The organism is Bradyrhizobium sp. ISRA464 (assembly GCF_029910095.1).
Lineage (GTDB): Bacteria > Pseudomonadota > Alphaproteobacteria > Rhizobiales > Xanthobacteraceae > Bradyrhizobium.
Genome location: NZ_CP094526.1, coordinates 8,126,445 through 8,239,011 on the forward strand (window position 1 = coordinate 8,126,445; position 112,567 = coordinate 8,239,011).

Annotated in this window: 113 protein-coding genes, 1 tRNA gene, 1 other RNA gene and 1 pseudogene (2 of these 116 only partly in view); 59 read left to right on the forward strand and 57 right to left on the reverse strand. The window is 65.1% G+C overall.

The annotated features are described in order from the left end of the window. On the reverse strand, positions 1-474 hold the beginning of the coding sequence (locus MTX19_RS37645; protein WP_280985747.1) for an ABC transporter ATP-binding protein/permease. 1,383 nt of this gene lie to the left of the window's left edge; only the first 474 of its 1,857 coding nucleotides appear in the window; its start codon is at positions 472-474; its stop codon lies beyond the left edge, outside the window. A gap of 195 nt (positions 475-669) precedes the next feature. Between MTX19_RS37645 and rpmE the strand changes: the two genes are divergently transcribed. Next, positions 670-897: a 50S ribosomal protein L31 gene (rpmE, locus tag MTX19_RS37650; RefSeq protein WP_280981677.1), complete on the forward strand. Its 228-nt coding sequence runs from the start codon at positions 670-672 to the stop codon at positions 895-897. Positions 898-1,137: 240 nt separating this feature from the next. Here the strand turns inward: rpmE and MTX19_RS37655 are convergent, their stop codons facing one another. Then, the gene (locus MTX19_RS37655) at positions 1,138-1,764 is read right to left on the reverse strand and encodes a LysE family translocator (protein WP_280981678.1); all 627 of its coding nucleotides are present in this window, start codon (positions 1,762-1,764) and stop codon (positions 1,138-1,140) included. Positions 1,765-1,771: 7 nt separating this feature from the next. Continuing rightward, positions 1,772-2,398 carry an FMN-binding negative transcriptional regulator gene (locus tag MTX19_RS37660; RefSeq protein WP_280981679.1) on the reverse strand — a complete coding sequence of 209 codons (627 nt, stop codon included), beginning with the start codon at positions 2,396-2,398 and terminating at the stop codon, positions 1,772-1,774. A gap of 87 nt (positions 2,399-2,485) precedes the next feature. On the opposite strand from MTX19_RS37660, the gene MTX19_RS37665 reads away from it, so the two are divergent. After that, a complete protein-coding gene (locus tag MTX19_RS37665) occupies positions 2,486-3,994 on the forward strand; it encodes a PLP-dependent aminotransferase family protein (RefSeq protein ID WP_280985748.1) in 1,509 nt (502 codons plus the stop codon). Positions 3,995-4,012: 18 nt separating this feature from the next. Here MTX19_RS37665 and MTX19_RS37670 read toward each other — a convergent pair whose 3' ends face one another. Further along, a complete protein-coding gene (locus MTX19_RS37670) occupies positions 4,013-4,528 on the reverse strand; it encodes a DUF1465 family protein (RefSeq protein WP_280981682.1) in 516 nt (171 codons plus the stop codon). A gap of 421 nt (positions 4,529-4,949) precedes the next feature. Then, positions 4,950-5,141 carry a DUF1192 domain-containing protein gene (locus MTX19_RS37675; protein WP_280981683.1) on the reverse strand — a complete coding sequence of 64 codons (192 nt, stop codon included), beginning with the start codon at positions 5,139-5,141 and terminating at the stop codon, positions 4,950-4,952. Between the two features lie 296 nt (positions 5,142-5,437). Here MTX19_RS37675 and MTX19_RS37680 point away from each other — a divergent pair, with 296 nt between their 5' ends. The 3 genes from MTX19_RS37680 to MTX19_RS37690 all read left to right on the forward strand — a co-directional run bounded on the left by MTX19_RS37680 (position 5,438) and on the right by MTX19_RS37690 (position 10,333). Continuing rightward, positions 5,438-6,265, forward strand: coding sequence for a class I tRNA ligase family protein (locus MTX19_RS37680; RefSeq protein ID WP_280981684.1), 828 nt, complete (start codon positions 5,438-5,440; stop codon positions 6,263-6,265). A 69-nt stretch (positions 6,266-6,334) separates the two neighbouring features. Further along, entirely contained in the window at positions 6,335-7,336 is a 1,002-nt protein-coding gene (locus MTX19_RS37685; RefSeq protein WP_280981685.1) for an NAD(P)H-quinone oxidoreductase, read from the forward strand. A 120-nt stretch (positions 7,337-7,456) separates the two neighbouring features. Next, positions 7,457-10,333, forward strand: a complete 2,877-nt coding sequence (locus tag MTX19_RS37690) for an EAL domain-containing protein (RefSeq protein WP_280985749.1) — start codon at positions 7,457-7,459, stop codon at positions 10,331-10,333. A 140-nt stretch (positions 10,334-10,473) separates the two neighbouring features. Here MTX19_RS37690 and MTX19_RS37695 read toward each other — a convergent pair whose 3' ends face one another. After that, positions 10,474-10,746 carry a hypothetical protein gene (locus tag MTX19_RS37695; RefSeq protein ID WP_280981686.1) on the reverse strand — a complete coding sequence of 91 codons (273 nt, stop codon included), beginning with the start codon at positions 10,744-10,746 and terminating at the stop codon, positions 10,474-10,476. A gap of 122 nt (positions 10,747-10,868) precedes the next feature. Here MTX19_RS37695 and MTX19_RS37700 point away from each other — a divergent pair, with 122 nt between their 5' ends. Both MTX19_RS37700 and MTX19_RS37705 read left to right on the forward strand, forming a co-directional pair. Next, entirely contained in the window at positions 10,869-12,362 is a 1,494-nt protein-coding gene (locus MTX19_RS37700; RefSeq protein ID WP_280981687.1) for a sensor domain-containing diguanylate cyclase, read from the forward strand. A 142-nt stretch (positions 12,363-12,504) separates the two neighbouring features. Beyond that, positions 12,505-12,696 (forward strand): hypothetical protein, encoded by a 192-nt coding sequence (locus MTX19_RS37705; protein ID WP_280975277.1) that lies wholly within the window; start codon positions 12,505-12,507, stop codon positions 12,694-12,696. A 1,088-nt stretch (positions 12,697-13,784) separates the two neighbouring features. On the opposite strand, the gene MTX19_RS37710 is transcribed toward MTX19_RS37705, so the two are convergent. Genes MTX19_RS37710 through maiA form a run of 3 tightly spaced genes read right to left on the reverse strand, consistent with a single transcriptional unit; the run spans position 13,785 to position 16,103 of the window. Next, positions 13,785-14,969, reverse strand: coding sequence for a 3-hydroxybenzoate 6-monooxygenase (locus MTX19_RS37710; protein WP_280981688.1), 1,185 nt, complete (start codon positions 14,967-14,969; stop codon positions 13,785-13,787). Then, positions 14,969-15,481: a MarR family transcriptional regulator gene (locus MTX19_RS37715; RefSeq protein WP_280981689.1), complete on the reverse strand. Its 513-nt coding sequence runs from the start codon at positions 15,479-15,481 to the stop codon at positions 14,969-14,971. Before MTX19_RS37715 ends, MTX19_RS37710 begins: the two co-directional genes overlap by 1 nt. After that, positions 15,471-16,103 (reverse strand): maleylacetoacetate isomerase, encoded by a 633-nt coding sequence (gene maiA, locus MTX19_RS37720; protein ID WP_280981690.1) that lies wholly within the window; start codon positions 16,101-16,103, stop codon positions 15,471-15,473. Before maiA ends, MTX19_RS37715 begins: the two co-directional genes overlap by 11 nt. Positions 16,104-16,207: 104 nt before the next feature. Between maiA and gtdA the strand changes: the two genes are divergently transcribed. Further along, on the forward strand, positions 16,208-17,248 hold the full coding sequence (gene gtdA / locus MTX19_RS37725; protein ID WP_280981691.1) for a gentisate 1,2-dioxygenase: 1,041 nt from the start codon (positions 16,208-16,210) through the stop codon (positions 17,246-17,248). Between the two features lie 222 nt (positions 17,249-17,470). Here gtdA and MTX19_RS37730 read toward each other — a convergent pair whose 3' ends face one another. The 4 genes from MTX19_RS37730 to MTX19_RS37745 form a co-directional block, all read right to left on the reverse strand. Further along, positions 17,471-18,298 (reverse strand): ABC transporter permease, encoded by an 828-nt coding sequence (locus MTX19_RS37730; RefSeq protein WP_280981692.1) that lies wholly within the window; start codon positions 18,296-18,298, stop codon positions 17,471-17,473. Then, positions 18,291-19,064: an ABC transporter ATP-binding protein gene (locus tag MTX19_RS37735; protein WP_280981693.1), complete on the reverse strand. Its 774-nt coding sequence runs from the start codon at positions 19,062-19,064 to the stop codon at positions 18,291-18,293. The genes MTX19_RS37730 and MTX19_RS37735 overlap by 8 nt, the downstream gene beginning before the upstream one ends. Before the next feature lie 178 nt (positions 19,065-19,242). Beyond that, on the reverse strand, positions 19,243-20,247 hold the full coding sequence (locus MTX19_RS37740) for an ABC transporter substrate-binding protein (RefSeq protein WP_280981694.1): 1,005 nt from the start codon (positions 20,245-20,247) through the stop codon (positions 19,243-19,245). 49 nt (positions 20,248-20,296) lie between these two features. Then, the gene (locus MTX19_RS37745) at positions 20,297-21,658 is read right to left on the reverse strand and encodes an FAD-dependent oxidoreductase (protein WP_280984627.1); all 1,362 of its coding nucleotides are present in this window, start codon (positions 21,656-21,658) and stop codon (positions 20,297-20,299) included. 103 nt (positions 21,659-21,761) lie between these two features. Here MTX19_RS37745 and MTX19_RS37750 point away from each other — a divergent pair, with 103 nt between their 5' ends. Next, positions 21,762-22,646, forward strand: coding sequence for a LysR family transcriptional regulator (locus MTX19_RS37750; RefSeq protein ID WP_280981695.1), 885 nt, complete (start codon positions 21,762-21,764; stop codon positions 22,644-22,646). Between the two features lie 26 nt (positions 22,647-22,672). Here MTX19_RS37750 and MTX19_RS37755 read toward each other — a convergent pair whose 3' ends face one another. Continuing rightward, positions 22,673-23,473 carry an enoyl-CoA hydratase-related protein gene (locus MTX19_RS37755; RefSeq protein WP_280981696.1) on the reverse strand — a complete coding sequence of 267 codons (801 nt, stop codon included), beginning with the start codon at positions 23,471-23,473 and terminating at the stop codon, positions 22,673-22,675. A gap of 169 nt (positions 23,474-23,642) precedes the next feature. Between MTX19_RS37755 and MTX19_RS37760 the strand changes: the two genes are divergently transcribed. Together MTX19_RS37760 and MTX19_RS37765 are read left to right on the forward strand one after the other, a co-directional pair. Beyond that, positions 23,643-24,617, forward strand: coding sequence for a ketopantoate reductase family protein (locus tag MTX19_RS37760; RefSeq protein WP_280981697.1), 975 nt, complete (start codon positions 23,643-23,645; stop codon positions 24,615-24,617). A 39-nt stretch (positions 24,618-24,656) separates the two neighbouring features. After that, positions 24,657-25,436, forward strand: coding sequence for an SDR family oxidoreductase (locus MTX19_RS37765; RefSeq protein WP_280981698.1), 780 nt, complete (start codon positions 24,657-24,659; stop codon positions 25,434-25,436). A gap of 89 nt (positions 25,437-25,525) precedes the next feature. On the opposite strand, the gene MTX19_RS37770 is transcribed toward MTX19_RS37765, so the two are convergent. Continuing rightward, complete coding sequence (locus tag MTX19_RS37770; RefSeq protein ID WP_280985750.1) at positions 25,526-26,206, reverse strand: alpha/beta family hydrolase; 681 nt, start codon at positions 26,204-26,206, stop codon at positions 25,526-25,528. A 242-nt stretch (positions 26,207-26,448) separates the two neighbouring features. Here MTX19_RS37770 and MTX19_RS37775 point away from each other — a divergent pair, with 242 nt between their 5' ends. Then, entirely contained in the window at positions 26,449-28,284 is a 1,836-nt protein-coding gene (locus tag MTX19_RS37775; protein ID WP_280981699.1) for a di-heme-cytochrome C peroxidase, read from the forward strand. 249 nt (positions 28,285-28,533) lie between these two features. Here the strand turns inward: MTX19_RS37775 and MTX19_RS37780 are convergent, their stop codons facing one another. Next, positions 28,534-30,078 (reverse strand): aspartate ammonia-lyase, encoded by a 1,545-nt coding sequence (locus tag MTX19_RS37780; RefSeq protein ID WP_280981700.1) that lies wholly within the window; start codon positions 30,076-30,078, stop codon positions 28,534-28,536. Positions 30,079-30,586: 508 nt separating this feature from the next. Here MTX19_RS37780 and MTX19_RS37785 point away from each other — a divergent pair. Next, positions 30,587-30,889: a hypothetical protein gene (locus MTX19_RS37785; RefSeq protein WP_280981701.1), complete on the forward strand. Its 303-nt coding sequence runs from the start codon at positions 30,587-30,589 to the stop codon at positions 30,887-30,889. Positions 30,890-30,943: 54 nt separating this feature from the next. After that, entirely contained in the window at positions 30,944-32,809 is a 1,866-nt protein-coding gene (locus MTX19_RS37790; RefSeq protein ID WP_280981702.1) for a sigma-54-dependent Fis family transcriptional regulator, read from the forward strand. Between the two features lie 14 nt (positions 32,810-32,823). Here MTX19_RS37790 and MTX19_RS37795 read toward each other — a convergent pair whose 3' ends face one another. After that, complete coding sequence (locus MTX19_RS37795; RefSeq protein WP_280981703.1) at positions 32,824-33,579, reverse strand: SDR family oxidoreductase; 756 nt, start codon at positions 33,577-33,579, stop codon at positions 32,824-32,826. A gap of 502 nt (positions 33,580-34,081) precedes the next feature. On the opposite strand from MTX19_RS37795, the gene MTX19_RS37800 reads away from it, so the two are divergent. Then, positions 34,082-34,525, forward strand: a complete 444-nt coding sequence (locus MTX19_RS37800) for a hypothetical protein (protein WP_280981704.1) — start codon at positions 34,082-34,084, stop codon at positions 34,523-34,525. 304 nt (positions 34,526-34,829) lie between these two features. On the opposite strand, the gene MTX19_RS37805 is transcribed toward MTX19_RS37800, so the two are convergent. The 3 genes from MTX19_RS37805 to MTX19_RS37815 form a co-directional block, all read right to left on the reverse strand. Further along, a complete protein-coding gene (locus MTX19_RS37805; protein ID WP_280981705.1) occupies positions 34,830-35,384 on the reverse strand; it encodes a flavin reductase family protein in 555 nt (184 codons plus the stop codon). Between the two features lie 80 nt (positions 35,385-35,464). Next, on the reverse strand, positions 35,465-36,565 hold the full coding sequence (locus tag MTX19_RS37810) for an LLM class flavin-dependent oxidoreductase (protein ID WP_280981706.1): 1,101 nt from the start codon (positions 36,563-36,565) through the stop codon (positions 35,465-35,467). Positions 36,566-37,000: 435 nt separating this feature from the next. Next, on the reverse strand, positions 37,001-39,334 hold the full coding sequence (locus tag MTX19_RS37815) for a mechanosensitive ion channel domain-containing protein (protein ID WP_280985751.1): 2,334 nt from the start codon (positions 39,332-39,334) through the stop codon (positions 37,001-37,003). A 325-nt stretch (positions 39,335-39,659) separates the two neighbouring features. On the opposite strand from MTX19_RS37815, the gene MTX19_RS37820 reads away from it, so the two are divergent. Beyond that, positions 39,660-41,393 carry an ATP-dependent Clp protease adaptor ClpS gene (locus tag MTX19_RS37820; protein WP_280981708.1) on the forward strand — a complete coding sequence of 578 codons (1,734 nt, stop codon included), beginning with the start codon at positions 39,660-39,662 and terminating at the stop codon, positions 41,391-41,393. 67 nt (positions 41,394-41,460) lie between these two features. Here MTX19_RS37820 and MTX19_RS37825 read toward each other — a convergent pair. Next, positions 41,461-41,670: pseudogene (locus MTX19_RS37825) on the reverse strand (hypothetical protein); the annotation flags it as partial. Between the two features lie 71 nt (positions 41,671-41,741). Between MTX19_RS37825 and MTX19_RS37830 the strand changes: the two are divergent. Together MTX19_RS37830 and MTX19_RS37835 are read left to right on the forward strand one after the other, a co-directional pair. After that, the gene (locus MTX19_RS37830) at positions 41,742-42,206 is read left to right on the forward strand and encodes an Rrf2 family transcriptional regulator (RefSeq protein WP_280981709.1); all 465 of its coding nucleotides are present in this window, start codon (positions 41,742-41,744) and stop codon (positions 42,204-42,206) included. Then, positions 42,193-43,017, forward strand: a complete 825-nt coding sequence (locus MTX19_RS37835) for a class I SAM-dependent methyltransferase (RefSeq protein ID WP_280981710.1) — start codon at positions 42,193-42,195, stop codon at positions 43,015-43,017. Before MTX19_RS37830 ends, MTX19_RS37835 begins: the two co-directional genes overlap by 14 nt. Positions 43,018-43,037: 20 nt before the next feature. Here the strand turns inward: MTX19_RS37835 and MTX19_RS37840 are convergent, their stop codons facing one another. From MTX19_RS37840 to MTX19_RS37850, 3 genes are read right to left on the reverse strand one after another with little or no spacing between them, the layout of a single operon-like run. Further along, complete coding sequence (locus tag MTX19_RS37840; protein ID WP_280984628.1) at positions 43,038-43,676, reverse strand: response regulator transcription factor; 639 nt, start codon at positions 43,674-43,676, stop codon at positions 43,038-43,040. Between the two features lie 20 nt (positions 43,677-43,696). Beyond that, a complete protein-coding gene (locus MTX19_RS37845; protein WP_280981711.1) occupies positions 43,697-45,130 on the reverse strand; it encodes a histidine kinase in 1,434 nt (477 codons plus the stop codon). 47 nt (positions 45,131-45,177) lie between these two features. Next, positions 45,178-45,339 (reverse strand): hypothetical protein, encoded by a 162-nt coding sequence (locus MTX19_RS37850; protein WP_280981712.1) that lies wholly within the window; start codon positions 45,337-45,339, stop codon positions 45,178-45,180. A gap of 94 nt (positions 45,340-45,433) precedes the next feature. Here MTX19_RS37850 and MTX19_RS37855 point away from each other — a divergent pair, with 94 nt between their 5' ends. After that, positions 45,434-46,327: a DUF2380 domain-containing protein gene (locus tag MTX19_RS37855; protein WP_348638253.1), complete on the forward strand. Its 894-nt coding sequence runs from the start codon at positions 45,434-45,436 to the stop codon at positions 46,325-46,327. Between the two features lie 61 nt (positions 46,328-46,388). Here the strand turns inward: MTX19_RS37855 and MTX19_RS37860 are convergent, their stop codons facing one another. From MTX19_RS37860 to MTX19_RS37910, 11 genes are all read right to left on the reverse strand, one after another. Next, complete coding sequence (locus tag MTX19_RS37860) at positions 46,389-46,574, reverse strand: hypothetical protein (RefSeq protein ID WP_280981714.1); 186 nt, start codon at positions 46,572-46,574, stop codon at positions 46,389-46,391. 53 nt (positions 46,575-46,627) lie between these two features. Next, entirely contained in the window at positions 46,628-47,047 is a 420-nt protein-coding gene (gene mscL / locus MTX19_RS37865; RefSeq protein WP_280981715.1) for a large conductance mechanosensitive channel protein MscL, read from the reverse strand. 66 nt (positions 47,048-47,113) lie between these two features. After that, entirely contained in the window at positions 47,114-47,377 is a 264-nt protein-coding gene (locus tag MTX19_RS37870) for a hypothetical protein (protein ID WP_280981716.1), read from the reverse strand. Between the two features lie 97 nt (positions 47,378-47,474). Next, entirely contained in the window at positions 47,475-47,699 is a 225-nt protein-coding gene (locus MTX19_RS37875) for a hypothetical protein (protein ID WP_280981717.1), read from the reverse strand. Between the two features lie 186 nt (positions 47,700-47,885). Continuing rightward, entirely contained in the window at positions 47,886-48,308 is a 423-nt protein-coding gene (locus MTX19_RS37880; protein ID WP_280981718.1) for a DUF3597 domain-containing protein, read from the reverse strand. Between the two features lie 383 nt (positions 48,309-48,691). Beyond that, positions 48,692-49,192 (reverse strand): Rab family GTPase, encoded by a 501-nt coding sequence (locus tag MTX19_RS37885; protein WP_280985752.1) that lies wholly within the window; start codon positions 49,190-49,192, stop codon positions 48,692-48,694. Next, positions 49,192-50,943, reverse strand: a complete 1,752-nt coding sequence (locus MTX19_RS37890) for an OmpA family protein (protein WP_280981719.1) — start codon at positions 50,941-50,943, stop codon at positions 49,192-49,194. Before MTX19_RS37890 ends, MTX19_RS37885 begins: the two co-directional genes overlap by 1 nt. Before the next feature lies 1 nt (position 50,944). Beyond that, entirely contained in the window at positions 50,945-51,292 is a 348-nt protein-coding gene (locus MTX19_RS37895; protein WP_280981720.1) for a hypothetical protein, read from the reverse strand. Positions 51,293-51,452: 160 nt separating this feature from the next. Next, the gene (locus tag MTX19_RS37900; protein WP_280981721.1) at positions 51,453-52,121 is read right to left on the reverse strand and encodes a response regulator transcription factor; all 669 of its coding nucleotides are present in this window, start codon (positions 52,119-52,121) and stop codon (positions 51,453-51,455) included. 45 nt (positions 52,122-52,166) lie between these two features. Next, positions 52,167-53,237, reverse strand: a complete 1,071-nt coding sequence (locus MTX19_RS37905; RefSeq protein ID WP_280981722.1) for a histidine kinase — start codon at positions 53,235-53,237, stop codon at positions 52,167-52,169. 12 nt (positions 53,238-53,249) lie between these two features. Continuing rightward, positions 53,250-53,540 carry a hypothetical protein gene (locus tag MTX19_RS37910; protein ID WP_280981723.1) on the reverse strand — a complete coding sequence of 97 codons (291 nt, stop codon included), beginning with the start codon at positions 53,538-53,540 and terminating at the stop codon, positions 53,250-53,252. On the opposite strand from MTX19_RS37910, the gene MTX19_RS37915 reads away from it, so the two are divergent. The 12 genes from MTX19_RS37915 to MTX19_RS37970 all read left to right on the forward strand — a co-directional run bounded on the left by MTX19_RS37915 (position 53,524) and on the right by MTX19_RS37970 (position 65,124). Continuing rightward, the gene (locus tag MTX19_RS37915) at positions 53,524-53,874 is read left to right on the forward strand and encodes a hypothetical protein (RefSeq protein ID WP_280981725.1); all 351 of its coding nucleotides are present in this window, start codon (positions 53,524-53,526) and stop codon (positions 53,872-53,874) included. The two genes, MTX19_RS37910 and MTX19_RS37915, sit on opposite strands and share 17 nt — an antisense overlap. 119 nt (positions 53,875-53,993) lie before the next feature. Then, entirely contained in the window at positions 53,994-54,620 is a 627-nt protein-coding gene (locus MTX19_RS37920; protein ID WP_280981727.1) for a hypothetical protein, read from the forward strand. A 310-nt stretch (positions 54,621-54,930) separates the two neighbouring features. Continuing rightward, the gene (locus MTX19_RS37925) at positions 54,931-55,383 is read left to right on the forward strand and encodes a MarR family transcriptional regulator (RefSeq protein ID WP_280981729.1); all 453 of its coding nucleotides are present in this window, start codon (positions 54,931-54,933) and stop codon (positions 55,381-55,383) included. Between the two features lie 55 nt (positions 55,384-55,438). Then, entirely contained in the window at positions 55,439-55,690 is a 252-nt protein-coding gene (locus MTX19_RS37930; protein ID WP_280981730.1) for a hypothetical protein, read from the forward strand. After that, entirely contained in the window at positions 55,677-56,006 is a 330-nt protein-coding gene (locus MTX19_RS37935; protein WP_280981731.1) for a hypothetical protein, read from the forward strand. The genes MTX19_RS37930 and MTX19_RS37935 overlap by 14 nt, the downstream gene beginning before the upstream one ends. After that, entirely contained in the window at positions 56,003-57,241 is a 1,239-nt protein-coding gene (locus tag MTX19_RS37940) for an MFS transporter (protein ID WP_280981732.1), read from the forward strand. Before MTX19_RS37935 ends, MTX19_RS37940 begins: the two co-directional genes overlap by 4 nt. A 347-nt stretch (positions 57,242-57,588) precedes the next feature. Next, positions 57,589-58,296 carry a TetR/AcrR family transcriptional regulator gene (locus MTX19_RS37945; RefSeq protein ID WP_280984630.1) on the forward strand — a complete coding sequence of 236 codons (708 nt, stop codon included), beginning with the start codon at positions 57,589-57,591 and terminating at the stop codon, positions 58,294-58,296. A 20-nt stretch (positions 58,297-58,316) separates the two neighbouring features. After that, positions 58,317-59,288, forward strand: coding sequence for an ABC transporter permease (locus tag MTX19_RS37950; protein ID WP_280981734.1), 972 nt, complete (start codon positions 58,317-58,319; stop codon positions 59,286-59,288). Between the two features lie 35 nt (positions 59,289-59,323). Continuing rightward, on the forward strand, positions 59,324-60,340 hold the full coding sequence (locus tag MTX19_RS37955; protein WP_280975233.1) for a sugar ABC transporter substrate-binding protein: 1,017 nt from the start codon (positions 59,324-59,326) through the stop codon (positions 60,338-60,340). Between the two features lie 73 nt (positions 60,341-60,413). Next, entirely contained in the window at positions 60,414-62,537 is a 2,124-nt protein-coding gene (locus MTX19_RS37960) for an SMP-30/gluconolactonase/LRE family protein (RefSeq protein ID WP_280981735.1), read from the forward strand. After that, positions 62,534-63,631, forward strand: a complete 1,098-nt coding sequence (locus MTX19_RS37965) for a hypothetical protein (RefSeq protein WP_280985753.1) — start codon at positions 62,534-62,536, stop codon at positions 63,629-63,631. The genes MTX19_RS37960 and MTX19_RS37965 overlap by 4 nt, the downstream gene beginning before the upstream one ends. Beyond that, on the forward strand, positions 63,628-65,124 hold the full coding sequence (locus tag MTX19_RS37970; RefSeq protein WP_280981736.1) for a sugar ABC transporter ATP-binding protein: 1,497 nt from the start codon (positions 63,628-63,630) through the stop codon (positions 65,122-65,124). Before MTX19_RS37965 ends, MTX19_RS37970 begins: the two co-directional genes overlap by 4 nt. A gap of 150 nt (positions 65,125-65,274) precedes the next feature. Here MTX19_RS37970 and MTX19_RS37975 read toward each other — a convergent pair whose 3' ends face one another. From MTX19_RS37975 to MTX19_RS38000, 6 genes are all read right to left on the reverse strand, one after another. Next, a complete protein-coding gene (locus tag MTX19_RS37975; protein ID WP_280981737.1) occupies positions 65,275-65,655 on the reverse strand; it encodes a hypothetical protein in 381 nt (126 codons plus the stop codon). 97 nt (positions 65,656-65,752) lie between these two features. Next, positions 65,753-67,342, reverse strand: coding sequence for an IS66 family transposase (locus MTX19_RS37980; protein WP_280986155.1), 1,590 nt, complete (start codon positions 67,340-67,342; stop codon positions 65,753-65,755). A 68-nt stretch (positions 67,343-67,410) separates the two neighbouring features. Continuing rightward, a complete protein-coding gene (gene tnpB / locus MTX19_RS37985; RefSeq protein ID WP_128930932.1) occupies positions 67,411-67,764 on the reverse strand; it encodes an IS66 family insertion sequence element accessory protein TnpB in 354 nt (117 codons plus the stop codon). Further along, on the reverse strand, positions 67,761-68,189 hold the full coding sequence (locus MTX19_RS37990) for a transposase (protein ID WP_280981739.1): 429 nt from the start codon (positions 68,187-68,189) through the stop codon (positions 67,761-67,763). Before MTX19_RS37990 ends, tnpB begins: the two co-directional genes overlap by 4 nt. 320 nt (positions 68,190-68,509) lie before the next feature. After that, positions 68,510-68,586, reverse strand: a tRNA-Arg gene (locus MTX19_RS37995). Between the two features lie 267 nt (positions 68,587-68,853). After that, entirely contained in the window at positions 68,854-70,326 is a 1,473-nt protein-coding gene (locus MTX19_RS38000) for a HAMP domain-containing sensor histidine kinase (RefSeq protein WP_280975228.1), read from the reverse strand. A 367-nt stretch (positions 70,327-70,693) separates the two neighbouring features. Between MTX19_RS38000 and rpmH the strand changes: the two genes are divergently transcribed. From rpmH to dapE, 10 genes are all read left to right on the forward strand, one after another. Further along, positions 70,694-70,828, forward strand: a complete 135-nt coding sequence (gene rpmH / locus MTX19_RS38005; RefSeq protein ID WP_008542748.1) for a 50S ribosomal protein L34 — start codon at positions 70,694-70,696, stop codon at positions 70,826-70,828. A 30-nt stretch (positions 70,829-70,858) separates the two neighbouring features. Continuing rightward, positions 70,859-71,224, forward strand: a complete 366-nt coding sequence (gene rnpA, locus MTX19_RS38010; RefSeq protein ID WP_280981740.1) for a ribonuclease P protein component — start codon at positions 70,859-70,861, stop codon at positions 71,222-71,224. A gap of 3 nt (positions 71,225-71,227) precedes the next feature. Beyond that, entirely contained in the window at positions 71,228-73,078 is a 1,851-nt protein-coding gene (gene yidC, locus MTX19_RS38015; protein WP_280981741.1) for a membrane protein insertase YidC, read from the forward strand. A gap of 129 nt (positions 73,079-73,207) precedes the next feature. After that, positions 73,208-73,858, forward strand: a complete 651-nt coding sequence (gene yihA, locus MTX19_RS38020) for a ribosome biogenesis GTP-binding protein YihA/YsxC (RefSeq protein ID WP_280981742.1) — start codon at positions 73,208-73,210, stop codon at positions 73,856-73,858. Then, on the forward strand, positions 73,858-74,226 hold the full coding sequence (locus MTX19_RS38025; RefSeq protein ID WP_280981743.1) for a DUF423 domain-containing protein: 369 nt from the start codon (positions 73,858-73,860) through the stop codon (positions 74,224-74,226). Before yihA ends, MTX19_RS38025 begins: the two co-directional genes overlap by 1 nt. 200 nt (positions 74,227-74,426) lie before the next feature. Further along, positions 74,427-75,320, forward strand: coding sequence for an acetylglutamate kinase (gene argB, locus MTX19_RS38030; protein WP_280975223.1), 894 nt, complete (start codon positions 74,427-74,429; stop codon positions 75,318-75,320). Positions 75,321-75,472: 152 nt separating this feature from the next. Next, positions 75,473-76,459: a DUF1036 domain-containing protein gene (locus MTX19_RS38035; RefSeq protein WP_348638304.1), complete on the forward strand. Its 987-nt coding sequence runs from the start codon at positions 75,473-75,475 to the stop codon at positions 76,457-76,459. Positions 76,460-76,601: 142 nt separating this feature from the next. Beyond that, on the forward strand, positions 76,602-77,288 hold the full coding sequence (locus tag MTX19_RS38040) for a pyrimidine 5'-nucleotidase (protein ID WP_280981745.1): 687 nt from the start codon (positions 76,602-76,604) through the stop codon (positions 77,286-77,288). 186 nt (positions 77,289-77,474) lie between these two features. After that, complete coding sequence (dapD, locus tag MTX19_RS38045) at positions 77,475-78,320, forward strand: 2,3,4,5-tetrahydropyridine-2,6-dicarboxylate N-succinyltransferase (protein WP_280981746.1); 846 nt, start codon at positions 77,475-77,477, stop codon at positions 78,318-78,320. Positions 78,321-78,423: 103 nt separating this feature from the next. Beyond that, positions 78,424-79,590, forward strand: a complete 1,167-nt coding sequence (gene dapE, locus MTX19_RS38050; protein WP_280981747.1) for a succinyl-diaminopimelate desuccinylase — start codon at positions 78,424-78,426, stop codon at positions 79,588-79,590. Between the two features lie 63 nt (positions 79,591-79,653). On the opposite strand, the gene truA is transcribed toward dapE, so the two are convergent. The 3 genes from truA to def form a co-directional block, all read right to left on the reverse strand. After that, positions 79,654-80,391 (reverse strand): tRNA pseudouridine(38-40) synthase TruA, encoded by a 738-nt coding sequence (gene truA, locus MTX19_RS38055; protein ID WP_280984631.1) that lies wholly within the window; start codon positions 80,389-80,391, stop codon positions 79,654-79,656. A 132-nt stretch (positions 80,392-80,523) separates the two neighbouring features. After that, a complete protein-coding gene (fmt, locus tag MTX19_RS38060; RefSeq protein ID WP_280984632.1) occupies positions 80,524-81,459 on the reverse strand; it encodes a methionyl-tRNA formyltransferase in 936 nt (311 codons plus the stop codon). A 136-nt stretch (positions 81,460-81,595) separates the two neighbouring features. Next, positions 81,596-82,123 carry a peptide deformylase gene (def, locus tag MTX19_RS38065; RefSeq protein WP_280981748.1) on the reverse strand — a complete coding sequence of 176 codons (528 nt, stop codon included), beginning with the start codon at positions 82,121-82,123 and terminating at the stop codon, positions 81,596-81,598. Between the two features lie 170 nt (positions 82,124-82,293). Here def and rmuC point away from each other — a divergent pair, with 170 nt between their 5' ends. The 3 genes from rmuC (at position 82,294) to MTX19_RS38080 (ending at position 85,368) form a co-directional block, all read left to right on the forward strand. After that, a complete protein-coding gene (rmuC, locus tag MTX19_RS38070; RefSeq protein ID WP_280981749.1) occupies positions 82,294-83,502 on the forward strand; it encodes a DNA recombination protein RmuC in 1,209 nt (402 codons plus the stop codon). 78 nt (positions 83,503-83,580) lie between these two features. Then, a complete protein-coding gene (locus tag MTX19_RS38075) occupies positions 83,581-83,877 on the forward strand; it encodes a GIY-YIG nuclease family protein (RefSeq protein WP_280981750.1) in 297 nt (98 codons plus the stop codon). 120 nt (positions 83,878-83,997) lie between these two features. Then, positions 83,998-85,368 (forward strand): MFS transporter, encoded by a 1,371-nt coding sequence (locus tag MTX19_RS38080; protein ID WP_280981751.1) that lies wholly within the window; start codon positions 83,998-84,000, stop codon positions 85,366-85,368. Positions 85,369-85,506: 138 nt separating this feature from the next. Here the strand turns inward: MTX19_RS38080 and MTX19_RS38085 are convergent, their stop codons facing one another. The 5 genes from MTX19_RS38085 to ffs form a co-directional block, all read right to left on the reverse strand. Then, positions 85,507-85,935, reverse strand: a complete 429-nt coding sequence (locus tag MTX19_RS38085; protein ID WP_280981752.1) for a hypothetical protein — start codon at positions 85,933-85,935, stop codon at positions 85,507-85,509. Positions 85,936-86,082: 147 nt separating this feature from the next. Then, complete coding sequence (gene recR, locus MTX19_RS38090; protein WP_280981753.1) at positions 86,083-86,688, reverse strand: recombination mediator RecR; 606 nt, start codon at positions 86,686-86,688, stop codon at positions 86,083-86,085. Continuing rightward, positions 86,689-87,009 carry a YbaB/EbfC family nucleoid-associated protein gene (locus tag MTX19_RS38095; protein ID WP_280975211.1) on the reverse strand — a complete coding sequence of 107 codons (321 nt, stop codon included), beginning with the start codon at positions 87,007-87,009 and terminating at the stop codon, positions 86,689-86,691. A 20-nt stretch (positions 87,010-87,029) separates the two neighbouring features. After that, complete coding sequence (locus tag MTX19_RS38100; RefSeq protein WP_280975210.1) at positions 87,030-88,874, reverse strand: DNA polymerase III subunit gamma/tau; 1,845 nt, start codon at positions 88,872-88,874, stop codon at positions 87,030-87,032. A gap of 110 nt (positions 88,875-88,984) precedes the next feature. Then, positions 88,985-89,081: signal recognition particle sRNA small type (gene ffs / locus MTX19_RS38105), an RNA gene on the reverse strand. A gap of 97 nt (positions 89,082-89,178) precedes the next feature. Between ffs and MTX19_RS38110 the strand changes: the two genes are divergently transcribed. From MTX19_RS38110 to MTX19_RS38135, 6 genes are all read left to right on the forward strand, one after another. Further along, entirely contained in the window at positions 89,179-89,598 is a 420-nt protein-coding gene (locus tag MTX19_RS38110; protein WP_280981754.1) for an HIT family protein, read from the forward strand. Position 89,599: 1 nt separating this feature from the next. Then, positions 89,600-90,550, forward strand: a complete 951-nt coding sequence (gene nudC, locus MTX19_RS38115) for an NAD(+) diphosphatase (protein WP_280985754.1) — start codon at positions 89,600-89,602, stop codon at positions 90,548-90,550. Positions 90,551-90,625: 75 nt separating this feature from the next. Next, complete coding sequence (locus MTX19_RS38120) at positions 90,626-91,576, forward strand: sugar kinase (RefSeq protein ID WP_280981755.1); 951 nt, start codon at positions 90,626-90,628, stop codon at positions 91,574-91,576. Positions 91,577-91,652: 76 nt separating this feature from the next. Further along, complete coding sequence (locus tag MTX19_RS38125; protein ID WP_280975206.1) at positions 91,653-92,153, forward strand: Lrp/AsnC family transcriptional regulator; 501 nt, start codon at positions 91,653-91,655, stop codon at positions 92,151-92,153. 99 nt (positions 92,154-92,252) lie between these two features. Next, entirely contained in the window at positions 92,253-92,624 is a 372-nt protein-coding gene (locus MTX19_RS38130) for a hypothetical protein (protein WP_280981756.1), read from the forward strand. After that, positions 92,605-94,071 (forward strand): methyl-accepting chemotaxis protein, encoded by a 1,467-nt coding sequence (locus MTX19_RS38135; RefSeq protein ID WP_280981757.1) that lies wholly within the window; start codon positions 92,605-92,607, stop codon positions 94,069-94,071. The genes MTX19_RS38130 and MTX19_RS38135 overlap by 20 nt, the downstream gene beginning before the upstream one ends. 118 nt (positions 94,072-94,189) lie before the next feature. On the opposite strand, the gene MTX19_RS38140 is transcribed toward MTX19_RS38135, so the two are convergent. The 7 genes from MTX19_RS38140 to MTX19_RS38170 all read right to left on the reverse strand — a co-directional run bounded on the left by MTX19_RS38140 (position 94,190) and on the right by MTX19_RS38170 (position 102,783). Beyond that, entirely contained in the window at positions 94,190-95,689 is a 1,500-nt protein-coding gene (locus MTX19_RS38140; RefSeq protein WP_280981758.1) for a phosphomannomutase/phosphoglucomutase, read from the reverse strand. A 138-nt stretch (positions 95,690-95,827) separates the two neighbouring features. Then, positions 95,828-96,175, reverse strand: a complete 348-nt coding sequence (locus tag MTX19_RS38145; RefSeq protein WP_280981759.1) for a HepT-like ribonuclease domain-containing protein — start codon at positions 96,173-96,175, stop codon at positions 95,828-95,830. Beyond that, positions 96,165-96,461: a nucleotidyltransferase family protein gene (locus tag MTX19_RS38150; protein WP_280975202.1), complete on the reverse strand. Its 297-nt coding sequence runs from the start codon at positions 96,459-96,461 to the stop codon at positions 96,165-96,167. The genes MTX19_RS38145 and MTX19_RS38150 overlap by 11 nt, the downstream gene beginning before the upstream one ends. 62 nt (positions 96,462-96,523) lie before the next feature. After that, positions 96,524-97,042 (reverse strand): TIGR02281 family clan AA aspartic protease, encoded by a 519-nt coding sequence (locus MTX19_RS38155; RefSeq protein WP_280981760.1) that lies wholly within the window; start codon positions 97,040-97,042, stop codon positions 96,524-96,526. A 188-nt stretch (positions 97,043-97,230) separates the two neighbouring features. Next, on the reverse strand, positions 97,231-98,682 hold the full coding sequence (locus MTX19_RS38160; protein WP_280981761.1) for an NCS1 family nucleobase:cation symporter-1: 1,452 nt from the start codon (positions 98,680-98,682) through the stop codon (positions 97,231-97,233). Between the two features lie 123 nt (positions 98,683-98,805). Further along, a complete protein-coding gene (gene hrpB / locus MTX19_RS38165) occupies positions 98,806-101,343 on the reverse strand; it encodes an ATP-dependent helicase HrpB (RefSeq protein ID WP_280985755.1) in 2,538 nt (845 codons plus the stop codon). A gap of 120 nt (positions 101,344-101,463) precedes the next feature. Continuing rightward, positions 101,464-102,783: a UDP-glucose/GDP-mannose dehydrogenase family protein gene (locus MTX19_RS38170; protein ID WP_280981763.1), complete on the reverse strand. Its 1,320-nt coding sequence runs from the start codon at positions 102,781-102,783 to the stop codon at positions 101,464-101,466. Between the two features lie 178 nt (positions 102,784-102,961). Here MTX19_RS38170 and MTX19_RS38175 point away from each other — a divergent pair, with 178 nt between their 5' ends. The 9 genes from MTX19_RS38175 (at position 102,962) to MTX19_RS38215 (ending at position 111,331) form a co-directional block, all read left to right on the forward strand. Then, entirely contained in the window at positions 102,962-104,029 is a 1,068-nt protein-coding gene (locus tag MTX19_RS38175) for an acyltransferase family protein (protein ID WP_280985756.1), read from the forward strand. A gap of 243 nt (positions 104,030-104,272) precedes the next feature. Next, positions 104,273-104,884 carry a sigma-70 family RNA polymerase sigma factor gene (locus MTX19_RS38180; RefSeq protein ID WP_280975197.1) on the forward strand — a complete coding sequence of 204 codons (612 nt, stop codon included), beginning with the start codon at positions 104,273-104,275 and terminating at the stop codon, positions 104,882-104,884. 509 nt (positions 104,885-105,393) lie between these two features. Further along, positions 105,394-106,092, forward strand: a complete 699-nt coding sequence (locus MTX19_RS38185; protein ID WP_280981765.1) for a cytochrome c biogenesis protein CcdA — start codon at positions 105,394-105,396, stop codon at positions 106,090-106,092. A 19-nt stretch (positions 106,093-106,111) separates the two neighbouring features. Continuing rightward, a complete protein-coding gene (locus MTX19_RS38190; RefSeq protein ID WP_280981766.1) occupies positions 106,112-106,690 on the forward strand; it encodes a thioredoxin family protein in 579 nt (192 codons plus the stop codon). A gap of 250 nt (positions 106,691-106,940) precedes the next feature. Then, a complete protein-coding gene (locus MTX19_RS38195; protein WP_280981767.1) occupies positions 106,941-108,347 on the forward strand; it encodes a cytochrome ubiquinol oxidase subunit I in 1,407 nt (468 codons plus the stop codon). Further along, positions 108,344-109,354, forward strand: a complete 1,011-nt coding sequence (gene cydB / locus MTX19_RS38200; protein WP_280981768.1) for a cytochrome d ubiquinol oxidase subunit II — start codon at positions 108,344-108,346, stop codon at positions 109,352-109,354. The genes MTX19_RS38195 and cydB overlap by 4 nt, the downstream gene beginning before the upstream one ends. Continuing rightward, complete coding sequence (locus tag MTX19_RS38205; protein ID WP_280981769.1) at positions 109,354-109,482, forward strand: DUF2474 domain-containing protein; 129 nt, start codon at positions 109,354-109,356, stop codon at positions 109,480-109,482. The genes cydB and MTX19_RS38205 overlap by 1 nt, the downstream gene beginning before the upstream one ends. A 163-nt stretch (positions 109,483-109,645) precedes the next feature. Then, complete coding sequence (locus tag MTX19_RS38210; protein WP_280981770.1) at positions 109,646-110,239, forward strand: L,D-transpeptidase; 594 nt, start codon at positions 109,646-109,648, stop codon at positions 110,237-110,239. Between the two features lie 54 nt (positions 110,240-110,293). Beyond that, positions 110,294-111,331: an amino acid ABC transporter substrate-binding protein gene (locus MTX19_RS38215; protein ID WP_280981771.1), complete on the forward strand. Its 1,038-nt coding sequence runs from the start codon at positions 110,294-110,296 to the stop codon at positions 111,329-111,331. 420 nt (positions 111,332-111,751) lie between these two features. On the opposite strand, the gene MTX19_RS38220 is transcribed toward MTX19_RS38215, so the two are convergent. Next, positions 111,752-112,567 carry the 3' portion of an acyl-CoA dehydrogenase family protein gene (locus MTX19_RS38220; RefSeq protein WP_280981772.1) on the reverse strand. It continues 324 nt past the right edge of the window, so 816 of the gene's 1,140 nt are visible here — the last part of the coding sequence; its start codon lies off the right edge, out of view; it ends in the stop codon at positions 111,752-111,754.

The window sequence follows — 112,567 nt, forward strand, 5'->3', positions numbered from 1 at the left end:
CGACACCAGTTCGCCCGAGCGCGCGGAATCGAAGAACGACGGCGACAGCGAAATCAGATGCGCGAATACGTCGCGCCGGAGATCAGCGACGATGCGCTCGCCGATCGTCATGACGAGGTAGTAACGCGAGGCGCTGGCACAGGCCAGCACCGCAACGACCGCGATCATCACGCTGAAATAGCTGTTGATCATCGCGATGCCTTCCGGCGTGAAGCCCAGATCGATCATCCGTCGGACCGCGACCGGCACGATCAACGTGGTAAGGGCCGCGACCGTCAGCGCGATGAAGGCGAGGACCGCACGCCCCTTGTAGCGGGCCACATAGGGCGCGAGCGCGAGCAAGGGCTTCAGGCGGGCGCGGCCCTTCGCCGGCTCCGTCAGTTGGCTCTCGATGAAGGCTTCCTCCTCGAGCAGCGCATCGCGCGGAGGCTGCGGGGCGCCGTGAGGGGTCTCAAGCTGTTCGGCTACGCTCATGAATTCTGGACCGGTTTCTCTGCCCCCAGATAGGCCCGCCGACCCCCGGCTGGCAAATCCGGTAAAGTCCCAATGCAGTGATAGGCTTAAGCCCGTTTCTTGGCTTGTTTTAGGGGGTCCCTTGCGTTATAGAGCCGCCCAAATCCCGTATCCGTGACATCTTGAGACGGGCGCCGGCGCGCCGAAGGAACTGCCATGAAAGCCGATATTCATCCGAATTATCATACGATTAAGGTCGTCATGACCGACGGCACCGAGTACCTGACCCGCTCGACCTGGGGCAAGGAAGGCGATACGCTGAACCTCGACATCGACCCCAAGTCGCACCCGGCCTGGACCGGCGGCACCCAGCAGATCATGGACCGCGGCGGCCGCGTGTCCCGGTTCCAGAAGAAGTTTTCGGGCTTCCTCAAGAAGGACTAAAGTCCGTATCGATCGCCATCGCGGTCAGATGCAAACGCCCCCATCGCGGGGGCGTTTTTATTTTGCGCTGACGTTTGACCGCTTCGTAGGCGCCCTGACCCTCATCCTGAGGCGCCCGCATAGCGGGCGTCTCGAAGGATGTAGGCCACAGACGGGCCTCATGGTTCGCCTGGCGATGCGCAGCATCGTCCAGAGACGCGCTTTGGCTCCTCACCATGAGGAATTGATGGCGCAGCGGGCCTAGCGGTCCTGGAAGGCGAGCCGCGCCCCGAGCGCGACCAGGATGCTGCCGCCGATCCGCTGCATGATCCGCTGCGACCGGTGCGAGCGCCGCAGCTTCGACATCACGGCGCTGGCGAAGACCACGCAGACGATGTCGACCAGCGAGAATGTCAGATTGACGACGGTGCCGAGCACGACGAGCTGGGCCCAGACCAGCAGGCTTGCCGAGGCGTCGACAAATTGCGGCAGGAACGCCAGGAAGAAGATCGCGGTCTTCGGATTCAGCACCTCGACGACGACGCTTTGCGCAAACGCGCGCTTCACGGTGAGTGGCGCAAGGTCGGGTCGCGCTTGATGGTCGCGATCACGGAACAGCGACAGCCCAAGCCAGACCAGATAGGCCGCGCCGGCGAGCTTCATCGCCATGAACAGCGGCGGTACCGCATGAAACAGCAATGCAAGGCCGGCGGCCGCGGCGACCACATGGACGTAACCGCCGAGATGCAGGCCGAGCGAGGCCATCAGGCCTGCGCGCCGGCCGCCTGCCAGCGTGCGAGCTGCAGCGTAGAGCATGGCCGGGCCCGGGATCAGCGCAAAGGTCGCGGTCGTGATCGCGAATGCGACGTACAATTCCATTGCAGGCATTCGCGCCTCAATTCATCGGGATCATCGCCGCGACCTCGCGGTCGACCGGATTGTCGCTGGCGCCGAGCCCGGCGACGACGCCCGCGCGATCCTCGAGCTTGCGGTTCTGGCTCATCTTCTTCTTGGCGTCGATCCGCGTGATCGGCATCCGGATGCCGACGATTCCGCGCAGTTGAGCCTTGATGAAATCGGCCGGCGCATCGCTGACCTGCCAGACCTCCGCGCGCGAACTCTCGTGCAGATTGGTCAGCCGCGTCACGACGTCGAGCAGACGATCCGCATCCTCGAAGAACTCGGCGGGCCCATAGGCGTGGACGGCGACGTAGTTCCAGGTCGGCACCACCTTGCCGTGCTCGGCCTTGGTCACGTACCAGGACGGCGTCACATAGGCGTCGGGCCCGGTGAAGATCGCCATCGCCTCGCCAAGCGCAGGCGCCTGCCACTGCGGATTGGGCCGTGCGACGTGACCGTACAGGGTGCCGTAGTCGCCCTCGCGCTCGTCGAGGATCAGCGGCAGCGGCGTGCCCATCAGCCCGTCGGCGGTCGCGGTGACCAGCGTCGCAAGCCGCGACGCCCTTATCGTGGCGTGAATCGCGCCAAGCTCGTCGATCTTGAAATGTGGCGGCACGTACATGGGAAACCTCATCAGCTATCGGCTCGCACAATAGCCCCAGAGTGGTCTATGATAAGGACCATTCTCGATCATATTGACTGAACCACTATGCCGCGCCCGCGCGCCACCATCAGCATTCCCTCGCTCGGCGCGGTCGACCGCGCCGCGGGGCAGGTCGGACGCCAGATCGCCCAGGCGTTGCGCGCGGCCATCGCCAAGGGTGAACTGAAGGCGGGCGAGTTGCTGCCCTCGACGCGCGCGCTCGCAACTTCGCTTCGTGTCGCGCGCGGCACGGTCGTCGAGGCGTTCGAGCAGTTGCAGGCCGAAGGCTACCTGGAATCGCGCGTCGGCGCGGGCACCCGCGTCGCGGCGACGCTGGTCGACCCGCCTCGCCCGGTCCGCGCGCGAATCGAACGCGATCTGAAGGCACCGCCGATCCAGTTGCCGCCGCGCGCGCGGCGGCTTGCCGAGGTTGCCGCGGCCTTTACGCCGATGCCGGAGATGCCGTTTGCGATCGCCGTTCCCGGAGGCAGCGTGGCGCCCGATGCCAATTGGCGGCGGCTCGGCAATCGGGTGCGGGCATCGCGCGCGGCGGCACCGGCCAGCTATGGCGATCCGCGCGGCGTGATGGAGTTGCGGCACGCGATTGCCGATTATGTCCGGACATCGCGCGCCGTGCATTGCGAAGCCGAGCAGGTCGTGATCACCGCCGGCACGCAGCAGGGCCTTTACCTCGCCGGCCGCGTGCTGCTGTCGCGCGGCGATCATGTCTGGGCCGAGGACCCCGCCTATCCCGGCATGACAGCCGTGCTCGACGATCTCGATCTCGTCACGACGCGCGTGCCGGTCGACGCGCAGGGCATCGATGTCGATGCCGGCCTCGCCGCGCGTCCCAAGGCGCGCGCCGCCTTCGTCACGCCGTCGCATCAATATCCGCTGGGCATGCCGATGAGCATGGCGCGCCGCAACGCGCTGCTGGCATGGGCGCAACGCCAGGATGCCTGGATCGTCGAGGACGACTATGACAGCGAGTTGCGCTATGCCGGCCATCCCTTCCCGTCGCTGCAAGGGCTGGACCCGTCGCGCGTGATCTATCTGGGCACGCTGAGCAAGGTGCTCTTCCCCTCGCTGCGGCTCGGCTACGTCGTCGCGCCCGCGCCGCTGGTCGATGCCTTCGCCGGCGCGCGGGCGCTGCTCGACCGGCATTCGCCGACCGGCGACCAGCACGTGCTGGCAGCCTATATGCGGGAGGGCCTGTTCGAAGCGCATATCAGGCGCATCCGCGGTGTCTACGCCGCACGTCGCGCCACGCTGATCGCGGCGCTCGACCACCACATGCCGCGCAACGTCACGCTGCAGCCGAGCGATCAGGGCATGCATCTGCTGTTGTGGCTGCCGCAGGGCGCTGACGACGTGCACCTGGCGAAGGCGGCACTCGCCGACGGCATCGTCGTGCGGCCGATTTCACCGATGTACCGGGTCGCGCCGCGACCCGGTCTCATGCTCGGCTTCGGCGGATTCGCGCCGGAGGAGTTGGAGGCAGCCGCGGTACGCTTGCGACGCGTGATGGATCGGGACGGATCGCAGCGGCGCACCCAACCGCGCCGCGCATCGTGATGATGCTTCGCGCCGACCTTACTGCTCGAACGCGGCCTTGAGGCGGTTGAGCTGCGGCACCAGCGGGTTGCCGATCGCGGAACGATCGAAGGCCGCCGGCGCGTGGATCGTGGTGTCGAGCCGGCGGACGCGCGCCTGCAGGTCCATCGAGCGTGCGATCAGGTCCTGCAATTGCTGCGGCAGCTTCGCGATCATGTCGGCCGGGCCAGGATCGGCGGCCGAGAGCTTGACCTTGGTCTTCTCGCGATTCGCCTGGGTCAGCGTCATCTCGCCTTCCTTGACCGCGCGATGCAGCAACAGCCACGATGCGAGCTGCATCAGGCGGGTGGTGAGGCGCATGCTTTCGGTGGCATAGGTCAGGCTGACGGAACGCTCGAGCGCCTTGGCCTCGGCGCGGCCGTCGCCGTCGAGATAGGCGGCGGTCTGCTCGACCAGGTCCATGCCTTCCCGGAACAGCACGCCGAATGCTGCAGAATTGGTCAGCCGCTCACTGAACAGCACAAGCCCGGATTCGCCCTGCGAACGATCCGCCATGGTTAACGCCCTCACACCACCGTAACGTCCGCCGGCGTCTGTCGCGCCGGCTTTATGATGAACAAATCATTGCGCGGGCGCGGCGAAGAGTCCAGCCGCAACCGGATTTATGGTTTCCGGCCGGTGGGAGGCACAAAAAAGAGCCGCCGTTTCCGGCGGCTTTTGAAGTTGATAACAGGGAGGCGTCAAACAGAGTGGACAGGAGCCACTCGGTGTCCAAACGAGGACGATGCAGTCATAATCGAGAAAGCTTAATCGATCGTAAATGAACGATTTTCTTCAGGCTTTGTTTGCCATGTCGGCCAGTGACCTAGTTTGAGACAGGCGCGCAGCAGCGCGCTGTCCGCAGGGGCGACAGTGCTCTGGGTTCCCGGGTGCGCCCGGGACGATGGCGCAAGGCGCTACGGCTTGAAGCGACGTGCTACGACTTGAAGAATGCGTTGGCGGCATCCTTCGATGCGCGCTTCTTCGTCATCGCCTCCTTCAGGCGTTCGACCTCGGCGTTGAGCAGCGCGATCCGCTCGGTCAATTCCTCGACCGACAACAGTGAGAGATCCTGTCCGATCTCGTGTGTGATTTTCTTCCGCGGCCGGTCGTCGTCCTCAGTCGGCATGTGTCCTCCCGGCAGTCATGATCTATTCTCGTTGTTTGAGCATGATCTCTTCGGAAAACCGGCTTCCACTTTTCCAGATCATGCTCTGGATCCCACCAATCTGGCGTTCGGCACCCTGAAATGATACCCTCGCAGTGCGAAGGAGAATGTTGCAGTGACTTTCGCACGCGCGCAACAGCAGACGCGAATGCCCCGGCCCGACCGCAGGGAGTCTGACCGGACAGGATAGCGCGCGTCCGCGCGCGAGGCATGAGCCGACCCCAAGCCCTTCCGATCATGCGGGAGGGCTTTTTGATTTGCAGCAGGTCGGCATCGTCAAACGCGAAAGACTGCACCCCCTGAGCAAGATTCTCATCACCAGCGCGCTGCCCTATGTGAACGGCGTCAAGCATCTCGGCAATTTGATCGGCTCGCTGCTGCCCGCCGATCTCCACGCCCGTTTCAGACGGCAGACAGGCTGCGCCGTTCTCTTCATCTGCGCGACCGACGAGCACGGCACGCCCGCCGAACTCTGGCGCTGGTGCCTGATCGCAAACGCACCCGAAAGCGCCGACAGCGATTTCAGCGTCGCGAAGTTCGTGGTCGATGTGAACAAGGATCTCGCCGACATCTTCGGCAATCTCGTCAACCGCATCATCAGCTTCGCCCATCGTGCCTTCGACGGCCGCATTCCCGACGGCGGCGCGCCTGGTGACGCCGAGCGGCGGCTCGCCGACGAGTTGGATCAGCGCATCGCAGCACTCGGTCGTCACCACACGGCGCTGGAATTTCGTGCCGCTGCCGCCGCGACCCGCGCGATCTGGGACAGAGCGAATGCCTACGTGCAGCACGCAGCACCATGGGCCGCCATCAAGTCCGATTCCGTTCGCGCGGCCGTCGTGACGCGAACGGGCCTCAACCTGGTCGCCGTCTGCGCAATACTGGCGTGGAGCGTCGTGCCTCACCTCGCCGAACGCGTGCTGCACGCGTTCGGCCGCGACGATGCCGTTCCGCGCTGGCCCAATGGCCCACTCGCATCGCTGCTCGACGGGGACGCGAGCACGCCGGTCGCCAGACTTGGCCCGCTGGTTGAAAAAATAACGCCCGAGAAGGCCAACCATCTTGTGACACGGTTCGGGGCTTGACGGCGTTCCACTCCGGCGGAAAAGGCGATATGCCATCCGCCGATCCCCTTCACTGACCAAGGACGAACCATGCCCAAGCTGCCCGCGCAAATGACCGTCGTCGCCATCAGCAAGCCGGGTGGCCCGGAGGTGCTGTTGCCGGAAACCCGCGCAGTACCGGTTCCGGGCCCGGGCGAAATCCTGGTCAAGGTCGAGGCGGCCGGCGTCAATCGTCCCGACGTCGCGCAGCGCTCCGGCTCCTATCCGCCGCCGCCCGGCGCGAGCGACCTGCCCGGTCTGGAGATCGCGGGCGAAGTGGTGGCGCTCGGCGAAGGCGCGACGCGGCACAAGATCGGCGACAAGGTGATGTCGCTCGTCGCCGGCGGTGGCTACGCGCAATATTGCATCGCGCAGGACGGACAGGCGATGACCGTGCCGCCCGCGCTGTCGATGCAGGAGGCCGGCGCGCTTCCGGAAACGCTGATGACGGTCTGGCACAATGTGTTCGAGCGCGGCGCGCTGCAGGCCGGCGAGACGCTTCTGATCCACGGCGGCTCGTCTGGTATCGGCACGATGGCGATCCAGCTTGCGAAAGCGTTCGGCGCCAAGGTGATCGTCACCGTCGGCTCGGAGGACAAGGCGGATGCCTGCCGCAAGCTCGGCGCCAATCATGCCGTGAACTACAGGACAGAGGATTTCGTCGACGCAGTGAAGAAGATCACCGGCGGCACCGGCGCCAATGTCATCCTCGACATGGTGGGTGGCGATTACATCGATCGGAACTACGAGGCCGCCGCCGTCGAAGGCCGCATCGTCCAGATCGCGTTCCTGTCGGGAACACCGAAGGCAACGGCCAATTTTGCCAAGCTGATGGTCAAGCGGCTGCATCACACCGGTTCGACCTTGCGTCCCCGTAGTAATGCGGACAAGGCGGCGATGGTCGCGGCGATCGAGGCGAAAGTGATGCCGTTGCTGCGCGAAGGCCGCATCAAGCCGCTGATGGACAGCAGCTTCCCGCTGGAAAAGGCCGCCGACGCACATCGGCGGATGGAGACCAGCCAACATATTGGCAAAATTGTGTTGGCCGTTTAACGATCGCAACGGAAGCAGGGGTGGAAACCCTTTGATTCCCTTCGCTTTCATGGCATCTATCCCGCCACCCCCGGGCCGGTCGTCAGGCTCGGGCCGTTTGTCGATCGCGGAGTACTGACATTGCGTCTGATCAGGTGCCTTGCGCTCTTGGCGCTGGGTCTCATGATGTTTGCCGCTGCGCCCGCCGCGTATGCGCTCGACGCCGTCAGCGTCCGCAGCGACGCGCCAGCCATCGACCTCACCGGCGTGCTTGACCATCAGCGCAGCGAGACCGATCGCATTCAGGTCTCCACGGCGCCCGGAACCGACGGCATCGTGCGTCGCATCGAGGTCCGCGCCCGCGAAGGTGGGACGAACTGGGTGGTGTTCGCGCTCGCCAACAACACGGATGACCAGCTCGACCGCCTGATCGTCGCGCCGCATTATCGCATCGTATCGTCCGGCCTGTTGTGGCCCGATCTCGGCCTGTCCCGCATCGCCACGATCACGCCCTCGGTCGGTGATCGTCCCGAGCGGCAGGAGAGTCCCACCGCCGACGTGTTCCGCATCACGCTCGATCCCGGCGCGGTCGTCACCTATGTCGCGGAGCTGCGCACCGACAAGCTGCCGCAGCTCTACCTTTGGGAACCCGAAGCCTACAAGGACAAGGTCAACTCCTTCACGCTCTACCAGGGCATCGTGATCGGCATCTCCGGCCTCCTGGCCCTCGTGCTCACGATCTTGTTTGTGGTCAAGGGCAGCATCATGTTCCCGGCCGCCGCGGCGCTGGCCTGGGCGGTGCTGGTCTATATCGGCGTCGACTTCGGCTTCTGGGGCAAGGTGCTCGACATGTCGAACAACGCCGAGCGTGTCTGGCGCGCGGCGGGCGAGGCGATCCTCGCGGCGACGCTGCTCGTGTTCCTGTTCGCCTATCTGAATCTCAGTCGATGGCATGTGCGCTATTCGCACATCACGATCGGCTGGCTCGCCTTCCTCGGCTCGCTGGTGGCGCTGGCGCTGTTCGATCCGGCGGTCGCCTCCGGCATCGCGCGTATGTCGCTCGTGATGATCGCCTTCGCCGGCTTTGCCCTGATCGTCTATCTCTCGACCCACGGCTTCGACCGCGCAGTGCTGCTGATCCCGACCTGGTTCCTGCTGGTGGTCTGGGTGATCGCGGCCGGCATGACGGTGGCGGGCTCGGTGACCAACGACATCGTCGGCCCTGCTTTGCTCGGCGGCCTCGTGCTGATCGTGATGCTGATCGGATTCACGGTCATGCAGCACGCCTTCGCCGGCGGCGGCGCCACCACCGGCGTCGTCTCCGACGTCGAGCGCCGCGCGCTCGCGCTGACCGGCTCGGGCGATCTGATCTGGGACTGGGATGTGTCGGCCGACAAGGTGTTCACCAGCCCCGAGACCGAAGCCCTGCTCGGCCTGAAGCGCGGCACGCTCGAAGGCCCAGCGGCGAAATGGCTGGAAGTGCTGCATCCGCTCGACCAGGACCGCTTCCGTGCCGCGCTCGACAGCGTGCTCGACCAGCGCCGCGGCCGCCTGATGCAGGATTTCCGCCTTCGCACGCCCGACGGTCATTTCATGTGGTTCGCGCTGAAGGCGCGGCCCGTGGTTGGCTCCGACGGCGAGGTCTCGCGGGTGGTCGGCACGCTCACCGACGTCACCGAGTTCAAGAACTCGGAAGAGCGGATGCTGCATGACTCCGTGCACGACAATTTGACCGGCCTGCCGAACCGCAAGCTGTTCATGGACCGGCTCGGCGCGGTGGCGAACCTCGCCAAGACCATGCCGAACCTGCGGCCGACGCTGATGGTGATCGACCTCGACCGCTTCAAGCAGGTCAACGACTCCGTCGGCATCGCGGTCGGCGATTCCATCCTGCTCACGCTGGCGCGGCGTCTCACCCGCATCCTCAAGCCGCAGGACACGCTGGCGCGGCTCACCGGCGACCAGTTCGGCCTGATCCTGCTGTCCGAGCAGGACCCGGCGCGGATCACCAATTTCGCCGAGACCATCCGCAAGACCATCCGCGCGCCGATCGCGTTCAACGACCGCGAGATCTTCCTGACCGCCTCGATCGGCCTTGCACTGTCCGATCCGCAGGCGCCGCTCACCGACGAGATCATCAAGGACGCCGAGCTTGCGATGTATCACTCCAAGCGCATCGGCGGCGACCGCATCGACGTCTACAAGCCGGCGATGCGCGCGCGGAAGACCGACCGCCTGACGCTGGAGAGCGACCTGCGCCGCGCTATCGAGCGCCAAGAGATCACAATCCTGTACCAGCCGATCGTGCGGCTGGAGGATCGCTCGATCGCGGGCTTCGAGGCGCTGGCGCGCTGGGACCATCCCAAGCTCGGCCGGATGTCGCCGTCGGAATTCATCAGCGTCGCCGAGGAGATCGGCCTGATCGTCGATCTCGGCATGTTCGTGATGGATCAGACCGCCCGCCAGCTCACCGTGTGGCAGCGTGCGATGCGCGCCCGCGAGCCGATCTTCGCCTCCGTCAACGTCTCCTCGCGGCAGTTGCTGCGCCACGACCTGATCCACGACATCCGCACGGTGCTGTCGCGCTCCACCGTGGCGCGCGGCACGCTCAAGCTCGAATTGACGGAATCGCTGGTCATGGAGAACCCGGAGCACGCAGCCCAGATGCTGGCGCGGATCCGCGAGCTCGGCACCGGGCTGTCGCTGGACGATTTCGGCACCGGCCACTCCTCGCTGTCCTATCTGCAACGCTTCCCGTTCGACACCATCAAGATCGACCAGTCCTTCGTCCGCACCACCAGCCGCGGCACCCGCCCGGTGATCCTGAAATCTATCATCGCACTGGCGCACGATCTCGGCATGGAAGTGGTGGCCGAAGGCGCCGAGACGGATTCGGATGCGGTCGAGCTCTACCAGCTCGGCAGCGAATACGCGCAAGGCTTCGCCTTCGGCGAGCCGATGGATGCCGACGCGGCGACGCGGCTGCTGACCGAGGAGCGGCTTGAAGCCGCGAGCTAGGCTCCCGCGAAGGCAGCCCGTCGCCTCAGCTCCGGACGTCATACTCCGCGAAAGCGGAGTATCCAGTACGCCGCGCGGTACCCGTATTGCTGTGACGGCTCTGGAATACTGGATCGCCCGCACTCGCGGGCGATGACGACCTAGGGTGTTGCCCCTCTCGCGCCTTTCGGCATTCGCTTGAACCTGACGCTCTTGCCGTCGGCCTGGCGCGTGGCGATGTAGCCGCCGTCGAGACAGGCCTCGCGCTGCGGCATCTTCTCCTGCGGACTGCGCAAGCTGTCCCACCACGACGCGCGCTGCGCGGCGCGCGGCAGCGACGCATCGATGATCGCCTCGATCTCGTCGAAGGTCAGCACGAACTCGGGGAGACGCTGCCTTTTCAGGTAATCCCGCAGCGCGTCGTAGTCGTTCACAGGGTCCTCGATGACAAGATCTGAAGTTCCGGCAACCACCCGTTAACTCATTCGGCGGGCGTTGTCGCCATTTAAGGCGACAACAAGATTTCCGGAGGCATGACGGCGCTTTGGAGCGGAACATGTCATTTCGACGGGGACGAGACGCAAGGCGGCGTTGGCGGCTATCGGCAAAGCTGCTGATCGCCTCGTCGGTTGCGACCGTCATCGGCTTCTCTGCAATCTGCGCCAGCGTGATGCTAGACATGCGGCGCGGCGAGGAGGAACTGGCCCGCCAGACGCTGGAGAACCTCGCCTCAGGCATCGATGCCGACATCAGCCGCAACATCGAGCTGTACGATCTGTCGCTGCGCGCGGTCGCCGACAATCTGGAGATGCCGGAGATCCGCAACGTCAGCAGGGAAGTCCGTCACCTCATCCTGTTCGACCACGCCACGAGCGCGAAGCATTTCGGCGCGATCCAGGTGTTCGATGCCGACGGCAACCTGACCATCGACGCCGCGAGCCTCGATCCGCAGCCGGAGAACCGCAGCGACGAAGAGTATTTCACTGTTCATCGCGACCATCCCGACCTCGGCCTGTTCATCAGCCGCCCGATGCTGTATCGCGGCGCCTATGCCATCGTGCTGAGCCGGCGCATCACCGGCGCGGGCGGCCGGTTCCTCGGTGTAGTCGTCGGGTCGGTCCGCTTCAGCTATTTCCACGATCTGTTCGGGCGGCTGAACCTCGCGCCCGGTGACACTATCACCGTGCTGCGCAACGATCGCACGATCATCATGCGCACGCCCTTTGACCTCGACGTCATCGGCAAGACCCTGCCGGACCATGCGCACTGGAAGCGCGAGAACCTGAAGGAAGGCGACTGGTTTGCCGGCAAGGGTCCGATCGACGCGACGCCGCGGCTCTACGTCAGGCGCGCCGGCGCGAGCCCGCTCCACGTCGTGGTCGGCAAGCCGCTGGAGCGCATACTCAACCTCTGGCGGACCGAGGCGGTCCGGATCGGCGCCATCATGGCGGCGCTGATCGTGTTCGTGGTCTCGACGGCGCTGTTCCTTGCCCGCGAGATCGGCCGCCGCGCCGATGCCGAGGACCGGCTCGAGGAGCTGGCGACGACCGACGCACTCACCGGGTTGAGAAACCGGCGCAAGTTCGATGCCGAGATCGAATATGAGTGGCGCCGCGCGACCCGGCAAGGCGCCCCGATCGCGCTGCTGATGATCGATGCCGATCATTTCAAGGCCTACAACGACACTTATGGACACCAGGCCGGCGACCAGGTGCTGGTCGGCATCGCGATCTGCATTTCGGACGCGGTGCGCCGCGCCGGCGAATGCGCCACGCGGTTCGGCGGCGAGGAATTCGCGGTGCTGCTCCCCGGCGCCGACGCGATCGAGGCGTTCAAGGTCGCCGAGACTATCCGCATCAAGGTCCAGCAATGGTGCGAGGGCGAGATCATCACGACGGTCAGCATCGGTGTCGCCAGCATGAGGCCAACCGCGGGTCAGCAATGGTCGGACCTGGTCGAAGCCGCCGACAAGGCGCTCTATGCCGCCAAGGCCAACGGCCGCAACCAGTCGGTGCTCGCCAGCGTGCCGAAGATCGCGCTGGTGGCGTAGACCGCTGACCGCACCCTTCATCGTCTTGCCGGCGGGGCAAGCAGCATCGGCGTTAACCATTATGGGTTATGGCAGTAGGCGGCCACCGGGCGTACGCTGATACTCGTACGCGCTCATTCATCAACGGCAGCAGGGTATCGCCATGCCATTGTTGGAATTGCCGCACTGGTTGATCATTGCCGGAACCCTTCTCGTAGTGGTTGGACTCATTGGCCTGGCCGTCAGCCCAAGGAAGGACGCTGAACGCGAACCCGAGCTGCTGCCTGGAGACCTCGACGCCTGGAAGGCCGAGCAGCATCGATCCTTGGAAGATCACGAGAGAAGCGCAGCTTGACCGCTGACGTGAGCTGACAGGTCGGGCACACACTGGGGTGGATTGGCCGAAGGCGTAATCCACCGTTCCGCCGTGCAGCGGCGGATGACGCTTACGCTGATGTCGTTCGGGCGAGAGCCGTAAGCCGATGTCGCGCCAGACCCACCGCCGTCGTCCCGGCGAAGGCCGGGACGACGGCAAGTGTGTTGCGCGATTTGTGAGTCATACATCCGCGTTCTCGCGACGCAAATCGTCCGAGCTTTGCACTTCGTTTCGCGCTCTCTTGAGCAGAGGGCGCAGGGAAAGCCGGGTGCCGATCGCACCCATGGGTCCCGAGCAAATGGAAAGCTCGGGAGGTAGGACCACAGGTGAAACCGGAAAACACTCCGGCTTTCCCTGCGCGATGGTTTACGGCTTATACGTGCTCTCCCCGGCGAGACTGGGCTTTGTTGTCACCGTCTTTGCAAAAGCGCTTCGCGCTTTGCAAGGAGACACCTGCCACTAGGGCGTCAGGCCTGCACGACTTCACCGTCCGCTATCTGCCACGCTCGTCAGCCGTGACTTCGGCGTCCACCGCATCCCAACCCAACACTCGTGACGATCGCGAAGCGCCCCTCAGGCGGGTGAGACGGGCCATTCATATACTGAGTTTCGATTCTGGAAAACAGAAATATTTTTGCTGCGAGGGCTTGCCATGTCCGGGCAAATCAGTGATTGGCCCGTGAGGCACCGGCGGACGGGTTCCTTCGCCGCAAGAGCAGGGCAATCGCATATGACATCGGCGGGCTCCGGGGCTGACGTTTCCACGTCGTCATGGCCGGGCTTGTCCCGGCCATCTACGTCTTGCTTCACATGGAGAACCAAAGACGTGGATGCCCGGGACAAGCCTGGACAAGCCCGGGCATGACGAGTTTGCGGATAGACCAACCAAACCACAGGCATCGAACGCGCAGCATAGCCGGCATATGCGATTGCCCTGCCCGCAAGCGAAAGAGGGTTAGGGAGAGGGGTGTCGCACGGTGTGCTCTCTCGATATGCGTTACCACAAGCACGGTGCCCGTTGCGGCGTCCGCCTGCGGCTCCAGCCTTCCGCTCACGGGCGCTCGTGGTCAGGCCTTCAGCCCCGTTCCCCCATACAGCCACGCAATGTCGTCGCACCACTCGTTCTGCGACTTCGCGCTCATGATCGCGTTGCGGATGCGGGCGTGGTCGCCTGCGGGGTGATAGATGTGCTCACCGATCGCGCGCGACATCAGCTGCACCCGCGCGGTGCGCGGGAAGCGCCTGATACGATAGGCTTCGAGCGCGGCGGCCTGATCGTCGTGATTGGCCAGCATGTGCGACAGGCAGACGGCATCCTCCATCGCCTGGCAGGCGCCTTGCGCGAAATATTGCAGCATCGGATGGGCGGCGTCGCCGAGCAGCGCGACACGGCCGTCGATCCAGCGCTCGGTGGGATCGCGGTCGCAGAGCACCCAGAGCTTCCAGTTGGTGCCGTGCCGGATGATGTTTTGCGCGCGCTCATGGACGTGGACAAAGCCCTTCATCACCTCCGCTTCCGACACCGGTTGGCCCGCGACCGGCTCCGGCGCGTCGTTGTGATAGGTGACGACGAGGTTGAACACCTTCCAGCCCGACAGCGGGTAATGCACGATGTGGCATTTCGGACCGGCCCACAGCGTCGCCGCGTTCCAGCGCAAATCCTCCGGCATCTGCTCGGTCGGGATGACAGAGCGATAGGTGGTGTGGCCGGAGACCCGGGGCGGACCGTCCGCGGTGACCTGCTTGCGGATGTTCGACCACAGCCCGTCGGCGCCGATCAGGAGCCGCCCGGTGACACGGTCGCCATTGCCGAGCTTCGCGGTCACGGATGAACCGTCCTGCTCGTAGCCGACCACTTCGCTGCTGACACGCAGCTCGATCAGCGCGTGGTTCTGGCAGGCGCGCAGGAACACGCCATGCAGGTCGCCGCGATGTACCACCGCATAGGGGTTGCCGAACCGCGTGCGGAAGGCATCACCGAGGTCGATATGGGTGATCTCGTCGGCGGTGAGCGCATCCATCAGCCGGAGCTGATCGATATAGACTGCCATGTTGCGCGCGGCCTCGCCGACCCCGAGATAGTCGAAGGCGTGGAACGCGTTCGGGCCGAGCTGGATGCCGGCGCCGATCTCGCCGAGCGCGGCGGCCTTTTCCAACAGGATCGAGCGGATGCCCTTCTGCGCCAACCCGAGCGCCACCGCGAGGCCGCCGATGCCGCCGCCCGCGATCAGGACCGGTTTCGTCTCTGCCATCAGCCCTGCTTTCCGAGATGTTCGAGCGCGTCCTCGGCGCGCAGCGGCACGCGCGAGGCCTCGTTGTTGAGATCGACGAGCTGGGTCAGCAGCGCCAGCAGCGTCTTGCGGTCGGCCGGCTTCAACGGCTGCAGCATCCGCGCCTGCGCCTTGTCGACCGAGGGCATGATGTCGCGCAGCACCGCCGCGCCCGAGCGCGTCAGATAGAGCAGCTTGACGCGCCTGTCCTCGGCCGCCGGCTTGCGTTCGATGAATTCCTTGGCCTCCAGCCGCTCGATCACGCTGCCGAGCGTGGAGCGGTCGAACGCGATCACGGCGGAGAGCCGGGTGGCGTCGATGCCGGGATGGGTCGAGATCGCGATCAGCGCCGCATATTGCACCGGCGTCAGGTCGAATGCCTTGCACTCCTCGACGAACAGCGCGACCGCGATCTGCTGCATGCGCCGGAACAGGTAACCGGGCGCGGTGTAGACCGCGTCCATCGTGATGGATGATGACTTGCTATTCGGCATCGGGCTGCTTGTCCGGGGCGGCATCGGCGAATGCCTTCACCTGCCTGGCTGCGGCTTCGGCCTTCAGCAGGCGCGGATAGGCCGCGACATCGACGCCGAAGCGCCGTGCGTTGGCGAGCTGCGGCACCAGGCAGAGATCGGCGAGCGTCGGCGTATCGCCAAAGCAGAACGGCCCCGCCTCCTCCGCGATCAGGATCTCGCAGGCCGACAATCCCTCGCGATTGGCCCAGGCCGCCCACTCCGTCACCTTCTCCTCGGGCAGACCAAGCTGACGCAGCCGCGCCAGCACCTTCAAATTCTGCACCGGATGGGTGTCGCAGGCGATCGCCTGTGCAAACGCACGCACCTTGGCACGGCGCAGCGGATCCTGCGGCAGCAACGGCGGGTTGGGATGGGTCTCGTCCAGCCACTCGATGATCGCAAGCGACTGGGTGAGGATCGCGCCGGCGTCGTTCTCCAGCGTCGGCACCAGCCCCTGCGGGTTGATCGCGAGATAGTTCGGCGCGCATTGTTCGCCCTTGCGAAGGTGGTGCGGCAGGTGCTCAGGCCTCAGGCCCTTCAGATTGAGCGCGATCCGGACCCGGTAGGACGCGCTGCTGCGGAAATAGCCATGCAGCTTCATCGGAACCTCCCTGCAATTTTCTCGTTCGGCTTGTTGGGTGACGTTGACGCTATCCATATTGTCAGTATGCTGTCAATCTCAACGATAATGACGGGAGGCCATTCATGGAAGCCGTGCAGAAGACCCCTGAGCGCGAGGCGTTCTACAAGAAGATCGACGGCGAAAACCTCTCGGCGCTGTGGAACGTGCTGGGCGATCTGGTCACGCCAGAACCGCGGAGCGCCTGCCGCCCGCATCTGTGGAAATTCGACCATATCCGCGACTACATGAACGAGGCCGGCAAGCTGATCACGGCCAAGGAAGCCGAGCGCCGCGTGCTGGTGCTGGAAAATCCCGGCCTGCGCGGCCAGTCCAGGATCACGACCTCGCTGTTCGCCGGCGTGCAGATGGTGGTGCCGGGCGACGTCGCGCCGGCCCATCGCCACACCCAGTCGGCGCTGCGCTTCGTGCTCGAGGGCAAGGGCGCTTACACCGCCGTCGATGGCGAGCGCACCGCGATGGCGCCGGGCGACTTCGTCATCACGCCGTCGATGACCTGGCACGACCACTCCAACGAGACCAATGAACCGATGTTCTGGCTCGACGGGCTCGACATCCCAATGGTGCAGTTCTTCGATTGCTCGTTCGCAGAGGGCGCCAAGGAAGACCAGCAGAAGATCTCCAAACCTGCCGGCGACAGCTTTGCGCGCTACGGCCGCAACCTCTTGCCGGTCGATCAGAGGCGCGCGTCGAAGACCTCGCCGATCTTCAACTACCCCTATGAATACACCCGCGAGACGCTGGAGAAGGCCAGGGTACGCGATGAATGGGATGCCTGCCACGGCCTGAAGCTGAAATTCTCCAACCCCGAGACCGGCGACTTCGCGATGCCGACCATCGGCACCTTTATCCAGCTCCTGCCGAAGGGCTTCAAGACCGCGCGCTATCGCGCAACCGACGCGACCGTATTCGCCGCGATCGAAGGCAAGGGCCGCACCCGCATCGGCGACCAGACCTTCGAATGGGGACCGCGCGATCTGTTCGTGGTGCCGAGCTGGCACTGGGTCACCCACGAGGCGGATACCGACTCCGTGCTGTTCTCCTTCTCCGACCGCCCGGTGCAGCAGAAGCTTGATTTGTTCCGCGAGGATCGCGGCAACGCGTGAGGTGCGCTTCCCTCGTCGTGCCCGGGCTTGACCCGGGCATCCACGACTGCCTTTCGGGCCGCAACCAAGACGTGGATGGCCGGGTCAAGCCCGGGCATGCTTGGTGGCACGGATCGCGTGTCATCCACGTCATTGCGAGCGAAGCGAAGCAATCCATAGTTCGGCGCAACGGAAAGATGGATTGCTTCGTCGCTGCGCTCCTCGCAATGACGGCGGAGACATTCACCGCCAGTGCAGCAGGCGCGCTTCCATCCAGTTGATCAGCTTGCCCACCGCGAGCCCGAACAGCGACAGGATCACGACGCCGGCGAGCAGCTGATCGGTCTGCATCAGATTGCCGGCCTGCAGCACGAAGGCGCCGATGCCGTATTGCGCGCCGATCATCTCCGCGCTGACCACGAGCAGCAGCGCAATCGAAGCGGTGATGCGGAAGCCGGCGAGGATCGACGGCAGCGCGCCCGGCCAGATCACGCGGCGGACGATGGCGTGGAACGGCACGTTGAAGCTCTGCGCCATTCGGATCAGATTGCGCGGCACCGCATCGACGCCGCTATAGACCGAGATCGCGGTCGAGAAGAACACGCCGAGCGCAATGGTCGCGATCTTCGGCTCCTCGCCGATCCCGAGCCACAGGATGAGCAGCGGCAATAGCGCGATCTTCGGAATCGGGAACAACGCCGAGATGAAGGTGATGCCGACGCCGCGCGCCAGCGTCGACAGGCCGATCCCGGAGCCAACAATGACGCCGGCGACCGTGCCGATGATCCAGCCGCTGCCGATCCGCATGATCGACCAGGAGAGGTGCTGCCACAGCGCGCCTGAGGTCCCGAGCTTGTAGATCGCAACCGCGATCGCCGAAGGTGCCGGCAGGAACAACGGGTTGACGAAGCCGGCACTGCCGGCGAGCTGCCAGACCGCGATCACAATCGCGAGCGCGATCCAGCCTGCATGGCGGCTGCCCGACGGGGTGAAGCCGGCGCCGCGAAACGCCACCGGCCGCGGCGTCTCCGTCGACTGCTCTTTCGTCTCCGCCGTCGCGCGATCAAGCATGCTGGACCTCGCGCTCGGCGTCGATCGCCTCTTTGCGGATCAGCGACCACAGATCGCCCTGTAGCGCTGCGAGCCGGCCACGCGCATCGGCAACCCCGCGCTCGGCCCGTGTCATCGTAACAGTCACGATCTCCGTGATGCGGCCGGGACGGCGCGACAGCACGACGACGCGGTCCGCAAGCCGCACCGCTTCCTCGAGATTATGCGTGACATAGACCGCGCCCATCTCGCCATCGGCAAGCAGACGGACGAAATCCTCCATCAGGAGCTCGCGGGTCTGCGAATCCAGCGCCGACAGCGGCTCGTCCATCAGCAGGATCGCGGGCCGCACCGCGAGCGCCCGCGCGATGCCGACGCGCTGGCGCATGCCGCCGGAAAGCTGCTTCGGATAGGCCGCGCGGAAATCCGACAGTCCCGTGCGGCGGAGCGCATCGTCGATCACGGCGCGGCGCTCGCCGGCGCTCAAGCTTGTATGCAGCAGCGGAAACGCGACGTTCTCTTCCACCGTATTCCAGGGCAGCAGCGCAAAATCCTGAAACACGAAGGTCAGCGGATTGAGGCTGTCCGCCGGCGGCGCGCCGCGCAGCTCGGCCGCGCCCTTGCTCGGTCGCAGCAGGCCGCCGAGGATCGACAACAGCGTGCTCTTGCCGCAGCCGGACGGGCCGACGATCGCGACGACCTCGCCGGCGCGAACCGTGAAGGAGACATCGTCGAGCACGTCGAGCGCGCCGAAGCGATGGCTGATATGGTCGGCAATCAGGTCCATGCCGGAAGCTCGCTATCTGACCCGTCATCCTGGGGTGCGAGCCTTGCGGCGCATTTGCGCCGCTGGGCGAGCCTCGAAGGATGAACGGCCGAGCTACAGCCGGGCCGTCGATCCTTCGAGACGCCGCTGCGCGGCTCCTCAGGATGACGGGGTCGGGATTTGTGCGCGCGGTCTAACATCAATCCGCCTTCACGTAGTCCTTGGCGATGATCGCGTTGGCATCGAAACCCTTGTCGACGAAACCCTGCTCCTGCAGCCACTTGATCTGGTTATCGACGTTCTTCACGTCGAGCTTGCCGTCAGGATCGATATAGGCGCAATTGCCGACGACCTGCTCGACCGGCAGGTTGGTGTATTTGGCGATGATCTCGAGCAGCGGCTTGGTCCTCTCGTCGATCGGTGCAACACCGTTCTTGATCGAAGCCAGGATTACGTCGTGATACTCGTGGTCGGCGCGGGCGAGCGCAGCGAGCAGCTTGGTCACCAGCTTTGCGTTGGTGAGCGTCTTCGGCGAGGCGAACACGGCTCCGAGCTGCCACGGCGTCTCGTCGCCGACCCAGCCTAGCAATTTCGCGCCGTTGGAATCCATCAGCGTCCGCGCCGTCGAGACCGGGAGCAGCGCGGCGTCGACGGTTTCACCCTTCAACGCAGCGGCCGCATTCGACAGCGACTGCAGCGGCACGACCTTCACGTCGGACAGCTTGAAGCCGTATTTGTCGGCGAGCAGGCCGAGCGAGTAGTGGAAGCTGGAGCCGACCTGGGTCACCGCCACGCGCTTGCCCGCGAGATCCTTCGGCGTCTTGAGGCCGGCGGCATAGGCGTTGTTGCTGGCGAAATAGCCGATTAAGGGATAGCTGGCCTTCTCGCGGCTCATGCCGCCGATCACCTTCAGTGTGCCCTTGCCGGCGAGATTGTAGAGCCCGGCGGTGAACGCGGTGATGCCGACATCGACGTCACCGGACGTGGTCGCGACCGCGATCGGCTGCGCCGCATCGAAGAATTTCAACTCGACGTCAAGGCCGGCGTCGCGGAAATAGCCTTTGTCCTGAGCGATGAACACCGGCGCCGAGGACGACAGGCGCAGCACGCCGATCTTGGCTTTCAGGAGATCATCGGCCCGCGCGACCCCGCTCGCAGCCAGCGCCAGCAGACCCGTCACCGCGAGCCGCGCCCAAACCTTCATTCCCTTCCCTCCGCCTCGGCGCCGTCCGCAAGGCGCGGACATGCGTATTCTAAACTCCCACAGGGACCGCCTGATCGTGCCCGATGAAGGCGCCCAGCGTCTTGAGCTGTTGTTGCAACTTTTCGATGGAAATGTCGCGTGGAATCGTATTGCCCGAAAGTGCTAGTGCCGCCGCGGTTCCGGCCGCCTCGCCCATCACAAAACAGGCCCCGGAGACGCGCGCGGCCGATTGCCCCTCATGGGTCATCGAGGCGCAGCGGCCGGCCATCAGGAGGTTGTCGACGCTCTCGGGCACCAGCATCCGGTACGGCAGTTCGTTGTAGCCGCGCGATTGCGGGATCGGCGGAAACTCGAACACGACATCGCCCGGAACGTGGGATTCCTTCGGCCAGCCATTGACGCCGATCGAGTCCTCGAACGAGGCGCAGCCGAGCACGTCCTCACCGGAGAGCATGTAGCCGCCGACCACGCGCCGCGTCTCGCGGATGCCGAGCTGCGGCGGCAGGTCGACGATGTAGGAGTTTTCGAAGCCGGGCAGTGTGCGCAGGAACGCGAAGGCCTCGACCGCCTGGCGGCGGCCTTCGATCTCGCCGCGGGTCATGTCGTCGGGATCGATGCCCGAGATCGCGCTGCCGTCGCTCCGTGCGAGCTGGGTGAAGTTGACCCGCCACTCGATCTGCGATTTCTGCGGCCGCACGATCGCGGCCTTGCGCGGGAATTTGTGCGTGCCGGCAGCTTCCGCCTGCGCCATCCGCTCTGGAATGCTCCGCCACGCGTCCCCCGCCTTGGCTGGGTCGATGCCGTTGAGGCGGAACATCATCGAGGGGTAAAGCATGCTGCCGGCATTGTCGCCGACTTCAAAGGGAGCACCGGCCCACACCGCGAGATCGCCATCGCCGGAGCAATCGATGAAGATGCTCGCCAGCACCGCTTGCCGGCCGGCCTTGGTCTCGACCATCAGCGCGCGGATGCGCGCCCCGTCCATCACGACACCGGCGCCGAGCGCGTGGAACAGGATATCGACCTTGTGATGGGCGAGCAGATCGTCGGCCGCAATCTTGTAGGCCGCGGTGTCGTAAGCCTGAGCAAGGATCTTGCCGAGGATCAGATGCGGCGCGTTGAGCCCGCCGAGCCGGTCGATCCGCGCCAGCAAATCCGAAGCGATGCCCCGCACCACCCGGTGCATCTCGCCGAAGACGTTGGCATGCAACCCGCAGAAGTTCGTCACCCCTGCAGCGGTGCCCATGCCGCCGAGAAATCCGTAGCGCTCGATCAGCAGGGTTCGTCGTCCGGCGCGCGCCGCCGCTACCACGGCCGTGATGCCGGCCGGTCCGCCGCCGAGTACCACCACATCATATTCGCCGTAGACCGGGACCTGCCGCGCAGGTTCTTCGATGGCGTTTGCCCGCATCATTTCCGCCCTGAACAAGTTGGTTATCCTGACTATGAATTGATGCGAATTGGACTACAATCCACCAAATTATGTAATCAGCTTTCTCGAATCGAGAAAGGTCATGGACACGCTGGTCAACCAGGAAGCCTTTCTCGCCACCGCCGACACCAGCGGCTTTTCCGCTGCCGCGCGAAAACTCAACGTCGCGACATCGGTGGTCGCCAAGCGCGTCACCCAGCTCGAGGATCGGATCGGCACCGCGCTATTTCACCGCTCGACCCGCCAATTGCGGCTGACCGAGGCCGGGCAGCAATATGTCCACCGCGCCCGCGGCGTCGTCGCCGATGTCGGCGATCTCCTGTCGCGGATGGGCGAGAAGGATCGCGACCTCACCGATCATCTGCGCATCAAGGCGCCGACATCACTCACCGTTGCGCGGCTCGCCGATGCCTTTACCGCGTTCCAGACCCAGAACCCGAGCGTCAGGCTGGAGATCGTGATGATCGATCGCCCGGTCGATCCGGTGACAGAAGGGTTCGACATCGCGATCGGCGCCTTCCCGCATTCTTTCGGCGGCGTCGTGGATGAGCCGCTGTGCCGCCTGCCGCGGCTGTTGTGCGCCTCGCCCGCATACCTTCGGAAGCAAGGCACACCCAAACATCCGCGCGACCTCGTCGATCACCGCTGCCTCAGCTTCCTGCCGACCGGACCGGAATGGCCGTTCGAGGGACCGCGCGGCCGCATCAACATCCAGGTGCGGCCGTGTCTCAGCTCGAACGAGGGCCGCGTGCTGAAGCAAAGCGCGATTGCCGGCAACGGCATCACACTGATCTCGCACTACCTCGTCGAGGACGCGCTGCGCGACGGCGCGCTGCAGCCGGTACTCACGGAATTCCCGATCCCCGAACTGTGGGTGAAGGCCGCCGTTCCCGAGCGCCGCATCGATGCCGCTGCCGTGCAGGCGCTGTTGAAGACATTGAAGACGTCGCTGTCGCAGTCACTGTGATACTGCATTATGATACTGCATTGCTCCTACGCCTTGCCGCCACGCCAGCGGCCCGCGCGCTTCTCGGCAAAGGAGGCGAGGCCTTCGGCGGCCTCCGCGGTCTGCCGCTTGGCTGAATGCAGGCGGACCAGACGCTTGTAGGCTTCATCGTCAACGGCCATGCCGCCGAACGAACTCTCCATCGCAAGCTGTTTTGTCTCAGCCAGCGCGTCCGGCGCATTGGCCAGCAATTGCTCCACGAATCTGGCGCCTGCGCTCTCGAGCTCGGCAAGCGGCACCACCTCGTGCACGAGACCGATGCGACGTGCATCTTCAGCGCCAAACCGTTCGCCGGTCAGCGCGTAGCGGCGTACCTGGCGCACGCCGATGGCGTCGCAGAGCTGCGGGATGATGATCGCGGCGGTGAGCCCCCAGCGCACCTCGGTGATCGAGAACAGCGCATTGTCGGCCGCGACCACGATGTCGCAGGCTGCGATCACGCCGGTGCCGCCGCCGAAGCAGCCGCCCTGCACCAGCGCCACGGTCGGCACCGGCAGCGTGTTGAGGCGCTGAACCGCCTCGAAGGTCGCGCGCGACGCCGCCTCGTTTTCTTCGAATGACTTCGGCCGCACGCCGTTGATCCATTTCAGGTCGGCGCCCGCCTGGAAATGCTTGCCGTTGCCCTTGAGTACGACAACGCGCACCGACTTCGTCAGGAGATCGTCGATCGCCGCGAGCACACCCTGGATCAATGCGCCGTCATAGGCGTTGTTGACCTCGGGGCGGTTCAGCGTGACGGTCGCGACCCCGCGCGCATCGAGGCTCCACAGGACTGGGCTGGCGGACATGGACGTTTCTCCCTCATCGGCATCTCGTGACGCACGCACTATGGCGAGTGGATACAGGTTGATCCATCACTTTCCGGCGTGATGCGGCCGCGCCATGCGCATGACGGGTTGCGCGACGCCGCTCCCTTGTAGAAACTAGCGCGGCATCTTCCAGGGACTCGTTCGATCCATGCGCATTTGCATTTTCGGCGCGGGCGCCGTCGGCAGCCATTTTGCGATCCGGCTGGCACGGGCCGGACATGACGTGGCCTGCGTGATGCGTGGGCCGCATCTCGACGCGGTGAAGGCGCGCGGCCTGACGCTGAAGATCGGAGACACCAGCGTCACCGCGCGGGTGAAGGCCTCCGCCGATCCGGCCGACCTCGGACCGCAGGACGTCGTCATCAGCACGCTGAAAGCCACCGGCGTCAGCGCGCTCGCCACCGGGCTCGCGCCACTGCTCAAGGACGACACCGCGATCGTGTTCGCGCAGAACGGCATTCCCTGGTGGTACGATCTCGGCCTGCCGGCTGATCATCCGGCGATTCCCGATCTCGGCTTCCTCGACCCCGGCGGGCAATTGCGTGCTGCCGTGCAGAAGGGGCGGATCATCGGCGGCGTGATCTTCTCCTCCAACGAGGTGATCGCGCCCGGGGTCGTGGCGAACCTCTCGCCCGAGCGCAACCGCCTGCTGATCGGCGAGTGCGACGACCGCCAGAGTGAACGCATCACCTGGCTGCGCGGCGCCCTGGGCGATGCGAAGATCGAATCGCCCGAGGTGAAGCAGATCCGCGAGACGATCTGGTCGAAGCTGCTCACCAACATGTCGCTGTCGGTGCTCTGCCTGCTGACCGGGCTGACCGCGCGCGCGGTTCGCGATGATCCGTCGATGCAGGACGTGATCCCGCGCCTGCTCGACGAGGCCAACGCGGTGGCGACGCGCTTTATTCCCGAGGTCAAGCGCGTCACCCGCTCGGGCCCCGCGCCGGACCACAAGCCCTCCATCCTGCAGGACTATGAGCTCGGCCGTGCCATGGAGATCGACGTGCTGGTCCGCGCGCCGGCTGCGTTTGCGCGCGCTGCCGGCCTCTCCACGCCAATGCTGGACCTGATGGCCGCGCTCGCGATCCAGAAGGCGCGTGACAAGGGGCTCTATCAGGGCTGACAATCTGCGCGGGGCCGATAACAAGCAGGACATCGTACCATGCAAGTCAAGGACAAGGTCTGCGTCGTCACTGGCGGCGCCAGCGGCATCGGCGAAGCGGTGGCACGGGCCTATGCGGAGGCCGGCGCGCGCGGCGTCGTGGTCGCCGACCTCAAGACCTTGCGCGACCGGCTCGCCAGCGTCGCCGGCGATATCGACGGGCTCGCGGTGACCGCCGATGTCGGACTGGAAGAGGACATCAAGGCGCTGGTGGCAGCCGCCGAAGGCAAATTCGGCCCGGTCGACGTGTTCTTCTCCAACGCCGGCTTGTCGCGCAAGGGCCAGGAGACGGCATCGGACGCCGACTGGGACGTGAGCTGGCGGGTGCATGTGATGAGCCATGTGTTCGCGGCGCGGGCGCTGGTGCCCGGCATGCTGGCGCGCGGTTCGGGCTACCTGCTCAACACCGCGTCGGCCGCGGGGCTGTTGGCGTCGCTGAACTCGATGCCTTACGGCGTCACCAAGAACGCCGCAGTGGCGCTCGCTGAACATCTCGCGATCCAGTATGGCGATCGCGGCATCCGCGTCTCGGTGCTGTGTCCGCAATCGGTGCAGACCGGCATGACGACGCCGGGCCCGAGCGCCGCGCGCGTCGATGGCGTGCTGCAGCCGGCCGAGGTCGCGCGCATGGTGATCGAGGCGATGGCGGAGGAGCGCTTCATGATCCTGTCGCATCCGCAGGTGCATGAGTACATGCAGCGCAAGGCCGCCAATCGCGACCGCTGGCTGGCCGGCATGCGCCGCCTGCGCGACCGGATTTATGGCGCAGCTCCAACCTGACCGGACGTAGTCCGGATGGAGCGCAGCGAAATCCGGAACGGTGTCACAAGCGGCGAATGGCTCCCGGATTGCGCGCCGCTTCATCCGGGCTACGAATGCTTCGCGACCCACGCCGCGAACGCGTCCAGCACTTCTATCGTCACCTCTGCATCGTTGCGGCCGGAGCGCTTGAGCACGTGGAAGGAGTGATCAGCCTCCTGCACCAGATGCAGCGTCGCGCGCGGCCCCAACCCCTTCACCACGGGCCCGAGCAGATCGAGCTCCGCCAGCGCATCGCGCGTGCCCTGCAGGAACAGCATCGGAATTTTCACGTCAGCAAGATGCTTGGCCCGCTCGTTCGACGGCTTGCCCGCGGCATGCAGGGGAAAGCCGAGGAACACCAGCCCACGCACGCCTGCGAGCGGCGCTTTCGCCTGGGCCTGCGAGGTCATGCGTCCGCCGAACGATCTGCCGCCGGCAAACAGCGGCAGATCGCCGCAACGGCGCGCGGCCTCCGCCACCGCCGCTCGCACCGCGGCCTGGGCCACCGCGGGCGGATCCGGCCGCTTGCTGCCCTTCTCCACGTAGGGAAACTGATAGCGCAGCGTCGCGATGCCGCGCTCGGCAAGGCGGATTGCAATCGTCTCCATCGACGGATGTGTCATACCGGCGCCCGCGCCGTGGGCGAACACATAAGCCGCGCGCGCCTGCGGCGGCCGCAACAGCAGCGCGGATACCGCGTTGCTGTCGGCGACTGCGATGGTGAGCTGTTGCGCGCCGGCGGCGTTCACGCGTTGCCTCCAGACAAATTGATCCATCGTTTCTAGCTTTCCGCGGCGATGCGCGCAAATGCCGCCGCATCCTGCCGACGAAGGTGAACTGGCTCACACCCGATCAACATTTCCGTTGTTAGAGCGGGAGCCGCGACTATAGGATGGCGCATTGCTTGACACACGCAAGACGCGAACCTGTTTTCGGCGAACTTTAATATCTGATGAATATCACGCGGTGACCGCGAACTGGGGGACGGGGCATGCCTCGCAAGACGATCGTTATCATCGGCCTGTTGATTGTCTCCGGCGTGTTCTACTTCAAGGACGATATCGAGACGCTGGTGAGCGGCTTCCGCGTGAAGGCCGTCGACTATCGGCCGCCGGCAAAGACCGTGTGGCTGGACCAGAATGTCAGCACCGAGCGGCTGCGCTGGTTCTACCACGCCGATCAGGGGACCCGGACCTTCCTCATTCCCCATGAATGGTTCATGGCGCTGGAGCAGCCGACAGTCTGGCCGCTGTTCACCGCCGCGTCCCGCCTCAGCGACACCGACTATCTCGGCCGCTTCGGCTTCATTCCGGATACGGTGATTCCGGGCAAGCCCGATCCGCTGCCGATCGGCTTCGCGCAGGGTGGCCCGATGCTGGATGCGAACGGCGCGCCGTGGCGCAATCCGCACAGCAAGGCCGACATGACCGGGATCGGGCTGACCTGCGCGGCCTGCCACACCGGCAGCTTCACCTATCGCGGCACCGAGGTCGTGGTCGACGGCGGGCCGGCCAACACCAACCTGTTCGAATTCCAGAAGAGCGTCGGACTGTCGCTGCTGCTGACACGCTTCTGGCCGGGCCGCTTCTCCCGCTTTGCCGACGAGATTCTCGGCAAGGACGCAAGCGTCGACGAACGCATGGCGCTGCGTGGCCAGCTCGACCTGGTGCTGAAGCAGTACGCCGAGATCAACGCGCTGGAGAATAAGGTCGCCGCCAACAGCGTCGAGGAAGGCTATGCCCGGCTCGACGCGCTGAACCGGATCGGCAACCAGGTGTTCGCGCTGGACCTGAAGAATCCGAACAACTATGCCTCGCATTCGGCGCCGGTGCATTTCCCGCGGATCTGGAACGCGCCGTGGTTCAGCTGGGTGCAGTATGACGGCTCGATCATGCAGCCGATGGTGCGCAATGCCGGTGAGGCGCTCGGCGTCAGCGCGGACCTCAATTTGCTCGACGAGTCCAGGGGCCTGTTCAAGTCGAGCGCACGGATCGACGTGCTGCACGAGATGGAGCGGATGATCGCCGGCGACCCGCCAAGCGAGGACAAGGGGTTTAGCGGCCTGGCGTCGCCGAAATGGCCGGAGAACGTCCTGCCGCCGATCAACATGGACCTCGCGAAGAAGGGCGCCGAGCTCTACAAGACGCATTGTCAGGAGTGCCATCGCCCGGCGATCGACAGCAAGGCGCTGCCCGCGAGCGAAGCCTATGCGCTGTTCAAGAACAAGGCGTGGTGGACCAAGAACGACGCCGGTCAGCCGCTGCTCGATGTCGAGCTGGTGCCGATCAGCCATATCGGCACCGACCCCGCGCAGGCCGCGGGCCTTGCCAGCCGCACGGTCGAGACACCGGCCAATCTGAAGATCAAGGATGGCGCGTTCGGTCCGGCGCTGGGCGAGCTGGTCGAGAAGACGGTCGATTACTGGTATGCCCAGAACAAGACCCCGCCGGAGGATCAGCAGCGCATCAATGGCTACCGGCCGAACAAGATCCAGGCGCCTCTTGCCTACAAGGTCCGCCCCCTCAACGGCATCTGGGCGACGCCGCCCTATTTGCACAATGGTTCGGTGCCGACGATCTACGCGCTTCTGTCGCCGGTGAAGGATCGGCCGAAGACGTTCTATCTCGGCAGCCGGGAATATGACGCCAAGGACCTCGGCTATGTCTGGAAGGACAAGATCAGGAACGGCTTCCTGCTCGACACCTCCAAGCGCGGCAACTCCAATGCCGGGCACGAATTCTCTAACGAGAAGCGCCCGGGCGTGATCGGGCCGGAGCTGAAGGAAGACGAGCGGCGCGCGCTGATCGAATTCATCAAGACGCTGTAGGCCGCGAAGGGACTGCACCCCCTCTCCCGCTTGCGGGGGAGGGTTGGGGTGGGGGTGTCTACCAGTGAGGAGAGAGCCCCCACCCGCATCACATCTATCGATGCGATGCGGCCTAAGAGCGAGCTTCGCTCGTCTCGACCCCGCAAGCGGGAGAGGCGAACCGACCTCGCGGGCCCAACTCGTCACATGTTCTGCGTTCAGCACGGTTAGCGAGTTGGCGATCTACCTCCGCTAGGATGGGGCACCCCCTCAACTCTTCGGCGCCGGCCCCTGCCTGCGCGCGGGACGCGTCATTGCCTCGAGCTCGAGAAGCTGGTTGAGCTGCGCTTCCGTCAACAGCTTCTCCTCCAGCACGATGTCGGCGACCGAGCGGTTCTCCTTCAGCGCGCGGCGCGCGACGCGCGAGCTTGCTTCATAGCCCAGCGTCGGCGCCAGCGCCGTGATCAGGCCGATCGAGCCCTGCACTAGGCTGCGGCAACGCTCGCGGTCGGCCTCGATGCCTTCGACGCAGCGCTTGGTCAGCGTGTCGATCGCGGCGGTCAGCATCCGCAGCGAGCTCAGCACACAATAGCCGATGGTCGGCTCAAAGGCGTTGAGCTGGAGCTGGCCGCCCTCGGCGCACATAGTCACGGTCAGGTCATGCCCGATCACGAGGAAGGCGACCTGGTTGACCACCTCGGGAATGACCGGATTGACCTTGGCGGGCATGATCGAGGAGCCGGCCTGCACCGCCGGCAAGCGGATCTCGCCGATGCCGGTGCGCGGCCCCGACGACAACAGCCGCAGATCGTTGCAGATCTTCGACAGCTTGACCGCGACGCGCTTGAGCACGCCGGAGAACAGCACGAAGGCGCCGAGATCCGACGTCGCCTCGATCAGGTTGGAGGCAAGCACCATCGGCTGGCCCGACAGCCGCGACAGCTCCTCGACCGCGAGCGCGGCGTAGCGCGGATCGGCGTTGATGCCGGTGCCGATCGCGGTCGCGCCGAGATTGACTTCCCGGAACAGGCTGACGATCTCGTTCAGCCGCGCGACATCCTCCTTCACGGTGACGTGGAAGGCGTCGAACTCCTGGCCGAGCGTCATCGGCACGGCATCCTGAAGCTGGGTGCGGCCCATCTTCAGGACATCGGCAAACTCCACCGCCTTGCCCTTGAGCGCATAGGCGAGATCACCGAGCGCGCGCACCAGCGGCTGGGTGGCGAAGATCACGGCGAGCCGCAACGCGGTTGGATAGGCGTCATTGGTCGACTGCGCCATGTTGACGTCGTCGTTCGGATGCAGCGCGTGATAGTCGCCGGGCTTGCGGCCCATCAGCCGCAGCGCCACATTGGCGATCACCTCGTTGGCATTCATGTTGGTCGAGGTGCCGGCGCCGCCCTGGATCGCATCGACGACGAAGGACTCCGCATAGACCTTGTCGGTCGCGATCTGCGTGCAGGCCGCCTCGATCGCCTCGGCCTTCTCGGCCGAGAGATACCCGAGCCTCTTGTTGGCGCGCGCGGCCGCCTGCTTCACCAGCGCCAGCGCGCGAACGAATTCCGGGAAGTGGCCGACCGGAACGCCGGTGATCGGAAAATTCATCACCGCGCGCTTGGTATGAATGCCCCACAGCGCGTTGGCCGGCACGTCGTCCTCGCCGAGCAGGTCGTGCTCGGTGCGCGACTGCGCCTTCGCTTTATCGATCGGCACGGTGCGGACGGTCGCGACCGCGAGCTCGCTGGGGCGGCCGCTCTCGCCTTGTGGCGACGCAGCGCCTGCCGTGTTGGCGGTTTCAACCTTCGATTCGGCCATTGCTCCCTCCATGCACCTTGAAGCTCTGTCGTTGCCGACGCCGAACATGATGCGCCCGGCAGTGGTCGAAAGCCAATGCCAATCGGCAAAATCTTGCACCAGGCGGCGATCATGAAGCGAGGATCGCGGTGAAATCCGCTCCCGGATTCCGCAATCGGAATATTGTCTTATTCGTCTTGATAACAACAACTTATCGTCCCTGCCGTCGGCACGCTTGGCATGGCAGTGCCGCGGCCTTCGCCCCGACCTCGGCACGTGCCAGATCAGCGATCGACCGACGCGAGGCTGCTCCGAAGCGCGACAAACAGAGGCGCGCTGCGGCCTCTCGGATGAATCACTGCTGCCTCTGGAATACTGGATCGCCCGCTTTCGCGGGCGATGACAATCGTGGAGAGATGGCTTTGCGTTCTCGCGGCGCTTCGACGGCGTTCTGCGTAAGCCGGAATGCAGTGACGACCATGACGTCCGATCGGTCCGGCACAGCGGCGAGATCAAATGGCACGGCCACATGATCTATATCAGCGAAGCACTGGTCGGCGAGCCCGTCGGGCTGATGGAAGCCCAGGACGGCTGGACCGTCAGTTATGGTCCGATCCTGCTCGGTACCATTGCGCACCGCGACGATCGGCTGCGCAAACCCAAACACACTTGGGCTGTGGACTTGAGGACAACGCTGCGCGCTGCCCTCAGGGTCCACAGCCTCAACAACAGCAGACCTGAACGAAACGAGAATTGTGTTACCTATGTCGTCGGTCTGAACTGTTACCTATCTCGCCGGTTGCTCATCCCCACGCCCCTGCCGGCCAATTGACATTCGCAGGCGGGATGCCAGACTTCGGCAAAAATACAGGGTGGAGACCTCTGGATGGCCAATCTCGCGGCCTCGAATCATGTCGCCCGTGTTTTGTCGACGGCCAATCAGGTGGCCGGCGTCGACACCGAGTCGCGGATTGCCGCCTCCTGGCGGCGCTGCCTGGTAAGCCACAAGCTCGACCCCGCCCGCCGCGGCCCGCCGCAGACGCTGACCGAAGCCGAGGTCCGGCACATCGCGGAGCCGATGGAGGACCTGATCCAGGTTGCCATTCCGGAACTGGAAGACCTCGCGCGCGTGCTCCGCGACTCCGGCTACTGCGTCAATCTCGCCGATCCCAACGCCACCATGCTGGTGAGCCGCCTGCCCGAGGGTGACTACGCGCGGATGTTCCTGGAATGGAAGATCTACACCGGCTCGAATTTCGCCGAGACGTTTGAAGGCACCAACGGGCTCGGCACGGCGCTCGCCGAGCAGCGGCCGATCCTCGTGCATGGCGACGAGCATTTCCGCGAGCAGTGGCACATGTTCACCTGCGCGGTGTCACCGCTGTTCGACCATGCCGGACGGCTGGCCGGCGCCATCAACATCACCTCGTGCCGCAGCGATCTCGGCCGTGGCGCGCATGAGCTGGCGCTCGCCGTCACCACGGATGCGACGCGGCGGATCGAACGCTCGTTCTTCCGCCGGCGCTACCGCGCCTCCTGGATCGCGACCCTGCCCGGCGACGGGCATGGCATGCTCGCCTATGACGACGACCGCCGCGTCGTCGGCGCCTGCCGCCACGCGCGCGCCGCGTTCGGATTGACCGATGCGATGATATCAGACGGTATCGACCTGTCGCATCTGATCCAGCTCGACGATCGGGCGGCGCGGGCCCCCGAAGAGGCCGTCGCGCTGCGCCGCGCCGACGGCACGCCGTGGGGACATGGCCGCGTGGCGCCGCCGGTGCGCACACGGTCGCCGCGCCCGATGCCGGCGCCGGCGCGCGACACATCGGGAGGGCAGTTCAACGGGCTGTACAGACTGGCGGGGCGCGATCCCGTGCTGCTCAAGGGCGTGAAGCGGCTGATGACGGTCGGCAATCTCGATCTGCCGATCCTGCTGCACGGCGAGACCGGGGCCGGCAAGGACGTATTCGCGCGCGCCATCCATGCGGCGAGCAATCGGGCCCGCAACAATTATGTCGCGCTGAACTGCGCGGCGATGCCGGAAAGCCTGATCGACGCCGAGCTGTTCGGCTACGAGGCCGGCGCCTTCACCGGCGCGCGGCGCGAGGGCTCGAAGGGGCTGATCGTGCAGGCGAGCGGCGGCACGCTGTTCCTCGACGAGATCGGCGACATGCCGTTGGCGCTGCAGACGCGGCTGCTGCGCGTGCTCGAGAATCGCGAGGTCTGGCCGCTCGGCGCGCTCAAGCCCGTGCCCGTCGACATCCGCCTGATCAGCGCCACGCATCGCGACCTCGCGAAGATGGCGGAGGACGGCAGCTTCCGCTCCGACCTCTATTACCGGCTGCGCGGCATGGAGGTCCGGCTGCCCGCATTGCGCGAGCGCGCCGACAAGCAAGAGGTGATCGCGCAGATCGCGGAAGAGGAAGCGCCGAACTGCCGCATCTCGCCGCCCGCCTGGGCACGGCTGATGTCCTATCCCTTCCCCGGCAACATGCGCCAGCTCCGCCACGTGCTGCGGCTCGCCGGCTGCACCGCGGAGCACGGCGTCATCGCCGAAGCCGATCTCGATCTGCCGCCGATGGGCGGCGGCAGCGCGGAGCAGGATCACGCCGCGACCGAGCGCGCGACGATCGCCGAAGCGCTACGCGCAAGCGGCGGGCGCGTGACCGAAGCCGCGAAAGCGCTCAAGCTCAGCCGCGCGACGCTGTACCGCAAGATCAAGTCGTTGAAGGTCGGGCTGGACGGCTAGCTAGGATTGCTTGTTCAACCTGCAGCCCGTGAGCGACGCAGCCATTCGTTCAGATCGATGCGGCCGAGGCGCGCCTCGCCCAAGGGCACGAGCGAATGCTCCTCGACCCGGCCGCCCCAATACAGGGCGTCAGGGTCTCTTACCACGTCACGCGGGTCGCCAATTGCCTTCAGGTAGCGGGCGATGATTTCGTTGAACGGCGCTCGCTCCGGGCCTGCGATCTCGACGATGCCGTTGCGCGGCGGCTCGAGCGCCACATCGGCAACGAAGGCGGAAACGTCTTCCGCCGCGATGGGCTGGAATAGGCCGGGCGAGAGCCTGACCGTGTTTCCATCCGCACTTGCAGCGGCGATGGCCCCGAGGAATTCCATGAACTGGGTCGCGCGGATGATGGTGTAGGGGATACCGGAAGCCTCGATCAGTTTCTCCTGCGCCACCTTGGCGCGGAAGTAGCCATTGTTGGGCGTCCGGTCGGTTCCGACGATCGAGAGCGCGACATGGCGCCCGACGCCGGCTGCTGACTCCGCCGCAAGCAGGTTGCGGCCGGAGGTCTCGAAGAACTCCATCACCGCCTTGTCCTCAAAGGAGGGCGAATTGGCCAGGTCGATCACGACAGTCGCATCGGCCATGGCTTCCTTAAGCCCCTCGCCGGTGATGGTGTTGATGCCGTTTTTGGGCGAGGCGGCGACGACCTCATGGTCGCGCTGACGCAGAATGGCGACGGTCTTTGAGCCGATCAGTCCGGTACCGCCGATCACAACGATCTTCATGGTTGGTCCTCCTTGTCGGTGACGAGGTTTCTTAAGACGCGCTTGCCGCATTTGCCGGCGGCAATTGTCATGGATACGCCGATCCGCAGAAGCTTCGATGGATGCCGCGCGGGCCGACCACGGCAGCGGGAGAAGGGGTTAGTGAGCTCCCGCTGCCTCATCGAACGCTCCCTCGCACGCGACCACACTATAGCATGGCGCGGGCTGTTCTGGGACGTTCGCCGTCTCGTCAGCGAGCATTCACGCGACCCGTTGGCTCATCTGGGGCCACGCTTGCTGAGCCTTTACCCATCGCGTAGACTAATGCGCGCGTTCCAGCCAGCATGCTGGGGTATCGAAAGCTTCAGCCGCTGCCGGGATATCACCGCGGGCTCTCTTTCGTGCCGCAACGCAAATGCTGGGCATGACGTATAGCCCGCTGTGCACTCCTTGATTTGAGATTTGATTTCAGCAAACGCAGGAGGAGTCTATGCGGAATTTTATCACCATTTTCGTTTCCGGCGTGGCAATCGTCGCTGCGGCGTCAACCGCAGTAGCGGGTGAGAAGGTGCTCGAGTTCAAGCTCGTCACCAAGCCGATCGACGTCAAGGTCATCGAGGCAGCAAACGTCGAGGGGCAGACGGTCGTGTCCGGCAAGTTCTTTGGCGTCGCCGTCTTCAATGATGGCCGTATCGGGGTGAAAGAGTTCGTCCATTCGGGAGACATGCTCAAGGGCTCGGGCCCATTTTTCGGCTACAGCACCTACACGTTCGAGGATGGCTCGATCACGGCGCGTTACACCGGCGCGGTCAAAGACGGAAAATCGCATGGCGAATATACGATCCTTTCGGGGACGGGCGCCTATGCGAACGCGACGGGCACGGGAACGATCGACAGCGCGCCGAACCCGTTCAAGGGGGTCAACCTCCTGAACATCAAACTGGACGTGAAAACGCCGGGGTCATAGCAGCACAGCGTCCGCAGGACCTCAGCAAGGACAGTGACGCCTCACATGGGCGCGGGCCCGGCCGGCGGTCGCATGGCCGCGCCGGGCTCACGCCATCAAACGCGGCGTGAGGCGGACCAAGCCTGTTGGCCGGCGGAGCCCATGTCTCTCCCTCTCGAAAATCTGGCGATGTGACGAAGGGCAGCGCCAGCTTGATCAGTATCCGCCTCCAGGGGCGCCATGCTTCCCGACAGTTCTCAAGCCGGTCGAGACAGGATCGGGTGCCTGCGCCGTTTGCCGTGCCGATGTCGGCACACCGTACGTTTCAGGAAAACTCGTTCCAGCTCACACGCCGTGCGTCGATGTCGCCGAGCGTGACTGGATCGCGGATGTCGCGCACGCTGTGGAAGCCGCTGCGCAGATAGACCAGCGGATCGACCGCGGTCGCGGCGCGCACATGCTTGACCTCGCCGATGAAGACCGAATGGGTCTTGGTCTCGAGCTCTTGCGTCAGCACGCAATCGAAGGCGGCCACCGCATCTTCCAGCACCGGCGCACCGGTCGCGCCGGTGGTCCAGCGCCCAAACGCAAAACGGTCGTCGCCGTTGACGCCCTTCTGGCCGCTGAAGGTCAGCGCCAACAGCGCGTGCTCCTCGTTCAGGAAGTTGACGACGAAATGGCGCTCCTCGCGGATGCGCTCATGCGCGCTGGCATTACGGTTCACGCAGACCAGGACCGACGGCGGGTTGTCCGAGAGCGAGCAGGCCGAGGTCACGGTCAGGCCGGTCCGTCGTCCGGGCTCGCTGCCGACCGTCACCAGCGCGACGGCGCCGGCGCAATGGCGCATGGCCTGCTTGAAACTCTGTGCATCGACCGTCATGCCGCAACCCCGGTATCGAAAAACCCCGTTCAAGATATGCGACACAGGGTGCGAGGCAAGCCCCGCACCCTGCGCACCAGTCATGCAGCCTTCTCGAACTCGGCGCCGAGATGCTTCAGCCGCGGCATCACCTCGTTCTTGAGCAGATCGAGCGAGTGCCGCCAGGCTTCGGGCTTGTGCTTGTAGTCGAAGCCGAACACCAGCAGCACGCCGAAGCCGCCGACCTCCCGGTAGATCTTCTCGATCTTCTCGGTGACGGTCGCGGGCGAGCCAACGATCCAATTCCGGCGCGCGCAATATTCGACGGTGACGTCGCTGTCGGGCACGTCGGGGGCGTGCTTGAGGTAGTCCTTGAAGCCGAAATGGCCGAGCAGCGGCAGGAAGTATTCGCTCATCATCCGGCCCATCATGTCGCCGACCGAGAGCTTCCAGGCCTCCTCGTCGGTGTCGGCGACGAAGACCTCGCGCACCATCCGCCAGTCCTTGCGGCTCGGCTTGCGGCCGGTCTTGGCCGCGCCGGCCTCCACCGACTCCCAGTGGCTGCCGACATAGGCGGGGTTGAGGTTGAGGCTCATCGGGATGAAGCCGCGCTCGCCGGCGAGCTTCAGCGTGTCGGAGTTCTTCGACAGGCCGGCAACGCCGATCGGCGGATGCGGCGCCTGCACCGGCTTGATGTGGGGTTTGAGGAAGTCGAACATCGTGTCGGGCTTGGTGACCGTCCAGTACTTGCCCTTGTGGGTCCACGGCGCCGGGTCGGTCCACATCTTCAGGATGATCTCGAGCGCCTCACGGGTCATGTCGCGGTTCTGCCCCGACATGCCGTCGACGTTGAACATCGCCCAGTCGCTCGGCAGGCCGCTCGCCGCGACGCCGAAATTCAGCCGCCCGTTCGAGAGGTGGTCCAGCATCGCGACGCGGTTCGCCAGCTCCGCCGGGTGATGATACGGCAGCAGGAAGCCGCCGGGCCCGATGCGGATGTTCTTGGTCTGCATCAGCGCCTGCGCGATCAACAGATCCGGCGACGGATGCGGCTCCCACGGCGCGGTGTGATGCTCGCCGATCCAGGCCTCCTGATAGCCGAGCTCATCGAGCCAGCGCAGGGTCTGCAAATCCCAGTCGTGGCCCTCCTTCAATCCGCACTCCGGCGGATGCGAGGGCATGGTGAAATATCCAAGCTCCATGGCGTGTTCCTTCTTGCTAGAATTCAGTCGTGCAATGCGTCTTGCCGCGCATTCGAACGGCGAGATGAGCAAGCGCCGTGCCAGCGCGGGAATCGCTGATAATGAGAAGGAAGGCCCGGTTTTCGGCCGGCTGCGGCCGGTGCACGGGCCGAACAAAAGCGCTGAACGTCTCACAGTCGCGAGACGGTGTCGCAGATATGAGACGCATACCGCGCTGTGCAATCGCGGAAGAACTGCACCCCCTCTCCCCGTTCTTACGGGGTCGAGACGAGCGAAGCTCGCTCTTAGAGGGTTGGGGTGAGGGGCTGCCTCCGCATACTCATTGATAAAGACACTCGCGGAGACTCCCCCTCACCCGGAACGCATCTAGCCCCCGCAAGCGGGGCGAGGTGAAGCGGAGCCCGCGGTTTGATCCGGCCGAAAAACCCGTCCGTTCTAGCCCGCGGCGCGGCGCGGCTTTGCGTTGGCGTCCGGCTCGGACGGCGCCGGAATCTGCATCAGGATGGTCTGGCCGAGCGAGGCGATCTCGATCCCCTCCTCCTGGAAGCGTCGCTTCATGCGGCGGTTGAACTCACGCTGCACCGGCCAGCGGCCGCCATCGGTGCAACGGATCTGGCCGACGATCGTCACGACCGAGCCGTCGACCTTGTCGACGCCCCACAATTCGAGATCGCCGCGGATCAGGGCACGGTACGTCGTCTCGCGGCGCATCTCGGCGACGATGTCCTTCAGGATCTCGCCGGCGCGGTCGGTGTCTTCCTTGAAGGCCACGTTGACGCTGACCGAGGCATTGCCGGCGCCGCGGCTGGCATTGGTGATGGTCGTCACCGCGCTGAACGGCACGACATGCACCGAGCCGTCGCCGGCGCGCAGCCGCATGGTGCGGATCGACACGTTCTCGACCACGCCGGAAAGCCCCGACACGGTCACGGTGTCGCCGACCTGCACGGTGTTCTCCAGCAGCAGGAACAGCCCGGTGATGAGGTCCTGCACCAGCTTCTGCGAGCCGAAGCCGATCGCGATGCCGACGATGCCGGCGCCGGCCAGCAATGGCGCGACATTGACGCCGATCTCGCTCAGCGCGGTCAGCCCGACCACCGCGACGATCACGCACAGCAGCGCGGTGCGCAGCATCGGCTGGAAGGTGCGCAGGCGCGCCGCGCGGGCAAAGTGTCCCTCGCGCGACAGCGTATTGATCTGCCGGTCCATCAGCGCATTGGCCACCTCCCAGATCACGGCGGCGGCGAACGCGGCGATGCCGATCGTCACCAGCGCCGAGATCAGGCGGCTGCCGATCTGCCCGCCATAGAACCAGACGATGGCGTCGACACCCCAGACCTCGAGCAACGCCACGAAGCCGATGAAGGCGATCACCGCCGAGACGATCTTGCGCAGCAGCGGCAGATAGCGGTTGGCGCGCACCTCCAGCCCCGGGAAGCGCTGCAGCAGATCCGGACTGATGCGGAAGCCGCGATCGATCAGGCTCAGCACCACCATGGTGACTAGGCGCGTCACCAACAGCACCGCGATGGTGCCGACGAAATATTGCAGCAACAGCGAATAGCCGTTCTGGATGTTGAGCGCCCATACCGCCCACAGCGCGAGATCGAGCGCGATCGCGAGCACATGCCAGAGCCCGGCGACGCGGTTGCGGACCCGCGCCGCAAGCCCGACGCGGTCGGCCGGCGGGCGGATCGCATCCGCGACCTGCCGGCGGCACTGCAGGATGATCACGACGACGAAGAGATGCACGACCAGCATCACGAGCCGCAGCAGCGCGGCATAGCCGGCGCGATGCAGGCCGAGCAGTAGCGCGACATTGGCAAAGCAGACGCCGGAGACGCCGACGGCGACGATGCGCCGCGCCCAGATCTCGATATAGGCCGCGGTCTCTGCGCGGATGCGGAACAGACCGAACGGTCCCGCCAGCGCCCGCACCGCGCAGATCAGCGCGCGCGAGAACGCGTAGGCGTTGACGACGGCGAGGATCACCAGCCGCGTGGTCGACTGGTCGCCGATCTCGGTGCCGAGCAGCGCGGTGGCGACGCCGACGAACACGACCACCGGCAGCAATTCGAGCAAGAGGCGCCCGAGCACGACGGGCAGCCGGACCACCGATTGCCAGGCCCGCGCCAGGGTGAGCCGGCGGCGCTGCAGCTCGGGCTCAGGCGCAACGTCGGCGACCGACGACGGCGGATCGGCGACCGCGAGCGCCTGCGGCACGCGCGCCGTCTGCGGCAGCCGCGATTCCAGAAATGCCACCGGCCGCTTGATCAGGCGGAACACCACCCATTCGACGGCCAGCGCGCAGCCGAGCACCAGCGCAAGCTTCCAGGCGATGTCGATCAGGAGGCCATAGGCCGCCGGATCATTAGCGGTGCGCACGAACCAGTAATAGAACGCCGGGAAATGCGTCAGCGTCCGCGCAACGTCGGCCACCTCGCGCGACATGTCGGTGACCTGCTCCGACACCATCAGCAGGAGCTGCGCGCCGAGGCTGTCGGCGGTGAGCGGAATCGGGGAGTGCTCTTCCGGTGCGGGTTGCGCCGCCTGCGGCGAGGCATTGGCGATCGCGCGCAGCGTGTTGATGATCTCGCCGCGCTTCCTGTCGTCCTGCAGCGTTTCGAGGGCGCGCTTGGCCTGTTCCGGCGTCAGCGCATCGCCGGTATTGGCTTGCGGCGGCGCCGGCTTGGCGCCGGGCTGCGCGAGGGCAGGAGAAACGAACAGGGTGAGGACGAGAAGGATCGCAAAACGAAGTTTGTGCGACACGAGAGCCTCTTAAAATAAATTGCGCGACAGCAAATTCCTGGCTTGGAATCTGCCCCCGCGCTCGCGTCATGCCGATTTACTCCTTTTCGCCCCGATGATGTGTCGGAAGTTTGCTGGCGCGGCGGCGATCTCTTGGCATTTGCCGCAACATAATCGTCACAAGCGTTGAGCCGCGTTTACGCATGCAGGATGCGTTGTGGGCAAGCCGGCTGAATGGCTCACCACACGCCAGGGCTGAGGCAGGACAATCTTTCGCTTGACGCGCTGGAGCCACTATGATGTTCTTATTTTGTTCCTTTGTTTCCAATTGCGTCTTGGGGGTCTCATGCACGACGTCTTTGCCGACGACGGTCCGGTACAGCTCTTCATTCACGACGACGGCGAGACGCCGCTGGAATTCGTGCAGGACTTGTTGCGCACGGTGTTCGGGAAATCTCAACAGGAAGCCATCGCCTCCGCAGCCTTGATCGAGGCCAAGGGTGCTATTCCGTGCGGCCCCTATCCGGCCCCCGTCGCACGGGCAATGTTCAACAGCGCGAAGTGGTTGATCCGCTCGAACGGCCAGCCGTTGCTGATCACCACCGAGTCCGCCGACGCCAGCCGCCCCTGTGATCTCTGCGAAGCGCCGAGGGCCGTCACGGAGATTCTTCTCTCCGGTACGACCGCCTCCCTGTGCAGCGACTGCCTGCTCGCCGCACGCCGCAGCTCGGAAGAGTTGCCAGGCAACGAGTTTCGATACGCTTTCGTTGCGCTCGATTGGCATTTCGCCGGCGTGCCCCGCAACCTGATCGTGACACGGGCGCGACAGTTTCCAGGCCACATGCGCGCCGATGTTCAGGTCGCGATCGACAAGCTGCTCACGGATCCGATCCATTTCTTCGGCATCCATGAAGAATATCGCTACGAGACGATTGGATTTGCATCATTGATGAAAGACAGCCGCAACGCGCCGGCGATCGCACCACCGCAGTATCAAGACGTCGACATCGGCGAGCCTGAGCCGGTGAAGTGCCTCGTTAACGGTTTGTGGCTGTGCCGGTCCGGCGCGCTACGCTATGCGGTGCTGCTGACCTATCATCGTGAGTATGACCGCGAACCGGCCGTTCGGATCGAAATCGGATTGCCGGCGGGCGCTGCCGGCGATGCCTTCGTACAGCGCACTTTTGCCGAACTGGAAATTGCCGTGCATGCGGCCCGGTCCTATCGCGGCAAGATCCTCTCGCTGGAGGGCGGCTCTGATTACCGGGGACGTTCGCGCGGCGTGACCGTGCATCGCCTGCCGACGGTCGATCGCGACGCCGTGATCCTGCCGGACCGGACGCTGCGGCTGCTCGAGCGCAATGTGCTCGATTTCGTCGGAAGCCGCGAGCTGCTGCGCAAGCTTGGCCAATCGACCCGCAAGGGCATCCTGCTCTATGGCCCGCCCGGCACCGGCAAGACGCACACCATCCGCTACCTCGCCACCAATCTGCCCGGCCACACGACGCTGATCATCACCGCCGAGCAGGTCGGCCTGCTCGGCGCCTATATGAACCTTGCGCGCCTGCTGCAGCCGACCATGGTGGTGATCGAGGACGTCGATTTGATCGCACGCAGCCGCGAGGAGATGGGCGGGCCTTGCGAGGAATCGCTGCTCAACAAGCTGCTCAATGAGATGGACGGCTTGAAGGAGGATTGCGATATCCTGTTCGTGCTGACGACCAACCGGCCAGAAGAGCTGGAAAGCGCGCTCGCCGGCCGGCCCGGCCGCATCGACCAGGCGATCGAGGTACCGCTGCCCGACGAGATCGGACGCGACAAGCTGGTCCGGCTCTATGGCAAGGGCCTGCCGCTCGAACAGCCCGTCATCGACGACGCGGTGCGGCGCACGGAAGGCGTCAGCGCCGCCTTCATCAAGGAACTGATGCGCCGCCTCGCCCAAGCCAGCATCGCCCGCGACGGCGGCCAGAATATCACGTCGGCCGATATCGAGGGAGCGCTGAACGAGATGCTGTTCGACGGCGGCCACCTCAACGTCAAATTGCTCGGCGGCGCGCAGAGAATGAGTGCGTCGCGGTAGAGGCACAGCGCGTTCTCGGTACGCGTGTCTCGCAGACGCGACGCGGCAGGAATGCGTTGATCGCCGCTCAATCCCGCAGCGCCGGCGGCAGCAGCAGCTCGCGCTCGCCGGCCGCGACGCGCGCGAGTTCGGCGGAGGTTCGTGCCAGCACGCCCTCCCAGGCCTGCGGCTTGTCCTGGCGGAACATCCGCATGGTCGGATACCAGGGACTGTCCGCGCGGTCGCGCAGCCAGCGCCAATCGAGCGCGTAGGGGCACAAGAGCCAGACCGGACGGCCGAATCTCCGCGCGAGAACGATATCGGCGCCCGCCCTTGACACGGTTGCTATCATGTAACATGTAACGTTACATGAACCGCGATAGCCGTTTATCGAGCGTGCTGCACGGCCTCCTCCACATGATCGGGGCGGCCGAACCGGTGACGTCGGACCAGCTTGCCCAGGCGATGGCGACCAATCCGGTCGTCGTCCGCCGCGTCATGGCCGGGCTTCGCGAGCAAAGCCTTGTCCGCTCCGAGAAAGGTCATGGCGGCGGCTGGACGATGGCGCGCGATCCATCCGACATCACGCTCGCGGACATCTATCGCGCGGTCGGCGCGCCGACGATCATCGCCATGGGCCACCGCTCGGAAAAGCCCGGCTGCCTGGTCGAGCAGGCCGTCAACGATGCGCTCGGGGATACGTTTCGCGAGGTCGAAGGGATCTTCCTGACACGGCTCGGTGCCGTGACGCTCGAAGCGCTTGCCAAGGATTTCAACCGCCGACTCGCGAAACACCGGCAGTCACTCGAGGATCAGGTACATGCAGCACGGTGAGCAGACCGATCAACTGCCGTTCAACGATCCCGCGCGCTGGGACAAGATGGCTGCCATCTACGAGGCGCAATCGCAACCGTTCACCGCGCATTTCGCCGAAGCCGCGGTTGCGACGCTCGCGCTCGGCCCGTCGTCGAAAGTGCTCGACGTCGCGACCGGCACCGGCGTCGCGGCGCTGGCTGCCGCCCGCACCGGGGCGCAGGTCACCGCGATCGACTTTTCCGCCGGCATGGTCGAGCGGGTTCGCCTCCATGGCGTCGCGAATATCGAGGCGCGGCAGATGGACGGCCAGGCGCTCGATCTGCCGGATGCCGCGTTCGATGCCGTGACATCGGTGTTCGGCGTGATGCTGTTTGCAGACTGGCGCGCCGGGCTGCGCGAGATGGCCAGGGTGACGCGGCCGGGCGGATCGGCGGCAATCGCGGTCTGGAAAAGCCCGGACGGCGCCGCGGTGCATCTCATGGTGTCGCGGATCGTCCGGATGCTCTATCCGGATCTGGTCGGCCAATCGCCAGCGACAGGCCTGACCGCGCTGGCCGATTCCGATCGCCTTGCCGCGGCCGTCATCGCCGCCGGTTTCTCCGATCCGACGATCACGGAAGTCAGCCACGATTTCAGCCTCAATGTCGGAGATTATCAGGGGGCCGACCGCCTGTTCGAGTTCGGGCCGCAATGGCAGACGCTGAATGAGGAGCAGCGCGCGGCGGTCGTGCGCGAATTCGAAATGCAGGTCGAACGCGGACGCGTCGGCGATATCTTCCTCATTCCGTCAACGGCGCTTATCGCAACGGCGCGGCGGCGGCCGTCGTAACCCGCTCGGCGAACGCAGGATCAGGCCTCTCCCCAATCGCGTTGCGAAAGAATCCCCTGCCGCAGCGCGAGCCGGACCAGTTCGATATCGGAGCCGACACCGAGCTTGGTCTTAATCAGATAGTGGAGATTGGCGACCGTCTTGGGGCTGATATGGAGCATATCGGCGATCTCGTCGCTGGTCCGCTCGGCGAGCAGCATGCGCAGCACCTCGAACTCCCTTGGCGACAGCACGTCGGCCGCGACAACGTCACCGGCAAGCCGGCTCAGCGCCAACTCGTGGTCGATATCCGGGCTGATGGCGATCCGTCCGGCCAGCACATCCATGGCGGCCTGCACCAGCGTCTCGGGCGGACTGGTCTTGGTGACGTAACCGCGCGCACCGGCGCGGATCGCCTGCACGGCGAAGGCCGCATTCTGGTGCATGGTGAAGACCAGGACTTGGGCATTGCGATCCCATTGCCGGATGCGCCTGATCGCTTCGATGCCGCCGATCCCGGGCATCGCGAGATCCATGATGACAAGGTCGGGCTTGATCTCCTTGAACAGCCGATACGCCTCGGCGCCGTCGGCGGCCTCCGCGACGACCCGCAATCCCGGTTGCTTCTGCAGCACGGCGCGATAGCCCTCGCGGACGACGGCGTGGTCGTCGACCAGCATGACCGTCGCGACCGTATCCTTCACGCCGCATGCTCCGTCACCACATTGCCGACGACAGGCCGATCCGTCGTCACCACGGCCGGGATCACGGCGCGTAGGACGGAGCCGCCGCCCTGCCGCGCGGCGAAGTTGAGCCTGCCGCCGAGCGCGGCCACGCGCTCGCGCATGCCAAGCAGACCCAGGCCAGATCCGGCCGGACGATCGCACGATTGACCGTCATCCTCCACGATCAGCTCGATATCCCCACGCATGCTGACGCCGGAGCCGTCCTGCAGATCGCGCATCGCGATCGCGAGGCTGATCCGGCTTGCTCCGGCATGCTTGGCCGCGTTGGTGATCGCCTCCTGTGCGATGCGATAGAGGTTGGCCGCCAACTCGGCCGGCAAGGCATCGCAGATGCCGGACAGGCTGATCTCGAACCGGGTCTGCCCGCGGCTGCGGCTGTTCCATCCGGCGATCAGGCCTTCCAGACTTGCGGTGAGGCCTAGCTGCTCGACATCGGGCGGCCGCAACCGGAACAGCGCGCCACGCAATCGCTCCATCATGTCGGCCGCTGTCCGCGCGATGCCGTCGCATTCGGGCAGAATGGCCGGGCAGTCCTGCGCCGCGCTCTGCCGGGCCGATGCCGCGAGCGCCCGGATCGCGGCCAGCGACTGCCCGAATTCGTCGTGAAGCTCGCGCGCAAGGTGCAGGCGCTCGTCATCCTGCAGGGCGATCAAGCGGCGGGTTAGTTCGTTGCGTTCGGCGAGCGTGGTGCCGAGGCGCTCGGCGAGATGGTTGAAGACGTCGCGGATGGCGGAGAGTTCGGCGAGATCGAACGGCGGCAACCGGGCCGCGAGGTCGCCCGTCGTGATCCGTTCCAGGCCGTCGCGGATCAAGCCTGTGGGGCGAAGCGCGCGCGCCAGCGCCATATAGACGAGCGCGCCCAACAGCGGCAGGGCCAGCGCCAGCGCGGCCATCACGCGGCCCGCCCCCTGCCAAGCCTCCGACGCAAGCGTCGCCGGATCGACGGAGACCACCACGTCGCCGACCCTGCTTCCGCGCAAGAAGACCGGCCCGATCGTTTCGCGCCCGGGATCGAACAGCTTGCGATAGAACATGGCGAAAGCATATGGCGCGTCGGCCGCCTCGCCCCGCGGCCCGCCGCAGACGCGCTGCACCATCGCGCCGTTCCGGTCGCGATAAGCGATGCACAGGCCTGGCGTCATCACCGATCCCGCGACCTCCTGAAGGTCGGGAAAGCTCGAACGCGGCTGGTTGATCCATTGGACCTTGTTCTGCTGCAGCTCGAGGGTCCGCGCCGTGATCGAGGCGATCATGTCCAGCCTGGCATGCACCGATCGATCGCCGTCGACCAGGAAGAAGGCCGATATCGCGGCAAAACAGAACGCCGACGCGGCGATCACCCGCAACGTCAGGCGGAGCTTCAGATCGCTTCTCGGAAACATCTGCATCGGCGGCCGTCCTTACTCGGCTGACCCTGAGGCATCTCCTCGCCAATCTAGCGGCCGAACCGGCCCGACGGGAAGCGCCGCGGCCCCGGCTCGGCAACGTCGTGAAAATTTCCCGGCCCCGCGCGTGACGAGGTCGGCTTCGACCAGCCGTCCGCCCTGGCTAGGCTCGCTCGACCGTTCATCCTCCACCACGACAGGTCCGCTGCCATGCCCCGCTCCCGCCCCGTATTGCAAACATTCGTTCTCGCCGGACTTCTCCTTGGCTTCGGCCCCACCTGTCCCAGCGCGCTTGCGGCGCAGCGGGTGGGCGTGGAAATCCAGGATTTCGGCTATCTCGACACCTCGCGCGAGCCCACCGACCAGAGCGCCTCGCACCAGGAGCGCCTGCAGGCCTTCACCGCGGCGCTCAGGCGCGACGTGGCGGCCGACGCGCTCTATCGCCTCGTCCCCTCCTCCTGTGGTTCGACCTGCGACGCCGATGCGCCGCTGACGGCCGAACGGCTGCGCGCGGCCGCGCAAGGCGGTGCCAACGTTCTGATCGTCGGCCTCGTTCAGAAGATGAGCACGCTGGTGCAGTGGGCCCGCGTGCGCGCCGTCGATCTCGACAAGAACCGGGTTCTGTTCGAGAAACTCTACACCTTCCGCGGCGACAATGATGAGGCATGGCAACGGGCCGAGGCGTTCGTGGCGCGCGAAATCCGCGAGGCGTTGGCAAAGCCGCAGCCGGCGGCAGCAGCCGCGCCAATCAAGCTCGCATTGTTCAACTTCGAACTCGAGGATGCCAGCGCAGCCGGCCTGGAGACCGCGAGCGATGGCGCCGAGCTCGCCAACACGACCGACGCTGTCAGGCAAATGCTGGTGCAGTCCGGGCGTTATGCGCTGGTGCCTGTCAGCGGCACTGAGACGGACGCCGCGAAGCCGCGCGCCATCCAGGACTGCGGTGGATGCGACGTGGAGATCGCCCGGAAACTCGGCGCGGACCAGTCGCTGATCGGCGTCGTCAGGCGGATCAGCCGCACCGAATATCTCGTATGGTTTCAGCTGCACGACGCCGGCACTGGCAACGTCATCGCAGCCGGCGACAGCGGACTGCGGATGGGCGCGAACTACTCATGGAGCCGCGGCGCGACGCGCCTGATCCGCGACAAGCTGCTGGAGCCTGCACAAGCAACTCAGCTCGCGCCGGCCTCGCGCTGAGCGCTGCGGCGTGGGGTGCAGCGCGGACGTCATCGACACCGAGCTGCATCCCGGCCCGCCGTCAAAGACGCGAGCACGCCTTCCTGTCGTTGCGCTTCTTTCCGTCACTGTCCGTCGGCGGCTGCAGGCCGGGGCTGTTGGCCCAGCGGTCGAGTTCCTCGATGATCCGCTGATGGCTCGGCCGCTGCGGCGCCGGCGCGCCCGGTTCCTGCGAGAGTTTCCGGGGCAACTTGACCTGTTCTGGCATGCTATCCCTCCAGAGCTGGACGGTTGAGAGAATGCCCCGATCGATCGCAAGTGTTACGCACGCACCTTCAGGAGGTCGCGAATTTCGGTGAGCAGCTCTTGATCCCTGGTCGGCTTCGGCGGCTCGGCCGGCGCCGCAGGCGTCTCGCGCTTGAGCTTGTTCATCAGGCGAACCACGATGAAGAGAACGAACGCGACGATGAGGAAATTCAGCGTCAGGGTCAGGAAATTGCCCCAGGCCAGCACTGCGCCCTGCTTCTTGGCGTCGGCCAGGTTGGTTGCAGTCACCGACTTCGACAGCGCGGTGAAGTAGTTCGAGAAGTCGAGGCCGCCGGTGATCGCGCCGATGATCGGCATGATGATGTCGGCCACCATCGAGCTGACGATGGCGCCGAAGGCCGCGCCGATGATCACGCCGACGGCGAGATCGACGACGTTGCCCTTCATGGCGAATTCCCTGAATTCCTTCAGCATATGATCTCCTCCGAAAGCTGGATGCTGGTGCGAACGTTAGGTTCGGGCCGTAACCCGGTGGCTGGACTATTTGTGGTCTGTCGACCCGGCCGGCGCGGCGGCGGACCGGGCGGGTGCCGCAGGCTCCCACGGCGCAGGCAGGATGACCCGGGCCGGCGGCGGAATCTGCGCGGTGCGCTGGACATTCGCGTCCGGCTGTCGCGGTCCGCGGTCCGCGTCGTCCGCATGGGCGATCGTCGCATAGGCAGCGAGTGCCAGAGCGAGCAATACGATTCCAATCGCGCCGGCAGACCACGGGTTGTTCATCGTGGCGACATGACGTTGAGCCATGGCAACTGTTCCTCACGCAATGAATGCTGGACTCGGGCGAGGCGCGCGTGTGCAACGGTTCGCGGCAAACCGCTACGCCTCGAGGCTTCCCGCCTGGCTATCGGTGATGATGCCGCAGATATTCGTGCAGCGAACTCGAGCCCGTCTCCTTGAGAAGGCTCTTGAGCATCATGTCCTTCCGGCGCCCTGCGGCGAAACTCTCGCCATATTTCTTGCGCAGCGCGGCAACCGTGGTGTTGCCGTGCTTCCGCTCGATCCGGCCACTCTTGTCGCGATGACGGCCGTCGAGATCTTTGCGTGTGGTTGCGCGTACCTTTGCCATTTCCTGCTCTCCCGTGTCATTTGCGGTGCGTGCGAAACGTCTCGTCTGCCGCGAGCTCGCCTCGCACGGGGTTCGGTACAGATCGTCGGGGCGCGACGGGATCCGGACGGATCGTGATCGCGCTTCGGCTTCTTGTTTGAGCATGATCGTTCCGGAACGCCGCTACAGGCTTGTCCGGAGCATGCCTCAGACCTTGATGTCGCTCGGAAGCTTGCCGCCGTTGGCGGCGAGCTTGGCCATCACCTGCTGGTGCAGCCAGACGTTCATCGCAGCGGTGTTGTTGGTGTCGCCGGTGTAGTTCAATTCCTTCGCGAGCTCCTTGCGCGCCGTCAGGCTGCTGTCGAGACCGAGCGCCTTCATCAGATCGACGATCGAGCTTCGCCAGTCGAGCCGCTCGCCCGTGGCGGCCGCGGCCTTTTCGACGATCGCAGCGACGTCCACCGTTTGCGGCACTGAGGCGTCGGGCGCGTCGGGCGCGGTTGAGGCGGCCGGCGACGCAGCGGGTGCGGCAGTCGTTGCTGTTGCCGTCGCCGTTGCCGTCGGGGGAGTCTTGGCCTGGGCCGAACCATGGCCGAAGATTGCGCCCATGATGCTTCCAAAAACGCTCATGATCTTTCACTCCGTTCGCCAGAGACCGCATCGGTCTCGTGCTTGGATCCGATGACGGGGCGGACGATAGGCCAGGCCGCCGGAGCTGCGGAAGATGACCTTCGTCACTTTCGGAAGAACGGGCGACGTGGTGCAAGTTGGCGGTCAAGCGTGCGGCGGCGAAGCAAGCCGCACGTTGCGAAGCCATTCATCGCGCGCCCCACGTGCGATGAAGTCAGCCGCCCCGGCCCCGATTCGCCAGCCCCGAGAAGTCGGGGCGGCTGACACAGTCACGCGCTTCGCGCGAAGCCGATTGCGACCGACAAAGACCCGGTGCTGCGACTAGAGCGTTTTCGAGCGAAGTGGAGACCGGTTCGCGCGAAGAAAACGCGTCAAACGAGAATCTAGAGCTGGCGGCGACGAATGGTCTGGGCGAGTTCCGCAAAGCTTTCCGCGATTCCCGCGCCGGTCTTTGCGCTCACCGATTTGACGCTCGATCTTGCGAGCTCGCTGATCGCGCCTGCGCTGCCTGCTGCTTCCGGAAGGTCGATCTTGTTCAGGAGCGCCCTGTAGGGCCTGCCCGGAAACCTGGCCTCGAAACCACGGACCAGTTCGACCATGCGGGTGACCGTCTGCGGCCGTGTGACATCGGACACGATGATCGCGGCGGACGCGCCGGTAACGTAGACGGTGTCGAAAATCTGCGTGCCGAAATCGCCGTCAGTGTCCCACAACACCAGCCGCATCGGCTCGCCGCCGTCGGCGGGCGCGACGTCGTGGCTCAGAATCTCGACGCCGAGGGTCGACTTGTATTGCCCCTCGAACCGGTCGTAGACCAGCCGGTATAGGATCGACGTCTTGCCGACCCCCATATCGCCGAGCAGCATGACCTTCGCGGTAAGCATCAGTGCGCCACTTCGGTTCGATAGACGTTTTCGAACGACACGCGGCGGTTGCCGCCGACCGTCGTGTCGATCCGGTCGGTGATCGGCATGGTCGCCGCACGCGACACCAGGATCAGTCGCGACGGATCGATCCCGAGCGCGGTCAGTCTCCGCGCCACCTGCTCGGCCCGCTTGCGCGCCAGTGTCCTGTTGGTGCCCTCCGTGCCGCTCTGGTCGGCATATCCGACGATGCGAACCCTGAGGTCGTTGTTCGCCAGCAACCCTGCGAGCTGGCGGATCTGCTGCTCGGCCTGATCGTTGTCGAGGAATTCGTTGGAATTGTTGGCGAAGAACACCGCCGTCGAGGCGATGAAGCGGTCGAGCCGCGCGGCCGGACCATCGACGACCGACTGCAGCGCGGCGTATTGCTCGCCCAATTTGGCGTGCTGATCGGCGAGCTTGTCATATTGCGCACTCAGCGCCGCTGATTTCTGATCACCCGACTTCGATTGCTCGGTCATCGCCTCCCGCATCTGGTCGACGCTCGCTTGCAGGCGCGCCAGGCTCTGCTGCAGGCTGCTGATCCCGGCCTGCGATGCCGCGAGCTGCTCCGGCGCGGACACGAGGCCGATCCGGTCGACGACCCGGTACGGCGCCGCGGCCGCCGCGAGCGCATCGATCAAAGGCGCGGTCTCCAGCTGGCTCGGCTCGATGCCCGATACCGCGACGCTTCGGCTGTGATGATCGAAGTCGAGCCGAAGCGGAAACGTGGTCAGCAACGGCTGCTTCGCGGCAAGCTGCTCCAGCGCCGCATAGGTGCGCCGCTCCAGCAGGCTCCGCGTCACCGATACGGCCGCGAACCAGACCAGCATCGCAGCTGCGGCCGCAAGCAGACCGAACAGAATGATCTTGCCGCGCCGACCCGTCGCCTTGCGCGGCGTGTCATCCGTCTCGATCGACGCCGCCAGCGACGCAAGCATCGGGGCATCGCAATTCGCTCCGCGGTCGATTCGCTCGATCGAATCGAAGAACAGCGAATTGATCCGGGCATTGTCGGCGGGCCGCAGCGGGCCGAGACACTCCGCCGCGAGGATGAAACGCGGCGAGGCGCGCAGCGCGATCTGCCGTCCGCCGAAATCGAGCGTCTGCAGGTTGCCCTCGCCGGCGAGCGCCTGAACGGAAAACTCCAGGATCGCCGCGACCATCGCGCTGAGCAGGTCGGCGCGTTCGTCGGGCGTTTCGTCGCGCTTCCAGTCCGCGACCAGGCGTCCATTGCCGCGCTCGATGATCAGCAGGCGGTTCACCCGCGGCGGATTGTCGGCCAGCACGAACTCGCTGATCGGACGTCCCGTCACCAGCGACTTGATGCGCCCCACCCAAAGCTGGGTAGACGTCAGGGAATTGATGCGCTGCTCTAGGGCTGCAACCATCTCCCTGAAGGAATTCGCCACCGCGGCGCTGACCAGCCGGCCGACGATCGGATACAGCGCCTCGACCATCAGCTCGCGCGAATTCCTGATCTCGCTCCTGATCGCGGAGACCACGGTGGGCGCGATCGCGTTGGCGAGTTCGCGCGGCCGATTGACCTCGGCGCGCTCGAGGGCCGCGACCAGGATGTCGGCCGTTGCGGCCTCGAGACGATCGGCGGAGCCGACATATTGCTGCAGCGACGTAAGGTCGGCTTCCAGCGACTGCAGGCGCGTCGCCTCGGGCTGAAACAGCAATGTCTTGAGCTGCTCGATCTCGCGGTTCTGGCCGGCAGCAGCTGCCATGTTATTTTCCCGTGCGGCCGGATCCCAATCCGCTGATCGCTGCGCCGAGCTGCGAGATGGCCGTACCGATATCCTTCAGCGAGTCGAGCCGCTTCTGCTCGGTGTCGCGCTCGAGGTCGGAGACCCGCGCCTGAACGGCAGCGATCTCGTTGGCGAAGTCCGCCTGCATCTGCTTCAGCGACGCCTGCATCTCCTCGCGCAGGCCGGCCAGATTGCTTTCGATCGAGCGCTGCGCGCCGCCGAACAGGAGGTCGCGGACCTGATCGATCGTCGCCGCGGCGTGCGCCGCCGCATCCGCGCCATTGGCGGCTCCATCCGTGTCCCTGGTCTGGCGCTCGCTGCCCTTCATGGTCGTAATCCTGCTCGTCCGAAGCTACGCAAAATCCGGCTTTGCTGTAAAAAGCAAATCCAGAACAGTCCTATAGCCAATTTCGTTGGCCCGGCACAGAGCAAGGCGAGCAATCAGAAGGGGATGAGGCCGGAGAGCGTGCGATCGCGAGCAATTATTTCTAATAAGTTATTGCCTTTATTGCGAGTTCTGTACGGTTCTTGACCTGGCATTTTTCCAGGATGGTGCTGACGTAGTTCTTCACGGTTCCCTCGGCCAGATGTAGCCGCTCGCCGATCTCCGTGTTGCTCTTGCCCTCGACGATCAGCGTGAGAATTTCATTCTCTCGCGCGGTCAACCCGTCGCGAACCGGCAGCTTCGCCGAAATGCGCGGGCCGCGCAGCCGCTTGAATTCGTCGAGGATGCGCGCGGCCACGCCCGGTGACAGTCCGGACTGCCCGTTCATCACGGCGCGGATCGTGTCTGCGATCTCCTCCATCCTGGCGTCCTTCAACAGATACGCCTTCGCGCCCGCGCTCACGGCCTCGAAGATCAGATCGTTGGTCTCGAATGTCGTCAGGACGACGATATGGGTCTGCGGAAGCTCGCGCAGGATCCGCTGGGTCGCCGCGATGCCGCCGACGCGCGGCATCTGCAGATCCATCAGAATGACGTCGGGCCGGTATCGCCGCGCAAACTCGATGGCCTGCTCGCCGTCGGCCGCGCCGGGAAGCAAATCGAAATCGTCGTTCTGTTGGGCAAGGAGCGTGGCGATCCCTTCGCGGATCAATGCCTGGTCCTCGGCGATCAGCACCCGCACCTTCTCGATCTTGCTCACGGGCGATTCCATCGTTCTCTCGAAAGCCTCATGATCATCAATGCCGCGGCCGTCTGCTCACTCGGCCAGCACGCCCGCAGACGCCGCCGGCGGCACTCCCACGGGCAGCGATATCCGGACCAGTGTACCCTGCCCCGGTGCACTTTCCACCGCGCAGTCTCCGCCAACGAGTTCAGCAAATTCGGCCATTCCAATCAATCCGAAATGTCCAGGCTTCGGCACCGCCGGATCAAAGCCGCGCCCGTCGTCACGAATCTCCACGATCAGCTTCCGGCCGACCGCGGCCGGCTCCTCGAACGCACGAAACGAGACATGACGCGCCTTCGCATGCGCCTGGACATTGCGCAGTGCCTCGCTGAGGATGCGTTGCACGGTCAAGGCGCAATCGCGCAATCCTCCGCGCGCCCCGTCGTCGATGTGGGTCGTGACGGCGATCCCGCTGCGGTCCGCGAAGTCGGCCAGCAATCCTTCAACGTCCAGATCGAGCTCGAGATCGTCGGGCGTGCGCAGGCGGGCGATCGCCTCGCGGGCGCGCGCCAGCCCGCTCGCCGCCGCGTCTTCCGCGGTCGCAAGTCCGTGCGCGGCGCGCGCCGGATCGGTCGACAGATAATGCCGGACAAGCCTGATCTGGGTCAGCAGCGCTACGATCGAGTGCACGAGCGTATCGTGCAGGTCGCGCGCCAGGCGAAGGCGGGTGCGTGCGAGCGAGGCGAAGCGCACCTCCGCGCTCGCCGCCTCGAGCTGCTGCTCCATCAGGCGGCGGGCGCGGCGCTCGCTGCCGAGCAGCGTTTCGACCTGACGCGCCGCGAAGTCCGGCATCGCGATGACGAAGTAGTGCGACTGCTCGCCATTCCACAGCACCACGGCCGTCACCGGTTGCGCCATCCCCGGCGATGCGCCGCGAACGCCGGCAAGCGCGATCGTGTCGCGCTCTCCCGCGGCGAGCGACGCCAATTCGGATTCCATTCCGACCAGCAGCATGCATTCGCAGCAATCGGTGCCTACAGCGGGAAGCCATTCGACGAGGCGCCCGATCTTCCGCACCATCTTTCGGTCGGCGCCGATAACGGCGAGGCCGATGACGTCGGCTTCTGCGGCCGGAAGCAAGTCCGCGCTCAGGTCGATCATTCGTTGCCCAAATCAGCTCAGCGAGCCACCCACTTTGGCGTAAGCCCGCGGCGGCCGCAAACGAATATGACTTTCGTCACGACCGATCCTGACTTTCGTCAGATGCCGCTGCCGCCCGAAATGCGGTTTCTGGTTCGTGAAATCGTGCAAGCCGCGGTGTGCCACATGCGGGTGCACGTGGCGATGCCAGCCGGGCCGCGCCTCACGCAGGCCGCGCCATTCGACCGGAGTGAGCTGACGGATGAGGGTCGCGCCACGAAAATCGTCGCGCACGGAGCCGCGCAGTTTGGGCGACTCGGCCAAGCCCGCAAAGCGGCGCCGCCTGAGCGCGACGCAGAAGGCGGCGCTGCACGAAGCCCTCGCCGGCCGTCTGCAGCTCTATCCGCGCGGATATGCCGCAAGCAAGACCGGACCATTCCACTCGCGACGCGCCGTGCTCGGGCTTGCGCGCGCAGGCCTGATCAAGATCAGCGCGACGATGCGCTACGCCTCGGCAACCAGGCGCGCGCGCGAGATCTTCCTGGGCACAATGGCCGGTGGAGCGGGTGAGCAGGCCGGGCCGCAGGTTGCGAAACATCGTGCCGGCGACCACTTTGATGGGGCTGCCGCTCCCGGCAGCGGAGCCACGCGCGAATAGCGCGCCGGCCGGGCCATTGTCTGCCCCTCGCCGGCGGTGAATGGTAGAAAGGCCCGGAACGCACGGCAGCCGTCGCCGTTAAGTTGCGCGACCACGGCTGCAACAGACAACGAGGATGCATGCTCGCGCTCTGGATCATTGGGTTGGCGTTCGTCGGCAGCGGCCTCGCCGCGGTCCTGTTCGGCGTCAGCGCGCTCGAAACACCGTTCGGGAGCGCGCTGTTCGGCAGCGGGCTGATCTTCGTTGCCTCGGGGGTCGTGATCTCGGGTCTGGGCCTCGTGGTCCGGAAACTCGACCGGTTGCGGGAGGCGATCGAGACACGCGCGGAGCTGCCGCTTGCTGAACCGACCGAAACCGTTCCAGCCATCGCCACCGCGACGGTGGAACGTCAGTCTCCGCTTCGATCGCGCGACGCGAAACGGCAGGCGGCGCAGGATGCCCGCGCAGCGGAAGACGCCGTCGCACCGCAAGAGCCGGCGCATCCGCTGATCGGCCGGTCGTCACGGCCTGGACGGTCCTCGTTGCCCGCGCGTCGAACGCCGGCGAGCGAGGCGCGGCAGGCACCCGCGGTCGTTCACTCCGGCACCGTCAACAACATGGACTATCAGCTGCGCGCTGACGGGACCATCGTCGCGATGTTGCCGGGGCGAAAGCTGGAGTTCGCGTCGATCGACGAGCTGCGGGCCCGTCTCGCCAGCCTTCCGGACGACGACGAGGACACATCGGCCGGCCAGCGTTCGGCCTGAACGCCGGCACGCCGTCTGACCGGAGCACCCATCCTCGCCGCGGAGCCTATCGCTGCTCTGCGCACGCGCCATCTGGTAGCGCATTCGCTTCCCGCTCAGCACACGCCATAGCTCGTCGAAGTTCGCACCGTGACTTCGGATGGAGGGCCGTCTTCCTCGCCGTCGCATGACCTTGTCCCCGGTAGGACAGCGGTCCGCTTGCACGGCGTTGACCGCGAACGGAGCTGCCCGCAACGAGCAGATCAGCTCTGCAGCTAAACTGCACAGATAATCTTTACAGCTTACCTGTATATATCTAATCTCTATCGACATGAACAATTCATCGGAGTCCCTCCGGCAATCGCGCGTCTCGGCGCTGGCTGAGGACCTGCGCCTGCTGATCGGAAAACTGAAGCGCAGGCTGCGCGAGCAGAGCGATCGCGGAGACCTGCCGCCCTCCCAGGTGGCGGTCCTGCTTCGGCTCGAGAAAGACGGGCCCGCGACCGTATCGAGCCTGGCGCGATCCGAAGGGATGCGTCCGCAATCGATGAGTTCGGCGGTCGCCGCGCTCGAGGCGGCAGGCCTCGTCACCGGCAGGCCCGATCCGGAAGACGGCCGACAAACCATCATGTCTCTCACGGATGCCTGCCACGACTGGATCCAGGCCGGGCGCGCCGCGCGGCAGGACTGGCTGTCGCGCACCATCACGGCGCGACTGTCGTCGCAGGAGCAGGACGAACTCGCCGCCGCTGTCAGGCTTTTGAAGCGGCTCATCGACGATTGATGCGGGCTTCGCCGCATCGATCGCGCCGAATCCCGGTTGGCAGAAGGAAATGATCATGGCCCTCACGACGCTCGATCCGATCACGGCCCTCATCGTTGTCGATCTGCAGAGCGGCCTCTTGGGCTCACCCTTCATCCATCCGATCGGTGATGTCGTGGCGCGCGCATGCGCCCTCGCCATGACTGACATCCGACCGGAGGCGCACGATTACAGCCTCGCCAACGTCTTCCCGCGGCTCGGCGAGACCGGCTCGACGCAGTCGATCATCGAACTCCTCGAAGGGACGCACGTGCATGAACTGGCTTGACCTCGTCGCCTACTTCTTCGGCGGCGGATTCCTCACCAACGCCATTCCCCATGTCGTCGCCGGCATGATGGGCGAGCCGTTCCAGACCCCGTTCGCGAAACCGCCGGGCGAGGGACTGTCGACATCGACCGTCAACATCGTGTGGGGCGTCTTCAATCTGCTCATCGGATATCTCCTGGTCTGCCGCGTCGGCGAATTCGGCCTGCGGACCACGAGCCACGTCGCCGCACTCGGCCTTGGCGGACTCCTGATCGGCGTCCTGCTGGCGCGGCGGTTCGGGCGGTTTCACGGCGGCAATGGACCAGAGCGATCATGAGAGGCGTGTTTCGATCACTGCGGAGCTTCAACTACCGGATCTGGGCCGCGGGCGCGCTGGTGTCCAACGTCGGGACCTGGATGCAGCGCGCCGCGCAGGATTGGCTCGTTCTCACCCAGCTTACGAATCATAGCGCGTCCGCCGTCGGCATCGTCATGGCGCTGCAGTTCGGGCCACAGCTTCTGCTGATGCCATGGTCAGGCTTTGCCGCCGATCATTTCAACCAGCGCCGGCTGTTGATGGCCACCCAGGCGACCATGGGCGCGCTCGCACTTATCCTCGGGGCTCTGACCGTCACCGGGCTGGTGCAGCTCTGGCACGTCTGCACATTCGCTTTCCTGTTCGGCTGCAGCGCGGCGCTCGATGCCCCGGTGCGCCAGACATTCGTCGCCGAACTGGTGGGTGATCGGGACCTGTCGAACGCGATTGCGCTGAACTCGACCTCGTTCAACGCCGCGCGGATGATCGGACCCGCGGTCGCCGGCCTCATCATCGCCTCCGTCGGCACCGGCTGGGCATTCCTCTTCAACGGCGCGTCGTTCCTTGCGGTGCTGGCGTCGCTGTTGCTGCTCCGCAAATCCGAGCTCCGCCCGAACGCGCGCGCCCACCGCGCCAAGGGCAGCGTCACGCAGGGCTTTCACTATGTCTGGTCGCGCCCCGACCTCAGGACGACCCTAGTGATGCTGTTCCTGATCGGCACCTTCGGGCTGAACTTCCCGATATTCATCTCGACCATGGCGGTTGGCGTCTTCCACACCGACGCGCGCGGCTTTGGCCTGCTGTCGTCGATGATGGCTGTCGGCACGATGTCGGGCGCGTTGCTTGCCGCGAGCCGCGACCGGCCGCGCTTCGCCTCGCTGTTGCTCGGCGCCGCGATCTTCGGACTGGGCTGCACACTGGCGGCGCTGGCGCCGAATTACTGGCTGTTCGCCGCCGCACTCGTCGTGATCGGCGTCGCCGCACTCACCGTCACCAACACCTCGAACGCGCTGATGCAGCTCTCGACCGAACCCGCGATGCGCGGACGAGTGATGGCGCTCCGGCTCGGCGTCGCGCTCGGCGGCACCCCGATCGGCGCCCCGATCGTCGGATGGGTCGCCGATCACCTTGGTCCGCGCTGGGCGCTCGGCGTCGGCGCGGCCGCAGGCTTTGCCGCCGCGCTCGTGGCCATCGCCGCGCTGTCTCAAGGCAAGGTCGACGCCAAGCGCGGCAGCGTGCCTCACGCGGCGGAGTGATCAGTCACTTTTCCGGATCAGATCATGCTCTAATAGGCGCAGGACGCCATGTTCGGCTGCACGGTCAGCCGCAGGGCGACCTCGGTCGAGCCATCCATCAGCCGGCGCTGACACCATCCACGGAGAACCGGTCGTCAACCCCGACCTTGGGTCAGAAAACGAGCGAGCGCTCTCTCAGAAAATTTGATCGCCCCCCTTTTCCGACGGCCAGTCTCTAGGCTAGGAATTATTAAGGGCCAAGAGCCCACGCCTGGACCAGACAACCAGACAATAGAGTCCGGGCTACACATTGGGAGGAGGCAACGTTGCGTCTCGCGCGCCAGCGACCGGGGACCAATGCATTCTCGATGGACGTGCTTTGCGCACGCATCCTTGAGCGCCACCGCGATTCCATCAAGGTCCAGAAGCCGCATCTCGCCGTTCCGAACCTCACGCGCATCATCGGCGCCACGCTCACGCTGTCCAACAAGCACGGCTTTCACGCCACCACGCTGCGCCAGCTCGCGGAAGCCTCCGGCCTCAGCATGGGCGGGCTCTACACCTACTTCGACAGCAAGCCGACGCTGCTGTCGATGATCCTCGGCGAGGTCGCGGAGACCGCTTCCGAAGTTCTCACCGCGCCACCCGACGACGTCAAAGGGGATGCCCGCAAGCATCTGCACTGGATCATCGCGACGCATGTCCGGATGAGCGAGGCGATGCAGCCCTGGTTCGTGTTCGCCTTCATGGAGGCGAAGTCGTTTCCACCGGCAGAGCGTCAGCGCGCAAAGGACATGGAGGTCATGACCGAGAAGATCATCGCCAACGTCCTCAAGCAGGGCGTCGCCAGCGGGGTCTTCACGATCGAGCAGGTCACGCTCACGGCGTCGCTGATCAAGCCGCTGCTGCAGGACTGGTACGTCAAGCGCGCGAAGTATCGCACCCGCGGCACCTCGATCGAGGCCTACATCAACGGCGTCGCGACGTTCGTCGACGCCGCCTTGGCGGCACGAAACCGGACCGGCCGCATCGTCGCCGGCTCCCGCTCCAAACCGAAGCAGATGGCGCACTCATAGCCCGCAGGAAGGACTAGGCAATGAAGCGATTCCGATTCAGTCAGCAGGAGATCGTCTTCGCCGTGTTCGCCGTGCTCTTCCTCGCGTTCTCGATTTTCCTGCGCGGCTTTCTGACCCCCGAGAACATGCTGACGCTCCTGCAGAACGTCGCCGTGCTCGGTATCCTCGGGCTTGCGATGGCGATCGTCGTGATCGGACGCGGCATCGACATCTCGCTGATCGCAGCGCTGGCGGTGCCGCCGGGGCTCGTGCTGCAGATGGTGCAGGACGGCCACTCGCTGACCGCGTCGCTGCTGACCGCCGTGCTGCTCACGATCGCTTTCGGCCTGATCAATGGCTGGCTGATCGCCTACGCCGAAGTCCCGTCGCTGTTTGCGACGCTGGCAACCGGCCTGCTGCTCGCCGGGCTCGGCCAGGCCGCGCTGTTTCAGCTCGACGTCGTGCAGTGGAGCGACGGCATGGCCGGGTTCGAGCGGCTCGGGCAAGGCACCATGCTCGGCATTCCCAGTTCGATCGTGATGTTCGCGATCGCCTGCATCGTGGTGGCGTTCCTGCTGCGCCGGACGCGCTGGGGCGCCTATATCTACGCGATCGGCGACAATCCCTACGCCGCCCGCGTCACCGGCATCCCCTCGCGTCCGATCATCGTGCTGCAGTATGCCGTCGCGGCGCTGATCGGCTGCTTCGCCGGTCTCGTGATGGCAGCCTCCGTCAATTCGATGCCGACCCGCATCTTCAACTCGACCCTGATCTACGACGTCATCCTGGTCGTCGTGCTCGGCGGCATCGGGCTCTCCGGCGGCCGCGGCGGCGTGCTCAACGTGATCATCGGAACGCTTCTGATCGGCACGATGCTCAACGGCATGACCATCATGGACATTTCCTATGCCGGTCAGAACCTCATCAAAGGCGTGGTCCTGCTGCTCGCCGTCATCACGGATTCCTTCCTGAATCCGCGCAACGAAGAAACGGCGCAGCAGGGCGACATCTGAGTGGAACGACAACGACGCCAACCAAGGAGGAAGCAGTGAAGCGCGTGATCAGGACTGCAAAGATACTCGTTGCCACACTCGGGCTTGCGGCCATCGCCGGACCGGCCCTGGCCCAAAAGGGCCTCGACGAGCCGTTCCAGAAGCCGTTCAAGGAGGCCCTCGCCGGCAAGACGGTGGCTTACGTTCCGGTCGCCATGAACTTCGACCTCACCGAAGGCTGGTATGCCGGCCTGAAGAAGGAGCTCGAGCCCTTCGGCGTGAAGTTCGAGATCCGCGATCCCAACTGGAACACCAATGCCGGCGCCCAGGCGGTGACCTCGCTGATCTCTGAGAAGCCCGCCGTGATGGTTATCCACAATCCGGACGTGCAGACCTATGCCAAGCTGCTGCAGCGCGCCGAGAACGAAGGCATCTACGTCATCCAGATCAACATGGGCTCGGCCTATCGCAGCTCGGCCTTCGTCGGCGCCAACTGGATCGAGATCGGCGAGAAGGACACCGAGGCGGTGGTCAAGGCCTGCCAAGGCAAGTCGAACAAGATCGCCATCGTGCAAGGCGCGCTCTCCGCGGCCGCAAGCGCCTACACGCTCAAGGGCGTCGAGAACGTTCTCGCCAAGCATCCGGAGATCAAGGTGGTCTCAAGCCAGGCCGCAGATTGGGACGCGGCGAAGGCCAAGGCGATCACGCAGACCGTGCTGAAGCAGAATCCCGACCTCTGCGGCATCGTCGGCTTCTGGGACGGCATGGATATCGGCACCGCGGCGGCGGTCAAAGAAGCCGGCCTCACCGGAAAGGTGTTCGTTGCGACTTCCGGCGGCGGCGAGCGCAAGGGCGCCTGTGAACTGGTGAAGTCCGGCGCCTTCGACCTCAACCTGAGCTACGACGTGCCGACGCAGGCGGCGCAGATGGCCGGCACGATCAAGTGGCTGCTGTCGTCGGGCGCCAAGGCCGGCTCGGTCAAGGGCTCGGAATACACGACGCTGATCCCGATCACCAAGGAGAATGCGGACAGCCAGACCGCATGCTGGAACCTCAGCGACCTGAAGAAATAGCCCCGACTGGCTCGCAGACGTCCCGGGTCGAGGCACCCGGGACGTCGTTCTCCAGACTCCAACACCTGCTGGAATGCCGATGCGCGACACCCTGACGAGCCTGCGTTATCGCTATTGGCCGGATCATCTCCTCGGCGAGATCCTGTCCAAGCGATGGACCGAAACCGCTATTCCGGTGATCCTCCTGCTGATCGTCGGCTTCGCGCTGAGCCGCTCCATCGATCATTTCCTGTCGCCGTCGAGCCTTGCCGACACCGCGCGCCAGGCCGGCGAGATCGGCTTCATTGGGCTCGGCATGGCGCTCGTCGTCATCGTCGGCGGCATCGACCTTTCGGTTGGATCGATCTTCGCGCTGACCGATTTCTGCGCGCTCTATCTGCTCGACGTGCTCGGCTGGCCGGTGCCGGCGGTAGTGGCCGCGACCCTGCTCTGCGGCGCGCTGCTCGGCGCCGTCAACGGCGTCCTGATCGGTTACCTGCGGCTGCGCGCCTTCATCACCACGCTGATCACCCTGATCATCTACCGTTCGACCTTCGATCTGCTGATCCAGCGTTATTCCAACGACATTGCCGCCGCCTTCCCCGACATCCCGTCCTGGAACTTCATCGGCGGCGGCGACGTGTTCGGCATTCCGAGCGTTGCGCTGGTCTATATCGCGATCGCGATCTTCGGCCATATCTTCATGACGCGGTTGCGCCCGGGCTGGCACATCACCGCGATCGGCGGCTCGCGTCGCTCGGCCTACAATTCCGGCATCCCGGTTCGCCGCACCATCGCGCTCTGCTATGTCGCGAGCGGCGTGCTCACCAGCATCGGCGCGCTATTCTTCGCCGCCCGCCTCGGCACCGTCGGCGGCGACATCGGTGTCGGCCTCGAGGTGATCGTGCTGACGGCGACCGTGCTCGGCGGCATCACGCTCGGCGGCGGCAAGGGCTCGGTCGCCAAATCGCTGGTCGGCGTACTGATCGTGCTCCTGATCACCAACGGCCTGACGACGCTGAACGCGCGCGGCGGCATCAATCGCATGGCGCTCGCCGGAATCCTGCTGGTGGCCGCGATGGTGGACATCCGCTGGCAGAAGAACCGCACCCGGATCATCAGCAAGGTCTATGTCGCGCCGACCTATCATGCACTTCCGCCGCCTCCGCCCACCGAGATCGGCCAGGGCGGGCCGTTCGAGCAGAACGACAAGCTGCGCGACGTCCAGTTGATCGGCCTCGGCCGCATCGAGGCGCCCGAGGACGTCATCCTCGATCGCAACGACAATCTCTACGCCGGCTCGCGCCACGGCGACATCATCCGCTTCTTCGCCCCCGATTATGAGAGAATGGAGGTGTTCGCCCATATCGGCGGCCAGCCGCTCGGCATGGCGTTCGACCGGCAGGACAACCTTTATGTCTGCATCGGCGGCATGGGGCTCTACCGCATCAAGCCGGACGGCACCGTCGAGAAGGCCACCGACGAAACCAACCGCAGCATGCATTCGGTGAACGACGACAGCCGCCTGCGGCTGGCCGACGACCTCGACATCACCGACGACGGCTTGATCTTCTTCTCCGAAGCGACCGTGCGCTACGAGATGGACGAATGGCCGATCGACGGGCTGGAGGCGCGCGGCAACGGCCGCATCATCTGCTACGATACCAAGACCGGCGCCACGCACACGGCGCTGCGTGGCCTGAAATTCCCCAACGGCATCTGCGTCGCCAGCGACGGCCAGTCCATCCTGTTCGCCGAGACGTTCGGCTGCTCGATCAAGCGCTACTGGTTCGCGGGACCGAACAAGGGCAAGGTCGAGGTCGTCATGGACAATTTGCCGGGCTACCCCGACAACATCAACCTCGCCTCCGACGGCAATTACTGGCTGGCGCTGGTCGGCATGCGCAGCCCCTCGCTCGACCTCGCCTGGAACATGCCCGGCTTCCGCCGCCGCATGGCCAAGCGGGTCCCGGTCGACGAATGGCTGTTCCCGAACATCAACACCGGCTGTGTCGTCAAGTTCAACGAGCAGGGCAAGATCCTCGAATCGTTCTGGGACCTTCGCGGCGAGAACCATCCGATGATCACCTCGATGCGCGAGCATCGCGGCTATCTCTATCTCGGCGGCATCGCCAACAACCGGATCGGCCGCTACAAGCTCGAGAACGCCGACCCGAACTTCGTGCAGTATGACAAGCGCTGGGGGAAGCTGTCGTGATCGCCGCCGTCAGGGAAATCGCCAACCGCTTCCTCGGGCGCGGCGAAGCCACCATCACCGTGCCGTCCTTCGACGGCGCGCTCAAACCGAACCAGAAGCTGGAAGCCGCGGCGACCTTGCTGGAATGCGAAGCGCCCGAGGACCTCGCGACCGACGGCCGCAATCTCCATGTCGCGGACGGCCGGCGCCTGCTGCGTCTCAACGGCAGCGCCACCACGGAAATCCGCAGTTTCGAGCAGTCGATCTCGGCGCTCTGCGCGCTGGCGGATGGCGGCGTCGCGGTTGCGCTCGGTGGACGCGAGGTGCGCCTCTTTTCAGACCCATCCTCAAGCGAACCAAGCGTCACCTTCAACGACACGACCTTCAACGCGATCAACGCACTGACGCAGGCCAGCGACGGGAGCTTGATTGCGACCGACGGCTCAACGACTTGCATTGTCGACGATTGGGCGCGCGACCTGATGGAGCTCAACCGCAGCGGTCGCGTCTTCCGGCTCGACCCCAAGACCCGATCGGTCACGCCATTGGCCTCCAGGCTCGGTTACGCGTTCGGCGCCTGCGCGCACGGCGACGGCGTGCTGGTCAGCGAGAGCTGGCGCCATCGTCTGATCCTGATCAAGAACGGGCAAACGCCGCAGGTCGTGCTCGGCCGCCTGCCGGTCTACCCGTCGCGGCTGTCGAAGGCTGCCGCGGGGGGGTACTGGCTCACCGCATTCACCGCGCGCACCCAGCTCGTCGAGTTCGTGCTGCGCGAGCCGGCCTACCGGCGCCGCATGATGGCCGAGATCGATCCGGCTTATTGGGTCGCGCCGCGCCTGCGTTCCGGCTTCTCGTTCAAGGAGCCGATGCAAGGCGCGCACATCAAGACGATGGGCGTCATCAAGCCGTGGGCGCCGCCGCGCTCCTACGGGCTCGTCATCCGCCTGAGCGCGGACGGCAAGCCGCTCTACTCGCTGCACAGCCGGGTCGACGGCATCAATCACGGCGTGGTCGCGGCGGTCGAGATGGGCGGAGATCTCGTGCTGATCGCCAAGGGGCCGGGCCGCGTCCTGAAACTGCCGCTGGCCGGCCTTGCGGAGGAGTTCGGCGCATGAACGATACTGTGCTTTCGCTGCGCAAGGCGACCAAGCTCTATGCCGGCGTGCCCGCCATCGAGGACGTCGACTTCGATCTCCGCCGCGGCGAGATCCACGCACTGGTCGGCGAGAACGGCGCCGGCAAGTCGACGCTGACGAAGGTGATGGCCGGCGTCGTGACGCTGACCTCGGGCACCATGACCGTCGACGGCGCCGATGTCGCGCCGCGGACACCGCTCGAGGCTCGCAACCTCGGCATCGCTATGGTGTTCCAAGAGAACAGCCTGGTGCCGACCATGACCGTCGCGCAAAACCTCTTCCTCGGGCAGGAGAAGTTCTACAATCGGCTGCGCGGCATCTACATCGCCGCGCAGCAGTTCCTGCAATCGCTCAATTTCGACGTGACCCCGACCGCGACCGTGAGCGGGCTCGGCGCCGCCAAGAAGCAGATGGTGGAAATCGCCCGCGCCGTTCTGCACAAGGCCAAGGTCATCATCTTTGACGAGCCGACCGCGACGCTGACGCCGGAGGAGAAGAAGTACTTCTTAGACCTCGTCCGCGACCTGAAGAAGCGCGGCGTCTCGATCATCTTCATCTCGCACGCGCTGGAAGAGGCGCTGCTGCTCGCCGATCGCATCACCGTGCTGCGCGACGGCAAGCACGTCGTCACCGACGATGCCGCGAAGTTCGATCGTGCGGCGATCGTGCAGGCGATGGTGGGACGCGATCTCTCCAACACGCTTTACGGCGCGAAGAAGAAGAGCGTGCGGCCGGCGGGAGCGCGCGTTCTCACGGTGCAGAACCTCAAGATGGCGCCGATGGTGAAGAACAATTCTCTGTCGGTCTTCGCCGGGCAGATCACCGGCGTATTCGGCCTGGTCGGCGCTGGCCGGACCGAAACCTTCAAGATCGTCTCCGGTGTGCTGAAGCGCGACTTCTTCCACGGCGGCGAGATCCTGCTGCACGACAAGCCGGTGCGCTACCGCGTGCCGGCGCCCGCCGTGAAAGCCGGCATCGCCTATGTGACCGAGGACCGCAAGGTCGAAGGCTTCTTCGAAACCGCCTCGATCGCCCGCAACATCTACCTCGGCCTGCTCTCCAAGTTTCCCAAAGGCCGGATGATCCTGTCGCGGCGCGAGACCAACGCGGCCGGCAAGACCTGGACCGAGCGGCTGAAGGTTCGCGCCATCGGCGACGAGGCCAAGGTCGTCGAGCTGTCCGGCGGCAACCAGCAGAAGGTCGTGATCGCCAAGTCGCTCGTGCAGGAGCCCGATCTGATCATCTTCGACGAGCCGACGCGCGGCGTCGACGTCGGCGCCATTGTCGAGATCCACGAGCTGATCAACCACCTCGCGGACGAGGGCAAGGCTGTGGTCGTGATCTCGTCCTACCTGCCCGAGATCATGGCCCTCTCCGACCGCATCCTCGTGTCGCGCCAGGGCAAGGTCGTCGAGGAATTCTCCGCGGTCGAGGCGACGGAGGAAAAGATCATGTACGCGGCGATCCATTGAAGGTCCGACCCTCGCGTCAGGAATCGGCGCTCTTCGAGCGGCTGGCCAGCCCGCGGAGCGACAACGCGATCAAGGTGAGCACAGCGCAGATCGGCACGCGACTGGATCCCAAAAGCGAATTCTGGCGCACCGCTTAGGTTGCTGTCCAGCCTATTGCTTCGGGCCGACAGTCCCGGTTTGCTTGAGCCGGGCCGACCTCACCCAACCCGAGACGTTGTTGCCCATCTTGGCATTTGCATACATCACGGACGACCAGCCGTCGCGGGTTTGCGCGTAGATCACGAGTTCATCCTTCGGAATGACGAAGACACCGCTGATCGGGCAGTGCAGGTTCGGCGCCGAATAGATTTGCAGCCGTCCCGTCCCCGTCACCACACTGGCGAGCGGCGGCGAGAATATCGGGGCGCCCGTGGCGCCCGCATGCGGCCCCTTGCAGCTCGACGGCGTCTGCGCCCGCACGGACGCGCCCAGCGAACCCAGGATCACGGCACTGCAGACGATGCAGGCGAGGATGGCTTTGTCCGACATCATTTCACTCTCCCGGACCGCGCTGGCACTGATCACCCGTTGCCATGTGGCGTTTGTCGCCGGCCATGGGACACAGGTTCGTAAGCGCTTAACCGCCACCCTATTGATGCTGGCTTGACGTTTTGCGGAACCGCCATGGCATTAAGTCGTCGATTTCGCTTTGGGGATGGCCGGCGATGATCGCCGTGAGCGTTTCGGCGATGTAGGCGGCCGGGTTGACGTCGTTGAGCTTACAGGTCGCCACGATGGATGCGAGCAAGGCCCAGTTTTCGGCTCCGACCTCATGACCAGCGAAGAGTGCGTTTTTTCTGGTCAAGCAGATCGGCCGGATCGCGTTTTCAACCGGATTGGTGTCGAGCTCGAGCCGCCCGTCATCGAGGAAGCGCGTCAGCCTCTGCCAATGATTGAGCGCGTAGCGGATGTCATCAGCGAGCGTCGAGCCGCTGGAGATCATCGACAGCTGTTTCTCGAACCACGGCTTCAACGCCTCGACGAGGGGCCGCGAGTGTTCCTTGCGCGCGGCCAGCCTGATGTCCGGCGATGAACCGCGTGCCATGGCTTCGATGCCGTAGAGCTGTGCGATCTGCCGGACGGCGGCCTCGGCGATCGGCGATTTACTGTTGCGGGCCAATTTGACGAAGCGCCGGCGCAAATGGCTCCAGCAGTGTACGAGCGTCCAGGGTCCTTGCGGTCGAGCGACTTCGATCAGCCGATCATAGCCGTCGTAGGCATCGCATTGCAGGAAGCGTCCGGTGAAGCCGTCCAGGAACTGCTCAGCGAAGGCGCCGCTGCGACCGGGGGCATATCGGAACAGCACGATCGGCGGACTTGGGCCGCTATGGCCGCGGTCGTCGGAGACGATCGCCCAGAAGTAACCCTTCTTCGTTTGACCACGCCCGGGATCGAGCACCGGCGCCGTGGTTTCATCCATGAACAGGCGATCCGCCGCTGCCAGATGGCAGCGCATGCGGTCGGCAACGGGCTGCAGATGGAAGCAGGCGCGACCGGACCAGTTGCCCAGTGTCGCCCGATCAAGTCGAATCCCCTGGCGCGCATAGATCTCGGCCTGACGGTAAAACGGCGTATGGTCGCCAAACTTGGAGACGATCACCTGCGCAATCGCCGCTTCGGTCGGTAGTCCACCAGGCACGACATGCTCTGGTGCGTGCGCCTGCACGACAGGGCCGGAGCAGCGGCGGCAGATGTATTTCGGGCGACGCGTGACCAGCACGCGCCATTGTGCCGGGATCACGTCAAGGCGTTTGCTGACGTCCTCGCCGATCTTCGTCATCGCGCCGCAACCGCACGGACAGAACGTGCTCGCAGGCTCGAGGATCCGCTCCACCTGCGGCAAATGGGCGGGCAAGCAGCCCCGATTGCGATGACGGTCCTGATCCGATTCAGCACGCGATCGGCCCCTGATGACCGTCGCAGCCTTCTCTTGTGCCGCGTCCAGGACGCCTTGCGCGATCTCCACGTCTTCGAGCGGCAAATGATATTGATCTGGCCGCAGCTTCTCGGACTTCGCTCCGAACTTCTCTCGGCGTAGTTCCCCGAGAATGACCTCCAACCGGCGCCGCGCTTCTTCCGACGTTGCCAACGCCGCTTGATGTTCGCTCAATGCTGCCTGCGTTTGCGCTAAAAGCGCCTTCAGGCGTTCATTCTCGTCGCGAAGCGTCGCGGTGCTCATGCGCCATGTCGAGCACATCTGCGCCGACGGCGCCATGCCCAACTCGGCACAGAGTCATTCTGCCGCACTTATCCAGCGATCTGTGGACGCCGCGCTTCCTCCGGGCGGACCAACCGCCAATCCAGGCCCTCAAACAGCGCGGCGAACATCGCCGGCGATATCCGCATCACGCCGTCCGCAATCTTTGGCCACACGAACTTGCAACCCTCGAGGCGTTTATGCACCAGCACCAGGCCCGTTCGATCCCACACCAGAATCTTGATCCGGTCCGCCCGTTTCGACCGGAACACGAAGGCTGCACCGCTGAACGGATCGAGGCCAAGCATCTCCTGCACCTTCGCAGCAAGCCCATCGTGCCCACAGCGGAAGTCGACGGGCCGCGTCGCGATATAAATCTTCAGTTCGGAGCCGGGGACAATCATCGCGACGCCCGCACCGCGCGGATCAATCGAGACAGCTGCTCCCCATCTATCGCCGCGTCCGTCCGCACGACGACGTCGCCAATCGCAATCTCGAGCTTGACTGCCGGAACGTGACGCTCCTCTAACGGCCCGTCCACGACCAGCGGCGCGAACGGCGGCTGCGGAGCCTCGCACGACGGTAATTCGCCGCGCCGTCGGAAGCGTCGTCGCCAATCGTAAATTTGCCAGCGCGTCGCTCCGTGCTTGCGCGCTACCTCCGCCACCTGAGCGCCGGGCAGCAGACTTTCGCCGACGATCCGAGCCCACTCGGCATCTGAACGCACACGACGCCCGGACGGTCCCTCAAGCACTTCAAGCCGGCTGACTGCTCCAGACCCAACTGTTGAGCTGTCCAAATGGGCGTCTTTTTTGCCGTCCAATCCCATCCCAAACCTCCGTTCAAGCCGGAGGCTTCTTCGCACATCTAATCCAATCCCGGAGCCAGGGTATTGGCTGAGCGCTTACACAGGTTCTGACGATGCGACGAAATTGTCGTGCTGAACAGGGCCCGACGGCATTGCGGATTTGACCGTGATGCAAGCGGAGGTGGAAGAATGGAGCGGCCGATCGGTCGCGCCGCGTGAGCCGCACGACACGAGCCTTGGTGAAGGCGGTCAACGCCTTGGAAGGATTCGAGCGGCTCCCGCCCGTGAGACTCGCGGCAGCACTTTGCTCAGAGAGCGTCGAAGGATCACCTGATGCCGAATGGCGCGCCCGGAACGATTCGAACGTCCGACCCTCAGATTCGTAGTCTGATGCTCTATCCAGCTGAGCTACGGGCGCATCTTCGCGGCAGGGCTTGAGCCCGTGTGGGGCCGGGAAGGCCCGGACCGTCGCGAAAGAGCGCTCTAGCTACAGGCTCCCGGTCCGGTTGGCAAGGTCTGGCAGGCATGTTCAGGCGCACGATTTGGCGGGAAAAGCCGAAAACGGCACCCGAAGCGGGCTTTCCCGTCATTCCGGGCACGCGGTCTTGTCCGGAAGCGCCAATATCCGGGATTCCTGGACTGATTTGCCGATCATTCCACCGAATAACGATGAGAGAGCCCCGGCTTACGCCCGCGCCCGCTCGTTCCGCACCGAAAGCAGTTCCACCGGGCGGTCTGGGATCGAGATCCGGAAGGTGGCGCCGATAGTGCCCTCGACCAGATGGATGGCGCCGCCATGGGCGCGGATCAGCTCGGCGGCGATGGCAAGGCCCAGCCCGCTGCCGCCCGGGCGGCCGGAGGTCTGGAACGCCTCGAACAGATGCTCGCGCGCCTTCGCCGGTACGCCGGGGCCGGTGTCGGAGACTTCAATGATCGCCACCGTCCCCTCGCGGCGGCCGGTGATGCGGATCTGCATGGTTGAGGCGTCGGGATGGCTTTCCAGCGCCTGCACCGCATTGCGCACCAGGTTGAGCAGCACGCGGAACAGCTGGTCCGGATCGGCGTCGATCGTGAGCCCGCGCTCGATCGCGCTGATCCAGGTGATCGAGGCATCCGTCGCCAGGCCCACAGATTCGCGAACCTCGGCAACCGCCGGCTCGACCAGCATCACGCGGCGGTCGGGCGCCGCCTCCTGCGCGCGGCCATAGGACAGCGTCGACTGGCAGAACGCGATGGCGCGCTCGAGCGAGCGCAGCAGTTTCGGCGCAAAACGCTGCACCCGCGGATCGGGCACGCTGGCGAGCTGGTCCGACAGTAGCTGTGAGGACGCCAGCAGGTTGCGCAGGTCGTGGTTGATCTTGGAGACGGCAAGACCGAGCGCGGCGAGCCGGCTCTTCTGATGCAGCATCGAGACTAGGTCGCGCTGCATGTCCGACAGCTCGCGCTCGGCAACGCCGATCTCGTCGCCGCGCTGGCTCGGCACGATGATTCGCGCCGAGCTCTCCGGATTTTCGTGGAAGCCGACCAGGCTCGCGGTCAGCCGCCGCATCGGGCGGACGAACAGATAGTGGAGTGCGAGATAGACGAGGCCGGCGGTCAGGCCGGCGATCAGCAGCGCGACGACGAGCACGTTGCGCGAGAAGCGGTACATCGCCTGCCGCAGCGGCTTCTCGTCGATCACGACCTCGATGAACTGCGCCTGACCCGGGGCAGGCCCGACCACGCGGATGGTCTGGTCGCCGTGCTCCAGCATGAGTTCGAAGGCATCGACGATCGCCGACCACACCGTCATGGTGCGCATGTCGACGTCGTGGTCGATCGCCGCCGGCAGGTCGGCGCTGGCGAGCAGGCGGCGCTGCTGGCCCATTTTGATGGCAACGGCGCGAGCGCCGATGCTGGTCAGGATCTGCCGCGCCAGCGAATCCGGCACCATGCCGGAGGGCGCAGCATCCAGCACCAGCGCCGCGGTGTTGGCGGCGGCCAGGCGATCGTTCAGCCGGTTCATCCGGAAGTTGGCGATCGCCGGCACATAGATCAGGAGCCCGGCGATCATCACCAGGGGGATCGTCAGCAGCAAAAGCTTGCCTGACAGCCCGAGCCGGAGGGACGGCTTGGGCCGCTGCTTCAGCGCGGTTGCCTGATCGTCAGTTACAGCCACAAGATAAAGCCTTGCTTGGCTCAGGGGCTGGAGGAAGATGCGACCCGGCCCCCAAGCCGGTCAAATTACGGATCGCTAATGTCGGCCGGTTCCGCCGGCACCACAAGGCGCTCCTCACCGTCAAAAACCCCGCAAAAACAGATATATTCGCCCCAATTGCGACGTTTCGAAGAAGGTCTTTTGCGTCACCCTACGACATTGACGAAAAGGGGGCACTCCCTTATAAGCCGCGCCAACTGTCCGCGATGGCCCGGTTCTCGACCGGGGGCGGCTCGTTTGGGGCCGTAACGGCCCATTTTGGGCTCGCCAGCATCACCGGACTTCATCTCAATTCAACGGCAATTGCCCGGTCAGCGGAGAATTACCCGTGAAGCGGACTTATCAACCCAGCAAACTGGTGCGCAAGCGCCGTCACGGCTTCCGCGCCCGTCTCGCCACGGCCGGCGGCCGCAAGGTCCTCGCCGCGCGCCGCGCGCGTGGCCGCAAGCGCCTGAGCGCCTGAGCCCGGACATCTCCTCTCCGGAGATTCTTTATGGATCGGCTAAGGCAGCGGGCGGACTTCCTCGCCGTTGCCAATGGCGCGCGGGCGAACAGCGCAGGCTTTGTGCTGCAAGCACGCCGCCGCGACGATGATGGTCCGATCCGCGTTGGCTTCACCGTCACCAAGAAAAACGGCACCGCGACCGAGCGCAACCGCATCCGCCGCCGGCTTCGCGAACTGGTGAAGCATGTCGGCGTCATAGCGATGCCGCCGCACCATGATTATGTGCTAGTCGGCCGCCGTGACGCGCTGACGCGTGACTTTGCGACCATGCTAGACGATCTGCGGTCGGCGCTGCGCCGCCTCGACCGGCCTGCGCCGAAGGCGCGTACTCCGAACGGAATGACGAGACCTTAAGAGATGTCCGACAACCGCAACACGATCCTTGCCGTCATTCTGTCCGGCCTCGTCCTGATCGCCTGGCAATATTTCTACAATGTGCCGCAGATGGAGAAGCAGCGCGCCGAGGCCCAGCGGCAGACCGAGTTGCAGAAACCGGCCCCCAAGGCGACCCCAAGCCAGACCACCACGACTCCCTCGCCGTCCGCCAGCGGCACGCCCACGACGACACCGTCGACAGCCGCCGCCGGGCCGGTGATCAGCCGCGAGGCGGCACTGGCCGCGGGCCCGCGCGTCAAGATCGACACCCCGCTCGTCACAGGCAGCATCTCGCTGAAGGGCGCACGCATCGACGACATTGCGCTGCTCAAGTTCCGCGAGACGGTGGATCCGCATTCGCCGCCGATCGTGCTGTTCTCGCCGTCGCAGACCGCCGCCCCCTATTACGCCGAGTTCGGCTGGGTGCCCGCGACCGGATCGACGGCCCGCATCCCCGACCAGAACACGGTGTGGCAGCAGGAGGGTTCCGGCAGCCTGACGCCGACGACGCCGGTGACGCTGAAATACGACAATGGCGAGGGCCTGACCTTCCGCCGCACCATTTCGATCGACGACCGCTACCTCTTCACCATCAAGGACGAGGTCAGCAATGCTGGCAACGCGTCGGTCACGCTCTATCCGTTCGCGCTGATCGCGCGTCACGGCACACCGCAGGTCTCCGGCTACTACATCCTGCATGAAGGCCTGATCGGCTATCTCGGCGAGCAGGGCCTGCAGGAATACGCCTACAAGAAGATCGACGACGCCAAGTCGCTCACCTTCGACGTCACCAACGGCTGGCTCGGCATGACCGACAAGTATTGGGCGTCGGCGCTGCTGCCCGACACCACGGCCAAGCTGCATGTGCGCTACTCGTCGGAAGCGGTCGGCAACACCCACAACTACCAGACCGACTATCTTCTGGCAGCGCAGACGCTCCCGGCTGGCGGCACCATCAGCGCCAACGCGCGGCTGTTCGCCGGCGCCAAGGAAGCCAGCGTGGTCGGCATCAACTTCCCGCTGGTCGGCTTCGGCGGCTACAACAAGGAGCTCGCGCTGAACCATTTCGATCTGTTGATCGACTGGGGCTGGTTCTACTTCATCACCAAGCCGATGTTCCTGGCGCTCGACTGGTTCTACCGCCTGTTCGGCAACTTCGGCGTCTCGATCCTGCTCGTTACCGTGATCGTGAAGCTCTTGTTCTTCCCGCTCGCCAACAAGTCCTACGCCTCGATGGCGAAGATGAAGTCGGTGCAGCCGCAGCTGCAGGCGCTGAAGGAACGCTATCCCGACGACCGCGTGAAGCAGCAGCAGGAGATGATGGAGATCTACAAGAAGGAGAAGATCAACCCGATCGCCGGTTGTCTTCCCGTCGCGCTCCAGATCCCGGTATTCTTCTCGCTCTACAAGGTGCTGTTCGTCACGATCGAAATGCGGCACGCGCCGTTCTTCGGCTGGATCAAGGACCTCTCGGCGCCCGATCCGACCAATCTGTTCACGCTGTTCGGCCTGCTGCACTACGATCCGACGCAGCTTCCGATCTTCGGTCACTATCTGGCGCTCGGCATCTGGCCGATCATCATGGGCATCACGATGTGGTTCCAGATGAAGCTCAATCCGACGCCGCCGGATCCAACGCAGAAGATCATCTTCGACTGGATGCCGCTGATCTTCACCTTCATGCTGGCAGGCTTCCCGGCCGGACTCGTGATCTACTGGGCCTGGAACAACACGCTCTCGGTGCTGCAGCAGAGCTTCATCATGCGCCGCAACGGCGTGAAGGTGGAATTGTTCGACAATCTAAAGGCCACGTTCATCAGGAAGGCGACGTAGCGCTTTCAGGCAAATCAGCCTTCTCAATCACGATGCCCGGCCTTGTGCCGGGCATCAACGTATTGGAGCGTGACAAGCGTGAGACGTGGATGGCCGGGAAGCCCGGCATCAGAGCGGGGATGCTTCGGAATGACCGTCGAACCGGACGCAAGACTGATCGAGCAGGGGCGAAAGCTGTTCGCCGGCGACTGGCGCTTCATCTGGGCGTCGCCCTCGATCGCAACGCTGCCGCCGATGGCCGGCCTTGAGGTCGCCTTTGCCGGCCGCTCCAATGTCGGCAAGTCGAGCCTGATCAACGCGCTGACCGGCCGCAGCAATCTGGCGCGGACTTCACACACGCCGGGACGGACCCAGGAGCTGATCTTCTTCGAGGGCCCTGAAAAGGCCGGCTTCCGGCTGGTCGACATGCCCGGCTATGGCTACGCCTCCGCCCCCAAGACCAAGGTCGCGTCGTGGACGGAGCTGATCCACAAATTCCTGCTCGGACGGGCGACGCTGGCGCGGGTCTATGTGCTGATCGATGCCCGCCATGGCATCAAGGACGTCGATCTCGACGTGCTAAAGACGCTCGACAAGTCCGCGGTCAGCTATCAGGTCGTGTTGACCAAGGCCGACCAGGTCAAGGCCGGCGAACTGAAGACCGTCATCGCCGACACCACGGCGGCGCTGGCAAAGCATCCCGCAGCGTTCCCCGAGGTGCTGGTGACATCGTCGCGCACCGGCGACGGCATGCCGGAGCTGCGCGCCGCGATGGTGCGCCTGATCGAGGAACGGCGCTGATGAACGGCTTGCCCCGGCTCCTGACCGGCCTTGCCGCCATCATGGGCGCCTGCGGCGTGATGCTGGCGGCGGCCGCAGCCCATTTGCCGGACGCCTCGCGGCTGGGCGCGGCGTCCTCGATGCTGCTGTTTCATGCTACCGCCGCGCTCGCAACCGTCGCGCTGGCGGAGCGCGCCGTTGTTCATCCGCGGATCGGGACAGTGGCCGGCTGCGGCTTCGTCATCGCGGCGTCATTGTTCGCGGGCGACCTGACGGCGCGCCAATATGCCGGCCACGGCTTGTTTCCGATGGCCGCGCCGACTGGCGGAACATTGCTGATCCTGAGCTGGCTGGTGCTCGCGGTCGCGGCTGTGTGGCCGAAGCGCTGACCGGTAGCCCGGATAGAGCCGACGGGTCGCGCGAATGCGCGCCCGATGACAGGCTCCACCAAATCCGGCCTGCCGCTCGAGGCGAAAAGACCCGGATTGCGCTTCGCTCCATCCGGGCTACGAATAGCTCCCGCTTTGCGCACTGCCCGGCAATCAGATAGAACCGCGCCCGACCCTCCGCTGACGACGAGACCAGCTCCATGACCGACCAGCACATCAGCCCGCTCGATCAGGCCCGCATCCTGTCCGAGGCGCTGCCGCACATGCAGCAATATGACGAAGAGACCATCGTCATCAAATATGGCGGCCATGCCATGGGCGCCGAGGACACTGCAAAGGCCTTCGCGCGCGACATCGTGCTGCTCGAACAGACGGCGGTCAATCCGGTGGTCGTGCATGGCGGCGGTCCGCAGATCGCGACTATGCTGCAGCGCCTCGGCATCCAGTCGGAATTCGCGGCCGGCCTGCGCATCACCGACGCCGCGACCATCGAGATCGTCGAGATGGTGCTGGCCGGCTCGGTCAACAAGCAGATCGTCGGCTACATCAACGAGGCCGGCGGCAAGGCCGTGGGCCTCTCCGGCAAGGACGGCAACATGGTGAAGGCGTCGAAGACGACCCGCACCATGATCGATCCGGGCTCCAATATCGAGAAGGCGATCGATCTCGGTTTCGTCGGCGATCCCGAGAAGGTCGACCTCACGCTGCTCAACCAGCTGATCGGCTATGAGCTGATCCCGGTGCTTGCGCCGCTGGCGACCTCGAAGGACGGCCAGACGCTGAACATCAACGCCGACACCTTTGCCGGTGCGATCGCGGGCGCGCTGAAGGCCAAGCGCCTTCTGCTCCTGACTGACGTGCCCGGCGTGCTCGACAAATCCAAGAAGCTGATCCCCGACCTGTCGATCAAGGACGCTCGCAAGCTGATCGCCGACGGCACCATTTCCGGCGGCATGATCCCGAAGGTCGAGACGTGCATCTACGCGCTCGAACAGGGCGTGCAGGGCGTCGTGATCATCGACGGCAAGATGCAGCATGCGGTGCTGCTCGAACTCTTCACCAACCAGGGGACCGGCACGCTGATCCACAAGTGATGGCAGGCGCGGCCAAGCGATCGAGGGCCATCACGGCCGGGTTTGTCCCGGCCATCCCCGCCCTGCGCAGTGAGCGCGAGAGGCTTCCCTATGCCCGGATCGTAGCGGCGCTGACGCGGTCGCAGCGGCGATCCCCGCTCGTGCGGCTCATGATGTCGCTCCCGGCCGCGATCGTTTCGCTGCTGTTCTCGTCGGCGCCGGCGCATGCCGACCTGAAACTGTGCAACCGCATGAGCTATGTGATCGAGGCCGCAATCGGCATCGACGACAAGGCCGCGACCGCGACCCGGGGCTGGTTCCGCATCGATCCCGCGACCTGCCGCGTCGTGGTGCAGGGTGCGCTCACCGCCGACCGCGTGTTGCTCAATGCCCGCGCGCTCGGCGTCTACGGCGCCTCGCCGGTCCCGCAGAACGGCACCGATACGCTCTGCGTCGCGCAGGACAATTTCGTGATCGCGGCCGCGCGCCAGTGCCGTTCGGGCCAGACGCCCGCGCAGTTCACCCAGATCAGGCCGACGCAGACCGATGACGGCAACCTCGTCGCCTACCTCGCCGAGGACAGCGAATATGACGACCAGCAGGCGCGGCTCGCCGGCATCCAGCGCCTGCTGGTGATCGCGGGCTACGACGCTGCGCCGATCGACGGCGTCGACGGCCCGAAGACACAGGCCGCGCTGTCCGCATTCCTCAGGAGTCGCGGGCTCGCAAGCGACGTGGTGCAGTCGCCGAACTTCTTTGCCACCATGATCGACGCCGTGCAGAAGCCGTCGCCATCGGGGCTGACCTGGTGCAACGACACGCCGCACAAGGTGATGGCCGCAGTTGCGACCGATGACGGCAAGGCGGTGACCAGCCGCGGCTGGTATCGCATCGATCCCGGCAAGTGCCTGCATCCCGACGTGTCCGGCACGCCGAAACAGATCTACTCCTTCGCCGAGGCCGTCGACACCGACAACCGCACTATCCGCATCAAGGACAAGCCGCTGAACTGGGGCGGCACGAAGGAGCTCTGCACCCGTGACAGCAAGTTCGAGGTCAACGACCAGGGCGACTGCGCCAACCGCGGCCTCACTGCGATCGGCTTCGCGCCGGTCGACATGACCAGCGGCGGCAAGACGCTGCGCTTTGCGATGCCGTGATGCGGTCCAAATGTTACCCCACCCCAACTGGTCATCACCCGCGAAGGCGGGTGATCCAGCACGCCGTGACATCAGCGTTTCTCTCGCAGGCCGCGGCGTACTGGATGCCCGCATACGCGGGCATGACGGCCGAGAGAATGCCATGAAAACTCCCCGCACCTTCTCGCACATCGACACCTGGGTGTTCGATCTCGACAACACGCTGTACCCGCACCACGTCAACCTGTGGCAGCAGGTCGATGCGCGGATCGGCGAGTTCGTCGGCAACTGGCTGGGCGTGACGCCGGAGGAGGCGCGGCGGATTCAGAAGGACTACTACCTGCGCTACGGCACCACCATGCGTGGCATGATGACCGAGCACGGCGTGCGCGCCGACGATTTTCTCGCCTATGTGCACAAGATCGACCACTCACCGCTCGAACCGAACCCGGCGATGGGGGCGGCGATCGCGAGGCTGCCCGGGCGCAAGCTGATCCTGACCAACGGCTCCACCGATCACGTCGATGCGGTGCTCGACCGGCTCGGTATCGGTCACCATTTCGAGGGCGTATTCGACATCATCGCCGCGGATCTCGAGCCGAAGCCCGCGCCGCAGACCTACCAGAAGTTCCTGAAACTTCATGACGTCGATCCCACCAAGGCCGCGATGTTCGAGGACCTCGCGCGCAACCTCGTGGTGCCGCACGAGCTCGGCATGACCACCGTGCTGGTGGTGCCCGACGGCAGCCGGGAGGTGGTGCGCGAAACCTGGGAGCTGGAGGGCCGCGACGCCGCCTATGTCGATCATGTCACCGACGATTTGACTGGCTTCTTGCAGCGGCTGAGCTGAACGCGCTGAAACCGTAACCCGGATGGAGCGAAGCGTAATCCGGGACACCTTATCGCTTTCGCCCCCGGATTGCGCTGCGCACCATCTGGGCTACATGGCCGACTTTGCCTTGACTCCGCGGCCCCAAATTCCGAAAAAGCCCTGCAAATTCCCGTCATAATCCCCGTACGCCCAAGGATTGTCCCGATGTCGCTGTCCGCCCTCGAATCCACCGTCAACGCCGCGTTCGACGCCCGCGAAGGCATTTCGACCTCGACCAAGGGTGAGGTCCGCGACGCCGTGGATCACGCACTGGAGCTGCTCGACAAGGGCGAGGCCCGCGTCGCCGAGCGGGAGACCAACGGCAAGTGGAAGGTCAATCAGTGGCTGAAGAAGGCGGTGCTGCTCTCGTTCCGCCTCAACGACATGGGCCAGATCCCCGGCGGCCCGGGCAAGGCGTCGTGGTGGGACAAGGTGCCCTCGAAGTTCGAGGGCTGGGGCGAGAACCGTTTCCGCGACGCCGGCTTCCGCGCGGTGCCGGGCGCGATCGTCCGCCGCTCGGCCTTCATCGCGCGCAACGTCGTGCTGATGCCCTCCTTCGTCAATCTCGGCGCCTATGTCGATGAATCCACCATGATCGACACCTGGTCGACCGTCGGCTCCTGCGCCCAGATCGGCAAGCGCGTGCACATCTCCGGCGGCGTCGGCATCGGCGGCGTGCTCGAGCCGCTGCAGGCTGAGCCCGTGATCGTTGAGGACGATTGCTTCATCGGCGCTCGCTCGGAAGTCGCCGAGGGCGTGATCGTGCGCAAGGGCGCGGTGCTGGCGATGGGCGTCTTCCTCGGCGCCTCCACCAAGATCGTCGATCGCGAGACCGGCGAGGTCTTCCTCGGCGAGGTCCCGGAATATTCGGTCGTGGTGCCCGGCACGCTGCCGGCCAAGCCGCTCAAGAACGGCCAGCCCGGTCCGGCCACTGCCTGTGCGGTCATCGTCAAGCGCGTCGACGAGCGCACCCGCGCCAAGACCAGCATCAACGAGCTGCTGCGGGACTGAGACGCGCAGCCGGCCTTTCCATCACCGTCATGCCGAGGGGGCCGCGCAAGGGGCCCTCTCACAAGGCTGGCCCACCCGCGGTGTGACGTGTTAAGCGGGAGGCATGACCGATGCCGTCTCCATCACCCGCGATCTCGTTCGTTGCCCCTCCGTCACCCCGGCCGATGCCGGCGCGCTCGGCGTGCTCGAAAATCTGCTGAAGGCCGCAGGTTTCGAGGTCCATCGCGTGACCTTCTCCGAGCCCGGCACCGCCGACATCGACAATCTCTATGCCCGCATCGGCAGCGCGGCGCCGCATATCACCTTCGCCGGCCACACCGACGTGGTGCCGCCGGGAGATGAATCCGCGTGGACGGTCGGCGCGTTCTCCGGCGAGGTGAAGGACGGCTATCTCTACGGCCGCGGCGCGGTCGACATGAAGGGCGGCATCGCCTGCAGCGTCGCTGCGGTGCTGCAATATCTAAAGGACCATGGCGGCAAGCCGCAAGAAAACGGCAACGGCTCGATCTCGTTCCTGATCACCGGCGACGAGGAAGACGTCTCGATCAACGGCACGGTCAAGCTTCTGAAATGGTGCGCCGAACGCGGCGAGACGTTCGACCACTGCGTGCTCGGCGAGCCGTCGAATGTCGAGGTGCTCGGCGACATGATCAAGATCGGCCGCCGCGGCTCGCAATCCGGCACGCTTGTTGTCGATGGCGTGCAGGGCCATGTCGCCTACCCGCACCGCGCCTCGAACCCGGTGCCGGACATTTCGCGGCTGATCGTGGCGCTGAGCGACGAGCCGCTCGACCACGGCAGCGCGCAATTCCAGGCGAGCAACCTCGAATTCACCTCCGTCGACGTCGGCAACAGCGCGAGCAACGTGATCCCCGGCCAGGCCCGCGCAAAGTTCAACATCCGCTACAACGACAATCACACCCAGGAGAGCCTGCGCCGGCTGGTCGACGAACGCCTGGCAAAGGCCTGCGGCAATCGCATCCGCGCCCGCATCGAATGGATGCCGTCGAACTCCAACGTGTTCGTCACCCAGCCCGGCTCGTTCACCGATCTCGCCGTCGCCGCGATCGAGGAGATCACCGGCCGCAAGCCGGAGCTCTCCACTTCGGGCGGCACTTCGGACGCGCGCTTCATCTCGAGCTACTGCCCGGTGATCGAATTCGGCCTGGTCGGCCAGACCATGCACCAGATCGACGAGCGCACGCCGGTGGCCGACCTGGAGAAGCTGACGCGGATATATCGGGGCGTGTTGGACAGATATTTTGCGTAATCCAGCCGCTCGGCTGGACAAAAACATCGAAAACAACCCCATGCACAGTAGGGGTTGGGGCCACTAGTAATCAACCCGCACCAGATACAGTCCCTGCGGCGGCGCGACCGGGCCGCAGGCGGCACGATCCCTGGCGGCGAGCGCTGTGGAAAGATCATCCGCGCTCCAGCGGCCCTCGCCGACCCAGACCAGCGATCCCACCATCGAGCGCACCTGGCTGTGCAGGAACGAGCGCGCCGAGGTCACGATGTTCACGGCATCGCCGTCGCGCGTGACGTCGAGCTGATCGAGCGTCTTCTCCGGCGATCTGGCCTGACACTCGGTGTCGCGGAAGGTGGTGAAATCGTGCTTGCCGAGCAGCCGCTGCGCGGCCGTGTGCATGGCCACAGCGTCGAGCGCACGCGGCACACGCCAGACGCGCCCGATGTCGAGCGCGAGGTTCGCGCGGGTGTTGACGATGCGATAGAGATAATGCCGCTTCGTTGCCGAGAAGCGCGCCTCGAAATCGTCAGGCACGATGTCGGCCGCAAGGATCGCAATCGGATGCGGGCGCAGATGCGCGTTCAGCCCGTCGCGCAAACGACCCGGCGGAAAGCTCTTGGCGATGTCGCAATGCGCGACCTGGCCGCGCGCATGCACGCCGGCATCGGTGCGGCCGGCGCCATGGACGCGGACGTCTTCGCCGCAGATCGCCTTGACCGCCGTTTCCAGCGCGCCCTGCACGGTCGGCGCGGTCTCCTGGATCTGCCAGCCGGAGAACGGCGTGCCGTCATATTCGATGGTGAGCTTGTAGCGGGGCATTTGTTCCGATGTCATCGTCCGCCTTGTGCGCAATTGCGCACTGGGGCGGACGATCCAGTACTCCGTGATGTCCCAGTTCGACTTCGAGGCCGCGGCGTACTGGATACCCCGCCTGCGCGGGGTATGACAGTGCTAGGCGAGCCGCGCAGGCGGTTTCAGCGGCGTGCCGCGCAGGAAATCCGCGGCCTTCATCGGCGCCTTGCCGGCGCGCTGCAGCTCGAGAATTCGGATCGCGCCGCCGCCACTGGCGATCGCAAGGTTGTCGTCGAGCACGTCACCGGGCGCGCCTGAGCCCCTGGCCAGCTCGCAGCGCAGGATTTTCAAGCGCACCGGCTCGCCGTCGCCTGCGAGCTCGCACCAGGCACCGGGGAACGGCGAAAGCCCGTGAATGTGCCGCAGCACCGCGTGCGCCGGCTTGCTCCAGTCGATCTTCGCCTCGGCCTTCTCGATCTTGGCGGCGTAGGTGACGCCATCCTCGCTCTGCTTCGTCAGCCGCAAACCGCCGCGCTCCAGTCCGCCCATCGCGCGCACCATCAGGTCGGCGCCGAGCGGCGCCAACGCATCGTGGAGGTCGGATGCCGTCATGCTGTCCGAGATTGCGAGCCGCTCGACCATCGCGACATCGCCGGTGTCGAGCCCGACATCCATTTTCATCACCATCACGCCGCTCTCGGCATCGCCCGCCATGATGGCGCGGTTGATCGGGGCGGCGCCGCGCCAGCGCGGCAGCAGCGAGGCATGCAGGTTGAAGCAACCCAGTTTCGGCGCGTCGAGAATTGCCTGCGGCAGGATCATGCCATAGGCCACCACGACGGCGGCATCCGCATCATGCGCGCGGAATTCCCCGAGCGCGTCCGGCGTCTTCAACGTCTTTGGCGTCAGAACGGGAATGCCGAGCCGCCGCGCCTCGCGCTCGACCGGCGTCGGCTGCAATTGCAGGCCGCGGCGTCCGCCCGGCTTCGGCGCGCGAGTATAGACGGCCACGACCTCATGGCCGTGCGCGACCAGCTCCAGCAGCGTCGGCACCGCGAAATCGGGCGTGCCCATGAAGATCAGGCGGAGAGGCATGCAGCAGGGCTCGGGGTTGGGGTTCTCCGTCATGCCCGGGCTTGGCTCGGGCATCCACGTTTTCGGCGAATAGCGAAACAAGACGTGGATGGCCGGGTCAAGCCCGGCCATGACGTGTCCAAGACAGCGATATGATCTACTCCGCCACGCGCTTGGCGGCCTTGGCAAACTTCTTCAGCACGCGGTCGCGCTTGAGCTTCGACAGGTAGTCGACGAACAGCACGCCGTTGAGGTGGTCGATCTCGTGCTGGATGCAGGTGGCGTAGAGGCCTTCGGCGTCCTCCTCGTGCACCTTGCCATCGAGATCCAGGAAGCGGACGCGCACGCGCGCGGGACGCTCGACCTCCTCGTAATATTCAGGGATCGACAAGCAGCCCTCTTCGTAGACCGAGAGCTCCTCCGAGCGTGCGATGATCTCCGGATTGATGAAGACGCGCGGCTTCGGCGTCGTCTCGCCGTTCTCGTCGCGCTTGGCGAGGTCCATGGTGATCAGCCGGAGCGGCTGTGCGACCTGGATCGCCGCCAGTCCGATGCCGGGTGCGTCATACATGGTCTCGAACATGTCGTCGGCGAGCTTGCGGATCTCCGGCGTCACCTTCTCGACAGGTTTCGACACCAGCCGCAACTGCTTGTCCGGCAGAATGATGATTTCTCTGATAGCCATGCGCGCGATTTAAGCCGCTGACCTGCGGGGGTCAATGCGCTCCGGAACCGGTTAAGGCAGCCTTAACCACCTTTCTTCAACTCGCGTTAACCAAGAAAATCAACGAAGAATTAACCATAAATGTTCCCTCTTCGTTCGCGTCAGGCAGCGAATCGGCTACAACGGCCGGCATGAACGAGATCCTCCTGACCATCGGTGACCTGCACGTCCGCGTCTCCGACGCGCTGATCGCCCTTGGCGTGCTGGCATTGCTCCTGTTGCTGAGCATTGCCCTGGTGATCGCGCGGGCCAGCCGGCGCGGCGCGGAACTCGCGATGGCGCAGACCATCCGCGCCGACGAGCTGGAGGAACGGCTGGCCGACATGCTGCGCACCCAGAGCGAGGCCTCCGGGCGGGTCGACGCCATGGCCCAGGCGCTGGCCGGCCGCCAGGCCGAGATGGCGCGCGCCGTCAACGAGCGGCTGGATTCGGTCACCCACCGGGTCGGCCAGTCGATGGAACAATCGACGCGCAACACGATGGACAGCCTGCGCGTGCTGCACGAGCGGCTCGGCATCATCGACCATGCCCACAAGAACCTCAACGAGCTCACCACCCAGGTGACGACGCTGCGCGACGTGCTCGCCAACAAGCAGTCGCGCGGCGCCTTCGGCCAGGCGCGGATGGAGGCGATCGTCCAGGACGGCATGGCGAAGGGTTCCTACGAGTTCCAGTACACGCTGACCACGGGCAAGCGGCCGGATTGCGTGGTGTTCCTGCCCGACCAGCGGCCGCTCTGCATCGACGCGAAGTTCCCGCTGGAGGCGATGACCGCGCTGCACGACGCCCGCAGCGACGAGGAGCGCAAATTCGCCAGCCAGCGGCTGCGCAGCGACGTGCTGAAGCACGTCAGCGACATCGCGGAAAAATACCTGATCCCCGGCGAGACCCAGGACACCGCGCTGATGTTCGTGCCGTCGGAATCGGTCTATGCCGAGATCCATGACGGCTTCGACGATGTGATCCAGAAGGCCTATCGCGCCCGTGTCGTGCTGGTGTCGCCCTCGCTATTGATGCTGGCGATCCAGGTGATGCAGCAGATCCTGAAGGACGCGCGGATCCGCGACGCCGCCGACCAGATCCGCAACGAGGTGATGCATCTCGGCGACGATCTGGCGCGCCTGCGCGAGCGCGTCGTGAAGCTGCAAAATCACTTCGGCCAGGTGAACGAGGACGTCAGGCAGATCCTGATCTCCGCCGACAAGATCGAGAAGCGGGCCGGCCGCATCGAGGAACTGGATTTCAGCAAGTCGGAGACCCCGATCGAGGTCCCCCGCTTCGTCAAGGGCGCGACGCCCGAGCTGTTCCCCGCCCCGCGCAAGCTGCAGGCGGGGGAGTAGTATTAGGCGCTGATTTCGCCACATAATCGCTGTCATCGCCCGGCTTGACCGGGCGACCCAGTATCCCAGAGGCGGCAGATGGGATTACGCAGCTTCTATGTCTACATCCTCGCCAGCCGCATCGGCGGCACGCTCTACATCGGTGTGACAAATGATCTCGTTCGGCGAGTTGGGGAGCACAGACTGAAGCTCATCAAGAGCTATACTGAGAAATATGATGTGGTGAAGCTTGTTTACTTCGAGTTCGATGATCCAGAGAACGCGATTCGGCGCGAGAAACGATTGAAGAAATGGAATCGAGCCTGGAAGGTCCGTTTGATCGAAGAGCGCAATCCAAACTGGGAAGACTTGTATCCGGGAATTGCAGGTGTCTAATTGTGCGTCATGCCCCGCGAAGGCGGGGCATCCAGTACGCCGGGACGAAGGTGGCTGGACGAATCGTCACGGAGTACTGGATCGTCCGCCTTCGCGGACGATGACCTCACGATGGGATAGATGACCGCACCCGAAGCGACCGCCCCCTCGCCGGAAAAAGCTGCATCCGCCCCCGTCTCCTGGCGCGACAGTCTTGCCGTGTACTTGCAGCCGCGCGTGCTGATCGTGATGCTGCTCGGCTTCTCCTCGGGCCTGCCGCTGGCGCTGTCGGGCTCGACGTTGCAGGTATGGATGAAGGAGGCCGGCGTCGATCTCGGCACCATCGGGCTGCTCGCGCTGATCGGCACGCCCTACACGCTGAAGTTCCTCTGGGCGCCCCTGGTCGATGCGCTGCATATCCCGCTGTTCACGCAGCTCTTCGGGCGCCGCCGTGGTTGGCTGGTGTTCTCGCAGCTGCTGCTGATCGCCGCGATCCTCGTGCTGGCGATGGCCGATCCGGCGCGATCGCCGTGGTTTGCGGCCTTTGCCGCACTCCTCGTCGCGACCGCCTCGTCGACACAGGACATCGTGGTCGACGCGTTCCGCGTCGAGAGCCTGCCTGAACCCGAGCAAGCCGCCGGCATGGCATCCTATGTCGCGGCCTACCGGGTCGGCATGCTGGTCTCGACAGCCGGCGCGCTGTTCATCGTCAGCGGCTTTGAATCCGCCGGACTCGCACGCCCGTCGGCCTGGATGTGGGGCTATGTGGTGATGGCCGCGCTGATCCTGATCGGCACCATCACCGCGCTGGCCGCGACCGAGCCCACGCAATCCAAGAACGCCGAAGCGGCGACGCATGCGCAGAATGCTGTCGAACGTGTGCTCCACGCGGCGCTTGGCGCATTCTCCGAATTTCTCAACCGCAAGGACGCCTTAGCGGCGCTGGCCTTCGTGGTGCTGTTCAAATTCACCGACGCGTTTTCTGGCACCATGACGGCGCCGTTCGTGATCGATATCGGCTTCTCCAAGGTTGACTATGCGGCGATCGTGAAGGGCGTCGGGCTTGCCGCAACACTGATCGGCGGCTTTGCCGGCGGCTTCGTCGCGCGGCGCTATTCGCTCGCGACCAGCCTATGGATCGGCGGCGTGCTGCAGGCCATCGCCAATCTCGCCTTCTCCTGGCTCGCACACGTCGGCGTCAATCAGTGGGCGCTAGCGCTCGCGATCACGGCCGAGAACTTCACCAGCGCCATCGGCACCGTGATCTTCGTCGCCTATCTGTCGGCGCTGTGCCGCAATCCACTACACACCGCAACCCAGTATGCCCTGCTGACCGCGCTGGCCGCGGTCGGCCGCACCTATCTGTCGTCGGGCGCCGGTTACGTGGCAAAGGCCGTGGGCTGGCCGGTGTTCTTCGTGATCTGCGTGCTGGTCGCTATCCCGAGCCTGCTCCTGCTCGCCTGGCTGCAGCGACGCGGTCATTTTGAGGAGCTGGGACCGGTGAGGGTTTAGCGCCTGACTTGTCATCACCCGCGAAGTCAACCGTAGCCCGGACGGAGCGGAGCGCAATCCGGGGAAGTCTCTCAGCTTGCAAAGCTGTCCCGGATTTCGCTGCGCTCCATCCGGGCTACGGGCGACTACCGGCAACGGCTACTTCGTCACCACGCTCCATTTCGTGACGATGGCTTCGCTCATCTGGCCAGCGTCCTGGGCGCAGGCGATCTCATCGACCTTCACCGAGATTTCCTTGCCGGTGAGACTCCTGAGCTGCGCGGCCTGGGCCTCGCTGGTCGTGACCAATTGGAACGTCTCCGGTCCGGTCTCGAGGTTGCAGAGACCGTTCGGCGGCGGCAGACGGCGCGGCTCGCTGGTGATCTGGTAGGTCGCGACGCGCTTGCCGCCCCTCTTGGCGTCGCGCACGCGCATGGCGTTGAGTTCCCCCGACAGCACGTCACCGGCCCTGATCAGCTTGCCGGGCTTCTGCGGCGCGTCGTTCCGCTGCGCCCCGGCGCAGGGCCCGAGCAACAACGCAGCCAGAAGCGCAAAGCCCAAGCGTACGCCGAATCGGTGTGTCGTCATTTCCAATGGTTCCGTATCTGATTCGTCAGAGCGTGAATGACCGTCCCCGAATCGTCATCCAACCCTATCATGTTGTTTCAGCGCGATCTTTTCCAACTGCGCTGATCGCATGGTGATGCCGCGGCACCCCGCTGGTTGGATCGCGATCTAGAACAGCGTCCGCTGCCGCATGGCTGCGGATAGCGTACCTTCATCGAGGTAATCAAGCTCGCCGCCGACCGGCACACCATGCGCCAGCCGCGTCACCCGAACATTGGCTTCCGTCAGAAGGTCGGTGATGTAATGCGCGGTGGTCTGACCATCGACGGTTGCGTTGAGCGCCAGGATGATCTCGCTGACCTCAGGCGCGTGTGCGCGGGCCACCAGCTGATCGATGGTGAGGTCCTGCGGGCCGACGCCGTCGAGCGGCGACAGCGTCGCGCCCAGCACGTGATAGCGACCGTTGGTCGCATTCGCCCGTTCCAGCGCCCAGAGATCGGCGACATCGGCGACCACAACGATGATCGAGGGATCACGGCGCGGATCGATGCACACCGTGCAGGGGTTTTGTGTATCGATGTTTCCGCAGGTCTTGCAGACCTGGATCTTGTCGATCGCAACCTGCAGGGCCGCGGTGAGCGGCGTCATCAGCGCTTCGCGCTTCTTGATCAGATGCAGCGCGGCGCGCCGCGCCGAGCGCGGGCCAAGCCCGGGCAACCGCGCCAGCAACTGGATCAGGCGCTCAATCTCGGGGCCGGCGACGCTTGCAGCCATTTAGGTGAGACCAAGTCCCGGCGGCAGGCCGAGCCCGCCGGTCAGCGCCGCCATCTTCTCCTGCATCGCGGCCTCCGCCTTGCGGCGGGCATCGCCATGCGCGGTGACGAGCAGGTCCTCGAGCACCTCGCGCTCCTCCGGCTTCATCAGCGAGGGATCGATCTTGACGCCCTTCACTTCCATCTTCGCGGTCATGCGCACCGCGACCAGACCGCCGCCGGAAATGCCCTCGACCTCGACATTGCCGAGCTCTTCCTGCATCGCCTGCATCTTGGATTGCAGCTGCGCTGCCTGTTTCATCATGCCAAGGAAATCAGCCATGCGTGCACCCTGTCATCAGATCAATCGTCGTCGCTGTCGGAAGTTTCAATCGGATCCTCTGTCATATCCGACGCCGGCGGCTCGGCGGCGAGGCGACGCACCTCGACCACCCGCGTGCCGGGGAAGCGCGCCAGCACCTCCTGCACGCGCGGATCGGCCTCGGCGGCGCGCTGGTGCTCGCTCCGCGCCAGCTCGTTCTGCGAGCGCACGGTGGGCTGGCCCGCCTCGTTGGAGATGATCACGGTCCAGCGCCGCCCGGTCCACAGTTCGAGCTTGCGCGAGAGATCGGTGACGAGGCCGCGCGAGGCCTTCGGCTCGAGCGCGATCTCGAGCTGTCCGTCCTCGATGCGGACCAGCCGCACGTCGGCTTCCAGCGCGCTCTTGGTCATGAGGTCGCGCTTCTCGCCGGCGAGCGCAATCAGTTGCGGAAAGCTCGCAATCCGCAGCACCGGCGCGGCGTCAGTAGCCGGCGCGGCCATCTGCGGACGCGCAGCCAAATCGGCGCGCGGCGCGGCCTGCGGCGCACGGACCGGAGCGGACGGCATCGCGGACATCGCCGGTGTCGACGCGCCGCGGGACGGCGCCGAGGCGCCCGACGTCGCAGGCGCGGCGCCACCGCCATTCTGCTCGATCATCCGGATCGCTTCATCCGGGGTCGGCAGGTCGGCGACATAGGCGATCCGCACCAGCACCATCTCGGCGGCGGCCGCCGGACGCGTCGCGGTTTGTACTTCGGTGATGCCCTTGAGCAGCATCTGCCACATCCGTGACAGCACCCGCATCGACAGTTTTGCGGCGAATTCACGCGCGCGCACGCGCTCCGTCTCGCCGAACGCGACGTTGTCGGCGGTCGCCGGCACGACCTTCACGCGGGTGACGAAATTGACGAACTCGGCAAGGTCGGACAGCACCACGACCGGATCGGCCCCGACATCGTACTGCGCGCGGAACTCGGCGAAGGCACCGGCGATATCGCCGCGCGCCAGCGAATCAAAGAGATCGATGACACGGGTGCGGTCGGCCAGCCCCAGCATCTGCCTGACCGCATCGGCCTTCACCTGGCCCGCGGCATGCGCGATCGCCTGGTCGAACAGCGAGAGCGAATCGCGTACCGAGCCTTCCGCGGCGCGGGCGATGATGCCGAGCGCCTCGGGCTCGACCTCGACGCCTTCCTTGGTCGCAATGTTTCCAAGGTGCTTCATCAGCACATCGGCTTCCACGCGGCGCAAGTCGAAGCGCTGGCAGCGCGACAGCACCGTGATCGGAACCTTGCGGATTTCGGTGGTGGCGAACACGAACTTGGCGTGCTCCGGCGGTTCCTCCAGCGTCTTCAGGAAGGCGTTGAAGGCCGCGGTCGACAGCATGTGGACTTCGTCGATGATGTAGACCTTGTAGCGCGCGCTTGCCGGCGCATAGCGCACGCTGTCGTTGATCTGGCGCACATCGTCGACGCCGGTATGGGACGCGGCGTCCATCTCCAGCACGTCCATGTGCCGGCTTTCCATGATCGCCTGGCAGTGGATGCCGAGATCGGGCATGTGGATGGTCGGCCCCTTCACCGAGCCGTCCGGCTTCTCGTAGTTCAACGCACGGGCAAGGATGCGGGCGGTGGTGGTCTTGCCGACCCCGCGCACGCCGGTCAGGATCCAGGCCTGCGGAATCCGCCCGGTCTCGAATGCATTCGAGACGGTACGCACCATCGCCTCCTGGCCGATCAGATCCTCGAAGCTGGAGGGACGGTATTTGCGGGCGAGAACGCGGTAGGGCTTGGCGGCATCGGGCGCGCCGCCGAGGTCAAAGCCGCCGTCGAGGCTCCGTTGGCCTGCGCCGTCGGGCTGATGGGAGGGGGCGCCAGCGTCGTTCATGCGTCGATCCGCAACTTGGATTTCTCTTGCAGCCGGCGTGCGGATGGGAGCCGAAATCGAGCGCCGGGCGCGGAGACCGCCAATCCAGCGCGATTCGCTCGGAAAAACAGGTAGGAGACTGACGAGCGACCCGATCCGGACCTCGTTAGGGCTGCTTCCTTCCGGACCTGACCCGGTTGGCGAGTGGCTCGTCCACCGCCAATCTCCCGGTCCCTATTTGGGGCCAAAAGAGCCGGAAAGCAAGCGGCCTGACCATGGTTTGTGGGACTTGTAAGGGAACACGGAAAGGCATTACTTCCCCCTCATGCCCGCCTCCAACTGGACGCTGCATTCGCAGCTCAAGAAAGACACCATCGACATCGGCGACCTGCCGCTGTGCAAGGTGCTCGTCATCAAGGACGCGCATTATCCCTGGCTCCTGCTGGTGCCCCGGCGCGACGGCGCGGTCGAGATCATCGACCTCGACGAGGTCGAGCAGGCGCAGCTGATGACGGAGACCTCCCGGGTCGCGCGGGCTTTGAAAGAGATCACCAAGTGCGACAAGCTGAATATCGCGGCACTCGGCAATCTGGTCCCGCAGCTTCACGTCCATGTCATCGCACGCCGCACCAGCGACGCTGCATGGCCGCGTCCCGTTTGGGGCGTGATGCCGCCGCTGGCGCATGACGCCGAGGAAGTGCAAAATTTCATCAACGCGCTTCGCCGCAAGATCTGGTTGGGTTGAAATGTCAGCATTCGACAAGTTTCCGCTCGGGCAACCGGCCTTCGTCACACACGTCCTGGATCGTGCCGCGCATCTGCGCACCAATGACGAGAAGCTGTTCGCGCTCGAAGGCCACCGCGAAGCCCGCGCCTATGTGATCTACCGCGACTCCCTGGTGGTGAAGCAGGACGCCGACGGCCCACGCGCGCTGCTGTCGTTCGAGGAGGCGCGGAGCTTCGGCGCCAACCCCGGCACGATCTTCTTGGGGCTACGCGACGGCGCGCCGATCTTCGGCATGGGTATCGCCCCGCAGGCCGCCGAAAAATTGGTCGGCCGCAGCGACGTCACCGTGACCGAGTTGCGCGGCATGGCGATGCAAGGCGCCGTCCCGGCGGAGCAGCTTTCGGCGATCGCCATGGCGAAGTCGATGGTGAGCTGGCATCAGCGCCACGGCTTCTGCCCGAACTGCGGCACGCGCACCGCGATGAGGGACGGCGGCTGGAAGCGCGAATGCCCGAGCTGCAAGACCGAACATTTCCCGCGCACTGATCCGGTCGTGATCATGCTGGTCACCTACGGCGACAAGGTGCTGTTGGGCCGGCAGAAGCAGTTCATGCCCGGCATGTATTCCTGCCTCGCCGGCTTCGTCGAGGCGGCAGAGACCATCGAGGATGCGGTGCGGCGCGAGATTTTCGAGGAGTCAGGCATCCGCTGCACCGACGTCAATTACTACATGACGCAGCCCTGGCCCTATCCATCATCCCTGATGATCGGCTGCACCGCGCGCGCCACCAATGAGGACATCGTGGTCGACCGCACGGAGCTGGAGGACGCCCGCTGGTTCAACCGCGACGAAGCGACGCTGATGATCAAGCGGCAGCATCCCGACGGCCTCGCCGGACCGCATCCGTTCGCGATTGCCCATCACCTGCTCGGACGATGGGTGCATCACGGAGACGCGTCGGGCAAATAGCGGGAACCGGACATTGCCCCTCCAGATGAGATCCGGGCACAGGGGCTCTGGCAAAACCATCATGACGGGCCCCGCATGAATTTTCAGACCGGAGCGCCGAAAATTCCGCCGCGCATTCTCTGCATCGGCATGCCGGTGCGAGACCTCACCTTCAGCGTCAGCGGTGTGCCGGCGCGCGGCTGCAAGGAAAATGCCACCCATTTCGACCAGATCTGCGGCGGCAACGCGCTGAATGCCGCGATCGGCATCGTGCGGCTGGGCGGCCGCGCCTCGATTTGCGGGCCGATGGGCGATTCGGCGGAGACGTCGAGCCGCTACATCTTCGACAAGCTTGCGCAGGAGAACGTCGAGACCCAGCACCTCGTGCACATGGCCGATCTCGCCACGCCGATCTCGGCCATCATGATCGATCCGAGCGGCGAGCGCACCATTGTCACCTTCCGCGACCCGGAGCTCTGGAAGGTGAAGCTGCCGCCGACCGAGCTGCTGCTGGAGGACTGCGCGGCGATCCTGACCGAGAGCCGCTGCGCACCGTTCTGCACCGAGCTTTGCGCCGAGGCCGTAGGGCGCGGCATTCCCGTGGTCGTCGATGTCGACCGCGCGATGTCGATGAGCGAGGACCTGCTTGTTGCCTCGACCCATCTCGTCTTTTCCAGCGACTCGCTGCAGGAGACGGCAGACATCACCGACGACGGCCAGGCTCTTCAGAAGATCGCCAGGCTCACCCCGTCGTTCCTGGCCGCGACGCGCGGGCCGCGGGGCACAATCTGGCTGAACGAGAAGGGTGAGCTGGAAGAAACCCCCGCCTTTCCGGTCCACACCGTCGATACGCTCGGCGCCGGCGACATTTTCCACGGCGGGTTTGCGCTCGCCCTGACCGAGAAGCAGGAGCTCCGGCAGGCGCTGCGATTCGCCTCCGCAGCCGCAGCGCTGAAATGCACCCGCTTCGGGGGTGCTTATGCCGCACCGCAACGTGCTGAAGTTGAAGCGTTTTTGGAGCAGCACCAGGAGGCACGGCCGGCCTAGGAGAGCAGGAACTACTTGCCAGAGAAGATTTTTCTATATATGAGGGATATCAACCTATCATATGGAACTTTCTTCTATGACTGACGTCGCCGTTCATATTCACCAGGATAGCCGCCGCCTCGACGCCATCGATCGCAAGATCCTGACCGTCCTGCAGGAGGACGCCTCGCTCTCCGTCGCCGAAATCGGCGACCGGGTCGGACTGTCGTCGACGCCGTGCTGGAAGCGCATCCAGCGGCTGGAAGCCGATGGCGTGATCCTGCGCCGGGTGGCGCTTGTCGACCAGAACAAGATCGGGCTGGGGATTTCGGTATTCGTCTCGGTCGAAAGCGCCGACCATTCGGACGCCTGGCTGCGCAAATTCGCCGACGCCGTGAGCGCCATGCCCGAGGTGATGGAGTTCTACCGGATGGCCGGCGACGTCGACTACATGCTGCGCGTCGTGGTCGCCGACATGCAGAGCTACGACATCTTCTACAAGAAGCTGATCAGCGCCGTGCCGCTGAAAAACGTCACCTCGCGTTTCGCGATGGAAAAGATCAAGTCCGTCACCGCGCTGCCTGTGCCGGCGGCGTAACCGCCGAGAGCTAGCGCCACACGGCAGCATCACGCCCCCAAGTAGTTGGCTGCCAGAGCGTTTACCTGAAGTTAGCGCAGCTCGCGATATTCTCCCGCCATGGAGCCGGGGGACATCATCCCGTCGACGCGATGGCCTGCATGGCTGGGCGCGGCCGCGTTGCTGATCGCGAGCTGGATCGGCATCGCTGCACTGTCGTTGCAGGTGCGCGCAGGCACGGAAGTGGTCGCGGTGGCCTTTCCACCATGGTGGGGGGCAAGGCGAGCAGTTCTGGCCGCCGCATCCGCCCATGCGTCGATCGTTCGGATGACGGCCGTTCCGACGCTGCTGGTGGTGCGGCCCGACCGCGATGGCGGGCTGAACCGACTGTACGAGGCCGGTGCCTGGCTGACCGTCGATCCGCAGGCAGTCGCTGCCTGCATCGGGGCCGATGACGAATTGGGGGTTGGGGATGACCTTCGAAGGCGATGACGTGGCGGTCTTGCGCGAGACCGCCAGCAAGATTCTGCTTGTGGTGCTTTGGCTGCACGTTCCGATCGCAGCCGTCATTGGCCTCGCGCTTCACTCCGACTGGCTCATGCCGACCGCCTTCATGGCGGCGATGGCGCTATCCGCGACGGCGTCGTGGCGCATTTCGGGAAACGGCGCGGCGACGCGCATGATCGTCGCCGTCGCCCTGATGGCCGGCGTGTCGATGCTCGTCTTTCAGTTCGCCGGCCACGCCTGGCAGGTCGACATGCACATGTACTTCTTCGCCGCCCTGGCGTGCCTGGTCGCCTATTGCGACTATCGGCCCATCGTCGCCGGCACTGCGGCAGTCGCGCTGCATCATCTGACGCTGAACTTCATTCTCCCGGCCGCCATCTATCCCGGCGGCGCCGATCTTGGCCGTGTGGTTCTCCATGCCGTCATCCTCCTGATCGAGGCCGGTGTGCTGATCTGGCTCGCGCACACGCTCGCCCACCTGTTCAAGACGACGGCCGAGAAGGCGACCGAGGCCGAGGCTGCCAGCGCTGCGGAAGCGCGCGCCAATGCCGATCGTCTCGAGGCCGAGCACACCAAGCAAAAGCGGGATGCAGCAAGACGCGAACTCGCCGCCGGCTTCGAGCGCAAGATCGCTGGTGTCGTCGAGGCCGTCGCGGCGGCAGCGCGCGCGATGCAGGCGCTGTCGGCATCCATGGACGGGAGCAACGCGGAAACCATGCGCCAGGCCACCGCAGCCGCCTCCGCATCGGCGCTGGCATCGACCAATGTGGAAACCGTGGCGTCGGCGACCGAAGAGCTGACCGCTTCGATCAACAACATCGCCGAGCAGGTGACCCGCTCCACCCGGATCGCCGCCAAAGCCGCGGGGGACGCGCGCCGCACCAATACCGTCGTGGATAGCCTCGCCGCCGGCACCCAGAAAATCGGCGAGGTGGTGACGCTGATCCAGAGCATCGCCAGCCAAACCAACCTGCTGGCGCTGAACGCGACGATTGAGGCGGCTCGTGCCGGCGAGCACGGACGAGGATTTGCGGTGGTCGCGAGCGAGGTCAAGCCGCTGGCCAATCAAACCGCCAAGGCGACCGAAGAAATCGCAGCGCAAATTCAGGATATCCAGACCGCGACTGACGAAGCCGTCAACGCCATCGAGGCTATCGGCGGCACCATCGCCGAAATCGACCAGATCTCCGGCGAGATCGCGGCTGCGGTCGATCAGCAAGGCATGGCGACTCGGGAGATCTCCGGGAACCTGCAGCAGGCTGCCGACCGCACCAGGGATGTGAGCAAAGGCATCCTGAGCGTCAACCAGGCATCCGAACAGGCCAGCAAGGCAACCGCACAACTCCTCGATGCGGCCAACGGCCTGTCGTCACAATCGGAGTGGCTGAAGTCCGAGCTCGACGGCTTCCTGGGCTCGCTGCGGGCGGCGTAAACCGGCAGAACACAGGTCGTCACACGCGGGCTTGACCCGCGTGTCCATCAATCTTCACGTGCTTGTCGGCGATGGATTGCCGGGTCAAACCCGGCAATGACAATCGGAACAGCGACGTTCAGATCTTCTGATTGTATTCGCCGACCTCGGGATGCGTGCGCAGCACGGAATCCATCGCCTCGAACATGTCGCGCATGCGTTGCTCGCTGACGGGGCTTTCGACGACAACCACCAGCTCCGGCTTGTTCGAGGATGCGCGCACCAGACCCCAGCTGCCGTCCTCGGCCGTGACGCGCACGCCGTTGACGGTGACGAGATCGCGGATCGGCTGGCCGGCGACCTCGCCACCCTTCTGCACGAGCTGCTCGAAGTGCTTCACCACCGCATCGACGACGCCGTACTTCGCCTCGTCGGCGCAATGCGGCGACATGGTCGGCGACGACCAGGTCTTCGGCAGCGCGTTCTTCAAATCGGCCATCGACTTGCCGGGCGCGCGGTCGAGCATCTCGCAGATCGCGATCGCCGAGACGAGGCCGTCGTCATAGCCGCGACCGAACGGCTTGTTGAAGAAGAAGTGGCCGGACTTCTCGAAGCCAGCGAGCGCACCCAATTCGTTGGTGCGGCGCTTCATGTAGGAATGGCCGGTCTTCCAATACACCGTCGTCGCACCCTGCTTTTGCAGCACGGGGTCGGTGACGAACAATCCGGTCGACTTCACGTCGACGACGAACTGCGCGTTCCTGTGAATCGCCGACATGTCGCGCGCCAGCATCACGCCGACCTTGTCGGCGAAGATCTCCTCGCCGGTGTTGTCGACGACGCCGCAGCGGTCACCGTCGCCGTCGAAGCCCAGGCCTACATCGGCCTTGTGCGCCAGCACCGCATCGCGGATCGCGTGCAGCATCTCCATGTCTTCGGGATTCGGATTGTACTTCGGGAAGGTGTGATCGAGCTCGGTATCGAGCGGGATCACCTCGCAGCCGATCGCCTCCAGCACCTGCGGCGCGAATGCGCCCGCCGTGCCGTTGCCACAGGCCGCCACGACCTTCAGCCTGCGCTTCAGCTTCGGGCGGTCGGTGAGGTCGGCGATGTAGCGCGCCGGATAGTTCTCGTGGAATTGGTAGGAGCCGCCGACCTTGTTCTTGAACTCGGCGTTGAGCACAATCTCCTTCAACCGCGTCATCTCATCGGGGCCGAAGGTGAGCGGACGGTTGGCGCCCATCTTCACGCCGGTCCAGCCGTTGTCGTTATGCGAAGCGGTGACCATCGCAACGCAGGGCACGTCGAGGTCGAACTGCGCGAAGTATGACATCGGCGTGACGGCAAGCCCGATGTCATGCACCTTGCAGCCCGCCGCCATCAGGCCCGAGATCAGTGCATATTTGATCGAGGCGGAATAGCCGCGGAAATCGTGGCCGGTGACGATCTCCTGGCGGACGCCGAGCTCCGCGATCAGCGCACCGAGCCCCATGCCCAGCGCCTGCACGCCCATCAAGTTGATTTCCTTGTTGAACAGCCAGCGCGCGTCGTATTCGCGAAATCCGGTCGGCTTCACCATCGGCTCGGATTCGAAGGCATAGGTATTCGGGACCAGCGCGGATTTCGGCTTGGGGAACATTGATCGGCCTTATCGTCGAGTGCGGAGGAACATCGCCGCAGCCATAGCGAATGCGGCGCCTGAGCGAAAGATGAGACTGGTGGCTGGTGGCCGACAATTGCGGCAGAAATGGCGGTGACCAGACAGAGCAAGACCGGCCTATCCGGTCAGACGCACGATCTCCTGCTCGACCACCGCTCTCAAGGGCGGCAGCGCAAGCTCAACTGTGTCCCAGACGAACTGCGCAGCAACGTCCTCGTAGTCGTGCCGATAGACGTTGCCGGCCCCCGCCATCTGTTTCCACGCAATCCCAGGGTGTCTCGCCTTGAGATCGGCCGGAAGGCGTCGCGATGCCTCCGAAATGATTTCCAGGCAGCGCGTTACTGCGTAGACGGATCGAATGTCCGCCTTAAACGTCTGACGATCGAGACCTTCGGCAAACTTCGTCGCAAGGTCGACGTGATGCAGGATATCGAGCAGTGCGCCTTCAGCGCGATCAGAAGGCATAGATGGCGTCGGCCGTAGCCGTGGGTCGGACATGCGATTTCAGAGCGTCACGATTGACCACATCAACGGGCCCATCAAAAAGTCCCGAGATATACTGCTTGAGATCAACGTAGTCGAAGATTGTTAGTCGGGCGCTCGGATCAATCTCGATCATGATGTCGATATCGCTGTCCGCGCGGTGATCGCCCCGCGCGACCGACCCGAATAGGGCAGCATGCGTCACGCCCCGCCGGCGCAAGGCCTGCTCAGAACGGCGTAACGTATCAATCGCATCGGAACTGTTCATAAGCCAAATATAGCACGCTGGGGCAGCAACCGGGAGGGCAATCTCCACGCGAGCCGGTTGGCTTACTGCTCCAGAACCAGACGGCCGTTGGCATATTCGAAGCGCTTCAGCTTCGACAGGAAGGACAGGCCGAGCAGGTTTTCCGACAGCGCCTCGTCGGGCAACACCATGGCATCGACGTCGCGCACGATGAGGCCGCCGAGTTCGATCATGGCGATGCGGGCGCGCGCGGCCTTGATGGTGCCGTTGGCAGTGGTGACGCGTGCGGTGTAATCACCTGGCACAGGACGCAGGCCGAAGCGCGCGGCGGAGGTCTCGTTCAGCGCAACTACCGATGCACCAGTGTCGACCATGAAGCCGATGCGCTGGCCGTCGATGCGGCCGTCGGTCGCGAAGTGACCGCGAGCGTCCGGCGGAATCGTCAGCGTGCGGCCGCTGGTCTGCGCCACCGTGACGGGAGGGACCGCACTCTTCTGTGCTTGCGCTGTGGTCGCGGCGGCGGGCGTCATCTTGCTGGCCATCTGTGCCATGAACGTGCCCAGCCCGATCATGATGGCCGCGAAAATCATCAGGTTACGCATGACACCAACTCGGAAAGCCGAAAATGCAATTTGACCACGCCGGACACCCCGCCGCGAGTGACGTCGTGGGACCAAGCCTTTCATTTTGATGAAAAGGATGAGCGAAGGGTTAATGCGAACCAACGGAAACCCGGTCGAGGCGGCCGAGCGGCATCGATTGCCTCGTCCCGGAGTGCCTCGCGATCGTCTCAGGCGGCCTTCGCGACCGGGCTCGGCATCACGGCGCGCAGCGCGTAATAGACCGCGCCGGCGATCCCGACACCAAAGAACCAGCCATAGACCGTCCACCAGGACGGCAGCAACGAGGTGAAGTTCGGCAGGATCGACGAGAACAGCGCGCCGACTGCCGCGGCGACGAGCGCGCTGACGTTCCAGCCGTTCTGGAAACGGTATGCGCCATCTTCCTGGTAGAGCGCCGGCACGTTCACCCTGCCCTTCGCGATCAGATAATAGTCGACCATCATGATCCCGAAGATCGGCCCCATCGTCGCGCCGATCAGCCCGACGAATGAGGCTGCACTGCCCTCCCATGGCGCGAAGGGATACAGCACGAGCGCGATCAGCGCCGCGATATAGCCGCCCCTCTTGAAGTCGATCTGCCGCGGGAACACGTTGGAGAAATCGAACGCGGGCGAGACGAAATTGGCGACGACATTGATGCCGAGCGTCGCCACCGCAAAGGTGACCGCGGCCAGCAACGCCAGGAACCAGCTGTCGAACTTCGCCGAGATCTGATCCGGATGCAGCAGCACCTCGTGATAGACGTTGAACGCCGCGATCGTGGTGACGCCGGCGACCAGCGAGAACAGGATCAGGTTGACCGGCAAGCCCCAGATGTTGCCCTTGCGGAGCACCGCCGCATCGGGCGCGTAGCGCGAGAAGTCGCAGAAGTTGAGATACAGCGCGGCGAAATAGGTGATCCAGGTCGCCGCAACTGCGCAGAGCGCGGGCAGCGTGCCGGGCTCGCCGGGCACGCCGGCATCCTTGGTCTTCTCCAACAGCACATCCTGCGGAATCGGCGCAGTGAGCGAGATGCCGCCGGCGGTGATGCAGAGATAGATCGCGAGGATCAGCATCATCAGCCACACCGCCGGCCCCGCCCAGTCCTGGAATCGGCGCACCGTCTCCATGCCGCGCTGGATGATCAAGAGCTGCAGCGCCCAGATCACGACGAAGCAGATCACTTCGAGGCCGGAATGCCCAAGCACATGGGTGGACTGGTGAAAGGACTTGAAGGCGTCGATGCGGGTCAGGAGCGCGACGATCGCGCCCGATGCTGCCGCCGTCTGCGCGCCGTACCAGAAGCAGGCAACGATGGCGCGCACCAGCGCCGGGAGGTTGGCGCCCCAGACGCCGAACGACGCGCGGGCCAGCACCGGATAGGGTACGCCGGTCTTCACGCCGGCATTGCCGATCAGGCTCATCAGGAAAAAGATCACCAGCGAGCCGACGCCGATTGCCAGGATAAAGTTGACGAAGCTGCCGCAGAGCAGGAACAGGCTGGCCGCGAGATAGTAGCCCCAGAGGCTGTGGACGTCAGAGGTCCAGACGTTGAAGATGCTGAAGGCGCCCCAGTTGCGTTCCCTGGCCGGCGCCAGATCCTCATTGTAAAGCGATGGCGATGCGTTCTTGATCTCCAAGGCGGCCTCCCCGAGGTGCAAGCCTGTGATCCCGACGCACAAATCTAACCACCGTTTGCGGGCGCCCGCCAGCGCAACGACCGAGGATGATCGGGAAAAGTGGCGCCCGCCGTTCGAGACCGATTAAGTGCCGCGCGGCTTCACCCGCCGGGTCGGCATCGCACTAGCGGGATCCTCAGGCCAAGGGTGGCGCGGATAACGGCCGCGCAGGTCGGATCGAACCGCGGCGTAGCTGCCGTGCCAGAAACCCGGCAAGTCGCGGGTCACCTGCACCGGCCGCTGCGCCGGCGACAGCAGTTCCAGCACCAGCGGCACCGCGCCCTTGGCGATCGAGGGATGGGTGTTGAGCCCGAACAGCTCCTGCAGCCGCACCGCGATGGTTGGCCCCTGCTCGGCCTCGTAGTCGATCGCGAGCTGCGTGCCGGTCGGCGCCTCGAAATGCGTCGGCGCCTCGCGATCGAGCCGGGCCCGCAGCTCCCACGGCAACAGCGCCATCAGCGCGTCCGACAAATCGCCGGCGGAGAGATCCTTCAGTGCGGTCTTGTCGTACAGCGCCGGCACCAGCCAGTCGTCGGCGCGGGCGGCAAGCGCGGCGTCGGACAGATCGGGCCAGCTCTCGCCCTCGGCCTTGCGCAGGAACATCACGCGGTCGCGCCATTGCTTCGAGTGCTTCGACCAGGGCAGCCGGTCGAGGCCTGCGGCGATCAAGCCGTCCGCGAAGATGCGCGCAGTCTCAGCCGAGGGCGATAGCGGCATCGGCGCTTCCAACAGCGTGATCGCATGCAGCGAGCGCCGGCGGCGCGCGCGCAAGGCCATCGCGTTACGATCGAAGGTCACCTCTTCCACGATCTCGATATGGTCGGCGAAACGCTGCTCGATCTCCTCCTGGGTGATCGGCGACGCCAGCAGGATGCGGCCGCTCGCGGCCGTGCCGGTCAGCTCGGCCACGGCTATATAGGGAGCGCGAGCCAGCGCCGAGGTCTGCTCGACGGCCGCGCCGCGGCCATTGGCAAGCACGAAGCTGCCATTGCCGCGGTTCTTCGCAACACGGTCCGGGAAGGCGAAGGCCAGCATGACGCCTGTGGAGAGATCTCCTTCGTCAATCGCCGCAGCCTTTGTGAGCCCCCCTCCCCGGCCCTCCCCAACAAGGGGGGAGGGAGAAGCGGAACGTGTGTCGGATCGCTCTACTTGCGCGGCCCAGCGCTGCGCCATGCTGCGCGCGCTCGTCGCACGCTGCGAACGGTCACGGCGGAACTGGTCCAGCCTGACGTCGAGATCGACGCTGTCGCCGCCGAGCCCGCGCTCGGTCAGGACGGCCGCGATCTCCGCCGCCTCGTCCGCCGCACCGAACCGCGCCGAATCCACGATCATCCGCGCCAGCCGTGGCGGCAGCGCCAGCGCGCGCAGGCTGTTGCCTTCCGCGGTGATGCGGCCGCCGCCGTCGAGCGCGCCGAGCTCGGTGAGCAGCGATTTCGCCTCCTTCAGCGCCGGCGCCGGCGGCGGATCGAGAAAGGCAAGGCCGGCGGGATCGCTGACGCCCCATTGCGCGAGGTCGAGCACCAGCGACGACAGATCGGCGGACAGGATCTCGGGCGCGGTGTAGGCCGGGAGCGACGCGGTCTGTGGCTCGTCCCACAGCCGGTAGCAGACGCCGGGCTCGATACGGCCGGCACGGCCGCGCCGCTGGTCGACCGCCGCGCGCGAGGCGCGAACGGTTTCCAGCCGCGTCAGCGCAATGTCGGGCTCGTAGCGCGGCACCCGCGCCATGCCGGAGTCCACCACGATGCGGACGCCCTCGATGGTGAGCGAGGTCTCGGCGATCGAGGTCGCCAGCACCACCTTGCGGGTACCCTTCGGCGCCGGCGCGATGGCACGATCCTGCACGCCGGCGTCGAGCGCGCCGAACAGCGGCACGATTTCGACCGAGGCGTCGTGCACGCGCTCGGCGAGCAAGGTCTGGGTGCGGCGGATTTCGGCCGCGCCCGGCAGGAACGCGAGCACCGAACCGGCGTCGGCACGCAGCGCTGAAGCGATCGCGTCCGCCATCTGGCGCTCCAGCGGCACATCCACCTTGCGGCCGAGATAGCGGGTCTCGACTGGAAAGGCGCGCCCCTCGCTTTCGACCACCGGCGCATCGCCGAGCAGGTTGGCGACGCGGGCGCCGTCGAGGGTCGCCGACATCACGAGAATGCGCAGGTCCTCGCGCAGGCCGGTCTGCGCGTCGCGCGCCAGCGCGAGCCCGAGGTCGGCGTCGAGCGAGCGCTCGTGGAATTCATCGAATAGCACGGCAGCCACGCCGTTGAGTTCGGGATCATCGAGGATCTGCCGCGAGAAGATGCCCTCGGTGACGACCTCGATCCGCGTCACGCGCGACACCTTCGAGCCGAAGCGGACGCGATAGCCAACGGTCTCGCCGGCACGTTCACCGAGCGTCTTGGCCATCCGCTCGGCGCTGGCGCGCGCGGCGATGCGGCGCGGTTCCAGCACGATGATCTTTTTGCCTTTCGCCCAGGGCACATCCAGCAGCGCCAGCGGCACGCGCGTGGTCTTGCCGGCCCCGGGCGGGGCCACCAGCACCGCGGCATTGTGGCCGGCGAGCGTGCGGTCGAGGTCATCGAGCACGGCGTCGATCGGCAGCGGCGTATCAAACTTGCGCGGCAAAACCAAACATCCGTCATCACCCGCGCAGGCGGGTGATCCAGTAACCACCATCATGCCCGGTTGCGAAGACCGGGCGTACTAGATACCCCGCCTCCGCGGGGTATGACAGTGGTATTGAGATTAAGCCCGCGGCGACGGCGCGCGGCCGACGCTGTCATAGGCAAAGCCATGCGCGGCCATGTCCTCGGGGCGATAGATGTTGCGCAGGTCGATCACGACCGGCTGCTTCAGCTCTGCCTTCAGCCGATCGAGGTCGAGCGTGCGGTACTGCACCCATTCGGTGACGACGACCATGGCGTCGGCGCCCTTCACGCACTCATAGGGATCGTCGCAATACTCGATATCGGGCAGCTCCTTGCGAGCCTGCTCCATGCCGACCGGGTCATGCGCACGCACCTTGGCCCCCATGTCGAGCAGACCGGTGACGAGCGGGATCGACGGCGCCTCGCGCATGTCGTCGGTGTCAGGCTTGAAGGTGAGGCCGAGCACCGCGATGGTCTTGCCGCGCAGGCTGCCGCCGGAGAGGCTCGCGACCTTGCGCGCCATGGCGCGCTTGCGGTTGTCGTTGACGCCGAGCACCGCCTCGACGATCCGCAGCTGTACGTCGTGGTCCTGCGCGATCTTGATCAGCGCGCGGGTGTCCTTCGGGAAGCAGGAGCCGCCGAAGCCCGGCCCTGCATGCAGGAATTTCGAGCCGATGCGATTGTCGAGCCCGATGCCGCGCGCGACCTCCTGCACGTCGGCGCCGACCTTCTCGGAGAGATCGGCGATCTCGTTGATGAAGGTAATCTTGGTCGCGAGGAAGGCGTTGGCGGCGTATTTGATCAGCTCGGCCGTGCGCCGAGCCGTGAACATCAGCGGCGCCTGATTGAGCGACAGCGGCCGGTAGATATCGCCGAGCACCTTGCGTCCACGTTCATCCGACGTGCCGACCACGATGCGATCGGGGAACTTGAAGTCGCGGATCGCGGCGCCCTCGCGCAGGAATTCCGGATTGGAGGCGACGACGACGTCCGCCGAAGGATTGGCCTCGCGGATCAATCGCTCGACCTCATCGCCGGTGCCGACCGGCACGGTCGACTTGGTGACGACGACGGTGAAGCCCTTCAGCGCCGCGGCGATCTCGCGCGCCGCGCCATAGACATAGGTGAGGTCGGCGTGGCCGTCGCCGCGCCGCGACGGCGTGCCGACCGCGATGAACACCGCATCGGCCTCCGCAACGGGCGCCGCCAGATCAGTGGTGAATTCGAGCCGCTTGGCCTTCACGTTGGCCGCGACCAGTGCGTCGAGGCCGGGCTCGAAGATCGGGATCTCGCCCCGATGGAGCGCCGCGATCTTGCTCGCATCCTTGTCCACGCAGGTCACCTGGTGACCGAAATCCGCAAAACAGGCGCCCGACACCAGCCCCACATACCCCGTGCCAATCATGGCAATGCGCATGAAACAACCCGCTTCCTATGGTTAACGACCCCTGGGATTCGTGCGCCTCTTAGAACATTTACCGGCCAAGGGAAACGTGGAAAAGCACCGGTCCCGCGGCATGTCATTTGTATGAATAAAGGAGAAAGCAACCGATCGGGCCGATGATGCACCCGATCACGCCGAAAACAGGACAAAGATGACCATAAACGGCACAGCCGCTGGGACAGACCGTTCCGCCAGGACCGCCGGCGGGCGCGTTGACTGGGTCGACTACGCCAAGGGCATCTGCATCGTCATGGTCGTGATGATGCACTCGGTGCTGGGTGTGGAGAAGGCCGCCGAACAGACCGGCTTCATGCATTATGTCGTGATGTTCGCGAAGCCGTTCCGGATGCCCGACTTCTTCCTGATTTCCGGGCTTTTCCTGTCGATCGTGATCGATCGCGATTGGCGCACCTATCTCGACCGCAAGGTGATGCACTTCGCCTATTTCTATGTGCTGTGGGTGACGATCCAGTTCGGCTTCAAGGCGCCGTCGCTCGCCGCTGAATCGAGCTGGAGCGAGGTCGGGCTATTGTATCTCGAATCCTTCATCGAGCCGTTCGGCACGCTGTGGTTCATCTATCTGCTGCCGATCTTCTTCGTCGTCACGAAACTGACACGCAACATTCACCCGGTTGTCATCTGGTTGATCGCCGCAGCGCTCGAGATGACGCATCTGACGACGGGCTGGACCGCGATCGACGAGTTCTGCGCGCGCTTCGTCTATTTCTTCACCGGCTACATCCTCGCCGATTACGTGTTCGCGCTGTCGGATCGCGCCCGGGCGCGGCCTCTGCTTGCGCTTCTCGGGCTCGGGCTCTGGGCGCTCGTCAATGGCGGGCTGGTCGCGCTCGAGGTGAGCGAATGGCCGATCATCTCGCTGGCGCTCGGACTTTCCGGCGCCTGCGCGATCATCGTGATCGGCACGCTGCTGGCGCGTGCGCACCGGCTCGATTTCCTGCGCTTCTGTGGCGAGCACTCGATCGTCATCTATCTCGCCTTCTTCCTGCCGATGGCCGCGACACGGACGGCCCTGCTGCGGATCGACGTGATCCACGACATCGGCCTGGTCTCGTTGATCGTGACCGCAGCCGGCGTCGCCGGCTCGCTCCTGATCTGGCGTCTGGCGCTGGCGGCTCGGGCCAATTTCCTGTTCGAACGGCCCGATGCATTCTGGATTGCTCCAAAAAAGGCAGCGCCCGCCTTGCAAGCGGCCGAGTAAGCCCCTGGTAGTGCCGGAAGTCACGGCCGGATTCGTTCCGACGGGGGAATCCGGCCCATCGAATTTTCCGCATATTGAAATGATTGGTCTTTTGGTCCCGAATGTTTCGTCGCCGGGCGCGTGACGAAACAATTCTCCTGCTCACGAAACCATTTTCCGCTTTTCGCGCAGACATCCGGAAACGGGCGGCAACTAACAATCCTCCCAACGAACCGCCGCCAAACGGCGAATTGGGAGCCCGTCATGCCGAACGTCATCGCCATCAACCCCGCAGCCAAGAAGCAAATTGCCGCTGCCCGCGCGACCTCGGATGAAATGCTGCTCGCGAGCATCGCCAAGGGTGACCGCACCGCGATGCACGTCCTGTATTCCCGTCACAACGTCCGGGTCTACCGCTTCGTGCTGCGCATGCTGCGCGACACCACGATCGCCGAGGACCTGGTCAGCCAGGTGTTCCTGGACGTCTGGCGGACCGCCTCCCAGTTCGAGGGCCGCTCGCAGGTCTCGACCTGGCTGCTGTCGATTGCCCGCTTCAAGGCGCTGACCGCGCTGCGCCAGCGCAAGCACGAGGACATCGATCAGGAAGATGTGCTGGAGATCGCCGATGGCGCCGACACGCCGGAAATCTCGCTCGATCGCGCCACCACCAGCGAGATCCTGCGCGCCTGCGTCGCCAAGCTGTCGCCGGCTCACCGCGAGATCATCAACCTCGTCTACTACCACGAGAAGTCGGTCGAGGAGGCCGGGCTGATCATCGGTATCCCGCAGAGCACCGTGAAGACCCGGATGTTCTATGCCCGCAAGCAGCTCGCCGATCTCCTCAGGGGTGCCGGCGTCAACAGCGTCGCGGCATAAACACAAGCAAATTCAATGTATTAGGCAAATTCCAAGTGAGCCGACCCAATAGTCCGCGAAACCAAAAAAGTCCAGCGACGAAACAATTGAAACACGCGACGACATCGGCCCGAAAAACTCGATCGTTACAACTTTAACCAACGACGCAACGCCACTATTTACTGAACCAGTTTCGAGACCTCCCAAGCTAACCTCCCAAGTGACCTCCAACGACCCGGCCGGGATGCCCCCCAAGCCGGGTCGCTCTATTTCTAGCGGGTCCTCAAGCGAAGCAGACCCTGGTTCGCGAAGATCATTCGTCGAGGCGATATCCGGCGTCACTGTCGGATTGATCCGGATCCGACAAGCTTTTGGCGCGGCTTCGTGAAGTCGAGCGCGGCTCGTCTCACACGGACGTGACGGCGTGCGCGAGCGAAGCGCCGTAACAGCACGAGCCATTGCCGCGAACATCATCAGGCGTCTCCGGCATAATCCTCCGACAGGCCGGGACTTATGATGGACGGACGACGATGCTCAGCATTGCCCTTGCGCTGCTTGCCGGTGTCGCGACCGTCGCCGCGCCTTGCACCCTGCCGATGCTGCCAATCCTGCTCGGGGTATCGATAGGCCAGACCCGCAAGGCGCGGCCCGCGATGATCGCGCTTGGCTTCGTGGTGTCATTCTCTGCCGTGGCGTTGCTGCTGAGCGCGATCACGCGCGCTTTCGATTTCGATCCGAACGTGCTCCGGACAGGGGCCGCCGTACTGCTCGCCGGCTTCGGCCTGTTGATGATCTGGCCAGCGCCGTTCGAATGGCTGTCGATCAGGCTGGCCGGCCTTACCGGCGGCAACCTCGCCAACGCCGTCCCGTCGCAGGGACCGTTGGGTGGCTTCCTGCTCGGCGGCACGCTCGGCCTGGTGTGGACGCCCTGCGCGGGACCGGTGCTGGGCTCGATCCTGACCATCATCGCGACCTCGAAGGACACGGCATGGGCGAGTCTACAGCTCGTCACCTACGCGATCGGCGCGGCGATCCCAATGCTCGCGATCGCCTATGGCGGTCAGGCCGTCACCACCCGCGTGCGCAGCATCGCGCGAATTTCGCCGCGTCTGCAGCAGGGCTTTGGCGTCGTGATCATCGCATTCGCTGCGCTCTCCTACCTGCAATACGACACGCTGATCGTAGCGTGGCTGACCCGCTTTTATCCCAACGGCCAGATCGGCCTGTGAGTCTCGAAAGGAGATATCAATGTCCCTGCGCTTGATTGCTGTGTCCGCTCTGGTGGCCGGCCTTGGCCTGGGCGGCGCCGTCATTCCCGGCCTGTGCACGGAAGCCGACGCGCCGGCGCGACCCGCTGCGATGACTGCAGCCATGACCGCCGAGCAGAGCCAGCGCGCGCCCGACTTCGTCGGCATCAGTAACTGGTTCAATTCACAGCCGCTGAAGCTCGCAGATTTGCGCGGCAAGGTCGTGCTGGTCGACTTCTGGACCTATGGCTGCGTCAACTGCGTCAACACACTGCCGCACGTCACCGAACTTTATTCAAAGTATCGAGATCGCGGCCTCGTCGTGGTGGGGGTCCACACGCCGGAATTCCCGTTCGAGCGCTCCGCGTCGAATGTGCAAGCGGCGTTGAAGCGGCACGGCATCCTCTATCCGGTGGCACAGGACAACAATTCGCAGACCTGGAACGCCTACCGCAATCAGTATTGGCCGGCGCAGTACATCATCGACCAGAACGGCAAGATCGTCTTCCAGCACGACGGCGAAGGGCAGTATGAGCAGATCGACCGCACCATTGCGCGGCTGCTCAACGTCGACAGCTAGGGTGTGATCCAGGACCCGGCGGACCGCGCTCGCGCAATGTGCGAGCCGGCCTTCCGCAAAGATCATGCTTGAACAATGAAATGAGGGCAGAATGCGATTGCACCCATCGCATCGTGTTCCTCGGACAATCCGTCCTGTATTGTCGTCACCCCCGTCGTGGTAGGGTTCACCACGGTTGGGCGCGGTCCCGAAGACCGGAAGGCGGTCTTCGGGCAAGATCGCGCTCCGAATGGACGACGGACGGTGCGTCATGTTCGAAGGTTGGGATGCGGTTGCGCTCGCGCGCGCGCAGTTTGCTTTCACGATGTCATTCCACATCGTGTTCCCCGCATTCTCGATCGGGCTTGCGAGCTACCTCGCAGTGCTCGAAGCTCTGTGGCTTGCTACCGGGCGCGAGGTCTACATCAATCTCTTCAATTACTGGCTGAAGATCTTCGCGGTGGCTTTCGGCATGGGCGTGGTGTCGGGCATCGTGATGTCCTATCAGTTCGGCACCAACTGGTCGGCTTTCGCCGACAAGACGGGCCCCGTGATTGGCCCGATGATGGCCTATGAGGTGCTGACCGCGTTCTTCCTCGAGGCGGGTTTCCTCGGCGTGATGCTGTTCGGGCTCGAACGCGTCGGCCACAAGCTGCATTTCCTGGCGACGCTGATGGTCGCGGTCGGCACGCTGATCTCGGCGTTCTGGATCCTGTCGGCCAATTCCTGGATGCAGACGCCGGCGGGCTATGCCGTCAATGCCGACGGGCAATTCGTCGCCGCCGACTGGCTGAAGGCGATCTTCAACCTGTCATTCCCCTACCGTCTCGTGCACATGGTGCTGGCGGCCTATCTCACCACCTCGCTCGTGGTCGGCGCGGTCGGCGCCTTTCATCTGCTGCGTGATCAGCATCTCGCGGGCCCCCGCGTGATGTTCTCGATGGCGATGTGGATGGCAACGCTGGTGGCGCCGATCCAGATCCTCGCCGGCGATCAGCACGGCCTCAATACGCTGGAGCATCAGCCCGCCAAGGTGATGGCGATGGAAGGCCACTTCCAGAGCCACAAGGACGGCGCGCCGCTGGTGCTGTTCGGCTGGCCCGATATGGCCGATGCCAAGGTGAAATATGCGATCGAGGTGCCGAAGCTGTCGTCGCTGATCCTGAAACACTCGCTCGACGCTCCGCTCGCCGGCCTCGACACCGTGCCGCGCGAGAACTGGCCGCCGGTGCCGATCACCTTCTGGGCGTTCCGCGTCATGGTCGGCCTCGGCTTCCTGATCATGGGTCTCGGCCTGTTCAGCCTCGTGATGCGCTGGCGCGGAAGAATGTACGAGACGCGGCTGCTGCATCTGTGCGCGGTCGTGATGGGGCCGGCCGGCTTCATCGCGGTGCTCGCGGGCTGGATCACCACCGAGACCGGGCGGCAGCCGTTCACCGTTTACGGGCTGTTGCGAACGGCCGATTCGGTGTCGCCGCTGGCCGCGCCTGCGGTGGGCTCGTCGCTGATCGCCTTCGTCATCGTCTATTTCGCCGTGTTCATCGCGGGCGTGGTCTACATCCTGCGGCTGATGGCACAGCCGCCGCATCATGGCGAGCAGGGCCCGTCGCATGACCTGCCGGCGCGCGCCGCCGGCATCACGCCGGCCGCAGGCGCTGCCGTGGAGGGCGCACGATGAGCTTCGCCGCAGACCTCGCCACAATCTGGGCCTTCATCATCGCCTTTGCGGTGTTCGTCTATGTCGTGATGGACGGCTTCGATCTCGGCCTCGGCATTCTGTTTCCGTTGTTCCCGCAGAAGACCGACCGCGACGTCATCATGAACAGCGTGGCGCCGGTGTGGGACGGCAACGAGACCTGGCTGGTGCTCGGCGGCGGCGGCATGATGGCGGCGTTTCCGCTGGCCTATGCGGTGCTGATGCCCGCGCTCTACACGCCTGTCATCGCGATGCTGCTCGGCCTCGTGTTCCGCGGCGTCGCCTTCGAATTCCGCTGGCGGACGCAAAAGGCGCGCAACAAGTGGGATCTCGCCTTTGCCGGCGGCTCGCTGCTCGCGGCGCTGGCGCAGGGGATTGCACTTGGTGCGATCCTGCAGGGCGTGCATGTCGAGGGACGCCAATATGCCGGCGGCTGGTGGGACTGGCTGACGCCGTTCAGCGTCCTGACCGGCGCGGCGCTCGTGATCGGCTATGCGCTACTTGGCGCGACCTGGCTTGTGATGAAGACCGAAGGCGAATTGCGCGACCGCGCCTATCATCTGAGCTGGGTGCTCCTGATCGCGATGCTCTGCGCGATCGGCGCCGTCAGCATCGCGACGCCGTTCCTGCATGTGCAGTACACCCATCGCTGGTTCGCCTGGCCGAACATCGTCCTGACCGCGCCGGTACCGATCGCGGTTGCCGCCGTCGCCGTGCTGCTGCTGCGCGCGCTGACCAACAAATACGACTATCAGCCGTTCTTCCTGTCGCTTGCGCTGTTCGTGCTGTCCTATGCAGGGCTCGGCATCAGCATGTATCCGTACATCGTGCCGCAGAGCATCACGATCTGGCAGGCGGCCGCACCGGAGAACAGCCAGATCTTCATGCTGGTCGGGGTCGCGGTGCTGATCCCGCTGATCCTCGGTTATACCGGCTGGGCCTATTGGGTGTTTCGCGGCAAGGTCCGGCCCGGACACGGGTATCACTAATGCCATCGGATCCTGCTCCACGTCCGCTCGGCCAGCGCCTTCTGTGGTTTGCAGCGCTCTGGCTCGGCGGCGTCGGTACGGTGGCCCTGGTCTCTTTCGCCCTGCGACTCTGGATTGCGCCGACATGAGGTTTAGCGGGCGGCCACCGCGACGATCCAAAAAGGGGAAGCATTACAGCGAGATACCACCTGTGCGTGCCCCAAACTTGCCATCAAGCTGTCACTGAGATTTGATGTTCGCGCGATTTGGGTGGAGCAGGCAATTGGCCTGCGCCGACAAGGAGAGCTGTGCATGACGAAACTTCGTCACTTGGTCTGGATGGTGACCGCCGCGATCGTTCTGGTGCTGTCAACGTCGCAAGGCTTTGCGCAGAGTCGCCCTGACGTCGACGAGCCCGGCCTTGTTCCCGACGATAACTACCAGCTCGATCCGGAATGGCAGAAGCAGGTCGTGTACTACCGCACCAACGAGGCGCCGGGCACCATCATCATTTCCACCGCCGAACGCCACCTTTACCTCGTGCAGGGCAATGGCCGCGCGCTGCGCTACGGCATCGGCGTCGGCCGCGAAGGCTTCCAGTGGCAGGGCCTGCTGAACATCACCCGCAAGGCGGAGTGGCCGGACTGGACGCCGCCGTCGGAGATGATCGCGCGCCAGCCCTATCTGCCGCGCTTTATGGCCGGCGGCCCCGGCAATCCGCTCGGCGCACGGGCGATGTATCTGGGCACCACGGTCTATCGCATCCACGGCACCAACCAGCCCGACACGATCGGCACCGCGATCTCCTCGGGCTGCTTCCGCCTCGTCAACGCCGACGTCATGGATTTGTACGACCGCGTCCCGGTCGGCACCAAGGTGATCGTCCGGCAGAAGCCCCAACTCTAGCCTCCAGCCCACCTTCGTTAGCCTACCCTTTTCCCTCATTGGCGAGAGACATCCATGCGTACATTTCGAGGCGGCCTGACGATCGGGCTCGCGGTCGCCGTGCTGGTCGCGGCCGCCGCCTTCACCTATGAGCGCTACGACACACGCACGCTGAAGCGCACGCTACGCCGCGGCGAGGTGCTGTGCGGCGTCAACAAGGGCCTGCCCGGCTTCTCGATTCCCGACGACAAGGGGAATTGGACCGGCTTCGACGTCGATTTCTGCCGCGCGGTGGCGTCGGCGATCTTCGACGATCCATCGAAGGCGAAATTCGTCCCGCTCGACGCCAGCGAGCGCTTCAAGGAGTTGCAAAACCGCAAGGTCGACATCCTCTCGCGCAACTCCACCTGGAGCATGTCGCGCGAGACGAACTACGACCTCTATTTCCCGGCGGTCGCCTATTATGACGGTCAGGGCTTCATGCTGCCGCGCTCGCGCAATATCGATTCCGCGCTCGACCTGAACGGCAGCAAGGTCTGCGTGCAGTCCAACACCACGACGCAGCTCAACCTTGCCGACTACTTCCGTGCCAACAACATGAAGTACACGGAGATGAAGTTCGACAAGCTGGACGACGTCGTGAAGGCCTACGACTCCGGCCAGTGCGATACCCTGACCTCGGACGCCTCGCAGCTCTATGCGCTGCGGCTCAACCTCTCCAAGCCGAACGACCACGTCATCCTGGCCGACATCATCTCGAAAGAGCCGCTCGCGCCGGTGGTGCGCTTGCGCGACGACGACTGGATGATGATCGTGAAGTGGACGCTCTACGCCATGATCAACGCCGAGGAGCTCGGCGTCACCTCCAAGAACATCGACGAGGCGCTGAAGTCGAAGAAGCCCGAGGTGATGCGGCTGGTCGGCACCGAGGGCAGCTACGGCGAGGACCTCGGCCTGACCAAGGACTGGGCCGTGCGCATCATCCGCCATGTCGGCAATTACGGCGAGGTCTATGACCGCAACGTTGGTGCCGGGTCCAAGCTGAAAATCCCGCGCGGCATGAACCAGCTCTGGAACGCGGGCGGCGTGCAGTACGCTCCGCCGATCCGATGACGGCGGTTTAGCGGACGCGCTCTGCCACAGCCTTAACTGTCATCACCCGCGAAAGCGGGTGATCCAGTACGCCGCGGCCTATCCGCTCAAAGACGACTGCCTCTGGAATACTGGGTCGCCCGGTCAAGCCGGGCGATGACAGCGTGATGTGTGGCGACGCTTTGCGCCGGGTCCAACCTGAAGATCCCGCGTGGCATGAACCAGCTCTGGAACGCCGGCGGCGTCCAGTACGCGCCGCCGATCCGGTGACGGCGGTTTAGCGGACGCACTCTGCCACAGCCTCAACTGTCATCACCCGCGAAAGCGGGTGATCCAGTACGCCGCGGCCTGTCCGTTCAAAGACGACTGCCTCTGGAATACTGGGTCGCCCGGTCAAGCCGGGCGATGACAGTGTGATGTATGGCGACGCCTTGCGCCGGCTCAATAGCCCTTCGCCCGTGCGAGCTGGTCGGCGTGGAAATTGCTGTCGCCGAACAGTTCCTGGCAGACGCGGGCGCGCTTCATGAAGAAGCCGATGTCGAACTGGTCGGTCATGCCCATGCCGCCATGCATCTGCACGCCCTCCTGCACGGCCTGCGTCGCCGTGGTGCCGGCGCGCGCCTTGGCAACCGCGACCGCCGTGCCCGCCTTGTCGGCGTCGGCATCGAGCGCCTGCAGCGCCTTCAGCACAGCGGCGCGGGTGATCTCGATCTCGATATAGAGCTGGGCGGCGCGGTGCTGCAGTGCCTGGAATTCACCGATCGCCTTGCCGAACTGCTTGCGTTCCTTGAGATAGGTCACGGTGCGGCCGAACACCTCTTCGCTCAGGCCCACCATTTCGGACGCGACCGCGCCCCGGCCGACATTGAGCACACCCTCGAGCAGCCCAAAACCCTGATCGACCTCGCCGAGCACGCTATCGGCGTTGACCTCGACATTGTCGAACACGATGCGCGCCGCATTGTGTGAATCGACCATCGCGGTACGCTCGACAGCGAGCCCCTTGGCCTTCGGATCAACCAGGAACAGGGTCAGCCCGTTCTTGTCGCCGGCGGCGCCCGCCGTGCGCGCGGCGACGATCAGCAGATCGGCGGTGTGGCCATCGACCACGAACGCCTTGTCGCCCGTGAGCTTGAAGCCGTTGCCGGAGCGCGCTGCCTGCAGCTTGGTCTGCAGCGGGCGATGCTTGGCGCCCTCGTCGATCGCGAGCGCGGCAAGCAATGAGCCATCGGAAATCTTCGGCAGATGCTGCGCCTT

Bases quoted from the DNA above. Each gene is read 5' to 3' on its own strand.
- rpmE (WP_280981677.1), top strand. From the start codon at position 670: ATGAAAGCCGATATTCATCCGAATTATCATACGATTAAGGTCGTCATG.
- MTX19_RS37655 (WP_280981678.1), bottom strand. From the start codon at position 1,764: ATGCCTGCAATGGAATTGTACGTCGCATTCGCGATCACGACCGCGACC.
- MTX19_RS37660 (WP_280981679.1), bottom strand. From the start codon at position 2,398: ATGTACGTGCCGCCACATTTCAAGATCGACGAGCTTGGCGCGATTCAC.
- MTX19_RS37665 (WP_280985748.1), top strand. From the start codon at position 2,486: ATGCCGCGCCCGCGCGCCACCATCAGCATTCCCTCGCTCGGCGCGGTC.
- MTX19_RS37670 (WP_280981682.1), bottom strand. From the start codon at position 4,528: ATGGCGGATCGTTCGCAGGGCGAATCCGGGCTTGTGCTGTTCAGTGAG.
- MTX19_RS37675 (WP_280981683.1), bottom strand. From the start codon at position 5,141: ATGCCGACTGAGGACGACGACCGGCCGCGGAAGAAAATCACACACGAG.
- MTX19_RS37685 (WP_280981685.1), top strand. From the start codon at position 6,335: ATGCCCAAGCTGCCCGCGCAAATGACCGTCGTCGCCATCAGCAAGCCG.
- MTX19_RS37700 (WP_280981687.1), top strand. From the start codon at position 10,869: ATGTCATTTCGACGGGGACGAGACGCAAGGCGGCGTTGGCGGCTATCG.
- MTX19_RS37705 (WP_280975277.1), top strand. From the start codon at position 12,505: ATGCCATTGTTGGAATTGCCGCACTGGTTGATCATTGCCGGAACCCTT.
- MTX19_RS37710 (WP_280981688.1), bottom strand. From the start codon at position 14,969: ATGGCAGAGACGAAACCGGTCCTGATCGCGGGCGGCGGCATCGGCGGC.
- MTX19_RS37715 (WP_280981689.1), bottom strand. From the start codon at position 15,481: ATGCCGAATAGCAAGTCATCATCCATCACGATGGACGCGGTCTACACC.
- maiA (WP_280981690.1), bottom strand. From the start codon at position 16,103: ATGAAGCTGCATGGCTATTTCCGCAGCAGCGCGTCCTACCGGGTCCGG.
- gtdA (WP_280981691.1), top strand. From the start codon at position 16,208: ATGGAAGCCGTGCAGAAGACCCCTGAGCGCGAGGCGTTCTACAAGAAG.
- MTX19_RS37730 (WP_280981692.1), bottom strand. From the start codon at position 18,298: ATGCTTGATCGCGCGACGGCGGAGACGAAAGAGCAGTCGACGGAGACG.
- MTX19_RS37735 (WP_280981693.1), bottom strand. From the start codon at position 19,064: ATGGACCTGATTGCCGACCATATCAGCCATCGCTTCGGCGCGCTCGAC.
- MTX19_RS37740 (WP_280981694.1), bottom strand. From the start codon at position 20,247: ATGAAGGTTTGGGCGCGGCTCGCGGTGACGGGTCTGCTGGCGCTGGCT.
- MTX19_RS37745 (WP_280984627.1), bottom strand. From the start codon at position 21,658: ATGCGGGCAAACGCCATCGAAGAACCTGCGCGGCAGGTCCCGGTCTAC.
- MTX19_RS37750 (WP_280981695.1), top strand. From the start codon at position 21,762: ATGGACACGCTGGTCAACCAGGAAGCCTTTCTCGCCACCGCCGACACC.
- MTX19_RS37755 (WP_280981696.1), bottom strand. From the start codon at position 23,473: ATGTCCGCCAGCCCAGTCCTGTGGAGCCTCGATGCGCGCGGGGTCGCG.
- MTX19_RS37760 (WP_280981697.1), top strand. From the start codon at position 23,643: ATGCGCATTTGCATTTTCGGCGCGGGCGCCGTCGGCAGCCATTTTGCG.
- MTX19_RS37765 (WP_280981698.1), top strand. From the start codon at position 24,657: ATGCAAGTCAAGGACAAGGTCTGCGTCGTCACTGGCGGCGCCAGCGGC.
- MTX19_RS37775 (WP_280981699.1), top strand. From the start codon at position 26,449: ATGCCTCGCAAGACGATCGTTATCATCGGCCTGTTGATTGTCTCCGGC.
- MTX19_RS37780 (WP_280981700.1), bottom strand. From the start codon at position 30,078: ATGGCCGAATCGAAGGTTGAAACCGCCAACACGGCAGGCGCTGCGTCG.
- MTX19_RS37785 (WP_280981701.1), top strand. From the start codon at position 30,587: ATGATCTATATCAGCGAAGCACTGGTCGGCGAGCCCGTCGGGCTGATG.
- MTX19_RS37790 (WP_280981702.1), top strand. From the start codon at position 30,944: ATGGCCAATCTCGCGGCCTCGAATCATGTCGCCCGTGTTTTGTCGACG.
- MTX19_RS37795 (WP_280981703.1), bottom strand. From the start codon at position 33,579: ATGAAGATCGTTGTGATCGGCGGTACCGGACTGATCGGCTCAAAGACC.
- MTX19_RS37805 (WP_280981705.1), bottom strand. From the start codon at position 35,384: ATGACGGTCGATGCACAGAGTTTCAAGCAGGCCATGCGCCATTGCGCC.
- MTX19_RS37810 (WP_280981706.1), bottom strand. From the start codon at position 36,565: ATGGAGCTTGGATATTTCACCATGCCCTCGCATCCGCCGGAGTGCGGA.
- MTX19_RS37820 (WP_280981708.1), top strand. From the start codon at position 39,660: ATGCACGACGTCTTTGCCGACGACGGTCCGGTACAGCTCTTCATTCAC.
- MTX19_RS37830 (WP_280981709.1), top strand. From the start codon at position 41,742: ATGAACCGCGATAGCCGTTTATCGAGCGTGCTGCACGGCCTCCTCCAC.
- MTX19_RS37835 (WP_280981710.1), top strand. From the start codon at position 42,193: ATGCAGCACGGTGAGCAGACCGATCAACTGCCGTTCAACGATCCCGCG.
- MTX19_RS37840 (WP_280984628.1), bottom strand. From the start codon at position 43,676: ATGCTGGTCGACGACCACGCCGTCGTCCGCGAGGGCTATCGCGCCGTG.
- MTX19_RS37845 (WP_280981711.1), bottom strand. From the start codon at position 45,130: ATGCAGATGTTTCCGAGAAGCGATCTGAAGCTCCGCCTGACGTTGCGG.
- MTX19_RS37850 (WP_280981712.1), bottom strand. From the start codon at position 45,339: ATGGCAGCGGACCTGTCGTGGTGGAGGATGAACGGTCGAGCGAGCCTA.
- MTX19_RS37860 (WP_280981714.1), bottom strand. From the start codon at position 46,574: ATGCCAGAACAGGTCAAGTTGCCCCGGAAACTCTCGCAGGAACCGGGC.
- mscL (WP_280981715.1), bottom strand. From the start codon at position 47,047: ATGCTGAAGGAATTCAGGGAATTCGCCATGAAGGGCAACGTCGTCGAT.
- MTX19_RS37870 (WP_280981716.1), bottom strand. From the start codon at position 47,377: ATGGCTCAACGTCATGTCGCCACGATGAACAACCCGTGGTCTGCCGGC.
- MTX19_RS37875 (WP_280981717.1), bottom strand. From the start codon at position 47,699: ATGGCAAAGGTACGCGCAACCACACGCAAAGATCTCGACGGCCGTCAT.
- MTX19_RS37880 (WP_280981718.1), bottom strand. From the start codon at position 48,308: ATGAGCGTTTTTGGAAGCATCATGGGCGCAATCTTCGGCCATGGTTCG.
- MTX19_RS37885 (WP_280985752.1), bottom strand. From the start codon at position 49,192: ATGCTTACCGCGAAGGTCATGCTGCTCGGCGATATGGGGGTCGGCAAG.
- MTX19_RS37890 (WP_280981719.1), bottom strand. From the start codon at position 50,943: ATGGCAGCTGCTGCCGGCCAGAACCGCGAGATCGAGCAGCTCAAGACA.
- MTX19_RS37895 (WP_280981720.1), bottom strand. From the start codon at position 51,292: ATGAAGGGCAGCGAGCGCCAGACCAGGGACACGGATGGAGCCGCCAAT.
- MTX19_RS37900 (WP_280981721.1), bottom strand. From the start codon at position 52,121: ATGGAATCGCCCGTGAGCAAGATCGAGAAGGTGCGGGTGCTGATCGCC.
- MTX19_RS37905 (WP_280981722.1), bottom strand. From the start codon at position 53,237: ATGATCGACCTGAGCGCGGACTTGCTTCCGGCCGCAGAAGCCGACGTC.
- MTX19_RS37920 (WP_280981727.1), top strand. From the start codon at position 53,994: ATGCTCGCGCTCTGGATCATTGGGTTGGCGTTCGTCGGCAGCGGCCTC.
- MTX19_RS37925 (WP_280981729.1), top strand. From the start codon at position 54,931: ATGAACAATTCATCGGAGTCCCTCCGGCAATCGCGCGTCTCGGCGCTG.
- MTX19_RS37930 (WP_280981730.1), top strand. From the start codon at position 55,439: ATGGCCCTCACGACGCTCGATCCGATCACGGCCCTCATCGTTGTCGAT.
- MTX19_RS37935 (WP_280981731.1), top strand. From the start codon at position 55,677: ATGAACTGGCTTGACCTCGTCGCCTACTTCTTCGGCGGCGGATTCCTC.
- MTX19_RS37940 (WP_280981732.1), top strand. From the start codon at position 56,003: ATGAGAGGCGTGTTTCGATCACTGCGGAGCTTCAACTACCGGATCTGG.
- MTX19_RS37945 (WP_280984630.1), top strand. From the start codon at position 57,589: ATGGACGTGCTTTGCGCACGCATCCTTGAGCGCCACCGCGATTCCATC.
- MTX19_RS37950 (WP_280981734.1), top strand. From the start codon at position 58,317: ATGAAGCGATTCCGATTCAGTCAGCAGGAGATCGTCTTCGCCGTGTTC.
- MTX19_RS37960 (WP_280981735.1), top strand. From the start codon at position 60,414: ATGCCGATGCGCGACACCCTGACGAGCCTGCGTTATCGCTATTGGCCG.
- MTX19_RS37970 (WP_280981736.1), top strand. From the start codon at position 63,628: ATGAACGATACTGTGCTTTCGCTGCGCAAGGCGACCAAGCTCTATGCC.
- MTX19_RS37975 (WP_280981737.1), bottom strand. From the start codon at position 65,655: ATGATGTCGGACAAAGCCATCCTCGCCTGCATCGTCTGCAGTGCCGTG.
- MTX19_RS37980 (WP_280986155.1), bottom strand. From the start codon at position 67,342: ATGAGCACCGCGACGCTTCGCGACGAGAATGAACGCCTGAAGGCGCTT.
- tnpB (WP_128930932.1), bottom strand. From the start codon at position 67,764: ATGATTGTCCCCGGCTCCGAACTGAAGATTTATATCGCGACGCGGCCC.
- MTX19_RS37990 (WP_280981739.1), bottom strand. From the start codon at position 68,189: ATGGGATTGGACGGCAAAAAAGACGCCCATTTGGACAGCTCAACAGTT.
- rnpA (WP_280981740.1), top strand. From the start codon at position 70,859: ATGGATCGGCTAAGGCAGCGGGCGGACTTCCTCGCCGTTGCCAATGGC.
- yidC (WP_280981741.1), top strand. From the start codon at position 71,228: ATGTCCGACAACCGCAACACGATCCTTGCCGTCATTCTGTCCGGCCTC.
- yihA (WP_280981742.1), top strand. From the start codon at position 73,208: ATGACCGTCGAACCGGACGCAAGACTGATCGAGCAGGGGCGAAAGCTG.
- MTX19_RS38025 (WP_280981743.1), top strand. From the start codon at position 73,858: ATGAACGGCTTGCCCCGGCTCCTGACCGGCCTTGCCGCCATCATGGGC.
- argB (WP_280975223.1), top strand. From the start codon at position 74,427: ATGACCGACCAGCACATCAGCCCGCTCGATCAGGCCCGCATCCTGTCC.
- MTX19_RS38035 (WP_348638304.1), top strand. From the start codon at position 75,473: ATGTCGCTCCCGGCCGCGATCGTTTCGCTGCTGTTCTCGTCGGCGCCG.
- MTX19_RS38040 (WP_280981745.1), top strand. From the start codon at position 76,602: ATGAAAACTCCCCGCACCTTCTCGCACATCGACACCTGGGTGTTCGAT.
- dapD (WP_280981746.1), top strand. From the start codon at position 77,475: ATGTCGCTGTCCGCCCTCGAATCCACCGTCAACGCCGCGTTCGACGCC.
- dapE (WP_280981747.1), top strand. From the start codon at position 78,424: ATGACCGATGCCGTCTCCATCACCCGCGATCTCGTTCGTTGCCCCTCC.
- truA (WP_280984631.1), bottom strand. From the start codon at position 80,391: ATGCCCCGCTACAAGCTCACCATCGAATATGACGGCACGCCGTTCTCC.
- fmt (WP_280984632.1), bottom strand. From the start codon at position 81,459: ATGCCTCTCCGCCTGATCTTCATGGGCACGCCCGATTTCGCGGTGCCG.
- def (WP_280981748.1), bottom strand. From the start codon at position 82,123: ATGGCTATCAGAGAAATCATCATTCTGCCGGACAAGCAGTTGCGGCTG.
- rmuC (WP_280981749.1), top strand. From the start codon at position 82,294: ATGAACGAGATCCTCCTGACCATCGGTGACCTGCACGTCCGCGTCTCC.
- MTX19_RS38075 (WP_280981750.1), top strand. From the start codon at position 83,581: ATGGGATTACGCAGCTTCTATGTCTACATCCTCGCCAGCCGCATCGGC.
- MTX19_RS38080 (WP_280981751.1), top strand. From the start codon at position 83,998: ATGACCGCACCCGAAGCGACCGCCCCCTCGCCGGAAAAAGCTGCATCC.
- MTX19_RS38085 (WP_280981752.1), bottom strand. From the start codon at position 85,935: ATGACGACACACCGATTCGGCGTACGCTTGGGCTTTGCGCTTCTGGCT.
- recR (WP_280981753.1), bottom strand. From the start codon at position 86,688: ATGGCTGCAAGCGTCGCCGGCCCCGAGATTGAGCGCCTGATCCAGTTG.
- MTX19_RS38095 (WP_280975211.1), bottom strand. From the start codon at position 87,009: ATGGCTGATTTCCTTGGCATGATGAAACAGGCAGCGCAGCTGCAATCC.
- MTX19_RS38100 (WP_280975210.1), bottom strand. From the start codon at position 88,874: ATGAACGACGCTGGCGCCCCCTCCCATCAGCCCGACGGCGCAGGCCAA.
- MTX19_RS38110 (WP_280981754.1), top strand. From the start codon at position 89,179: ATGCCCGCCTCCAACTGGACGCTGCATTCGCAGCTCAAGAAAGACACC.
- nudC (WP_280985754.1), top strand. From the start codon at position 89,600: ATGTCAGCATTCGACAAGTTTCCGCTCGGGCAACCGGCCTTCGTCACA.
- MTX19_RS38120 (WP_280981755.1), top strand. From the start codon at position 90,626: ATGAATTTTCAGACCGGAGCGCCGAAAATTCCGCCGCGCATTCTCTGC.
- MTX19_RS38125 (WP_280975206.1), top strand. From the start codon at position 91,653: ATGACTGACGTCGCCGTTCATATTCACCAGGATAGCCGCCGCCTCGAC.
- MTX19_RS38130 (WP_280981756.1), top strand. From the start codon at position 92,253: ATGGAGCCGGGGGACATCATCCCGTCGACGCGATGGCCTGCATGGCTG.
- MTX19_RS38135 (WP_280981757.1), top strand. From the start codon at position 92,605: ATGACCTTCGAAGGCGATGACGTGGCGGTCTTGCGCGAGACCGCCAGC.
- MTX19_RS38140 (WP_280981758.1), bottom strand. From the start codon at position 95,689: ATGTTCCCCAAGCCGAAATCCGCGCTGGTCCCGAATACCTATGCCTTC.
- MTX19_RS38145 (WP_280981759.1), bottom strand. From the start codon at position 96,175: ATGCCTTCTGATCGCGCTGAAGGCGCACTGCTCGATATCCTGCATCAC.
- MTX19_RS38150 (WP_280975202.1), bottom strand. From the start codon at position 96,461: ATGAACAGTTCCGATGCGATTGATACGTTACGCCGTTCTGAGCAGGCC.
- MTX19_RS38155 (WP_280981760.1), bottom strand. From the start codon at position 97,042: ATGCGTAACCTGATGATTTTCGCGGCCATCATGATCGGGCTGGGCACG.
- MTX19_RS38170 (WP_280981763.1), bottom strand. From the start codon at position 102,783: ATGCGCATTGCCATGATTGGCACGGGGTATGTGGGGCTGGTGTCGGGC.
- MTX19_RS38175 (WP_280985756.1), top strand. From the start codon at position 102,962: ATGACCATAAACGGCACAGCCGCTGGGACAGACCGTTCCGCCAGGACC.
- MTX19_RS38180 (WP_280975197.1), top strand. From the start codon at position 104,273: ATGCCGAACGTCATCGCCATCAACCCCGCAGCCAAGAAGCAAATTGCC.
- MTX19_RS38185 (WP_280981765.1), top strand. From the start codon at position 105,394: ATGCTCAGCATTGCCCTTGCGCTGCTTGCCGGTGTCGCGACCGTCGCC.
- MTX19_RS38190 (WP_280981766.1), top strand. From the start codon at position 106,112: ATGTCCCTGCGCTTGATTGCTGTGTCCGCTCTGGTGGCCGGCCTTGGC.
- MTX19_RS38195 (WP_280981767.1), top strand. From the start codon at position 106,941: ATGTTCGAAGGTTGGGATGCGGTTGCGCTCGCGCGCGCGCAGTTTGCT.
- cydB (WP_280981768.1), top strand. From the start codon at position 108,344: ATGAGCTTCGCCGCAGACCTCGCCACAATCTGGGCCTTCATCATCGCC.
- MTX19_RS38205 (WP_280981769.1), top strand. From the start codon at position 109,354: ATGCCATCGGATCCTGCTCCACGTCCGCTCGGCCAGCGCCTTCTGTGG.
- MTX19_RS38210 (WP_280981770.1), top strand. From the start codon at position 109,646: ATGACGAAACTTCGTCACTTGGTCTGGATGGTGACCGCCGCGATCGTT.
- MTX19_RS38215 (WP_280981771.1), top strand. From the start codon at position 110,294: ATGCGTACATTTCGAGGCGGCCTGACGATCGGGCTCGCGGTCGCCGTG.